The sequence below is a fragment of the Pseudoalteromonas sp. NS-SX12 genome, assembly GCF_057367955.1.
The window spans coordinates 1,517,057-1,632,399 of the sequence record NZ_CM170634.1; the positions used below are offsets into that span (position 1 = coordinate 1,517,057).

A 115,343-nucleotide genomic window follows, 5' to 3' on the forward strand; every position below is an offset into this window, starting at 1 on the left:
ACTAAAATTGTGCAGTTCGAAAAGCATGGCAACAAACTTTTATTAAAACAAAATAATACTTACTACCGTGCAAACAGTACTAACAAAGCTGAGCTGCAAAGTATTCGTGAAGCATTTGCTTCAAGCGTATTGCACGGTTTTGAAATTAAAGCTGCGAGCAATGAGCGCGCTTTAATTGATTACACACCGTATTTATTATCCGATGTACATGGCGTTTCAAGAACGTTAGCGAGTCGAAATCAAGGAAGCTTTAGCTTAGACAAAAGTAAAAGTGCTGTTTATATGCCGCGCTCTAAGTCGTTTGCTAAAAATACTGAGTTAGAAGCGATTGTTAGCTTTAATGGCACAAAGCCGGGTAAATACATCAAACAAATCGCACCAGACCCTTATGCTATTTCAGTACATTTACACCACTCGTTTATTGAATTACCGGATGATGGCTTTAAACCACGTAAATTCCACCCGCAATCGGGTTTTTGGAGTGAAGAATACAAAGACTATGCAGCGCCATTATCTGAGTCTATGTATGTGCGTTATATTCCAAAACATCGTTTAGCGAAAAAAGATCCAACCGCTGAAATTTCAGAAGCCGTTAAACCGATTGTTTACTACCTCGACCCAGGTGTGCCCGACCCGGTAAAAACAGCGTTACTCGATGGTGCAAAATGGTGGCAGGCAGCCTTTGAAGCGGCAGGTTATAAAAATGCTTACCAAGTAAAAATGCTACCTGAAAATGCAGACCCGATGGATATTCGTTATAACGTGATCCAATGGGTGCACCGTGCAACCCGTGGTTGGTCATATGGTTCAAGTGTTATCGACCCGCGCACAGGTGAAATTATTAAAGGTCATGTAACTCTTGGTTCACTGCGTGTACGTCAAGATATTCTAATTGCTGAAGCACTGGCTGCACCTTATTTAAATGGTGATGAAAGCGTAGAAAAACTGCATGCGATGGCGCTTGACCGTATTCGCCAGTTAAGTGCCCATGAAGTAGGTCATACTTTAGGTATTGCGCATAACTTCTCTGCATCAGTAAAAGACCGCGCATCGGTGATGGATTATCCGCATCCGTTAGTGAGCTTTAATGATGATGGCAGCTTTAAAACTGAAAACGGCTATGGCAAAGGCTTAGGTGTGTGGGATATTCAAGTTGTGAAGTATGGCTACTCTGATTTTCCAATTTTGAGCGAAGCAAAAGAGCTTGAAAAAATCTTAGCGGAAAATAAGCGCCTTGGCCTTGAGTTTATTTCCGATAGCGATGCACGCGCGAAAGGCGGTGCACATCCAACAGCACATTTATGGGATAACGGTGAAAATCCAAGCCAAGAATTGTTGCGAGTGCTTTCTATTCGTGAGAAAGCGATGTCGAAGTTTGGCATTCATAATATTAAAAATGGCACGGCACTATCGCAGCTAGAAGAAGTGTTTATTCCACTTTATTTATTCCACCGTTATCAAACAGAAGCAGCGGTGAAATTGATTGCAGGTGTTGATTACGATTATGAATTGCGTAGTGGTGATACTTTTAATGGTAACAAGCTTGTTGATGTTGCTAAACAAAAAGAAGCACTAAGTGCGCTATTAACAACGCTTGAAGCGGACCAGTTAGTAGTGCCTGAGCACATACTTAATGTTATTACACCAAAAGCGTACGGAGAGTATAAAACCCGCGAAAGCCTTACTGGGCGCACCGGTTTAACACTCGATCCGTTAGCATTACCGGAAGTTTCAGCAAATCACACATTAACCCTGCTGTTAAATTCCGAGCGTCTAAATCGCCTTCATTTCCAAGCGATGCGAGATAGCAAACAATTAAGTGCGCGCAATGTGTTATTTCAACTCAGTGAGCAAGTGTTTTTCAGTAACCAAAAGCAAGGCATGTTGCATCAAGTGGCACAGCGCATTCAAATGGTAACGGCATATCATTTAGTGAACACTGCATTAAGTGATAAAACTGACCCTGAAGTACAGGCTGAACTAGCAGGACAAATTGAATTTATAGCCCGTAAATTTGCACGCTCTAATGATAACTTTAAGAAATATCTTGCGAATATCTTATTTAAATCGTTAGAAGAGGGTCAATGGCAAGGTCACTTTAAGCCACTGCCCATGCCGCCGGGCTCACCTATTTAACACCTAAATAGTAAGTTATGGCATACTAAGCCCATTAGCGAAATCTAATGGGCTTTTTTATTGAACTGTTAATCTATTTAAAGCTCATATCGAATTTATACGACAAGAATCAACAACAATGCATATTCATATTTTAGGTATTTGCGGCACCTTTATGGGGGGCATCGCAGCCATTGCAAAATCCTTGGGCCATAAAGTTACTGGCTCAGATCAAAACGTTTACCCACCAATGAGTACTCAACTTGAGTCTTTAGGCATTGAACTAATTCAAGGTTACGATGTTGCTCAGTTAAAACCACAACCAGATATCGTGGTGATTGGCAATGCTATGAGCCGTGGTAATCCATGCGTTGAATATGTGCTTGAAAATCGCATTCCTTATACTTCGGGCCCAGAGTGGTTAAAGCACAATGTACTGCAAGATGCGTGGGTACTAGCGGTGTCGGGCACCCATGGTAAAACTACCACTGCAAGTATGCTTGCATGGGTATTAGAATACGCAGGTCTTGATCCAAGTTTTTTAATTGGTGGTGTAGTACAAAACTTTGGCCTGTCGGCGCGCATTGGCAAAACACCGTTTTTTGTCATTGAAGCAGATGAATATGACACCGCGTTTTTTGATAAGCGCAGTAAGTTTGTGCATTATCTGCCGCGCACCTTAATTCTTAATAACCTTGAGTTTGACCACGCTGATATTTTTGAAAATTTAGCGGCAATTCAAAAGCAGTTCCATCATTTATTACGCATTGTACCTGGGCAAGGTAAAGTGATTTGGCCAAGCGATGATGCGAATATACAAAAGGTAATAGAAAAAGGCTGCTGGAGTGAGCAAGAGCAACTTGGCAATGACTGGGATTACCAACTTGTAAACGCAGATGGCAGTGAGTTTGATGTATTGCTCAGCGGCGATATCGTTGGTCGTGTGAACTGGCAAGCAATTGGCGAACATAACGTTAAAAACGCTTTAATGACGATTGCAGCAGCGCGCCATGTAGGTATTCCTGTTGAAACATCAATTGCGGCGTTGGCCGAGTTTATTTCACCAAAACGTCGTATGGAATTAAAAGGCGAGATTGCGGGCATTAAGCTCTACGATGATTTCGCCCATCACCCAACTGCTATTAAAACAACTTTGGCAGGTCTTAGAGCAAAAGTGGGCCAAGCGCGTATTTTTGCCGTATTAGAACCACGTTCCAATACAATGAAAATGGGCGTGCATCAAAATACATTATTAGCGTCACTCGAAAATGCCGACGATGTGATTTTATTTGAGCCAGAGAACCTAAGCTGGTCACTCAAAGACGCTGCCAATAAAGCTGGCGCTTTATGCTTTAACAGCACCGATGAGATCATTAAAACGCTACTTGAAAAAGCAACTAGCGGCGACCATATATTGGTAATGAGTAACGGTGGCTTTGAAAATATTCATAATCGTATTTTAGATGCGCTCGCCAACAAATAGGCTTTTTATGACGCAAAACCATGAGTTTAATGAAACCATTACCGTTGCACTTAGCGGTGCTTCAGGCATGCCGTATGGTTTAAAATTAATTGAAACGCTAATTTCGTTAAATCACCAAGTATTTGTTTTGGTATCAAGCGCTGCCCGTGTGGTGCTTGATACGGAATCAGATGTAAAACTATCGGGCAACGAAGAAAAGGCAACTGAGCAACTGACAAGCTTATTTAATGCCAAGCCAAATCAACTAAAAGCATTTGGTAAAGATAACTGGTTTAGCCCTGTAGCGTCGGGTAGTGCTGCACCTAAAAAGATGATTGTCTGTCCGTGTAGCGCAGGTACTGTATCTGCAATTAGTCATGGCGCATCTGACAACTTATTAGAGCGTGCAGCTGATGTGGTGATTAAAGAAAAAGGTCAATTAATGCTGGTGGTGCGCGAAACACCGCTTAGCGCGATTCACCTTGAAAATATGCATAAGCTAGCGCAACTAGGTGTAACTATTATGCCCGCAGCACCTGGGTTTTATCATAACCCAAGTTCAATTGAAGACTTGGTTAACTTTATGGTGGCGCGTATTTTAGATCATCTCTCTATTGAGCATACGCTAGCTAAACGTTGGGGCTACGGCTGCTAATTAATCCATCCAAAATTGGAACGCAAAACACAATGACAAAAGCTCTCGAAATTGTTGGTTTAGAAAAAACCTACAGTAACGGTGTTCAAGCTGTTAAAGGAATTGATTTAACGGTTGAAAAAGGCGACTTTTTTGCACTGTTAGGTGCTAATGGTGCTGGCAAATCAACCACAATTGGCGTGATTTCTTCACTTGTTAATAAAACCAAAGGCACGGTAAAAGTATTTGGTCATGATATTGATACCGACCTTGGTAAGGCTAAAACTAATTTAGGGTTAGTACCGCAGGAATTTAACTTTAGTCAGTTTGAAACACTTAACCAAATCTTAGTGAACCAAGCCGGTTACTACGGCGTGCCACGTGCAGAGGCGCATAAGCGTGCTGATGAGTTACTGGCGCAACTAGGTCTTGCAGATAAAAAAGATAAGCAAGCGCGCACCTTATCAGGTGGTATGAAACGCCGTTTAATGATTGCACGCGCGTTAATGCACAAACCGCAGCTGCTGATTTTAGATGAACCCACGGCAGGCGTTGATATTGAACTGCGCCGTTCGATGTGGGAATTCTTAAAAGAAATAAACTTGCAAGGCGTGACGATTATTCTCACCACTCATTACCTTGAAGAAGCGGAAATGTTGTGTAAAAACATTGCGATTATCGATAAAGGTCAAATAATTGAAAACACCAATATGAAGTCACTGTTGGCAAAGCTTGATAAAGAAACCTTTATTCTTGATCTCAAGCAGCCAACATCGGCATTTTCTCTTGATGGTTACACAACTCGTGAAATTGACGACCATACCATCGAAGTAGATGTGGAAAAATCACAAGGGTTAAATGGTGTATTCGATGCGTTAAGTGCGTCAGGCAATACGGTGCTAAGTATGCGTAATAAGGCTAATCGATTAGAAGAGCTGTTTGTTGCGATTGTTGAAAAGGGGCGCGAGCAATAATTATGAGTAGTCAATTTACTGCATTAAAAACACTGTGGATCAAAGAGTGCATTCGCTTTACCCGTATTTGGGTGCAAACCTTAGTGCCACCTGCCATTACCATGTCATTGTATTTTGTTATTTTTGGCAACCTAATTGGTTCGCGCATTGGCGATATGGGGGGCTTTAACTATATGGAGTTTATTGTACCGGGTCTGATTATGATGTCGGTGATTACCAACTCTTATTCCAATGTGGCATCTAGCTTCTATTCAACGAAATTTCAAAAAAGCATCGAAGAGCTGCTGGTTTCGCCAGTGCCAACTTACATTATTGTATTAGGCTATATGGGTGGCGGTATGGCGCGTGGCCTATGTGTTGGCATTATCGTAACTATTTTGTCGCTGTTTTTTGTTGATATTCAAATTCATAATGTTGCCGTTATTTTTGCCACTGTATTACTTACCGCAGCCGTGTTTGCGCTTGGTGGTTTAATTAATGCGGTATACGCCAATAGCTTTGACGATATTAGTATTATCCCCACCTTTGTTTTAACGCCGCTAACCTATTTAGGTGGCGTGTTTTATTCAATCACCTTGTTACCTGATTTTTGGCAAGGCGTTTCACAATTTAATCCGATTATCTACATGGTAAATGCATTTAGATACGGCTTTTTAGGTGTATCTGATGTAGATATCACAACGGCATTTGCAGTTATTATTGCGTTTATCAGTGCGTTATTTGCTGTTGCATACCGTTTAATTGATAAAGGGGTTGGCATTCGCCACTAAAATTATGTCTGACGCAAATTCAAGAAGTATTAGTTCGAATCAACAAGGACTAAATGAAAAGTTAGAAGAAGTGGTACGTAAGCACCTAAGTTCTGAGTTTAAGAAGCCGATTGCAGCGCATACGCAAACGGCTTTTGATGAAGTCAATAAGAAGGTACAGCAGTTCGCTGGGCCGATTATTCTCGATTCATGCTGCGGTGTAGGTGAAAGCACCGCTAATTTAGCGCGCAAGCACCCAGATGCCTTAGTTATAGGCATTGATAAGTCGGCACATCGTATTGAAAAACATGATGTTGAATACAAGCAAGCTGAAAACGGCCAGTATTTATTGGTACGTGCAGATTTAAATGACTTTTGGCGCTTGGTGGTTGAGCATCAATGGCAAGTGACACATCATTACTTGTTGTATCCCAACCCATGGCCTAAAGCTAAACATTTAGGGCGCCGCTGGCATGGAGCACCGGTATTTCCATATATTGTGAAAATTGGTGGTCAACTTGAGGTAAGAAGTAATTGGCAAACGTACGTTGATGAGTTTGCCTTTGCACTTGGTTTAGCTGGCGTGGACGTGTCTGTAACGCCATATAGTGCAGATACTGCAATTACCCCATTTGAGCGAAAGTACTGGGCCAGTGGCCAACAAAGCCACCGACTGCAAATTGACCTTAACTCGCTTTAGCAGTTTGTGATATGTGAGCCAGCTCTCTAGCTGGCTTTGCGTAGTAAAAACCCTGTACGTATTTAATGCCCGCTTTTGCGAGCTTATCGGCAACGAGCTTGTTTTCAACGCCTTCTGCAATCAAGGTTAAGTTCACTTCCTTAGCAAAATTGGCAATGTGTTGAATAAATAAAAACACTTCATCGTCTTTGGTAATTTGTGAGACTAAAGAGCGATCGATTTTCAAGCCATCGACTTCTAGTTTAAGAATATTCGAAATATTTGAGTAACCAGTTCCAAAGTCATCGATAAAGACCTTAGCACCGTGTCTTCTTACCATTTCTACAAAGCCTTTGATTTCCGTTAGGTTGGCAATCGCTTCAGTTTCGATAAGCTCAAATGAAATATGGTGAGGTGTAGGGTAGCGCTTTAATTCATCATCAAGAAATTGCGCCAGGCTTGGATCTAACATATCTTGCGCAGTTAAATTCATGCTCCAGCATAAATTAGTTTGGCGAAAGCGCTTAACGCAATCAAGAAAAACCATGCGAGTTAATTGCCCATCCATGCGACTGCGATTTACGACAGATAAAAAGTAATCAGGCTCATATAAAGCATCGTTAATCTTAATGCGTGCTAAGCCTTCGTACATTAAGGTTTCGTTACCGTCGATAGTGAGTATTGGCTGAAAGTGCGCTTCAACTTGGCCATTTTTAAATGCTTCTCGCACATCTTTGGCAATTTTTAAGTTGTGCTGATATTGATTTTTAATAATGTTCATTGCATCGGAGTAAAACACCACAAGTTCACGACTACGTTTAGCTTGTTCAACTGCAATACGTGCATTTTCAACTAACAGTGTTTTATTGCCAGTGGCAATACCGGCACATAAGGTCACGTAGATAAACGGGTCATATAATAAAGGCGCATTTTTATTTAGATTTTCGACTAGTTTTAAACAGGCATTGCTGTCTAAGTTGGGCGATAGCAATGCTATTTTATTGCTAGATAAGCGATACAGGTGACATTCAGTGCTTTTTAACTTATTTAAACGTGCCAGCAGTTTTTGCATTACTTCATCACCAATGTGGGAGCCGTAAAAACCGTTAATATCTTCAAGGTTGCTAACTAATACTATGGCCAATTGCATGTGCAGTGGTGAATGGCTTTGCAGTTTTCTTTCCAGTGCAATATGGTTTGCGTAGCCCGTAACGGGATCGCGGGTTAAGTTTTGTTTTAGTAGATAAATATAAGCACTGCCCACTAAAGTTGCGATAAAGAAAAAGAAACTTGCTGTGATTACCGCTTGGCTAACACTTGCTGCAAGCTGTTCATTTAAATCTTTAATGGTGATGTCGGCGCCAGTTAAATAGGTGCGCCCGTCTTTTGCTTGAAACGGTAAAAATATGGTGCGGAAATGGCCCCACTGATCTTCTGAATGCTCAAATAAAGGCTCTGTTGAATAAAACGCTTTAACGTTTAATTGTGTCGCTTCAGGGTAAAGATCATAAAAATAAGTAAGCTTATTGTTTTTTATATCCTCGTTAGTATAACTAGACGCAGAGAAGTAAACTTGATCGCCTTCTTTTATCATTGCGTATACGTATTCGAGTTCGAGCTTGCTGGCAAACTCAGAGAGTTGTTTGCTTTTTAATAGGTAGCTTTTTTCATCAATGTGGTCGGGACCGATAATATTGTTGTGGTATTCGTCACCGAGAATGAATTTAACACTTTGTGCTGCGTTTAAGAGTTTAGCATCAACCTCTTTTAAAATGTCGTTGTAGGTGTGTGAATAAACGTAATAAACATAGCCGCCAAGGCTTGCTAAAAACAGTACGCCCGCAAAAAAAAGCCAACGAATTCCTTGATTTGAATAATACATGCGCATCCTTGCCAAAAACTAATTTTTGCCGCAATTGAAAAATACTGCTTTACTGTATAGCAAGCAAAGGGTTATGTTGTTTTGAAACACCTTATAATAGTCAATTTAGTGTGTTTTTTACAGCAGTAGATGGAGATATTGTGCAAATTGCGAGACTTTTTCTTGTAATTGAAGTAGAGTTGACAGCCTTTTTTTATGAATATGTTTGAACACTTTTTGGGTAAAGTGAGTAGTATGGTTGATGAAACACGTCAAGCAGTGCGCCCAGCAATAGCGTCTGAAGAAAGCTTAATGCGAATTTTTACGGTGCCAGAGGCGCCGGGCTCGACTTTGGCTAAAATTGAGCAAGAAATATCAAGTAACTTAGCAGGCTTTCTTAACGAAAATATTGCAGCGGTTGAAAAACCTTTGCATGAAATTGAAAAAGATTTCCAAGCTGCAAATATCCCTGAAGAACCTCGTTTTGTATCTGAGCACGCCCAAGAGTTAATGGAAAAGCTGGTGGCGCATTCAGTACATACGTCAGCGCCGAGCTTTATTGGTCATATGACTTCGGCCTTACCGCATTTTGTTTTACCTCTGTCAAAGTTGATGGTGGGGTTAAACCAAAATCTGGTAAAAATTGAAACATCTAAAGCATTTACACCATTAGAACGTCAAGTATTGGGTATGATGCACCACATGGTTTACGGCAAAGATGATGCCTTTTACCGTAAGTGGATGCACAACGCCAAAAATGCCTTAGGTGCATTTTGTTCAGGCGGCACGGTTGCCAATATTTCAGCACTTTGGGTTGCGCGCAATAAGCTGCTTAAACCAGATGGCGATTTTAATGGCATAAATAGCGATGGTTTAGTTGCGGCTATGATGCATTATGGCTACAAAGGATTAGCTATTTTAGTGTCAGAGCGTGGTCACTACTCACTTGGTAAAGCTGCTGATGTGTTAGGCATCGGTCGCAGTAATATTGTATCTATCGAAACAGATCATAATAACCGTGTTGATGTTGCTAAAATGCGTGAAAAGGCTAACGAATTAGCAGAAAAAGGCATTAAAGTGATGGCAATTGTTGGTGTTGCAGGCACAACTGAAACTGGCAATATTGACCCGCTTAATGAAATGGCCGACCTAGCTGAGGAAATCAATTGTCATTTTCATATTGATGCCGCTTGGGGCGGTGCAACCATGCTGTCTAATAATGCGCGTGGGTTATTAGCTGGTTGCGAACGTGCCGACTCAATTACCATAGATGCACATAAGCAAATGTATGTGCCCATGGGCGCAGGTATTGTGCTTTTCAAAGAGCCAGATACGGTCAATGTGGTAGAACATCACGCTGAATATATCTTACGTAAAGGCTCGAAAGATTTAGGTTCACACACCCTTGAAGGTAGTCGCCCTGGTATGGCGATGTTAGTGCATGCGTGTTTATCAATTATTGGTCGCAAAGGCTATGAAATGTTAATTGATAAAAGCCTTGAGAAAGCGCGCTATTTTGCTGAACTTATTAAGCAAACAGATGACTTTGAACTGGTTACTGAACCAGAACTTTGCTTGTTAACATATCGCTATGTACCAGAAAAAATTAAAGAAGTACTTAAAACGGCAGATGAGCAAACTAAGTTAGATATTTACGCAGCACTTAATCGTTTTACGGCGAGCATGCAAAAACGCCAGCGTGAAGCAGGGCGCTCATTTGTATCGCGTACACGTTTAACACCATATCAGTACGATAATTTACCGACAGTAGTATTTCGTGTTGTATTAGCAAATCCGCTTACATCAAATCAAATATTGCATGATATTTTAGCGGAGCAGCGAGAGTTGGCTGGTAAAGATCCAATATTTAAAAAGTATTTAGCGAAATATTTATAATTTAGCGCTGTGAATTTTTTATGAAAAAGGGAGCATTTGCTCCCTTTTTTACGTTTTTATTTAATCTGAACTCGGATGAGGTAATCGTAAACCCTAAGCTTCGGTTTCAATATCCACAATCAAGTCAGACGTAATAGACTCGAGCGCTTCAATCACATCATCTTTACTTAAACCTGCAGGCAATTCTACCCGAGCTTCTGCGTTAAACAGAGGCACACCCCAATTAGGCGCGCTTTGTTGTTTTGAGTTAAAGTGAATAATTGAGGCACCTTTATGGCGTAACACACTAGAAAGCTCTTGCACTATACCTGGTCTGTCATTGCTGGTAATAACAAAGTTAAGCTGTTGGCTTGCGTCGGTTACTTGTTCTTGCCCAGCTTCAATTTTAACTTCGAGATCGGGAATGGCGTGAATTTCGCCCTCGAGTGCCGATAAATGTTCTTCAGGTACTTCTAACTGCAAAATTCCGGCAAAGTGGCCGCAAAGGTGGCTTAAGTTACTGGCTAACCAATTGCCATGGTTAGCTAAAACCGCTGAGGATAGTTCATCTACTAGACCTGAGCGGTCAGGACCAATAATTGTTAATACTAACTGCTTCATATACTTGTCTCGTTATCTAATTAGCGCAACCCTCTCTACACAAATTAAGAAATAATTGTTAGCTAATTCAAAGGATTAAATGGAGGTGTAGAGCTGTTTAAGTATTGATGATTGACTGCCTTTTGTCCAATTTATTTTGTCAAATTTTGTTAAATAATCGGTGTAACTTTTCGGTCATAAAAACGAAATATTTCACTCTCTGTAACATTTCTGTCATCTTGACAAAATATAATGCACGCCAACTAAATCCTAATTCTATTTGTAAGGGCCAATGGATGAGTTCCAATCCGCCAAGTGTTGAATTCAATACTAATAGAAACAGACTGATCAAAGATAAAGTCGCCAAATACAGTATTACGGCAGGCGGTACATTAGTACTGGTTGCCTTATTGTTGATCTTCTTTTATCTGTTGTATGTAGTACAGCCGATTTTTGCTTCATCACATGTTGAAGTGAGAAATCAATTCGCTTTACCTGAAACGCAAGAGTACGTTGCGGCAGGTATGGAAGAGCAAGGTGAAATCGCTTACTTGTTCACACCAACTGGCGAGCTGAGTTACTACACCATTAAAGGTGAGAAATTCGGCACTAAGCTAACAAGCTTTAATGTGGAATTTGATGCACCGGTAACCAGCTTTGCACGCACTGCACCGCATCAGGCTATGTATGCTTATGGTCTTGAAAATGGCGCAATTAAAGTTGTGAACCCGAAATTTGAAGTAGGATTTGCCAACAATGGCCGTACCATTAAGCCAAGTATTGCGTATCCACTCGGTGAAAGTGAAGTGATGATTGATGACGAAGGCGCATCAATTCGTAAATTCGCGTTCAGCTATGTTGCCGATGATAATCAACTTGGTGTACTTGCATTAACCGGTGATCAACGTCTTCTGTTTAGCATGCTTGCAGCGGAAGAAAATATGTTTTCTGGTGAAATGGAATGGTCAAGTGAAACTGCGGAGATTGCTGTTGAAGGCAAAGTGGATGAATTATTAATTTCACCGGACTTTAGCCGTGCATTTGTGCGAGTGGCTAATAAGATTTACATTTACAATACGCGCGACATTGAAGATATTACGCGTATTCAAGTACTTGCCGCGAATCAAGAGAATGCCAACCTAGTTAAAATGCAACTATTGTCAGGTGCTAACTCATTAATGTTAGTTAACGACAACGGTGAAATTTCACAGTGGTTTGAAATTAATGGTGATTCGGGTCGTAAGTTCGCCAAAATCCGTGCTTTTGCAAGTGGTGATAAAGAAATTTCAGGGCTTTACAGTGAATTCTATCGCCGTACATTCTTTAGCACTAACAACCAAGGTGATTTATCGCTTTACTATACTACCAGTGAAAACAAGCTGTGGTCGGGTAAAGTAGCAGACGCGGGAATTGATTTCTTTGCGGTGTCACCACGCTCAAACGCAGCATTAATGCTGGCGGGCAATCAACTCATTGTTGTCGATATTGAAAATGAGCACCCTGAAGTATCTTGGTCGGCATTGTGGCAAGAAGTATGGTACGAAGGTTACCCTGAGCCTGCTTACATTTGGCAGTCTACATCGGCAAGTGACGATTTCGAAGCTAAGTTATCGTTAGTACCAATCTCATTCGGTACAATTAAAGCAGCAATGTATGCGATGCTATTTGCGGTACCGATTGCGCTTTCTGCTGCTATTTACACAGCCTATTTTATGTCGCCTGAACAGCGCCGAATCGTTAAGCCAACGGTTGAAATTATGGAAGCATTACCAACCGTAATTTTAGGTTTCTTAGCGGGTCTTTGGTTGGCACCTCTGATTGAATCTCACCTACCTGCAATCATGCTAATTTTAGTATTAACGCCATTGGCGATAATACTCACAGCATTCTTCTGGCAAAATTTACCAGAATCGATTCGCCACAAAGTGCCAGACGGTAGCCACTCTATCTTACTCATTCCAGTGGTATTACTAGCAGGTTATATCTCGTTTGCACTAAGCCCTGCGGTAGAGCTTTGGGTATTTGATGGTGATGTACGTCGTTATATTACCAACGAGTTAGGCATTGATTTTGACCAACGTAACTCGTTAGTTGTGGGGATTGCGATGGGCTTTGCGGTTATTCCAACAATTTTCTCAATTGCTGAAGATGCGGTATTTAGTGTACCTAAGCACTTATCGAATGGCTCGCTTGCACTTGGTGCAACGCAGTGGCAAACGCTTGTTCGCGTTGTATTACTAACAGCAAGCCCAGGTATTTTCTCGGCAGTGATGATGGGTTTAGGCCGTGCGGTTGGTGAAACCATGATTGTATTGATGGCAACAGGTAATACGCCGATTATGGATTGGAGTATTTTCCAAGGTATGCGTACGCTTGCAGCAAACATTGCGGTAGAAATGCCAGAATCAGAAGTAGGCAGCACGCACTACCGCATCTTATTCTTAGCAGCGTTTGTACTGTTTATATTCACCTTTATCTTTAACACGATTGCTGAATTTGTTCGTCAGCGTTTACGTGAAAAGTATAGTTCACTGTAAGGTTAGGAGATTTAATAAATGAAGCAGTGGTTTAAATCTGGCTCACCTTGGATCTGGATGACAGGTGGTGCAGTAAGTATCAGCTTAATCTCGGTAATTGGCCTACTGGCAATGATTGCAGGTCGCGGTTTAGGGTTCTTTTGGCCGTCAGAAGTAACGCAATTTGAAATGCACCGTGGCGACGTTAAAGAAACCGTTATCGGTGAAATTTACGACCGTGAAATGGTGCCTGTTGAGCGCTTAAAAGCGGCGAATGTTGATTTACACGGTTTTACGGGTGAAGAAGTAGAACGTTTACTGATTAAAACTGGTAACCGTGAATACGTAGACCTAGACTTCCGTTGGATTTTAGCAACGGATATTATTGAGCAATCTACCCCGAGCCAATTAGCAGTATTTGAGCGTAGTAAAAACGGTAACTTTTACGGTTATATTGAAAGTGTGATCAAAGACGGTAAAGTTGTCGCTGAAGCGCAAAAGTTAATTGAGCTAGAGCAACTTGTAGAGCGCGCAGTTGAACTTAATGAGTCGGCACTTGATTTGCAAAACGGCCCAATTGGTCATATTAACTACGACTTAGAACGTTTGCGTTTAAAAGAAAAAGCGCTCGACCTTAAAGGCGAATTAACACACGAAAAAGTGGCAGAGTTTGAGGCTCAGCGTAAAGACTATCGTGAGCAATACTTGGTGCTTGAAAAAGAGCTATTTAAGTTTCGTGATGCGGCAAAGCGTGACCAAGTTATTGTAAAAGATATGCGTGGTGAGTTAGTAACGATTCCACTTTACCAAGTGCTAGACGTAACACTACCAAACGATATGGGTTTAATGGCTAAATTAGGTCATTACTTCAAGCAAATTGGTAAGTTTGTTAGCGATGACCCACGTGAAGCGAACACCGAAGGCGGGGTATTCCCTGCGATTTTCGGTACCGTATTTATGGTTATGTTAATGGCGGTAATCGTAACGCCGTTTGGTGTAATTGCGGCGATTTACTTACACGAATATGCAGCGAAAAATTCAATTACTAAAATGATTCGTATCGCGGTAATCAACCTTGCCGGTGTACCATCGATTGTTTACGGTGTATTTGGCTTAGGTTTCTTTGTTTACATGCTAGGTGGTAGCATTGACCAATTATTCTACCCTGAAGCATTACCTGGCCCAACGTTTGGTACGCCAGGTGTAATTTGGTCAGCACTGACATTAGCAATTTTAACTTTACCGGTTGTAATTGTATCAACGGAAGAAGGTTTATCACGTATTCCAAGTTCAGTTCGTCAAGGTTCGTTAGCACTTGGTGCGACTAAAGCGGAAACTATTTGGCGTATTATTGTACCAATGGCAAGCCCTGCAATTATGACAGGTTTAATTCTTGCGGTTGCACGTGCAGCAGGTGAAGTAGCACCTCTGATGTTAGTGGGTGTAGTAAAAATGGCACCAACACTGCCAGTTGATATGAACTTCCCATTTGTACACTTAGATAGAAAATTTATGCACTTAGGTTTCCACATCTATGATGTTGGTTTCCAAAGCCCGAATGTTGAAGCGGCACGCCCGCTAGTTTATGCCACAGCGTTTTTACTTGTGGCGGTAATTGTGGCACTGAATATCACAGCAATTGGTATTCGTAACCACTTACGCGAAAAATTTAGGTCGTTAGAACACTAATTGTTCTGCGGTGATAAAAGTTTAATAGGTTTAGTAAAAATGATTACTGTTGCTCCAGAAATAAATCAATCTGCAACTGGCTTACAGCTTGATTTAGAAAACTTATCGGCAGAACAAACTGCTCTTGAAATTAAAGACTTAGACCTTTACTACGGTGATAAACAAGCGCTGAGCAATATCAGCATGAAAATTCCAAAGGGTCAGGTAACTGCATTTATCGGTCCTTCAGGTTGTGGTAAGTCAACGTTATTACGTTGTATTAACCGCATGAATGACTTAGTTGATACGTGTCGTATCGATGGTCAAATCTTGCTACATAACCAGAATATTTATGACAAAAGTGTAGATGTTGCAGCGCTTCGCCGTAACGTTGGTATGGTATTCCAGCGTCCAAACCCATTCCCTAAATCAATTTATGAGAATGTGGTTTATGGCCTACGCTTACAAGGTGTAAAAGACAAACGTAAATTAGACGAAGTGGTTGAATCGTCATTACGTGGCGCCGCACTTTGGGACGAAGTAAAAGACCGTCTGCACGACAGCGCATTTGGTTTGTCAGGTGGTCAGCAACAGCGTTTGGTTATTGCGCGTGCAATTGCAATTGAACCTGAAGTACTACTGTTAGATGAACCAACATCGGCACTTGACCCAATTTCAACATTGGTAATCGAAGAGCTAATCAACGATTTAAAAAATAAGTACACAGTTGTAATTGTTACGCATAACATGCAACAAGCGGCACGTGTGTCTGACCAAACTGCGTTTATGTATATGGGTGAACTAATTGAATACTCTGATACAAATACGCTTTTCACCACGCCGAAGAAAAAGAAAACTGAAGATTACATTACAGGTCGTTACGGGTAAGGATTAAAGTTATGGATCATAATATTTCAAAGCATATTTCAGGTAACTTTAACCAAGAACTTGAAAACGTTCGCAACCATGTTTTAGCTATGGGCGGATTGGTTGAGCAGCAATTAAACTCTGCGCTTGATGCGGTAAATGACAGTAATGCGGAGCTTGCAAAAAAAGTTGAACACGGCGATTACAAAGTAAATGCAATGGAAGTGAGCATTGACGAAGAATGTACTCGTATTATTGCAAAGCGTCAGCCAGCCGCAAGTGACTTGCGTTTAGTTGTGGCGATTGCAAAAACCATTGCAGATTTAGAGCGCATTGGTGATGAAGCGCGTCGTATTGCAAAAGTAGCACTTGAATCAACCGCGAAAGATCAGCAAGGCTTGCTGGGTAATATCGACAATATGGGTCGTCACGTGTCGCAGATGCTGCACGATGTATTAGATGCATTTGCCCGAATGGATGCCGAAGCGGCATTTCGTGTACACAAAGAAGATGCCAAAGTTGACCGCGAATATGAAGCGTTAACACGTCAAATCATGACTTACATGATGGAAGATCCGCGCTCAATTCCAAAGGTTATGGATTTAGTGTGGTCAGTACGCTCATTAGAACGCATCGGTGACCGTTGTCAGAACATTGCTGAGTACGTAATTTATTTTGTAAAAGGCAAGGACATTCGTCATACCTCGCAAGACGATATCGAGCGAGATATTATTGGTAAATAAGTTAAGTAACTATTTTAAAAGGGTAAAAGCGGTTTCGCTTTTACCCTTTTTTGCTTTGGTATTCATAACTTTTTTAGTCTATTAACTAGCGTAAATTTAATTGTTTGATAATCTAAGTTAAGGAATTTCAACTTACTGTAATACTTGTATGTTAAAGCCTTTCCTCACTTGGCTGATTCCTGTAAAATTTGCGCGCTTTTAAAATTTAAGGGTCAATTATGGCTAGTAATGCATTTTTAGGGGTTTTTGCGAAATCTCCTATCAAACCAATTGAAGAGCACATAAAAATTGTTCATCAAGCCAGTGCTTTGTTAACGACTTTTTTTCAACATGCGTTTAATAAAGAGTGGGAACAAGCATCTGAGATCCGCATTAATATTCGCGATTTAGAACGTAAAGCGGATGTACTTAAGCGTGACATTCGTTTGCAACTTCCTCGTGGATTATTCCTGCCAGTTGAGCGTACAGATCTTCTTGAACTGATCACTCAACAAGACAAAATTGCTAATAAGGCTAAGGACATAGCTGGTCGTGTACTTGGCCGCGAAATGGAAATCCCTGAGCAAATCCAAGCTGATTTTATTACTTACCTAAACCGCTGCATCGACGCGACAAAACAAGCTTCTAAAGCTATCAATGAACTTGATGAGCTATTAGAAACGGGTTTCCGTGGTCGTGAGGTGACGTTAGTTGAAAACATGCTAGAAGAGCTCGACGCAATTGAGCGTGACACCGATGAAATGCAAATCACTTTGCGTCGTCAGTTACGTGAAATCGAAAATGAATTAAATCCAATCGATGTGATGTTTTTATACAAAATTCTCGAGTGGGTAGGTGACTTAGCAGATATCGCTGAACGTGTAGGATCACGTTTAGAGCTGATGCTAGCACGTTAATTAAATTAATATAAAAATTAAGTTAAAGGTTACTTGATGGATATTATTGCAAATTACGGCACCACTTTGGTGATGATTGCTGCCGTAGTGGGATTTATCATGGCGTATGGTATTGGTGCGAACGACGTTGCCAATGCAATGGGTACGTCAGTTGGCTCAAAAGCGCTAACAATTAAGCAAGCGATTATTATCGCAATGATTTTTGAATTCGCTGGTGCATATCTTGCCGGTGGTGAGGTTACATCAACGATACGTAAAGGCATTATTGACTCATCGGCATTTGTTGCCATACCAGAGTCATTAGTGATCGGTATGATTTCAGCGCTATTAGCTGCTGGTGTATGGTTACTTGTTGCGTCATATTTAGGTTGGCCTGTATCAACAACGCACTCAATTATTGGTGCAATTGTTGGTTTCGCATTGGTTGCGGTGGGCTCAGAAGCGATTCAATGGGGTAAAGTTGCGGGTATCGTAGGTAGTTGGATTGTTACACCTGCTATTTCAGGCTTTATTGCTTACCTTATCTTTATGAGTGCACAGAAACTAATTTTTGATACTGATTCACCACTTAACAATGCAAAGCGCTTTGTGCCTATGTACATGGGTCTTGCAGCATTTGTTATGGCGTTAGTAACAATCAAAAAAGGCTTAAAGCATATCGGTTTAGACCTTGGTACAGCAATGGGGTACGGTATCGCAATCGGTGCTGCTGTTTTAGTTGCGCTGTTAGGTAAAGTATTGATTGCTCGTCTTAAAATGGACCCTGCTGCTGACAAAGAAATGCAATTTAACAATGTTGAGAAAGTATTCGCTATTTTAATGATTGTAACTGCATGTTGTATGGCGTTTGCACACGGCTCAAACGATGTAGCAAATGCGATTGGTCCACTTGCTGCAGTAGTGAGCATTGTTGAGCACAACGGTGAAATCGTTAAGAAATCGTCACTCGTTTGGTGGATTTTACCACTAGGTGGTTTAGGTATTGTTATCGGTCTTGCGATTCTTGGTAAGAAAGTAATTAAAACCATTGGTGAAGGTATTACGCACTTAACACCAAGTCGTGGTTTTGCTGCAGAGCTTGCGGCTGCTTCAACGGTTGTTATTGCATCGGGTACAGGCTTACCAATTTCAACGACACAAACGTTAGTAGGTGCGGTACTAGGTGTTGGTATGGCCCGTGGTATTGCGGCACTTAATTTAGGTGTTGTAAGAAATATCGTTGTTTCTTGGGTTATTACCTTGCCAGTAGGCGCGGTATTAGCTATTGTTATCTACTATGTATTGGCGGCTATTTTTGGCCTTCAAGTGTAAAGACTTTTAGCTTGAAAAGACCCCATATGCGATACGCAATGGGGTCTTTTTTTGTCTGAAATTTGTATATAGCACCTTGCTAATCAAGTTAGCGGTTCACATAGCGCGCTTACAGTGCTGTAATTTTGCCGTTGTAACATAGCATTAAAAGACAAATTAAATCTTGTTTGGCTTCATTTCACTCGGCGCTATTCGCTCATTTATTTAACAGAGTTATTAGCACTCGCAATTAATTGATTAAATCTCAGTGACATAATTGATTTTCCATTGTTAATTTGTTTTTATCGTTATTAATTTGAATATTAATCGGTTATTACGATGAAAAACCTTCCTAGCATTAAGCAGCTGCAATACTTGCTTGCAGTACATCAGCATCAGCATTTCGGCCGGGCTGCAGAAGCCTGTTTTATTGGTCAATCTACCTTAAGTAGCGCAATTCAAAATCTTGAAGAAACACTCGGGTGTCAGCTAATTGAGCGTGAAAACCGCAGCATAATGTTTACCTCGATTGGCGAAGAAGTGGTTGAACGAGCTCGCAAGATAATCGACGACACAATTAGTGTAAAAGAGCTTACAAAAAGCTTTTTAAACCCACTGCAAGGGCATTTAACCATAGGTATTATTCCCACGGTTGCAAGCTTTATTGCGGCTGATTTATACCACTTATGTGTAAAAGAATTTCCTGAACTCGAGCTGGTTTTAATTGAAGATACTAGCGATAACTTATTGGACAAATTAGAAAAAGGCCAAGTTGACGTAGCGCTATTGGCACTGCCTTATAATACCAATAAGTTTCATACTCATATTTTGGCACAAGACCCATTTAATATTGTAAGGCACAAGGATTATCAAGCGGCAGAAGGTGTGGTTGATTTTAACTTGTTGCCACCGTCATCGGTGTTTTTGCTAGAGCGCGAACATTGTCTTACCGATCATGCACTGAGTGCGTGTCATTTGAGTAAAAGTGAGTGTATAAATCCCTTTGAAGCAGCAAGTTTGCATACCTTACTAAGTATGGTTGAGCGTCAACTTGGTGTGACCTTTCTACCGCAAATGGCAATTAATGCGGGCATTTTATCTCATAAACCTATGGTGTTTAGCGCTGCGCAAGATACCGCTTATCGTGATATTGGTATTTTATGGCGCAAGACTTCAGGCCGCATACGCGACTTCCGCTTGCTGTGCGATAAATTAAAGCCGTTCTTTACTGAAAAATGTGCACGATAAAATAATTTTAAACTTTTAAAACTATTTTCAGCACTCGCTCGACTATATAAGCAGAGAAACAAAACTCTTGGGGAATATGTGTTCTTTCAAAGTGAAAAAGGGCTAATCAAAAAAGCGCAACAAGGTGATAAACGCGCATGGCTTAATTTAGTAAAACAATACGAAAAGCCGATTTATCACACTTGCTTGCGTATGGTGAGTAACCCAGACGACGCACTCGAAATCATGCAAGAAAGCTTTATGAGTATTTATCGTTCGCTCGATAACTACCGTTTTGAGTCGAGTTTTAAAACGTGGGCAATCGCAATTACCAATCGCCGTTGTGTGGAGTTTTATCGTGCTAAAAAGGTACTCGATGAAGAAAAGCAAGAAATGCTGATAGCGGATATGCAAGAACCAGAATCTGCTGATTTGATGTTGTTTATGGCGCAGCAAAATAAGCAAGTTTTACAGTTATTAAATGGCTTACCTTGGACGCAAAAGGAAGTGGTGGAATTAAAGTTTTTTCAGCACTTTACGTTTGAACAAATTGCACAGCAACTTGATGTATCAACTAATACGGTTAAATCGCGGTTGTATACGGCGCTGTCAAAATTGCGCCAAGAACTGGAGGTGTTAAATGGCTAACTTAGAAAGTATTTTTGAAAAATGGCTGGAAACAGGTGAACTTACACCAAGTGAGCGTCAATTGCTTGAACAAGATGCTGTTTATGCAGAAATGCTCGAAAACAGTGAAACTTGGCAGTCGCTTTCGGCAAAGTATCAAGAAACGCCTGTTCCACAGTGGAATCGAGAAGCCACTTGGTTTGAGAAAACGAGCGATAGTGCAAAGAGCAATCGTTTTGCTGCTTGGTTTGCACCAGCAGCTTTAGCCTGCTCAGTTTTAATGTGCTCGCTGGTTATTATGCGTGCCGAAGTAAGTGTTTCAGATAGTGGCTTTGCGATTAATTTTGCAGAGCAACAAAAGCAAGCCTCAACAGTCACTTATGAGCAACTGCAAACCCTTTTGGCTGAGCAGCAGACAAATACCGCACAGGCGACCTATGCGCTGGTTAAAGAGGCCATAGAGCAAGGGCGTGTGGAGCGCAAAGAAGATATTGGCGCCTTGGTTGCCGATTTGAACCGAGTACGTCAACAAGATCAGGCGTTGATTCGCCTGCAATTAAACGAATTGGCACAACAGGTTGAACAACAACCACAGTCATCAATTGCCAAAAACCACTCATGGGAGAATTAATCATGAAAACGAAAACAAGCTTATTGATTTCACTCGCATTACTTTCTGGTCATGTTGTTGCCAATACACCAGCAAACAATATGGTCGCTAAAAGCCAAAAAGAAATCACCATTATGAATAATATCTTAAAGGCATCACTTAACGCGGAACCCGGTATTAAGGTGCGCCAAATTAATGGTGCTTATCTTGCAGACCAAGGTTATGTCTTTAGTATTAGTGCATCGGGTTTATCTGGTGGCTTCGGAAGCTGGAAACGTTTTTTTCTTGAACCTGATATCGAGTTTCATGATGAGGACGTGATGATCCGTGCAGAAGAGATGCGCATTGAAGCGGCTAATGAAGCGTATCATGTAGCGATGGAGGCACTACGAGAGTCTTCTGAAAAAATCCGTGAGTTTGCTCAGCAAGAGCGTGAAATCGAATTTCAGTTACGTGAAGTGGAGCGTGCTCGTCGAGATTTAGATTTAGAGCGCAGACATGCACTGAAAGATAAAGAAGAAAAGTCGGTCAAAAAGGAAATTGAAAAGCTCGAAGCAAAGATAGCCAAACTTGAAAAAGAAAAAGAACAGGTGCGTGACAAGCGTGACGATGCGAAAAATAAAATAAAATCGACGACTAAAGAAAAACACAAAAAAGTTGCTGAAACTAGAAAGCAAAATATTCGTGTTGCGAGCCAAACTCTGGCGCAAACCTTATGTGATTATGGTGCTGGACTTAAAAGCTTAAGTAAAAATCACTATGTTAACTTTATTATTGATAACGCGACGGGTAATAAAGAAGATCTTGTTTTTGTTTATAGCAAAGCTAAGATTAATCAGTGTGTTGTGGGTGATATTGATGCGGAAAAACTACTTGCGAGTACACAAAGTTATACGTTTTAACTTTAACTGAATGCAATCAATTCACAGTAAGAAAAAACAAAAAAGCCGCTTAACTAGCGGCTTTAGAATTTAATAAGCTTTCAGCTTTTACGTTAGGTAAAAATAGTAAATACACTAACACTACAAGGTTAAAATAAGGAATCGCACCTAACCCAGCAAAAATTGCTTTAGGGTAGCCTTTTTCACTGGCTTTAAAGTAACAAAAGTAGCAAATCAGGACATTCGCAATTAGCAGTAAAATAATAAACAGAGCCATCGTCCCTCCCGTTTTTATGCAAAATCACTCTCAAATGAAATGATTATTCTGTATGTCCATATAAAACCAGTTTAGCTTAATCTTTGGTCGAATTCCTATTGTTTTGTTAATTTGATTTGTAAAAATTGTTAAGCGATTGAGTTTTCAGAAGTGTTTTTTAGCTTTTTAATTTCAATCGCCGGCATCGGTTTACCAATAAAGTAACCTTGTGCGTAGTCAACACCAATTTCTTTAAGTAATTCAAAGGTTTCTTGGTCTTCCACGTATTCGGCAACACAGGTTTTACCGAGTGAATGACTGATGTCTTTAATGGCGTTAACCAGCGCTTTATCAATGTTATCTTGGGTCATATCTTTAACAAATGAACCATCAATTTTTACTTGATTCGCAGGCAATTGCTTTAGGTAGCTAAAGGTACTAAAACCTGTGCCAAAGTCATCAATCGAGAACTGACAGCCAATTTTTTGCAGCTGGGTGATCATCGCCGTGGTCGCGACAAGATTGCTAATACTCGCTGACTCTGTAATTTCGAAGGTGAGTCTATCTGGGCTTACATTATGCAGCTTTAAACTTTGCGCTATGGTGTTTAACAGGTTGGCGTTGTTAAAGGCTTGTGCAGAAAGGTTGATTGCGACTTTGTTTAATTCAGGGTATTCACCTAATAATGCGATAGTTTTTTCTATTACATTTTGGTCGAGTAAATCGATATCAGTCACTAGCTCTAATGACGGAATAAACTGGTTCGGATAAATAATTTCATCATTTACAATTAAACGAACAAGCGCTTCATAATAACTCACTTTTTGCTCTTTGTAGCACCATATTGGCTGAAAGTGCATGGTAAGGCTTTGTGCTTTAAGCGCTTCTTTTACACTGTGAGCCCATGTTATTCCTGATAGTAACTGCTTACTTTTTGCATCTGAATCTGAATAACAATGAACGATATTACGGCCACGGCTTTTAGCAACGTAGAGCGCAATATCCGCTTGCTTTAAACATTCGCTGGCATCGCAGTTTTTATTATCAATTTGCGTTAAACCGATTGAGCAGCTAATTGAATAGCTTTGTTCACCAAAGCGAAAGCTCTGATTCTCAATAGTTTGACATAAGCTCTCGCCAATCATATGGGCATCGAGTAAATCGGTATTTTCTAAAATAATGGCAAACTCATCGCCGCCTAAACGACATACCAAGGCATCGCCAGACACACATTGCTCGAATAACTCTGCAACTTTTTGCAGTACTTTGTCGCCTTGTTGGTGGCCTTGCGAGTCATTAATAATTTTGAAGTGGTCTAGATCGATATAGAGCAGTGCGTGTTGTTGGCCGTTTGATACGTTTTGGCAAAATAGGTTGAGCTGTTGGTCAAAGAAGTAGCGGTTGTGCAAATTGGTCAATGTATCGTGATGGGCTAAATGTTGTAGGCTAAATTCAGCTTGTTTTCGTTCATCAATGTTATCGATACTTAGCGTGATATTACTTTTAGCTTGGCGCTCTTTAATTGATTGCAACTTGCACTCAATCCAAATTTGGTGGCCAAGTTTATGGTTTATTTGTAGTTCTAGTTTGTCTTTGCTGCCAGGCTTCATATTAATTGCGCAAATGAGCTTTTCGAGTTTTTCAGCCTCATGCTGAGGGAAAAAGCTGGCTAGCGGTTTGCCTAGACTAGATTGCAATCGATTACCAGTTAAAGCTTCCCAAGCGGGATTTAAAAAACAAATATTATGGGCTTGGTCAATTTCAATTACCGAGGTATTTAAGTGCATTAAAATACGTTGGTGGGCAGAGAATAAGTCTTTATAACCTTGTTGGCTTTTACTAAGCAGTTCTACTTTTTCAGCGAATTCATCATAACTCACCATAAAATCTTCACGGCGCGCAGCCTGCTCACATACTTTATTAATAATGTTGTGATTAAACGGCAAGCGAATAAAGTCGGTAACACCTAACAGCAGCAGTTGTTCCGCAAAATCAGCATCTTGGCTATCGATAATGGTTACAACAGCTTGGTTCGGTTTGTGTATACGTAATTGCTGCAAAAAGTTATTTACGCGCTCAAAGCTGCCATGGGTAGCATCAACAAGGACGATGGCGTAGTTATATTGCTGGATTAAGGTTTGTGCATCGGCGCAGTTATCGGTTGTGCTGATGGCAAAACCAAGCTCTAAATCATGGCGAATTTGTGCAGCGCGTTGCTCGTTAGATTCAACCAGTAATAGTGGTAACCGGCTGCTTTTATCGGTGTGCTCAGATAAAATATTAGCTAGTAAATGCGGAAGTTTGTTTAATTTGTCGTGCTGTAAAATGGCATCAATACCATACGCGCGAGCGGTTGTTTCAGCAATGCGTTCACAATAGGTAGGAGGTATCAATACGATAGGTGTATTTTTTGCAGTTGCCAGCAAGCCTGAGCGCACCATGCGTGAAAAGCGCCAACCATCAATTTCGCCAATAGCAAGATCGGTGATTATCAGGTTGAAAGAGTGCTTCTTCAGTAAATCGAGTGCCTCTAAACTATTACCCTTTAGCTCAATATCAAATACATCGACATTTTTTAATGCATCAACTAGCTGAGTTGATAGCTTAATGTCTGGTGTCACTACCAGCAACTTAAGCTTATTCGGCATTTAAACTGCACCTCTAAATCAGTTCACCACTCCTTGGTAAGTTTGATTTTCAAATGCCAAAAGATACCTAGTTTAGATAGTTAACTCAAGTAAATTTGGTATTTTACTCACCCGTTGATTCTTAAACTTTAACATTCAGTAGGTTATATTTTGCGCGGCCTGTTTTCCTTGATTTAAATCATCACTAACACTAGAATCGGCGCGACTTTAACCAAGTATGCCCTGAGTACTAATAACCAAGTGAGACAGACAAATGCGTGTTGCTGATTTTAACTTTGAATTACCCGATGAATTAATTGCTCGATTTCCAATGGAAGATCGCACAGCAAGTCGCTTATTAAAGTTAGCAGGTAATAGTGGCGAAATCACACACCATACGTTTGCTGATGTATTAGATTTTATAAATCCAAACGACCTGATTATCTTTAATAATACTAAAGTAATTCCTGCGCGTATGTTTGGTCAAAAAGCATCGGGCGGTAAGGTTGAGGTGCTCGTTGAGCGTGTAGTTGATAAACACACGGTACTTGCACACGTGCGCGCAAATAAATCACCTAAAGTTGGTAACGAGCTTATTTTAGAAGAAACGGCAACTGCGGTAATGCAAGGTCGCCAAGGTGAATTATTTGAGCTGAAGTTCGAAGGTGAAGAGGGCGTACTTGATATTTTAGACCGTATTGGTCATATGCCACTGCCGCCATATATTGACCGCCCTGATAATGAAAAAGACCGCAATCGCTATCAAACTGTTTATGGTGAAAAACCAGGCGCAGTAGCTGCACCAACAGCGGGTCTTCATTTTGATGATGCGCTGCTTGAAAAATTAAAAGCAAAGGGTGTTGATTTGGGGTTTGTAACACTGCATGTAGGGGCGGGTACGTTCCAGCCAGTGCGTGTTGATAAAATTGAAGATCACCATATGCATTCTGAGTATATTGAAGTGCCAGAGCAAGTGGTTGCACAAATTAAAGCATGTCGTGAACGCGGTGGTCGTGTTGTTGCTGTGGGCACAACGTCAATGCGCTCATTAGAGTCGGCTGCAATGAAGTCAGAAGGTGAGCTTGCACCGTTTTATGGTGATACGGATATTTTCATCTTTCCTGGGTATGAATTTCAGGTGGTAGACGCGATGATCACTAACTTTCACCTTCCTGAATCGACACTAATAATGCTTGTGAGTGCCTTTGCTGGTCAAGAGAATATTATGAACGCCTATAACACTGCAATTGCAGAAAAATACCGCTTTTTCTCATACGGTGATGCAATGTTCTTAACCAAAAAAGACATTTAGTACACCACTTAAAAACACGATGCGATGTAACTCTGTTACATCGCTTTACACGTAAATCTCACTTTCCACTTTTATTTCTGTTATCTCATCCCTATATCCATAGTATTGTGCTGTCAAAGCAGGTAAAATCGACCGATTATTTTACGCTCAATTGATGAAGTTGAGTAAAAGTTGGACTGTTTTTCCGGCATTTGAGGTTTTTATGAAATTTGAATTAGATAATACAGATGGCAAAGCGCGTCGCGGCCGTTTGATCTTTGACCGTGGTGTAGTAGAGACACCTGCATTTATGCCTGTAGGTACTTACGGTACCGTTAAAGGTATGACTCCTGAAGAGTTAAAAGGCACAGGTGCAGAAATTTGCCTAGGTAATACCTTTCACTTAATGCTTCGCCCAGGTACTGAAATCATCAAACAACACGGTGATTTACATGATTTTATGGGTTGGGATAAACCAATTCTTACCGATTCAGGCGGTTTCCAAGTATTCAGCTTAGGTGAAATGCGTAAAATTTCGGAAGAAGGTGTAATGTTCCGTTCACCGGTAAACGGTGAGAAAATCATGCTATCACCAGAAAAAGCAATGCAAGTGCAGCGCGACTTGGGTTCAGATATTGTGATGATTTTTGACGAATGTACACCGTATCCTGCAACAGAAAAAGAAGCGCGTGACTCGATGGAGCTATCGCTGCGTTGGGCAAAACGCTCGAAAGAAGGTCACGGTGATAACCCATCAGCATTATTCGGTATTATTCAAGGTGGTATGTACCCTGAACTGCGAGAAATTTCGCAAAAAGGTTTAGAAGAAATCGGTTTTGATGGTTATGCACTTGGTGGTTTATCAGTAGGTGAACCAAAAGAAGACATGATTAACATTCTTGACCACTGTGCTTACAAAATGCCAGAAGATAAGCCGCGTTACCTAATGGGCGTAGGCAAGCCGGAAGATTTAGTTGAAGCGGTTCGTCGTGGTATTGATATGTTTGACTGTGTAATGCCAACACGTAACGCGCGTAACGGCCACTTATTTATTACCGGTGGCGTAATTAAAATCCGTAACGCAGTGCATAAAACGGATACAGGCCCACTTGATCCAGAATGTGATTGCCATACTTGTGAGAACTTCTCACGTGCTTATTTACACCACTTAGATAAGTGTAATGAAATTTTAGGGGCTCGTTTAAACACGATCCACAACTTACGTTATTACCAACGCGTTATGGAAGGGCTTCGCAATGCCATTGCTGAGAACAAACTAGAAGAGTTTGTTGCAGACTTCTATGCGCGTCGCGGTATGCCGGTACCTGAATTAAAACAAATTGAAGACTAATAAAATTTAAGAGGAATTAACCATGAGTTTATTTATCTCAAGTGCGCATGCAAGTGCGGGTGCTCCACCTGCTGGTGGCGGCATGGAAATGCTAATCATGCTAGGTATTTTTGGTTTGGTATTTTATTTCCTAATTTACCGTCCACAAGCTAAGCGTGTTAAAGAGCACAAGAGCCTAATGTCAGCATTGGCAAAAGGTGATGAAGTACTTACTGCTGGTGGTTTAGTGGGTAAAATCGTGAAAGTATCTGACGACAAAGATTTTGTTGTTGTTGCGCTTAACGATCAAGCTAACGTAACAGTGCAAAAAGGTTCAATTTCAGCTGTGCTGCCTAAAGGCACAATGAAAGCACTTTAATCAAAGGAATAAGTTGTGATTAATAAGTACCCATTATGGAAGTACTTGATGGTGGTAGCAGTTGTATTGCTTGGTATGCTTTACGCTGCACCAAATATGTACGGTAGTGATCCTGCCGTACAAATTTCAGGTGCGCGAGGCGCTGTGATTGAAACAGCGGATCTCGACAAAGTACAAACAATTTTAACGAACGATGGATTTGATGCTAAATCAATCAAACTAGAAAATGAGCAAATCTTAATTCGTTTTAATGATGTAGAAACACAGTTAAAAGCGAAAGACCAACTAAGCGACAGTCTAGGCGCTAACTATATCGCTGCTATAAACTCTGCTCCTTCAACGCCGGCATGGCTTGAAAACTTGGGCGGTGCGCCGATGAAGTTAGGCTTAGATTTACGTGGTGGTGTTGAGTTTACGATGGAAGTTGATATGCGTACTGCTATCAATAACCAGTTAAAGCAGATGCAGCAAGATTTCCGCTCTGACTTACGTGAACAGAAAATTCGCTACCGCAGCATTCGTGAAGTAGCAAACGCAGATCGCGTGCAATTAGTTTTCCGTAATGAAGAAGACAAAGACGCCGCTGAGCGTTATTTGCAAAAGAACAATCCTAGCCTTGAGTTTCGCGATGACCGCAGCAATGAGTTAGCGTTCACTGCGCGTTTAACGGAAGCTAAGTTAAAAGAAATTCGCGATTACGCAATTTCACAAAACTTAATCATTATTCGTAAGCGTATTAACCAAATTGGTGTTGCAGAACCAAATGTTCAGCGCCAAGGCCAAGAGCGTATTTTAGTACAATTACCGGGTATTCAAGACCCAGCACGTGCGAAAGAAATTTTAGGTTCAGCAGCGACGCTTGAACTGCGCATGGTTGACCAAGATAACGACGTACGCGATGCATTAGCTGGTCGTATGCCGCCGGGTTCAGAAGTAATCAACGATCAGTTTGGTCGTCCAGTTTTACTTAAAAAACGCGTAATGCTTGAAGGTTCTCATATTACCGGGGCACAAGCGGGTTATGACCAATACCAGCGTCCGCAAGTTAGCTTACAACTTGATAGTAAAGGTGGCTCAAAAATGGCTGCGTTTACTAAAGACGAAGTTGGTAACTTAATGGCGATTGTGTTCATCGAATACCGCCCGTCGGGTAAGGTAGATGAAAACGGTAAAGCGTTACCACCAATCAAACACGAAGAAGTGATTAACCAAGCAACTATTAATGAGCGCTTAGGTCGTCGTTTCCAAATTACCGGTATTGATACGCCAGCAAAAGCGCAGCATTTATCTGAAATGCTACGTGCAGGTGCACTTGTTGCGCCAATTCAAATTGTTGCTGAAAGTACCATAGGTCCAAGCATGGGTGCAGAAAACGTTGAAAAAGGTATTACTGCGGTAGTACTTGGTTTTGTTTTCGTACTGGTATTTATGCTGCTTTACTACAAAGGCTTTGGCATGATTGCAAATATTGCACTGGGTTTAAACCTAGTATTAATTGTTGGTGCAATGTCAGTACTTGCCGGTGCAACGCTTACCTTACCGGGTATTGCCGGTATCGTACTAACGGTTGGTATGGCGGTAGATGCGAACGTACTTATTTTTGAACGTATTCGTGAAGAATTAGCTGAAGGGCGTAGTCCTCAACAAGCAATTCACCATGGTTACGACAGTGCATTTAGCACCATTTTTGATGCCAATATCACAACGTTAATTGCAGCCGTGATCTTGTACGCAATTGGTACAGGTCCTATTCAAGGCTTCGCAATCACTCTTGCTATCGGTATTGTAACGTCAATGTTCACTGCGATTGTTGGTACGCGTGCGATTGTTAACGCGTTAATCGGCGGTAAGCGCATTGAGAAGTTATCTATCTAGGAGAGTGTGATGCAATTATTAAAGTTAAATGAAACACTTAAGTTTATGTCATTGCGCAAAGCGGCAATGACAATTTCAACTCTGCTGATTATCGCTTCATTTGTTTCGTTTTTTACCAAAGGTATGAACTTTGGTTTGGATTTTACCGGTGGTACAACGGTTGAAGTTGGCTTTGAACAAGCCGCTGACCTTAAAGTTGTGCGTTCATCACTGCACGAAAATGGCTTCCCTGATGCACAGGTACAGTTATTTGGTTCAAGTAAGGACGTAAAAATTCGTCTTGAGCCACGTGAAGGTGAAAAGGCCGACATGATCAGTAACCAAGTACTCGAGATTCTTGAACAAACAGGCCAAAAAGTTGAGATCCGCTCAATTGAATTTGTTGGTCCAAGCGTTGGTGAAGACCTTAAAGAGCAAGGCGGTTTAGCAATGTTAACAGCGCTAATCTGTATTTTGCTTTACGTTGCACTGCGCTTTGAATGGCGTTTTGCAATTGGTGCGGTAGCAGCGCTTGCGCACGATGTTATTTTAACTGTGGGTTTATTCTCAGTATTAGGTTTACCGTTTGATTTAACTGTATTAGCAGCGGTACTTGCGGTTATAGGTTACTCACTTAACGATACCATTGTTGTATCGGACCGTATTCGTGAGAACTTCCGTAAAATCCGTATCGACGATACCATTGAAATTGTTGATATTTCACTAACGCAAACGTTAAACCGTACGTTAGTAACATCAATTACAACTATCTTAGTACTTGTGGCGCTATTTGTATGGGGCGGCGAAACCATTCATGGCTTCGCAACGGCATTACTATTTGGTGTATTTATTGGTACTTACTCATCTGTATACGTAGCAAGTTCTGTTGCAGTAATGATGGGCATCAGCAAAGAAGATCTGATCCCTGAAGAAGTTGAGAAAGAAGGTGCTGAATTTGACAATATGCCATAATTATTTGGTAATTTTGTAATAATTCTGAAAAAGGCCGGTGTTAATGCTGGCCTTTTTTTTTGTCTTTAGTATGATACTGAAAATGATAAACATTCTCAAAGGCATTAAAATGAAAAAGCTAACTGTACTTGCTAGTTTTGCAGCAATGACACTTTTAACAGCATGTGGTGATAAACAACAAACTAACGCCGAAGCGGTAGCAAAAGCACCTACAGCGAATCAAGCGTTAGCAGACTACAAAGAGGGTGCTAAAACACTAGTGACAATGATTAAAGAAGCAAAACCAGATACTGAAATCGCTGTAAAGTCAGCTGAGTTAGTAGCGGGTTCCAAAACAATCATTACGCAGTTTATAAATAAACATCCAAAGTGTACTGAGTATTTAACAGCACTGAATAATGCGGCGGATATCATTCCAACCTTACCGCTAGAAGAGATCGAGTCAGGTTATCATGAAGACGGTAAACTGCCTAAGTTTGACGACCCTAACTGTTACCATGCGAAGGACTTACTGGTGCATCCTGCAACGGTACAAGCAATGGCGACAATGGGGATTACTACTGCAGAAATGCGTGAAAGTGCAGAAATGGAAATTATTGAAGTTATTGCACACTTTTCTCAGGTTGAAAAAGCATTAAACTAACCTAAATTTCATAAGGTTGTGATTATAAAGTGAAATAATTGCAACCTTTTCTGACACTTAGCTTCTGAAATAATTCTGTCATTATCTCTTGTTATATTCGCCATCCGTAAAGAGGTGAATTATGCAAAACTTGAAACAATCGATCAGCCTTAAAGCGATTCTGTCAAAGCGACAGATCACAACGCTGTTTCAACCCATTCTTGATATTGAAAAAGAAACGGTGCTCGGCTACGAAGCTTTGTCGCGAGGCCCTGAAAATTCAAGTTTGTTCAGCCCTGTCGAACTCTTTGCCCAAGCTGAAAAAGATGCCTGCCTCTCAGAACTAGAGCTTCTTTGTCGCGAAAAAGCCATTGAGAACTTTGTTGCCCAAGGCTTGCCTGGGAAATTGTTTATCAATGTAAGTCCGTCTGCATTACTAGAGGCTGCGCACCCAAAAGGTGAAACTTTGCAACTGCTTGCTAAACACGGCTTAGCCACATCTCGGGTTGTGATTGAGATTACTGAGCGGGAGCCGTTAGCACAAAGCGATTTATTATTTGAAGCGATTAAACATTACCGTGATTTAGGTTTGCATATTGCGATTGATGACTTTGGTTCGGGTTACAGCGGGCTAAAACAGTGGTCTGAACTCAAGCCTGACATCGTTAAAATTGATCGTTACTTTATCGATCATTGCGATAAAAGTGTGGTGAAAAAAGAGTTTTTACGTTCGATATTAGAGCTGGCAAAAATCACTAATACTCGAGTAATAGCTGAAGGTATAGAACGCACGCAAGAATTAACACTGTTAAAAAATCTGGGTGTTGAACTAGCACAAGGCTTTTTGCTTGAACGCCCGGTACTTTCGCCGTGTCAGAGTTTTGATGAATGCATTGCAGCGCAAAAATTAGTGGATATGCCACGCAATACGAAAGACGATTTCCCTTTTATTGGCAATTTATTACTAAGCCAGCAGTCTATTTTTGTCACGACCAATTGCGGTGTGGCGAAGAAGTATTTCGAGCAAGATAAGTTATTGCAAAGCCTGGTAGTGCTTAATCAAGATAATCGACCCGTTGGTATATTACACCGAGATCAACTTGCCGAAATATTTTCGTCAACCTATGGGGCGGCGCTACACTCTAAGCGCTCAGTCGATGAGGTTATGGATCACCAGCCTTTAGTGGTTGATAGATTGACAGCGTTGGACTCGGTGAGCCAAAAAATTACTGACTCAGATTTTGATATACGCCGCTATATTATTGTGACACAAGAAGGGCAATACGTTGGTGTTGTTGCTATTCGCGATATTCTAAAACACATTACTGACGAGAAAATTAAAAATGCGCAGCATGCCAATCCGTTAACCATGTTGCCGGGCAATGTGGCAATTAATGATAATATTGAACGCCGTTTAAATGCGCGACAAGATTTCGAACTAGCGTATATCGATTTAAATCACTTTAAGCAGTTTAACGATCTCTATGGTTATGCCAGTGGTGACATGGTAATTAAACTACTTGCTGAAATTTGCCGCCAAGTGTGTAATCAAAAAGACTGCTTTATTGGTCATATTGGTGGCGATGATTTTATGCTGGTGTGTCCTAGTGACTTAGGCGAAGCGCTGTGTCGTAAAATAATATCGGAGTTTGAAACCGCCGTTAGAGCCTATTTTACGCCAGAGCACGTTGCAGCAGGGGGCTATTGGGCAACCAACCGCGAGGGTGAAAAGAAGTTTGTGCCCTTGTTAACCTTGTCTATTGGTTTAGTTAACCCTGATATTGAGCACTGCGAAAACAGCCATCAAGTGGCAGCGCTGGCAACCGATGCTAAAAAGGAAGCTAAGCGTTTTGTAACCAGTCACTTGTTTATTTGCAAACGCCGTCGCCCGACCATGGCGATAGTTAGACTACCGGTAGCAAAATAATCTATTCGTGGCGATTGAAAAACAATCGCTTTACCTAAACAGTAACTTGTTTTAACTTATTATTACTTGAGCTATGTTTGGGGCAAGTAATATGAGAACAAATGCACCATATTGTTTTATAGCGCTTATTTCACTTTTAACCTGTTCAGTAGCAGCAACAGAAATTGTGAAAGTTGCCAAAGAGCATCGCAAGCTATACCCAAGAGATGATTACATTGTTAGCCTTTTAGAGTTGGCACTGGCCAACCAGCCTTACCAATTGCAACATGTGCCTGTACACCCACACCAGCAGCGTACCTTACTAAAACTCAGCCAAGGTGATGTAGATATTCATTGGGGCATGACGAGTCCTGACCGCGAAGCCATTGCTACCGCAATTCCTATTCCTATTTTTAAAGGGTTGATTGGTAAACGTATTGCGCTGATTAAAGACGATCGGCAAAGTGACTTTACTGCGATTGATAGCGACAAGCTAAAGCAGTTTACTGCGGTTCAGGGACACGATTGGCCCGATACTAAAATTCTTGCGCAAAATGGCTACCGAGTAAAAGCATTTGCACATTATAAAGCCATGTTCACTTTAGTCTCTCGTGGGCAGGTGGATTATTTCCCCCGCTCTGTCATTGAAATTCAAGATGAACTTTTGGAGTTTAAGCCACTTGGCTTGGCGATAGAGACTGCACATTTAATAAATTATCCTGCGGCATTCTACTTTTTTGTAAATAAAGAAAAAACGGCGTTAGCCAATGCACTGCAAGCAGGGTTAACAGAAATGATTGCTGATGGTCGATTTGATAAGTTATTTGATGATTATTTTGTTGAAGGGTTGAGCCAATTAAACTTAGCGAAGCGCGAAATACATTATTTAGAAAATGATTATTTTACAAATACAGCGCTGTTGCAAAATAAGGCGCTTTGGTACAAAAAATAAGGAAGCAATGTGCTTCCTTATTTATAAAACCTAGTTAAAGCATGCGATTATTTAAGTAATGCATCGCTTAAATGTGGACGAAGCTCTTTCACAATCGCTTGTGCAAGTTTTGGTGCGCCACATACAATATTGCCTGACTTATCTTGGTTGTTGCCGCCAGCAAAATCAGTTACTAAGCCACCTGCTTCTTTAACAAGTAGTTGACCTGCTGCAGTATCCCATGGCTTTAAACCAATTTCGAAGAAACCATCAACACGACCCGCTGCAACATAAGCTAAATCTAGCGCTGCAGAACCTGCGCGGCGCATATCTGCTGTATGAACGAATAATGCACTGAATGCATTCATGTATTCTTCCATATGATGCTTTTGCTTGAATGGGAAGCCGGTTGCTAGCACAGTACCTGAAAGGTCAGTTGCCTTATTTACACGAATACGCTTGCTGTTAAGCTGTGCGCCTTGACCGCGTGTAGCTGTGAATAATTCACCACGAATTGGATCGTAAACAACCGCTTGCTCTGTACGGCCTTTAACTTTTAATGCAATAGATACTGCGAAGTGTGGAATGCCCTTGATGAAGTTAGTCGTGCCATCAAGTGGATCGATAACCCAAAGGTAATCAGCGTCGCTGCCAAGTTGTTGACCTAGCTCTTCGCCTACAATGCTATGCTTAGGGTAAGACTTTAAAATAGTGTCGCGAATCATCGCTTCCGCGTCTTTGTCTACGTTAGTTACAAAGTCGTTGCTACCTTTTTGAAGTACTTCAACTTTATCTTTCTCTTCAAATTTTTGAAGAATAACTTTACCTGCATTTCGCGCAGCGCGAACCGCAATGTTTAACATTGGATGCATAGCTTTACCTTTAGGTTTTAAAAGAACTCATTAACTACTAAGTTGTGCCTTAATTTGGTCACCCCTCAGTTCAGCCGCGCTATTTTAGCGACTTTTTTGCGGTTGTAAACCAAAATAATAAATTTAATCTCTGGTTAACAATTAATCAAACTGGTGTGCTAAAAAATCGCTAATCGCGGTGTAATAGTCGAAATTTAATGATGAGTAGGCTAAAATCCGCGCCAGATAAAATTTCAGAGTTTAGAACGTAACATGACGCTAGATAAAATTCGTATTGTACTGGTTAATACTTCGCACACAGGTAACATTGGTTCAGTTGCTCGTGCAATGAAAACAATGGGCTTTAGCAAGCTTTATTTAGTGGATCCTGTTAACCCTGTCGATAGTCACGCAAGTGCACTTGCAGCAGGAGCAACCGATGTACTAGGTAATGCGGTAGTTGTTGATACCTTGCAAGAGGCTATTGCTGATTGTAATACCGTGATTGGCACCAGTGCGCGCTCACGTACTTTATCTTGGCCAATGGTTAACCCTGTTGAGTGCGGCGAAAAACTGCTTGCTGGTACAGAGCAAGAAGGTGATGTAGCGCTTGTATTTGGTCGTGAAAATAGCGGCTTAACTAATGAAGAGCTGCAACTGTGTAATTTCCACGTATGTATTGCAGCTAACCCTGAATACTCGTCGCTTAATCTTGCTATGGCTGTGCAAACTCTGTGTTATGAAACACGCATGCGCTACCTTGCCAAAAGCGAACAACAAATTGAGCAAGATGATGCGGTATACCCAAGTTCTGAACAGATGGAGCTTTTCTACCAACATTTAGAAAAAACCTTGTCAGACACGGGCTTTATTATTAGGCAACATCCAGGTCAAGTAATGACTAAGCTACGCCGTTTATTTAATCGTGCACGCCCAGAAGAGCAAGAGCTTAACATTCTGCGCGGGATTTTAACCTCGATTGATAAATCGGTTGTGAAAAAAGACAGCGAATAGCTTAAAGACAATACTTGACTAATTTACTCAGGTAATTAAAATAATACTTGAGTAAATTACTAGGTTATTCTGTTCTAGCATATATATAGCAAGACTAAAGAATAACCTAAGTGTGAACAATAAATACTTGACTATCTTAGTCAGGTAATTAAAATTCGCACTCTTATTGATGATGGGGGCTTAGCATGAAATTAACGTCGAAAGGTCGATATGCAGTAACTGCACTATTAGACGTGGCGCTTCATACTAAAATTGGCCCAGTTCCCCTCGCTGAAATTTCAGAACGACAAGACATTTCACTCTCATACCTTGAGCAGTTATTTTCGCGTTTGCGCAAGCAAGATTTAGTACGCTCTGTTCGTGGTCCTGGCGGTGGTTACTTACTAGGTAAGGAAGCCTCAGAGATTTCAGTTGGCGATATCATATCTGCAGTCAATGAATCGGTAGATGCCACACGTTGTGGTGGTGAAGGCGATTGCCAAAATGGTGTTCGCTGCTTAACACACTCATTATGGAGTGAATTGAGTCAGCGCATCGAAGAATTTTTAAACAGTATTACGTTAGCTGAGTTAGTTGCCAAAAAAGATGTGCAACAAGTTGCTGGTCGCCAAGACCAAACGGTTGAAAAAGCCGTTGAAAATTCACTCAGTCAGCTTGAAAATATCAACATTAGTTGCCAAATGTAGCAATTCGGAGCAAGTAAATATGAAGTTACCAATTTATTTAGATTATGCCGCCACAACACCTGTCGATCCGCGTGTAGCTGACGCTATGATGCAGTGTTTAACAATGGATGGTAATTTTGGTAACCCTGCGTCACGTTCTCACCGTTTTGGTTGGCAAGCTGAAGAAGCAGTTGACCAAGCGCGTCACGACATTGCTGAATTAATCAATGCAGACCCGCGTGAAATCGTTTTCACATCAGGTGCTACAGAATCAAATAACTTGGCAATTAAAGGTGCTGCTAATTTCTACGCGAAAAAAGGCAAGCACGTAATCACAGTTAAAACAGAACACAAAGCCGTATTAGACACGTGTCGTGAACTTGAGCGTCAGGGCTTTGAAGTTACTTATATGGACGTTGAAGAAAACGGCTTACTAGACCTTAAGAAGCTTGAAGCGGCAATGCGTGATGACACTGTGCTTGTGAGCGTAATGCACGTAAATAACGAGCTAGGTGTAGTACAAGATATCGCAACCATTGGCGAAATGTGTCGCGAACGTAAAATCATGTTCCATGTTGATGGTGCGCAAAGCGCAGGTAAAGTAAAAATCGACATGCAAGCACTTAAAGTAGATTTCATGTCTTTCTCTGGTCACAAAGTGTATGGCCCGAAAGGCATTGGTGCACTTTATGTTCGTCGTAAGCCGCGTGCGCGTTTAGAAGCGCAAATGCACGGTGGTGGTCATGAACGTGGTATGCGTTCAGGTACACTGGCAACACACCAAATTGTAGGTATGGGTCATGCGTTCAAAGTTGCAAATGAAGATTTTGATAAAGATCACGCACACATCAGTGCACTACGTAAGCGTTTGATTGATGGCATTATGTCGGATATCGAAGAAGTTTACTTTAACGGTACACCAGAGCAATCAGTACCAGGTATCGTAAATATCTCATTCAACTATGTTGAAGGTGAGTCATTACTAATGGCACTTAAAGATATCGCGGTATCTTCAGGTTCGGCATGTACATCGGCAAGTTTAGAACCATCTTACGTATTACGTGCGCTAGGCCGTAACGACGAATTAGCGCATAGCTCAATTCGTTTCAGTATTGGTCGTTTCACGACTGAAGAAGAGATTGATTACACTGTTCAGCTAATCAAAGACTCAATTGGCCGTTTGCGCGAAATGTCTCCTTTATGGGAAATGTATAAAGAAGGCGTTGATTTAGAGTCTGTTGAGTGGACACACCACTAATTAAATGAATTGGGTATTGAGGTAACAAGCAATGGCATATAGTGACAAAGTAATTGACCATGTAGAGAATCCACGTAACGTAGGTTCTTTCGACAAGAATGACCCAAGTGTTGCAACGGGTATGGTTGGCGCACCAGCGTGTGGTGACGTAATGAAGTTGCAAATTAAGGTATCTGATGATGGCATCATCGAAGATGCAAAATTTAAAACCTATGGTTGTGGTAGCGCGATTGCATCGTCATCACTAGTAACTGAATGGGTTAAAGGTAAAAGCCTAGACGAAGCGGGTGAAATCAAAAACACTGATATCACAGCGGAACTAGAATTACCGCCAGTTAAAATTCACTGTTCAATTTTAGCGGAAGATGCAATCCAAGCAGCGATTGCGGATTACAAAAAAAAGCACGGTGAATAATTTATGGCGATTACTTTAACAGATGCAGCCGCTGATCGCGTACGCTCATTTTTAACCAATCGCGGTAAAGGTCTAGGCCTACGCGTTGGTGTTAAAACAACAGGGTGCTCAGGCCTTGCTTATGTACTTGAGTTTGTTGATGAGTTAGCGGAAGGCGATGAAACCTTTGAGCATAACGGTGTAACCGTCATTGTTGATGGTAAAAGCCTAGTGTATATCGATGGCACTGAGCTGGACTTTGTTAAAGAAGGCCTAAATGAAGGGTTTAAATTTAACAACCCGAATCAAAATGGTGAGTGTGGTTGCGGCGAAAGCTTTACCGTATAACCTTTACTATTTGATCTAATTTATTAAGCCCTGCAATTGCGGGGCTTGTGTGCAATTAAGAGCGAGGATTTTTTCGTTACTATGAAATACTTTGAGTTATTTGCAATCCCTGTTCAATTTGATGTTGATCTCAACACTGTTAACGCACGCTATCTCGAACTGCAAAAAATTCTTCACCCTGATCGTCATGCTAGTTTAGGCGCACAGCAACAACTGCTTGCGGTACAAAAAACGGCAGAATTAAACGACGCATTACAGGTTATCAAGCAGCCGCTAAAACGCGCAGAATACATGTTAGCAGAAAAGCACATTGATATTCGTGCTGAGCAACAAACTTTGCAAGACCCTGAGTTTTTAATGCAGCAGATGGAGCTGCGAGAAGAGCTAAGTGAAATTACTGACGCAACAGACCCTGAAGCAGCAATTGCACAGTTTGAAAATCACGTAAAAGAACTTCATCAAGATTATTACGCAGAGCTCAAAAAGCACATTGATAGTGACGACCAAGAGCAGCTTAAAATTGCCGCAGATATAGTACGCAAGCTTAAATTTATTTATAAGTTACGAGAAGAATTAGAGCGCATTGAAGATTCGCTTTTCGACGACTAATTAGGACGCGAGAAACATGTTACTCCAAATAGCAGAACCAGGCCAAAGTGCATCACCACATGAGCACAAATTAGCAGTTGGCATTGACTTAGGAACCACAAACTCGCTGGTTGCAACAGTACAAAGTGGCGAAACCAAAGTACTGCCAGACTTAATGGGCAAAACAATTTTGCCATCAGCCATTCACTATGGTGAAAACACAATTACTGTTGGCGAGAAAGCCAAGTTAGATGCACCGCTAGACGCTGCTAATACGCTTATTTCGGTAAAACGTTTTCTTGGCAAATCATTCCAAGAAATCAGTCAGATTGCCGACCAACTACCATACCAATTTAGCAACGACGATGACGTATTAGCAATTCAAACACGTCAGGGCAACATTAACCCAATTCAAGCGTCGAGCGAGATTCTAAAAGCGCTAAAAGCGCGTGCAATGGACAGCTTCGGCGGTGAAGAAATTACTGGCGCGGTGATCACTGTTCCTGCGTATTTTGATGATGCACAGCGTCAAGGCACCAAAGATGCCGCAGAACTAGCTGGCTTAAATGTACTGCGCTTACTTAACGAACCAACAGCCGCTGCGGTTGCTTACGGTTTAGATTCAGGTAAAGAAGGTGTTATCGCGGTTTATGACTTAGGTGGCGGTACCTTTGATGTGTCAATTCTGCGTTTGAATAAAGGCGTATTTGAAGTATTGGCGACAGGCGGTGACTCGGCACTTGGCGGTGATGACTTTGACGCACTGTTGGTGAATTACTTTAAAGAGCAAACCGGCATTAACGCACCTAATGCAGACACGCTGCGTTTATTTATGGAAAAAGCGCGCGCATGTAAAGAAGCGCTTACTAATTACAATCTGGTAAACGTCGGCTTAGATTTAGGCGAGCAGCAGTTTAAAATTGAAGTAACGAAAGAGTTCTTTAATGAATTAGCACAAGGACTTGTGAAAAAGACATTACGTGCATCGCGCCGCGCCTTGAAAGATGCCGGTGTTGAAAAAGAAGACGTGCTTGAAGTGGTAATGGTTGGTGGTTCAACCCGCATGCCAATTGTACGTGAGCAAGTAGGTGAGTTTTTTGGTAAAGAGCCACTTACTTCAATTGACCCAGACCAAGTTGTTGCTTTGGGTGCGGCAATTCAAGCCGACATCTTAGTAGGTAATAAACCTGATTCAGATATGTTGCTGCTTGATGTGTTACCGCTTTCACTCGGTTTAGAAACCATGGGTGGCTTGGTTGAGAAAATCATTCCTCGCAACACCACTATTCCTGTTGCTCGTGCACAAGAGTTTACTACTTTCAAAGATGGCCAAACGGCAATGTCGCTGCATGTGCTGCAAGGTGAACGTGAACTGGTAGATGATTGCCGCTCACTGGCTAAATTCAGCTTAAAAGGGATTCCACCAATGGCGGCGGGTGCGGCGCATATTCGTGTAACCTTTAAAGTGGATGCGGACGGTCTTCTAAGCGTAAGTGCAATGGAAAAGTCCACAGGTGTGCAGTCAGAAATTCAAGTTAAACCGTCATTTGGTTTATCAGATAACCAAGTTGCTGATATGATTAAATCGTCGTTGGTTAATGCTAAAGACGATATGCAAGCACGTATGCTAAAAGAGCAACAAGTTGAAGCGCTACGAGTGATTGAAGCATTAAATGCATCGCTTGAACAAAGTGGTCACTTACTTTCAACTGATGAAAAAAGCGAATTAGAAAGCGAAATCAGCAAATTAGCGGTACTTCGCGAAACGGCGACAACGCCAGACCAACTAAAATCAGCCATTGAAGCCATTGATAAAGCAAGCAGTGAGTTTGCATCGCGCCGTATGGATGATTCAATTAAACAGGCTTTAACTGGCCAGTCGGTAGATGAGGTTTAATATGCCACAAATTATTTTCTTACCACATGAAGAACTTTGTCCAGAAGGCGCGGCAATTGAAGCACCTACTGGTGAAACGGTGCTTGATGTTGCGCTTAAAAATGGTATTTCAATTCCACATGCGTGTGAAAAGTCATGTGCATGTACTACATGTCATGTAATTGTGCGTGAAGGTTTTGATTCGCTTGAAGAAAGTGATGAACTTGAAGATGATATGCTGGATAAAGCATGGGGCTTAGAGCCTGAATCACGCCTTGGCTGTCAGGCAATTATAGCAGATGAAGACCTAGTCGTAGAAATTCCAAAGTACAATTTGAATATTGTAAACGAGGAACACTAATTACACAGTGATTAATGTTTTTGAAAAGCGCTCTTAGAGCGCTTTTTTATTGCCTGAAATTTGTCTAATATCAAAGATGCTTGAATCTGTTTTGTTTAATCTAAAACTATAACTAAGAGCGGGAAAGTTTATGAAACCACATGGGATCAGCATTGGTTTAAGTCGCGTTAAATCGACATTCTTTATTCATATTCGCGCATTTGGCACACTGCAACATGATGACTATCAGTACATGGTGCCCACCATTGAATCAGCGCTTAGTGAAGTAACACAGCCAAAGCTGAATGTTTTAATTGATATTACCGAGCTGGATGGCTGGACCATGAATGCCGCGTGGGATGATTTTAAGTTTGGCATGAAACACCGTCGAGAATTCGAAAAAATCGCCGTTATTTGCTCACATCGTTGGCAAAAAGGGGTAATGCATGTTTCAAATTGGTTTATGCCGGGCGAAATTGAGTCATTCAATAATCATCACGATGCATTGGTTTGGTTGGAGCAAGCATAAAACCCTGGTGACTTAGCGTGCGAAATTAGTTAATGCAATTGCGTAAAAAGCCTTGTAGAATTTATTTTTTGTTTAGATTAGTCATTCTGTAATATTCATGATGCATGGAAGTCGCGGTAATATCGCATCAAACTCGCTTATTTCTCCAAAAGACGTCAGCTTAGTGATTCTCGCAGGCGGTCTCGGGCGACGTTTTGGTGGCAATAAACAGCTTGCCGTTGTACCGGGTATTGAAAAAACGCTGCTTGAACTCAGTATTTCGGATGCGTTTAATGCAGGAATACGCCATGTGGTGTTAGTTGTTAATGCCGCAATTAAGCAAACCGTTGAGGCTCAAATACTGCCTCGTTTGCATCCAGAGTTAACGGTTGATATTGCCGTACAATCGATTTCGGATGTACCACCACATTACAAAGGCATGTTTTCTGAGCGTGAAAAGCCATGGGGAACAGGTCATGCATTACTCGCTGCGAAACAATTTGTAAAAGCACATTGTGTGGTGATCACCGCAGATGATTATTATGGAAAATCAGCCTTTAGTACCTTACTTGCAAACTGGCAAAATAATGGTGCGTGGCGTTTATTAGGTTATCCATTAGCGAGCACACTGACAGAGCAAGGCGGTGTAAATCGTGGGATCTGTGAACTTTCAGGCTCACAGCTAAACAAAATTACCGAAGTTTTAAATATTGATGCGGATCTTCGTGGTGAAACCGTTTCTGGTGAGCAGGTTAATCTGTCACCAAACACCTACGCATCAATGACCATTTGGGCACTGGGTTTTGAAATATTCAACCAATTAGAAGATGGCTTTATCGCGTTTTTAAAACAGTATGACAGCGCTATCAATAGCGAGTTTTTTCTACCAGACCAAATCCAGTATTTAGTTGCGCAGCATGCGCAAGTTGTCGAGTTACACCCTGCCAAGGACTACTGGCTGGGTGTAACCTATAGCGATGATTTGGCGCGCGTTGCTCAGCAATTAAATGAGTAAATATGAGCAGTTGCAAGAGATTACAATGACGTATCAAGAGCAAGCCTTGGCCTTATCTAACCAATATGGGTTGGGGCAAACAGGCATTTCAATTAAGCCAATTGGCAGTGGTCACATTAATACCACGCTACTTTTAAGTTCACCAGAAAAGCATTTAGTGGTGCAAAAGCTAAATACCCAAGTGTTTCCGGATTCACAGGCCTTGGTTTCAAATGCGCGCAAAATTGAAAAGCACTTGACCAAAAAAGCGCAAAAAAACGCGTATGATCTCGATGTAATTAAGCATGTAGCAACTCAAGACGAAACGCATTTAGTACGCCTTAATGGCGATACGTGGCGCGCACTTGAATTTATAGGCGGCAGCTACAGTGAAGACGTGGTTGAATCTAGCGAAAAAGCGAAAATTGCTGCCGGTGCTTTTGGTCAGTTTGCAAAAGCACTGAATGATTTTGAAGCCGACTCTCTTAAAACCGTGATCCCAGATTTTCATAATCTTGCAATGCGAGTTAATGCGTTAGAAGAGGCTGTTTCTGCCGATAAAGTGTCACGTGTGAATACCTGTGCAGCAGAAATTGAATTTTGCCAACAGCAACGTCAGCTGCTCGACGAAATAGCTGAAATAGTGCCAGATTTACCCGTACGCGCATGTCACAATGATACTAAAATCAACAATATGTTGTTTTGTAAAAAGTCAGATCAAGCAAAGGCTGTTATTGATTTAGATACCTGTATGCCAGGTTATTGGATGTTTGATTTTGGCGATATGGTACGTACTTTTTGCTCACCAGAAGCGGAAGACTCAACTAATTTAGATAAAGTGAAAGTACGTGAGCATATTTTTGCGTCAATTGTTGAGGGTTATGTAGAGCCGCTTAAAAATGTTTTGTCTGAAAAAGAAAAGCAAAGTTTCTGGCTTGGCGCTAAGGTGATGAGCTTTATGATTGGCGTGCGCTTTCTAACAGATTATTTAGATGGCGATAACTACTTTACCATTCACCGCGACAATCACAATCTAGACCGCGCGCGTAACCAGTTTGCACTGTATAAAGATTTACTTAAAAAAGAGCAAATACTAAAAGAAATTTTGTTCAAATAAACTTGTATTGATAAAAGGCAGCCTAGCTGCCTTTTTTGTTTTTAAAGTTAACGCTTTTATTAATCGCATTGTTTTGCCCTGAAATAAGCAATGAGATATTAATACTGAATAATAAAAATAGTTCGTTCAAAGGAAATACACATGAAAAATATGGATCGTCGCGGTTTTTTAAAAGCCGCAACTGTCACTGCAGCAGCGGGTTTAACCGCGGCTTGTACAACGTCAAATAATCAATTTACACCAGCAAAACAGCAGGGCAAAAGTGTAATTGGCTTAATTGCGCCCAAAATGGATGTGGTACGTGTTGGTTTTATTGGTGTGGGTCAGCGCGGCTATGGCCATGTTAAACGCATGAGCCATATTGAAGGCGCTGAAATTGTTGCGATTTGTGATAACCACCAAGAAGTGCTTGATCGCTCTGCGAAGTTTCTAACAGACAACGGTCATAAGCAGCCGGCACTTTACGGTAATGGCGAATATGCCTACCGTGAAATGCTAGGCCGCCAAGATATCGATATTGTAATTATTTCAACGCCTTGGAAATGGCATGCGCCAATGGCAATCGAGTCGATGGAAAGTGGTAAACACGCCTTTGTTGAAGTGCCGCTGGCCACCACAGTAGAAGAAATGTGGGACATTGTTAATACTGCTGAGCGCACGCAAAAGAACTGTATGATGATGGAAAACGTGAACTACGGCCGCGATGAGTTAATGGTACTTAACATGGTTCGCCAAGGACTCTTTGGTGAGTTACTGCACGGTGAAGCGGCTTATATTCATGAACTGCGTTGGCAGATGAAAGAGCTTGAAACTAAAACAGGTTCATGGCGTACGGGCTGGCATGCAAAGCGTAACGGAAATCTCTATCCAACCCATGGTTTAGGGCCTGTGTCACAATATATGAATATTAACCGTGGCGACCGTTTTGATTATCTCACTTCAATGAGTTCACCAGCACTTGGCCGCGCACTGTATGCGCAAAAAGAGTTTTCAGCCGACCATCAGCGTAACCAGTTAAACTACATTAATGGTGATATCAGCACTACGCTGATTAAAACGGTCCAAGGCCGCACTATTATGGTACAGCACGATACCACAACGCCGCGCCCGTATTCTCGTCATAACTTAATTCAAGGTACTAATGGTGTATTTGCGGGCTTCCCTAATCGTATTGCGTTAGAAGAGGGCGGCAGTGGCAATTTCCACGAGTGGGATTACGATATGCAGTCTTGGTATAACAAATATGACCATCCACTGTGGGTAAAAATGGGTAAAGAAGCCGAGCGCAATGGTGGCCATGGCGGCATGGATTTCTTAATGTTCTGGCGCATGATTTACTGCCTACGTAATGGCGAACCACTGGACCAAGATGTCTACGATGGCGCAGCATGGTCGGTGATAAGCCCGCTGAGTGCTGAATCACTAAATAATCGTGCGAAGTCAGTAGATATTCCAGACTTTACTCGCGGTGCATGGCAAACGGCAGAGCCGCTGGGAATTGTGACGGTTTAACTATTTTTAAGCAGGGAAGGTGTGATTGCTTCCCTGCATTTATCTTACTCCATCCATGGCGTCCTCTTGTTCATTTTTGTCGCGCTGGCGTCGCCAGCGCGACAAAAAGCGTATCGAATATTAATAAGTGCTAAGGATTAACGCTGAAGCAATTACTTCGAATAGCTACTTAAACACCACGGTTTTATTACCATTAATAAATATCCGCTGTTCTGCGGCCCATTGTAGGGCGCGGCAGAATACGTTTTTTTCTACATCGCGGCCTAGTGCAGCTAGATTTTCGGCATTTTGTGCGTGGTTTACATGGCAAATATCTTGTTCGATGATCGGGCCTTCATCGAGTTCATCTGTCACAAAGTGGGCGGTGGCACCGATCATTTTTACACCGCGCTGGAATGCTTGATGATAGGGTTTTGCGCCAATAAACGCGGGTAAAAACGAGTGATGAATATTAATGATTTTACCGCTGAACTCTGCCACAAATTCAGGGCTTAAAATACGCATATACTTGGCAAGGCCAATTAAATCAGGGTTGAACTCGTTAATTTTTTCAGCCACTTTGGCGTCGTGTTGTTCGCGCGTTAGGCCGTCATGACTAATGCAATAAAATGGTATATCAAAGCCTTTTACTAGCGGCTCAAGGTCTGGGTAATTGCCAATTACCGCTTGAACCTCCACATTCATCGCGTTTTCAAAGCATTTTAATAACACACCGCCAAGGCAATGGGCTTCTTTGGTGGCAAGTAACACCACTTTCGCTTTCTCTTCGCCTTTTAAACTGACGTTTGAGCCGTCAGGTAATAGATGAATGAGCTGTTCAACAAGGTGATTATCGGCAAAGTCACCTTGCAATGCAGTGCGCATAAAAAAGCGATGATTTTCTCGGTCAACAAATTCGTCGTTACGAATAATATTAAGCTTATGCTCAAAACAGAGATTGGTTATTTTAGCGATGAGTCCTGGTTCATCGGGGCATTGTGCAAGCAGTACTTTTTTCATGGTTCCTCATTCCAGACAGCAAAAGTAATGAGTGTATATTTATATATTTTAATTATGTAATCAATAAATAAAATTAATATTTGTTGTGTTATGAGCAATTTTAAAAAAGTAGCATGAATAAGGTTAATAGGCGTTAAAGAGGTTTAACTATTTCTGACAATTGCTTACAACTTATTGTCGTTAAGCGCACTAAACTAGCCATAATCTCATTTTGAAAAGGAAGCACAATAATGGCAGTTTCTAATTTTACACGTGCGTTGCTGGCACTTTCGCTTATCTCATCGTCATCGGTGTTTGCTAATGGTTCTGAACAAGCTGAACTTAAAAAGCATACCTTCGGTGGAAAAATCGCAACTGGTAGCGTTGAGTTATATGATTTACCTGATGAAGATTATACAAATGTGTACTCTTACTATAATTATAAATTTGATCAAAACTTTTCACTGGAAGTTGGTTTAAATTTTGGTATGGATGCCAGCGATTGGGAATGCGACGATTTTGATGATGGCTTTACCTGTCGCGACCGCAATGACTCAATGTTTAACATCATTGGCGCCGATGAATTAGAGGTAACTAACTTTGTGATTGCAGGTAAAGCACAATTACCTTTGTCTCAGCGTAATAGTCTTTACGCTAAAGTTGGCGCTAACTTCTATGACTATGAAATTTCACGAAATGATCGTACGTTTATCGATGATTCGGGCACAGGTGTTTACCTTGAAGGTGGTTGGCAGTATGTGTGGGACTTTGGTTTAGGAATGGACGCAGGCGTGCAGTATTTTGATATGGGCGATTTAGATTCTGTATCGTTTGCTATAGGTGTTAGCTATCAGTTTTAATTATTAGTAATTTGAATATTGATAATTTTGTTAACTTTATTTTGGGTTAACAAAATTAAATAGGCCGGCGTTATGCCGGCCTATTGTTTAACGGCTTGTGTGCTTTATTAATGCTTTGAGTTTTGCTGGTTTTACAGGCTTACTCAAGTAGTGAATGTTTTGCTCTTTAGTGCTGCGTTTTAGTTCATCATCTCTTACCGCAGTGATTAATACCGCAGGTATACTTTCTTGCCACTGCTCGCGTAATTGCGCAATTAAACTAACGCCATCCATTTCATGACTGAGTTGGTAGTCCATTAGAATTAAATCTGGCTTAGCTTGGTTTTGCGCATAATTTAATACATCGTCTACTTTATCAAAGGCAGAATAACGGCAACCCCATTTGCTCATTAACGTGCCCATCGCATCTAAGTTTTCTTGCTCATCATCAACGATTAATACGTTAAGGGTTTGTTTATTATCAAGTTTAACTTTGTTGGTTGATTTTTCTTGTACTAGTTTGCTGTCGCCATAAGGCACTTCCAGCGCAAAGCAACTGCCTTTGTTTGGTGTTGATTTAAGCTCTAGGGTTAACGACATTAAATCGGCCATACGTTTTACCACGCCTAAACCAAGCCCTAAACCTTTATTGTCGTTACTTTGTACGCGGTAGAAGTCGTTAAAGACTTTTGCTTGTTCTACTTCGCTGATACCAGGGCCTGTATCCCATACTTCAATACGTAGGCTGTGTTTACGCTTTCGACAAGCCACCAGCACTTTACCGCTTTCGGTATATTTCACTGCATTTGATACTAGGTTTTGAATAATTCGGCGCAGATAAGTGGTGTCGGCATGCACTACAGCATCATTGCTGCGTACTTTGAAATCGAGCCCTTTTTCCTTGCTTAGAATAACGTATTCATTACTCAGCGGCGCTAAAATATCATTAATCGGGAAGTGACGAGGTGTCGGCGTCATTGCGCCTTGTTCTAACTTAGCAATTTCTAATAACCCCGACATTAAATGCACGGTTGAATCAAGGCTATCGCCAAGTTTTTCCATGGTACTTAGGTTGCTGTTAGAGAGTTCCGTTTGGTCAACAGCCGCAAGATAAAGCCTTGCGGCATTGAGTGGCTGTAAAATATCGTGCGACGCGAGCGCTAAAAAGCGGGTTTTACTGTCATTAGCTTTTTCGGCCTCTAGCTTGGCTTGATTAAGTTGTTTTTCGGTTTCGATTCGCTTTTCAATTTGCGCTTCTAAATCTTCATTGATTGAACGGATTTCTAGGGTACGTGCCTCAATGCGATTCTCTAAATCAATATTCACTTCTTCAAGCGCATTTTGCGTTTCAATGTGTGTGGTAATATCTGAGAAACAGGTAACAAACCCACCATCCGGCAGTGGGTTACCTATCATTTCAATTACTTGGCCGTTGCGTCTGCGACGAATAAAGTGGTGTGAGCTGCCGTTACGTAAGTGTTGTACACGTTTTTGTACTTGTGCGTCAATTTCGCCCGGTCCACATTCACCTTTACTCACGTTGTGGCGGATCACTTCTTCAATAGGTTGGCCTACTTCCAAGAAACCTTCGGGGTATTCAAACAGTTCAGTGTAGCGCCGGTTCCACGCCACCAACTTTAGGTTTCTGTCTACAACTGAAATGCCATGGCTTAGATTTTCCAGCGAGGTAAACAATAAATTCTGATTAAATTGAATGGCTTGTGTGGTTTCATCGAAGAAGTTAACGACTTCTTCAAACGCCATTTGCTTACCAGAAATTACCGCACCAATTAATACTCGTGCAGACGATGCGCCGAGCACACCGGTAAGGGCTCTTTCACAAAAATCGACAAAGTCAGTTGTTGGTGTATCGTTATCGTCAGCAAAATCGTGTCGCATGGTGTAGCGCACAATTAATTGCTTAGAGCGCTGAATACCTAAAAAGGTTTGTAGCAGTACTTTAAGGTCGTACACCGTGGCGTTAATTTGTTTGCTGTGGTGTTTAGCGAGCTTTAGCTGCTCTTTTGGCTTCACAAACGCAGCTGCCTGTATTCTATCCACTAAACGTTCATTCGCACCCAACGAAAACGCGATATAACACACAACATTGGCAATCAGCGCGATAAACGTACCTTGAGTAATAACACTTTGTTGCATTGCAGTGTTAGTGGTTACTGCACCTTCAAATAGCGGTAGCATTAAAAACAGCAACCAGCAGGCAAACCCCGCTAGTAAGCCAGCGTACACACCGTAGGCGTGGCCTTTACGCCAATAAAGACCACCGACAACCGCAGGGATTAATTGAGTCACCAATGAAAATGCCACCAAGCCCATGCTCGCCAAAGCTGCTTGGTTGCCGAACAATTGTTGATAAAGGTAAGAGAGCCCTAAAATAACCGCAATGGTAAAACGTCGCGTTAATAAAATTCGGCGTTTATAGCTGGTGGTGATCAGGTTACGTTTAAATTTACGACGTAGCATTAACGGTAGCACAACATCGTTTGAGATCATGGTGCTCAGTGTAAGCGTAGCAACTACAATCATGGCGATGGCTGCTGACAGACCGCCAATAAATACAAATGTTGATAATAAGGTACTTTGTTGTGCAAGGGGCAGTGCCAGTACAAAGCTGTCGGCCGCAACATTCCCACCAATTTGTGGGTGCATTGCTGCGGTTGCAATTGGAATAATAATGCCCGCTGTAAGTAATAAATACAGTGGAAATGCCCAGCGTGCGGTTTTTAAATGGCTAATATCTTGGTTATCGACAACGGTTACATGGAATTGGCGCGGCAAACAAATAACCGCAGCGGCTGCCATTAATGATTGCGCGACAAAGTTGAAGCTAAAAAAGTCTTCTTTTTGCCATTGGCCAAAGGCGATTTGGGTAACAAAGTAATCCCACATGCCATCTTGGTAATGCGTAAAAACATAATACGACAATCCCGCAACCGCACCGAGCGCGAGCAGTTTAACCGCTGATTCAAAGGCCACTGCCAACATTAAACCTGAGCGATATTCGGTTACATCCACTTTGCGTGTACCAAAGTAAATGGCGAAAATTGCCATAATCAAGGTGCCCATTAAGGCCATCATACTGCCAGATATTTCGCTGTCGCTTTGCAGTAATACAAAGCTGGTGCTAAGAGCTTTTAGCTGCAGCGCGATGTAAGGAATCGTTGCAAGCAGCGCAATAAAGGTCACTAAAATTGCTGTGAGCTGACGTTTTCCGTAGCGCGCAGAAATAAAGTCAGCAATGGTCGTGATATTTTGTTTTTTACTGACCAATATCATCTTGCGCAAAAAGCCGTGACCTAAAATAAACAGCAGTGCAGGGCCCAATAGAATGGGGAGGTAACTCCAACCTGAATTAGCGGCTGTGCCTACAGCGCCATAAAAGGTCCAAGAGGTGCAGTAAATACCTAAAGCAAATGAGTAAACAAAGGGGTGGTGACTAATTTTCTTGGCGAGCGGTGTGGTTTTATCACCCCAATTAGCAAGCCAAAATAGAATGCCAACATAGGCCAAAGCGACGAAAATTAGCGCAATTGTCATGGTTACTCTTGTTATTCTTTTTAATTGATACGCTAATTTATCACTTTTTAATGAAACTGTGCATCTCAATCACAATTACCACAACAGCTTGAATTTACAGGCTGAATGTCATTATGAATGGCGATGTTCGACTAATGTCTTAACCTAATGTGAAAATAGGGTATTACGTTTACGTAAACGTAACTTTGATGTGCTTTAAAGCCTTATTTTTACTCGCTTTCGTTTAAATTACAGTCAATTTTTACCTTTAGTAGCTAGTTAAGTTAATAAATTGTTACGACTAAGGTCGCACTTTAATCTTTTATGTGCGTTGCTAGAGTCAATGATGACGATTAATTAACGTGCAACTTTGCATGACTAGGGGATATAAAAATGGCTTTTAAAGATAATGATCAAGCCAAAGCATATTGGAGTGAAAACCTTTCGCTAGTAATAAAACTACTAGCCGTTTGGTTTGTAGTTTCGTTTGGCTGCGGCATTTTATTTGTCGATGCGCTAAACGAAATCCGTTTCTTTGGTTTTAAATTAGGTTTCTGGTTCTCTCAGCAGGGCGCCATTTACACCTTTGTTGCCCTGATTTTTGTTTACGTATACAAGATGGCTGCGTTAGACAAAAAGTACGGCGTTGACGAGTAAGGAGAATAATAATGGACGTTCAAGCGCTAACTTTTATTATCGTAGGTGCAAGCTTTGCAATGTATATCGCCATTGCAATTTGGGCGCGTGCGGGATCAACTAAAGAATTCTACGTTGCTGGTGGTGGTGTACCGCCTGTTGCAAATGGTATGGCTACAGCAGCTGACTGGATGAGTGCAGCGTCGTTTATCTCAATGGCGGGTATTATCTCGTTCGTAGGTTACGATGGTGGTGTTTACCTAATGGGTTGGACCGGTGGTTATGTTTTACTAGCCCTTTGTTTAGCACCCTATTTACGTAAGTTTGGTAAATTCACTGTGCCAGATTTCATTGGTGACCGTTATTACTCGCAAACAGCGCGTACGGTAGCGGTTATCTGTGCAATCTTTATCTGCTTTACTTACATTGCAGGCCAAATGCGCGGTGTAGGTGTTGTATTCTCTCGCTTCTTAGAAGTAGATATTGAAACTGGTGTTTACATTGGTATGGTAATCGTATTCTTCTATGCCGTATTAGGTGGTATGAAAGGTATCACTTATACGCAAGTAGCCCAGTACTGTGTACTTGTTTTTGCATACCTAGTACCAGCTATCTTTATCTCATTGATGATGACAGGTCACGTACTACCACAAACAGGTTTTGGTGCAACATTAACTGATGGGTCAGGAATGTATGTACTTGATAAACTAGACGGACTCAGTGCCGAACTCGGGTTTGCCCAATACACTGAAGGGTCTAAATCGATGATCGATGTATTCGCAATTACTGCTGCACTAATGGTAGGTACTGCGGGTCTTCCTCACGTAATCGTTCGCTTCTTCACTGTACCAAAAGTAAAAGACACGCGTATTTCAGCGGCTTGGACATTAGTATTTATCGCAATTGTTTACACCACAGCTCCTGCGGTTGCATCGTTCGCTCGTGTAAACCTAATTGATACAATTAACGGTAAAGACGGCAGCGGTACAGAGTACGCAGAGGCACCAGCGTGGGTTAAAAACTGGGAGCGTACAGGCCTAATTACATTCAATGATAAGAATGGCGACGGCAAAATGCAGTACTCTGCGGGTAAAATTGAAGATCCTAGCAGTGCTAACGAAGTGAAGATTGACCGCGACATCATGGTGCTAGCGAACCCAGAAATTGCTGACTTACCAGCATGGGTAATTGCATTAGTAGCAGCGGGTGGTATTGCAGCGGCATTATCAACAACAGCAGGTCTGTTATTGGTTATTTCAACTTCGGTATCACACGATTTACTTAAACGTACCTTTAAGCCAAATATTAGCGATAAACAAGAGTTAATGGCAGCACGTCTTGCTGCGATGGTGGCGATTGCGGTGTCAGCTTACTTTGGTATTAATCCACCAGGGTTTGTGGCCTCGGTGGTGGCATTTGCCTTTGGCTTAGCGGCGGCGAGTTTCTTCCCAGCAATTATTATGGGTATTTTCTCTAAGCGTATGAATAAAGAAGGTGCGATTGCCGGTATGGTTTGTGGTATTGGTTTTACTGCGGCATACATTATCTACTTCAAGTTCGTAAGCCCTGACCTTAACTCTGCTGAGCACTGGTTATTTGGTATCTCACCTGAAGGTATCGGTATGATTGGTATGCTAGTTAACTTCGCAGTTGCAATTGCTGTTCAGAAAGTTACCAGCGAAACACCTGAAGAAGTACAGCAAATGGTTGAAGATATTCGTAACCCGAAAGGGTCAAGTGCAGCGCATGCTCACTAATCAACCAGCTATTTGAGCTAAATCAAAAATCAAACTCAATGCCCGACTATAGTCGGGCTTTTTTTTGTTTATTGCTCTGCTAGAGTCAAATGACAGAGGTGAGTTGCCTTAAGGGATGATAAAGCGCACCTTTTTGAGGCTGTACACAGTTAAGGAGAGTAACCATGGCATTAGAGCTTAATGAAGTAGCACGTTTTGTTAAAGCGCAAGCACCGTTTAGTGACCTAGAATCCAGTGCCACTGAGTACTTTATTAAAAGCCTTGAAGCGGTTTATTTAACACCAGAAAATCAAAACCAATGGCTAAACTCAAATGCACCCTGTTTGTTTTTAATTCGCTCTGGCTTGTACGATATTTTAGATAGCGGTGGTGAAGTGGTTGCGCGTTTATCTGAAGGCGATTATTTTGGCTACCCATCGCTATTAACAGGCGAGCCGATTAGTAATCGATTAGAAGTGCAAAACGAAGGCATTGTATATCTGCTTAGCCAAACTCATTGGGATTATCTGCGCGAACACTATAAAGCATTTGCACAGCATTTTGTGCGTGCTCATGCTAATCGCCTGCTCAGTGTGAATTATAAAAAGCGCAGCGATGATTGGTCGAGCAAACGCATAAGTGAAATTATGAAGCAAGGTGCCGTAACAGCAGGCCCTGAAACTAAAATTAGCGATGCCGCCAAAACCATGAGTCAATTTGGTGTTTCATCGCTTATGATCACTGAAAATAACAAGCTGGTGGGAGTAATTACTGACCGCGATTTACGTAATCGTGTGCTCGCAGAAGGGCGTAGCCCGAACGATGTGGTTGCAACCATTATGACCACAAAGCCAAAGCATGTGTTTGAGCACAATCGTGTATTCTCTGCATTTCATTTAATGCTAAAACAAAATATTCATCATTTACCTGTGCTTGATGAATCACATCAACCCTTAGGTATGATCACCGCAACCGATTTATTGCGCCAGCAAAAATCTGACCCAGTGCAACTTATTGGCCGTATTTATAAAGCCGAGAGTGTCGCTGATATTAAGCGCTACGCATTGGAAGTGCCCGAGTTATTGCGAGGGTTTTCAGACAGAGTAGAAGATACTAGCTTAATTGGTAAATTACTTAGCGGTATCACCGATGCCATGACGACGCGTTTGATTCAATTATTTCAAACGCAAAATGGCGCAGCGCCAACGCCGTTTAGTTGGATCTGTTTTGGTTCGCAAGCACGTGAAGAACAAACATTACATTCAGATCAAGATAACGGTTTATTGCTGCCAGACAACCTGTCGCAAACGGAGCTAGATTACTTTAAAGCGTTAGGCGAGTTTGTTTGTGACAACCTAATTGCGTGCGGTATTAAGGAATGCCCGGGTGGTATTATGGCGAGTCGTGATGCTTGCCGTATGGGGCTTTCTGCATGGTTAAACCAATTTGGCTCTTGGATTAAAAGCCCATCGCCACAGGCTATTTTAAACTGCAAAATCTTTTTTGATATTCGTTTTGTTGATGGCTCTGAAAGTTTGTTCGAAGCATTTAGTAAAGGCATATTAGCAACTACTAAAAATCAGATATTTTTTGCCTCAATGGCAACGGATATTAATACTAACTCGGTGCCGATCGGTTTATTTAATCAGTTTAAATTAGAAAAAGATAAGCAAAAACATACGTATATTGATTTAAAAAAGCGTGGTGTGGCAATTATTAACGATATTGTTCGCCTTTATGCGCTGCATCATAATGTTACTGCTGCTAATACCTTAGAGCGCTTAAGTGCGTTGTCTAAACAACAGCAAGTGAGTAAAACGGATATTTATGATTTAAAAGATTGTTGGCGCTACCTTACGCAGCTGCGTTTAAACGTGCAGTTACAGCAAAAAGGGCTACCGGCTAATTGTATCGACCCAGAAGATTTAACCTCACTGGAACGCCACCAATTAAAAGAGGCGTTTTATTTAATTAAACAAGCACAGCAAGCGGCCGCCTTTAAGTTTGCTAGAGGCAGTTTATGATGGGAATACTTGAATCAATTAAGCGCTTTTTTGTGTTGCCCGAAAAAGACAATGACATATTGAAAAGTAACTGTTTTAAGGTGGACTATTTAGTTATTGATTTAGAGTTAACCGGGCTTAATGCAAAACAAGATGAAATTGTCTCGATTGCGTGGGTGCCAATTAGTCATCAACGCATTCAAATTGGTCAATGTCAGCACTTTATTAATAATCAGGTGAGTAATTTAAATCAAAGCCCTGTGTTTCATGGCATTGATAACACAACGATTGCGGCAGGTGTACCGTTAAATGAGGCGCTTAAAGCGTTAAATGAACTACTCGACGATAAAATATTAATATTTCATAACCAACAGCTCGATTGGGGATTTTTACGTATCGCGTTTAATAAAGCGGGTTTATTGCACAAGCCTTTAGCAATACTCGATACTATGAATATCGAACATAAACGCCTTGCTCGCCAAGGGCATGTGATTGCGCAAGATAGCTTAACCTTAAGCAGCTGTCGTGAGCGCTATCGTTTGCCTGAATACAATTGTCATAATGCACTTACCGACGCCATGGCCACCGCTGAGTTATTTTTAGCACAAGCAAATCAAATTAGCCGTGGTAAACAACTATTAGTTAAACACTTAATGTAAAAAAGGGAAGTGTTAATCACTTCCCTGCAAGTTAGTTATACGCGCTTAAAAGCTAGCTGTAAAACTTAAACTTAATTGGCGAGGTTGGCCAAGGGTTTTATTGTTGGTGCGCGCACCACGTGCGTCATACACTTTATCTGTTAGGTTTTTCGCCGATAGTTGAATATCGTAATTTTCCCACTGATAACCAACACGCGCATTTATTAATGTACGTGCGTCATTTTGCGGCACATAGTTTTCGCCCCACAGGTTTTTCATTTCATTACTGTTTTGATATATGGTATCGGCCAATGCGCTGTCTTGGTAGTTTGCATCAGCAGATAGGTATAAACCAAAATCAGTGTGGTAACTTGCGGCTAAGTTTGCAGTCCATTCAGGTGAATCCGCAAATGGCTGACCTTTTAAATCAAGCGTCGGTTCGCCTGGAATAGCAACTAAAAACTCTTCAAACTCGGTTTTAGCACGGCCAAAGCCTGCAGTTAGTGTTAGGTTATTGGTTGGATAGTAGAACAATTCAAATTCAAACCCTTGTACCGTCGACTTACCTGCATTCGTGGTTTCTCTGTCGTATTGATTACCCGACAGCTGCACGCTAACTTGTTGATCTTGCCAATCTAGATAGAACACGTTGGCGTTCGTCACTAAGGTGCCATCTAGCCAAGTTGAGCGCAGTGAAAGCTCGTAGTTATCGGTAAACTCAGGGTCGTAGGTAAAGAGTGTCGCTCGCGCAGAGTTGGTGCCTACACCACCAGAGCGGTAACCTTGTTGGTAGGTAAAGCTGGTGGTGATGTTATCGGTTAGGTGGTAACTTGCGCCTAATTTCGGCAGGACTTCGTTAAATGTTTTTGACGTTAAAGGCTCGTTTTGTGACGCTTGACTTGCCATATTAAGCAGCTTCGCATTAATACCAGCCACAAGTTGAGCAAACATCGGGTTTGCCACATAATCGCTTGGGTTTGGTAGCAAGTGTGCATTACCAATACCATAGGCTTGCTCAGTCGCATTGGCTTGCTTTTCTTGGTCCCAGCGAATGCCAGCAAACACGTCAAACTGATCATTGATGCTGTAAGTAAAATCAACAAATACTGCGGTGTTGGTAATTTCACGATATAAATTTGAATAAGTATCTAGCAGTACAGGGTCAACCGGTGCGTACAATGCTAATACTTGGTCGGCAACCGCCTGTGGTAAGCCTAACCCGCCATTTTCTGGTGCAGCGACCAGTAATGTTGGTACGCCAAGTTGATTAAAGCTGGCACTACGATTACCAATCGCTTTATCTTTTACTTCTAAATTTGAATAATACGCGCCAATAATCCCTTTTAAATTATCGTATTCAAACGTCAGTTTTAGCTCTTGCGTTAAGGTCTCGTCAGAACGTTTATCGTGCAGTTGTGCAATCGGTAATGGCGATGCATCACCATCCCACTCGTAACCATACTGCATATCTGAATAAGTTGTGATTGCTGTTGCCGACCAAATATCGTTAATGTAGTAATCTAGATTTAATACCACTAAATCTGAATCGGTAAATTCCCATGTTGGGTCATTAAAGTTTACTTTTCGGTAATCGTTAGCGTAACTTGGGTGGGCGTCTGCCCATACAACGCCCATTTCTGTTTCAGATTTGCTGTAACTTAAAATCGCTGAAAAATCTTCAATTGGTTCAAACAGTAGTTTAAAGCGATACAGGTTTGAGTTTGAAAAGTCAGAGTTTTCGTTATCGCGTGCAATGTTTTCAATTACGCCGTCAAAATCTCTGTCTTCGGCGGTAAAGCGAAATGCTAATACATCATCTACTAAGCTACCACCTGCGGCGATCGCTAATTCTTGTTGCCCATTTTCACCTAATATCACGCGCCCTTTAGCGCTGTATTCATATGCTGGGTCGTAGGTATTCACAACAATTGCACCAGCAAGGGCGTTGCGACCTTGTAGTGTCGATTGCGGGCCACGTAATACTTCAACCTGGCTTACATCCCAAGTAGAAAAACCGCCTTGTTGAATCTCACGCATTGGCAAGGGTGCACCGTCAACATAAACACTGGTTAAAAAGCTGTTACCACCACCTGATACATTAAAAGAGTCAATACCACGAATTGTAAAGCCGCCCACGCCAACTTCGCCAGTCACATTAGGCACAACAGATAGGGCATCGTAAAGATTATTAAGCTTTTGCTCTTCCAGTGCTTTATTGGTGATTACGGCTACACTGGCAGGGGTTTCTTGCAAAGTGCGGTCAATTTTTTGGCCAGTAACAATAATCTTTTCAAGTTCATTGTCGTCTTCAGCCATAGTTAATGGTGAAACAATCAAGCTGGTCGCTAGTGCATATTTTACTGCAGCCGTTACAGCATTGGTTCTACGTTTAACAGTAAACATATCGTCCTTTTTAGTATGTAGTTGTGTGAATAATTTATTGAGTAGTTAATTCAGTAACATTTGGTTGTGTTTGAGAGCTTTTAAACGCGGGCTTTTTTGTCACTTGTTTTGCTGCAAAAAAGCTAATACCGCTAAGCAGTAGTAAGATGCTTTGCGTAATCACAACATCAAATTTGTGTTCTGCGAGTTGTTGTGCTGTTTCGCTAGGCAGTAAAACCCAGTCCAGTACGACAACAAGGGCAAATATTGCGCCGCTCAGTTGCAATGAGTATTGATTGAATCTCGCATTGTGTTTGATTAATTGAGCAAGAACTAACATCAGCAAAAATGCCGAAAATACACTGTTTTCAATAATCTCTGCACGCGTTGTTATCTCAATTGGTATAATGCGCGCGGCACTAAAGCCCACAGCAATGGCAAAGATAAAGCCAATAAAGCCACCGCTTGTCATTCGCGTGACAAAATTAAGTGAGCGCTGACTTTGATTACGCTGTTTTGCGCGTTTTTCTAGCCACATTAAATTGCCGGTTAAAATTACATAACAGGTTGCTAAGCCGAGCAAAAAGAAAGCTAACCGCAAACCGTAGCCAGCAAAATCGCCAAAGTGCAAACGGGCAATTACACCTAAGCCACTGCGCACGGCATTATCGTAGTTGTCTTTAGTAAGATAAATTTGTTGTTGATTACTTAGTTGGTAATGTACTGCGGTTTCGGTGGCAAATCTGTCTTGCTTTTGCCCTGTAAAAATCGCGACGGCGCTTTCATCGCCAAAGTGCTCAATCATAATGCGGTCAATGATTGCGTTATCCATGTCTTTTTCTGCCATTGCACGCAATCTGTCGATGCCGTTCATCGTCATTTTGTTGTCGATGATATCAATATGGGGTTCGTTAAATCCTGCTGCCGCGAGTAACTTTTGTTGGTCGCCTTGGTACAACACAAGGGCATAAGAAATTTGGTAGACAATCACTAAATTAAAAACTAATCCGGTGAAGGCATACATCACATGAAACGGCAGTCCCATGGTGCCGATAATATTATGCGCGTCTAACCATTTGTCTTTATTGCTATCTTTACGGTATTGAAAGAAATTTTTGAAAAGCTTGCGCCAATGAATAAGTAACCCGCTAAGCACCGCAACAAAAAAGAACAGGGTAATGATCCCGACAAAATACAAACCAATGCGGCCAAGGCCTAAGTTGTAATGAAGCTGGTAAACAAAATTACCAAAATCCACCGTATCGGCATTGCCAATAATTTCGCCGCTCTGTGCATCCAGCATAATATGCACATCGCTATGATCTTCTCCTGTTTTTGGGTCGGTACCTTCAATATTTTTTGCAAAGTACGCTTCTATGTACGGTGAATGTTCAGTTGGCGGTAATAAATAAAACCTGTGGTCGACATATACATCATATTGCTTACTAATGGTTGCGATAGCGTTATCGTAACTAACATTTTGAGAATCTGTGGATACAGTTTGATTTGCATGTATTGGTAGTTTTTCCCATGCCACAATGTTTTCGCGAAATAAGCTAATTGAACCGGCAAAAAATACAATAAATAACACGATGGAAATAACAAGACCAATCCATGCATGTGCGTTAGTTAATGATTTTAGAGTTTTATTATTCATTATTATTGACTCATCAAAAGAATAACGTTGAGTAAGCAAGAGGGGATAAGAACAAGGCTAATGTTTTTGGCAGCTTTGCGTGCTTTTTCGAATGCGTAACTCCACACCAATACGCCCGCCCAAATTGGGAATGCCAACATTAGCCCTGAAATAAGCCTAACGTCTTCTGCTAATGGCAAAATCAAATTTAAATTGAGCACGATAGAAATGGATAGTAAAAGACCAAAAAAGAAGCCAATCAACGTTTTAGGCCACATAGCTCACCCCCGTTAAAACTAATAGCGATACCACAACGGGTGTATTGAAACGCCAAATGCTTGTTGTATAAGTGCTTAAAATTGTGTGGCTTACCAGCGCAAGCATTAATGTGACAAAGGCCGCCAATAACGAAGATGCAAGCGCAAAAGACAGCGAGAAAATGGCAACACCAATAACATAACCAATAACTAATAAAAAATTAGCAATAGATTTATTCATTGGTTTACTGAGCAGTAGTTGTTTTTCACTGCCTAAGTAACAGGCTAGGCATCCAAGCCAGATTGGGATAATTGCTAAAAAGCTCATTGTAATGCAAATGATATTGATTTTTATTCGATCCTAATGGTGTTTTTTATTTGTCGCAACATTTGTTATTCGAAAAATGTAAAAAATTATTAAAATCAACTGTATTGCTCAAAAGTTGGTTTAAGCGATGAGGGTGTAATAATGACTTTTACAAAGCACTGATTATGAAATGCGAGGCGGGTTTGTTGGTAGAAGTACGGTTGGTGTATTTTTTACGTAAATTTTAAATAGACATCTAAACATCTAGAGCTTGATATTTCCGGCTATCCGTTCATAATTAGCGTCAGGTTAAACCCAATTTACCATAGTAATAAGGATTAAATGATGCCAATCACAGTGCGCGATCAATTGCCCGCCATTAATACATTAAGGCAAGAAAATGTGTTTGTAATGCCACAAAGCCGTGCGCAAACACAAGAGATCCGCCCGATGCGATTAGCCATTTTAAACCTGATGCCTAATAAGGTTGAGACTGAAGTACAGTTTATTCGTTTGCTGGCTAATTCGCCGCTGCAGGTAAATGTGGAGTTACTGCGTTTAGATACTCACCGTAGCAAAAATACCTCTGAGCAACATCTTGATATGTTCTATAAGTATTTCTCAGAAGTTAAAAACGAAAACTACGATGCCATGATTGTGACTGGCGCGCCTTTGGCACACCTTGAATATAGCGATGTTGCTTATTGGCAAGAGTTGAAAGAGATTTTCGACTGGGCTGAGCAACATGTTACTTCTACCTTATTTTCGTGCTGGGCCGCTCATGCAGGGCTATTTCATCACTATGGATTAAAGCGAAAACTTAAAGCGAAAAAGCTCTGTGGCGTGTTTAAACATCAACGCTATTTTGAACACGCAGCGCTAACACGCGGTTTTGACGATGAATTCTTAGTGCCACATTCGCGCTATGGTCATATTAATGAAGCTGATATTGCAAACCACAGCCAGCTTGAAGTCATTGCCGGATCGCCAGAGGTCGGTGCGTTTTTAATTAAGAATAAATCCGGTTCGCAGGTGTATTTAACTGGTCACCCAGAATACGATGCAGATACTTTGAAAAAAGAGTATTTACGCGACCTAGAAAAAGATCAGAATGCGCCTAAGCCAAATAATTATTTTCCCAATGATGATGCCAGCGCCAAGCCAAGTAAAACTTGGCAGAGCCACGCCTTTTTATTATTTTCAAATTGGTTAAACTACTACGTTTATCAAACCACGCCATACGATATTAATTTAGTCAGCCAAGACGTAAGGACTAACAACTATGCCGAATAAATCACAGCAGCTAAGCGCTGCATTAAAAGCGCGTATTCATATTCTTGATGGTGCAATGGGTACCATGATCCAGAAATACAAACTGGAAGAAGAAGATTACCGCGGTGAACGCTTTGCAAATTGGCATGTGTTAGTTAAGGGCAATAATGACTTACTTAGTTTAACCCAGCCACAGATAATTGAACAAATTCATCGTGAATACCTTGCGGCAGGCGCTGATATTATTGAAACCAATACCTTTAACGCGACTACCATTTCAATGGAAGATTATGAAATGGCAAGCTTAAGCCGTGAAATCAATCTTGAATCGGCAAAACTGGCGCGTAAAGTGTGTGATGAATTTGAAGCACAAGACCCAACTAAACCGCGTTATGTTGCAGGTGTGCTTGGTCCAACGTCAAAAACCTGTTCTATTTCACCAGATGTAAACGATCCAGGCTTTAGAAACGTTACCTTTGATGCCCTTGTTGAAGCTTACATTGAATCAACGTTGGCATTGATTGAAGGTGGTGCGGATTTAATTCTGATTGAGACTATTTTCGATACGCTTAATTCAAAAGCAGCGGCTTTTGCAGTAGAAGAAGCATTCGAGCGCGCAGGCGTTACTTTACCCGTAATGATTTCAGGCACCATTACTGATGCATCGGGCCGAACTTTATCGGGCCAAACAACCGAGGCATTCTACAATTCTATTCGTCATATTAAGCCTATTTCAATTGGCCTTAACTGTGCCCTTGGGCCAGATTTACTACGCCAATATGTAGAAGAGTTATCGCGTGTGTGTGAAACCTTTGTATCGGTTCACCCCAACGCAGGCCTACCGAACGAATTTGGTGAATACGATTTAGAAGCGGACGAAATGGCAAAAGAAATTATTGATTGGGCAGAGTCGGGCTTTATCAATATTGTTGGTGGCTGTTGTGGCACCACGCCTGAGCATATTAATGCGATGTATCAAGGCACAAAAAATGTAGCACCGCGCCAATTACCTGAAATTGAAGTGCGCATGCGCTTAGCTGGCCTTGAAGCCTGTAATTTAAACTAGGAGCAAACATGACAAGCAGTACAGCAGTATTTACCAATGTTGGTGAACGTACCAATGTTACGGGTTCAGCCCGTTTTAAACGTTTAATCCTAGAAGAAGATTACGAAACCGCACTCGAGGTTGCCCGTGAACAAGTAGAAAACGGCGCGCAAATTATTGATATCAACATGGATGAAGCCATGTTGGACTCAAAAGCGGCAATGGTTCGCTTTTTAAATCTAATTGCGTCAGAGCCAGATATCTCTCGTGTACCCATTATGGTCGACTCATCGAAGTGGGATGTAATTGAAGCAGGCTTAAAATGCATTCAAGGTAAGGCAATCGTTAACTCAATTTCACTTAAAGAAGGTGAAGAGCCGTTTATAAAGCAAGCTAAAATCATTAAGCGTTTTGGTGCAGCTGCCGTTGTGATGGCGTTTGATGAAACAGGGCAAGCCGAAACGGCCGACCGTAAGTTTGAAATCTGTCAGCGTTCGTACCGTATTCTAGTAGAGCAATTAGGTTTTCCGCCGGAAGACATTATTTTTGACCCGAATATTTTTGCGGTAGCTACGGGTATTGAAGAGCACGACAACTACGCCGTTGAGTTTATTGAAGGTACGCGCCGCATTAAACAAAACTTACCGCACTGTAAAGTGTCGGGCGGTGTCTCAAACGTATCTTTCTCATTCCGTGGTAATAACCCGGTGCGTGAAGCCATTCACTCAGTGTTTTTATATCACGCGATTAAAGCGGGTATGGACATGGGTATCGTAAATGCCGGTCAGCTTGCGGTTTATGATGATATTCCAAAAGAGCTACGAGATGCAGTTGAAGACGTAGTATTAAATACCGACCCTGAAGCCGGCGAGCGCTTAGTTGAACTTGCGCCTAAATACTCAGGGCAAGGCGTTGAAGCAAAAAAAGAAGATTTAGAATGGCGCAGCTGGCCTGTTGCTAAACGTTTAGAGCATGCTCTTGTTAAAGGTATTACCGAATTTATTGATGAAGATACCGAAGAGGCACGCCAGCAAGCTGATAAACCAATTCAAGTAATTGAAGGTCCATTAATGGACGGTATGAACGTAGTAGGCGACCTGTTTGGTGCTGGTAAAATGTTCTTACCACAAGTAGTTAAATCGGCGCGTGTAATGAAGCGCGCAGTTGCCTACCTCGACCCTTATATTGAAGCGGAAAAAGAAGAGGGTGCAACCAACGGTAAAATCCTAATGGCTACCGTTAAAGGCGATGTGCACGACATTGGTAAAAACATTGTGGGTGTTGTACTGCAATGTAATAACTATGAAGTGATCGACCTTGGGGTAATGGTACCTGCAGAAACTATTTTACGTACCGCCATTGAAGAAAAAGTCGATATTATTGGTCTTTCTGGCCTGATTACGCCATCGCTTGATGAAATGGTGCATGTGGCAAAAGAAATGACACGCCAAGGGTTTGATATTCCGTTATTAATTGGCGGTGCAACTACATCAAAAGCGCATACGGCGGTTAAAATTGAACCTGAATATGACAAAGGTGTGGTGTATGTTAATAACGCTTCGCGTGCGGTTGGTGTGGCGTCAAGCTTGTTAAGCAAAACGCAAAAGCCTGAGTTTTTAGCAAAAACGACTGCAGAGTATGAAAAAGTGCGTGAGCAGCAAGCGCGCAAACGCCCACGCTCAAAACCAGTTACACTTGCCGCAGCTCGCGCGAATAGCGCACCCATTGATTTTGTAAATTACACGCCACCTGTGCCAAAAAAACTTGGTGTGACCGAGTTTAAAGATGTCTCAATTGAGACACTGCGTGAGTATATCGACTGGACGCCATTTTTTATGACCTGGTCGCTTGCTGGTAAATACCCGCGCATTTTAGAAGATGAAATTGTTGGCGAAGAGGCAAAGCAGCTGTTTAAAGATGCTAACGAGATGCTCGATGATTTAGCGTCATCAAACAAGCTGCAACCGTTAGGTGTAATGGGTATCTTCCCAGCTAACCGTGTTGAAGATGATATTGAAATCTACACCGATGAATCGCGCACTGAAGTACTTGTGACAAGTTGCCAGTTACGTCAGCAAACCGAGAAAAAAGATTTCCCGAATTACTGTTTAGCTGATTATATCGCGCCAAAAGGCACACCAGATTACTTTGGCGCTTTTGCAGTAACAGGCGGGTTAGAGGAAGACGATTTAGCGGATGTATTCGAGCAGCAGCAAGATGACTATAACAAGATTATGGTAAAAGCCGTTGCCGACCGTTTAGCGGAAGCCTTTGCTGAATACCTGCATGAGCGCGTGCGTAAAGAAATCTGGGGCTTTGCAGCCGATGAAAACTTATCGAACGATGAGCTAATTCGCGAAAATTACCAAGGTATACGTCCGGCTCCTGGTTACCCTGCGTGCCCAGAGCATACTGAAAAGCAAAAAATTTGGCAGTTACTCGACGTTGAAAATCGCATTGGTATGAAATTGACGAGCTCTTATGCGATGTGGCCGGGCGCTGCGGTTTCGGGTTGGTATTTTTCTCACCCAGATTCGAAATATTTCGCTGTTGCACAAATTCAGCAAGATCAGCTAGAAGATTATGCCAAGCGTCAAGGTATGAATTTACAAGAAGCCGAACGTTGGCTGGGACCTAACTTGTAAAAGTCAAAGGGAGATTTATATCTCCCTTTTCTTTTGCTAATGATTAACAGCATTTAGCGGCATTTATCCGTTGCCTGTGCTGTTCTGCATCTAGTGATTTGCCTGTATTATCAACTCACAATTAATTGGCGTTAGTTTTTCTCGTTTAAATTCGCTTTTGTGGTGTTCTTTGATAATACTTGAATAATGATCGAATCTGTTTTTGGTGTGATGATAAGACTTTTTAAGTACTTGATGTTCTGCATCATTTTATTTAGTAGCTCGGTACGTGCTGAGTTGAATATTTTATTTGTAAACCCGTCTATCCCCAATGAGCCTTTTTGGCAAAGTGTTGAAGAAATAGCGCAATCAGCAGCACTGCAACTTGGCACAAAAATGCAGGTGATTTATGGCGGTGGTAATCGTATTGTTCAACTAGAAGCACTAAAACAATATTTAGCGAAAAACCCCAAACCAGATTATGCGGTGATTTTAAATTACCCCGGCGGCTCTACTGCGAGCATGTCATTGTTGGAATCGCAGCAGATTAAGTTTGTTACTTTAGAGCAAACAATTTTTGGTGAAGAACGCGAGAAAATAGGGTTAGCAGGGCAAAAATATAAGCATTGGCTTGGTGAAATCTATTTTGATAATCACACTGCAGGAGGCCAACTTGCAAGAGCACTACAGCATTTAAAACAGGCGCAATTACCCAAGCAAGAAACGCATGTGGTGGCTATTAATGGTCACTATGGCAGTGAATCGCAAGCGCGGTTTAATGGCATGCAAGAGTATTTTGAAAGTAATAATGGTGTGGTATATCAAGCGGTGCATGCCGGTTGGTCTGAGCAGGTTGCGTTTAATCAAAGCAAGGCGCTATTAGCGCGTTTTCCTAATGTTAATATTATTTGGGCCGCGTCTGATTTGATGGCACTTGGTGCCAGTAAAGCAGCAGTAGAATCGGGTCGTATTCCCAATAAGGATATTTTTATTGGCGGTTTTGACTGGTTACCTCGCGCAATTCAAGCCGTTGAAAAACAGTCAATAAGCGCGTCAATTGGTGGTCATAAAGTAATGGGCGCGTGGGCAGTTATTAGCCTGTTACTTTACGATAATGGACACGATATTTTTGCCCAGCAAAAAAATAAAAAGCTAACTTTTAACCTTGATGTGATCACTAAGCAAAATGTTGCACATTTTAAATCCCATAAAGTTAAAATTAATTGGGCCGAATACGACTTTAACGCACTTAAAGAAAAAGTGGCATTAAGCCACTCGATTGCAGGGCTTAGCCCATTAAATCCTAACTAGCTAGAACTGGAAGTTAAGCTGATTGCGAAGCCTTAAATTAACTTGCTAACTGCTTTTCAGCCAGGTTCAGTTCCATTGTTGCTTTTAATAAGCGGTAAAGATTAATTGATGCATCAATTTCTTCTTTACGGTTGGTTAAGCTTTCAATGTTTAAACCAAGTGGCACATCTAAATGAGCACAGCTTTGTAAAATAAGGTTTAGATTTTCACGGCAAATACGTACTGATTCATTAAGCGACTGCTCAGAATCTAAAATACGCCATTTAGTGGCTTCTGGCACAGAAATACCAAGCCACTGCATAAATTCTAAAGTTTTCTCACTACCGCACGGTGTGAAGGTTAATATGATACGGTTTGGCGTTAGGCCTTGTTGCTTGCAACTGCGGGCATAGCTTGTGATTAAGTCGATTGTTGCCTGCGCATCATATACCGCTTGCGAGATAAAATACTCACAACCTTGCGCTGTTTTTTCTAATAAACGTTCATGTTCATTGCGTTTTGATGCATGACGTTCTGCAATAGTAACACCACCTAAGAAGAACTTATTTTGATGCTCACTTAATGCGTTATACGCGTTCGGTAAGCTTAATTTAATTTCACCTTCCGATGATGGGCTACCTACTAAAACTAAATTGTTCAAAGAGTATTTTTCTTTGGTTTCTGATAGCCATGCGTTAAATTCTTCTACACCACGCTGCGCTACACTTTTGTAGGTGATTACATCTAACTCTGATAAGTCACTTAACAGCAAACTGTATTCACGAGGGTCTACAGTGTGCTTAAACGGAAAAGGGCGTGGTACGCTGGTACGGCTACTTTCATCTTGAATGTCGTAAATTACTAGTCCGTCATATTCAATTTCATGTAAACGACCTAATAATTTATTGGCAATTTCTGTCACTTTATCTTTTTCAGTACCCATTTTTGGTGGCGTAGTGCCAATCAAATAAACGCCTTGTGTTGGGTCTTGAATTTTTTGTTGTAAAGATAAAGCCATTGTTCCATACCATAAATAATTTCGATACAGTAACTATAGCAGCCTTTTAGACGTCTAAATAGCTAAAGTTTGAAATTGCGACTGAAAAAAATTGAAATTGAACTTGAGGGAAATTCATAGTGTGAAGGTTTCAGATTTTAGGTCTCAGATGTCGCACTCAAATCTTAATTCTGAGTTCTAAATCTTTAGTTCTGAACTCTAAGTCCTTTATTCTGAAATTTAATGTTGCAAAACATTTACACCCATTTACCGCAATTGCTCGCTTAACATCGCGAACATCGCCATAATTACCCAGTTTAGAAAAATTCTATAGAAAAATAATCCAAACCAAGGGAAACAGTATGAAACTTAAATTGGTTGCAGCAAGTATAGCAATTGCACTATCACTTGCTGGTTGTAATAGCACAACATCATCAAATAATGTACAAGCTACCACGTCAGTAAAAGCTGAAAACAAAGTATTTGCTCAAGATTACGTGCTAGAAGAGCTAGATAACGGTCTTCGCGTTATGGTAGTTAAAACAGATTACCCAGATGTAGTCTCACTGCAAATTCCAGTATCAGTAGGTTCACGTAACGAAGTTGAAGCTGGTAAAACAGGTTTTGCGCACTTCTTTGAACATATGATGTTTAAAGGCTCTGAGAAATTCCCGCAAGATGTTTACTCTGATATTCTTAAAAACTCAGGTGTCGATAACCGCGCTTACACCACAAACGATTACACCAACTACCACCTTAATTTCTCAAAACAGCATTTAGAAACTGTGCTTGAAATTAAAGGCGATATTTTCCAAAACCTTAAATATTCTGAGTCGCAATTTAGAACAGAAGCACTAACAGTTAAAGGTGAATACCTTAAAAACAATGCTAACCCAATCCGCCAGCTATTAAGTGCAGTGCGTAACGAAGCGTTTGAAAAGCATACTTACAAACACACTACTATGGGCTTTTTTGAAGACATCGAAAAAATGCCAGATCAAATGGCCTACGGTGAAGAGTTCTTTAAAAAGTTTTATAAGCCTGAATATGTATCGCTCATTATTACCGGTGATGTAGACCCGAACGATACCATTGAACTGGTTAAAAAGCATTGGGGTAACTGGCAGCGTGGCGATTATGTTGCTGATATTCCAGTAGAGCCAAAGCAAACAGCGGCAAAATACCTTCATAAAGAAAGTGAAGGTTTACCGGGTCACTGGTTACTTGTTTCTTACAAAGGCCCTGCGTGGCAGCCAACGGAAAAAGATCGTGCTGCGGTAGATTTAATCTCGCAACTGTATTTCTCAAATAACTCAGCGCTTTACCAAGAGTTAGTTGTTGAGAAACAGCTTGCTAGCCAAATGTTTACTTACAATCCAGAAACCAAAGATCCGGGTTTATTACACGTATTTGTAAAAGTTGAAAAAGAAGAAGATTTAGCAAAAGCACGTGATGCGATTAATCGTACTTATGCAAAAGCGCGTACTGAGTTAGTTGATGCTGATAAGCTTGCTAACTTAAAGTCTAACCTAAAGTACAGCTTTGTTAATGGCTTAGATTCATCGCAAGCAATTGCGTCAACTCTTGCGAGCTACATGCATTTTGAGCGTGATCCTGAGGTTATTAATCAGCTTTACGCAACGGCTGATAGCATTTCTGCAGAAGATATTCGTGAGATTGCCAATAAGTACTTTATCGATTCGGGCCGTACAACTGTGACTATGTCGGCACTTAAATCGGTTAAAGGTTTTGAGCAAGAAGTTGACTTAAACGGTGTTGTTGCCGAAATGAGCAAACCGCAAGGCGATGCAAAATTTTCTGTACTTGATATGCGCAGCAGTTCACCACTGGTTGATGTAAACCTATTATTCTACACAGGTGCAGCAGCAGATCCTGAAGGTAAAAAAGGCCTTGCAGCAATTACAGCTAATATGATTGCACGTGGTGGCTCTGAGTCGCGCTCTTACAAAGAAATTCAAAAAGCGCTTTACCCAATTGCGGGTAGCTTCGGCGTACAAATTGATAAAGAAATGGTGTCATTCCGTGGCCGTGTTAATAAAGACAAGGTAGATGAGTGGTACAAAATTGTTAGTGACCAACTACTTAATCCAGGTTGGCGTGAAGACGACTTTAAACGTTTAAAGAAAGAGCAGCTAGATGGCATTAAAGCAGGCCTAAAAGCATCTAACGATGAAGAACTTGGCAAAGAAGTGTTATACAGCAAGCTTTACCAAGGCCACGCTTATGAAAGCTACAACTATGGTGATATTTCTGATTTAGAAGCACTTACACTTGAAGACTTAAAAGCATTTTATAAAGCTGAATTTACGCAAGCTAAATTAAATGTCGGTATCTCAGGTGCCATGTCAGATGAAGCAAAAGCAAAACTGCTTAAAGACTTAGGCACGCTTCCTGAAGGTAGTGAAAAGCGCCTAACGATTGCTGATGCGCCTAAGTTGGAAGGTCGACATGCAACCATCGTAGAAAAGCCAGCTAAATCAACAGCGGTTAGCTTTGGTTTCCCGATTGATACGATTCGTAGCGATAAAGATTGGGCGGCACTTTGGTTAATGCGTTCTTACTTTGGTGAGCACCGTAACTCAAACAGCTTCTTGTATCAGCGCATTCGCCAAATTCGTGGTATGAACTATGGTGATTACGCGTATATTGAGTACTTCCCGCGTGGTATGTACCAAACTAAACCAGATGCTAACTTAGGTCGTTCTGAGCAGATTTTCCAAATTTGGTTGCGCCCACTACGCTCTAATAATGATGCACACTTTGCAACGCGTGTTGCCCAGTACGAGCTTGATAAGCTAATTGAAAATGGCATGAGCAAAGAAGATTTCGAATCAACTCGTAACTTCTTAACTAACTTTGTGCCGCAAATGGTTGCAAGCCAAGATCGTCAGCTAGGTTATGCACTTGATAGCAAGTTCTACAATACCGATGAGTTTGTTGCTTATGTGCGTAAGCAGCTTGCGAGCTTAACCGTTGAAGATGTAAATCGTGTTATTCGTGACAACCTGCAAAATAAAAACATTCACTATGTATTTATTACCGGTGATGCAAAAGATATGAAAGCGCGTTTAGCAAACGAAACGGTTTCGCCGCTTAAATATAATGCTGAAAAACCAAAATCACTTACCGATGAAGATAAGGTAATTGAAAGCTACAAGCTAGCTATCGATAAAGCTAACATCGAAGTGATGGATGTGAAAGACGTATTTAAATAAACGTTTTTAACACGGTCAAAAGCCCGCCAATTGGCGGGCTTTTTTATGCTTAATTTAAGATATTACAAACATAATCAAGTAATAAAAAGCGATAAGCGCACTTGCTTAACGTTGGCGTAATTACAAAAAGATGCTGGATAATTAGGCACTTCAATGAAATAATCACGTTGCTAAAATGAACACAAAACATAAAGGACTAAACAATGTTAAAAAAAATAGCGCTAATCGCAGTAGTAACCCTTTCACTCGCTGCATGTAAAACCATTCCTGTAACTGACTACAATCAACAAGTAAATGCGTCAAACATGACTAAAGAGTCAGTTGAAAAGGCAATTTTAAGCGGCTGCCAGCAGCGTCAGTGGGCATGTAAAGTTGAAAGCGATGGCGTAATTGCTGGTTTACTTAATTGGCGTGGTACGCAAGTTAAAGTAGGCATTCATTACGACGCAAAAACGTACACGATTAAGTACCGCGATTCACTTAACTTGAAATATGATGGTGATAGCATTCACAAAAAATACGGTAAGTGGGTAAATAACCTTATTCGTACAATTGATTCACAGCTGTTCACAATGTAATTCGCGTATGCTAGTTCATCAACTAGCATACTAGTGACTGCTAAATTAGGCGCACTCTACGGTAATCTCAAAATTTACCGAACGCGCTAAAAAGCACGCTTCATGAGCTTGGTGGTGTAACTCTGCCAAGCTTTTTTTATGTGTAATCGATTCATCTGCCAATATCACCTCGGGTTTTAACGTCACACCGGTAATACATAGTTTGCCATTATTATTTTTAGCAAGTTCGCCAATTGCGTTATCGGTGTAACGCTCAATCACAATGCCTTTATCCGCAGCAAAATGCAGAAAAAACAACATATGACAACTTGCCAGTGAGGCAACAAAGGCTTCTTCAGGGTCAACAAACTCAGGGTTTGAAAAAGGCACCGGTACTATCATTGGCGATGGTGATGCAGGCATTGAAAAACCACCATCAAAATGCCATTGGTGAACACGGTTGTAACGTCCATCGGTAAACATCTCATCTGGCGCTTTTTGCCATTCAATTTGTGCACTGTGCTGCGACATCTTATTTCCTAATTTAAAACGGGTTGAAACTAATTTTGCTTGTTATCTGTTGTTAAAGAAAGTGATATTATTTTCAAATGATGTGAATGAGATTTGAATCATAAATAATGATCAGTAGCCAATTACCCAATTTATACACCTTCGTTGTCGTCGCTGAGCAGCTTAATTTTAGTCGTGCCAGTGATTTATTGCACCTTACGCCAAGTGCAGTAAGTCATCAAATGAAGCAGCTAGAAACGCATTTAGATGTAAAATTGTTTATTCGCCAATCAAAAGGTGTGGCACTTACCAGTGAAGCTAAACAGCTTTATAGCTCAGTTAAAAAAGCGTTTTCAGAAATAGAGTTTGGTATTGAGAAAGCGCAAGCACCGAAAGTTAAAAAGCTGGTTATAGCGGCGATTCCTAGTGTTGTTTCTTGTGTATTGGTGAATAAATTAGCCGAGCTGCAAACTTTGCTTTCTGACTATCAAATTCATTTTATTAGCCAGCACCAAATCGTTAATTTTGAGCAGCAAAATATAGACTGTCATGTTCATTTTGGTAACGGCAAATATGCGAATGCCATTGCAAAAAAACTGGCAGATGAAGTGGTTTATCCGGTATGTGCGTCAAATGTTTATGAAATGCAGCATGAATTACCTTTGATTCATTACGCTGCAGGAATGGAAGACAAGCCCGGTGGCATTAGTTGGCAACATTGGCAAAAGCATTTTCAACTACCCACAATACCAGCCCAATTTGTCTTTGATGAAGTAGGTCTTACATTAAATGCAGCTAAAAATGGTGTGGGTAAAGCACTCGCTTGGCATCAACTTGTTAAACCTTTAATTAAAGATAAGCAACTAAAACGCATTGGCGAAACGCAAATCACATTGCCATTTAGTTATTACTTTGTCACACCTAAATGCCATACCCAGCGAGTTGAACTCTCGATTTTGTATCAATGGTTGCAAGCACAATTTACTAGGGCCTGTTGATCTTTGCTGTTCTATTTTTGTTCTTTTTGAGCGCACTTTTATCGCGGCGCTTGATGTGTGGCCTAGCAATCTAAGCGAATATCGAGCAAAGCTTCCGCGTCCTGCTCACGCCCCTTACCTACATCCATATAGGAAACAATGAAAAAAGAGCGCTCAAAAGAACCTTTCGGCAGCGCTTGATTGGGTTTTCAACTGTGTTATCGGCTGACTCACATAGAATAACTATGCCACGCAGCCTCTGCCTTGTATAAAACCCAATCAAACTGCTGCAAAAACGAACTTGAAAGGTCAACAGGCCCTAAGGGTATTAGCTTGTCGTTAAATTAACCTTTAGCTGCGTTTTTTGCTTTATTTTATAAACCGTTAACCACGCGATTGTTAATAATAAAATAGGTAAGGTAACTAGGTTTAATGTTTGCCAACCTACGGTGGCTTCTAACCAACCTGCACTTAATGCAGAGAGGGTTACCATGCTAAACACTAAAAATTCATTGGTGGCTTGGGCTTTAGCGCGCTCTTGCGGTAGGTAAGTTTGGCTCACCATTTGCGTCGCGCTAATAAACATAAAATTCCAACCGACACCCAGTAAAAAGAGCGCAGCTAAAAAGTGCCAATGGCTTAAGCCAAGTAGGTTCACAAAGCAGCAAAGGGCGATTAAAACAATTCCCGCATACATCATGGTGACCTGGCCAAATCGCTCTATTAATTTACCACTGAAAAATGACGGTAAAAACATGCCCAATACGTGCCATTCAATCACCAGTGCTGACTGTGCTAAGTCAAAACCATGACGATGCATCGCCAGTGGCGTTGCTGTCATCAATAAGTTCATGACCGTGTAACTCACCATGGCAATAAACACTGCAGTCTTAAACTTAGGCGCGCTAATAATGGTTTTTAATGGTCTGCTTTCACCATTATTTTGGCTATGTGAAACCTCATTAAATTTAACGAGTTGTAATAGCAGCAGTGCAATTGAGTATAAAAACGCAAGGGCAATAAACGCATTGGCGTAGTTTAATATTGGGTAGTGATGGTTTACCCATACTGCTAAATTAGGGCCGAGTATCGCGGCTACAACACCACTTGCCATCACTGTAGATATTGCCACAGCAGGTTTGTCACTGGCTTCAATTGCTGCAAAACGATACAGGGTAGCAAAGCCAATACCAATCCCAATTAAAAAAGTGGCGAAGCTAAATAACCAAAATTGGCTTGCCAATAAACTAAAAAAGCCAAGCACGGCGCCGCTAATGCCAATGCTATTGCCTAAACTAAAGCCCAGCTTTCGACCCGTTTTAGCCATAATCAGCGACGCAGGAATCGTAGTAACTAGTAGCCCCAACATTTGCATGGCAACGGGAAAAGTAATAAATGTGGTACTCGGGCTTAGCGCTTTTCCAACAAGGGCTGAGATGGTCACAAGCAAAATATTACCGGTTGTGATAAGTCCTTGGCAAAAGGCTAAAAGTACAACATTTTTGTTCATATTTAGAGGCTGCGTTTGGTTATGAAGGGGACTATTTCTAGCACACATTTATCTAAAGGCAAATAAATCAGTCTAACAACTTATCTTTAATTACTTACTCAAGTTAACAAAAAGCGTTAAACTCGTTTAAAATTAAGCTATACAGCTAAAAGTAGTTAAAGTGATTGGTGTTGTTATGCGTCATACAATTTGGCAAGAATTACGTAAAGAAGCAGAAGCCTTAGTAAGAAAAGAGCCGTTATTAGCAAGTCACGTTTATTCGTGTGTACTTAACCATGAGTGCCTAGGGTCTGCATTAAGCTTTATTGTCGCTAATAAATTATCTGATGCGGTAGTTTCAGCTTTCACTTTCCGCGAGTTATTCGATCAAGCATTTGTTAATTGCGACACCATGCTTGATAACGTTGCGCACGATATTAAAGCGGTGCGTGATCGCGACCCTGCGGTTGATAACTACCTAACCGTGCTATTAAATCTAAAAGGCTTTCAGTCAATTCAAGTACATCGCTTAGCACACTGCCTGTGGCGCCAAGACCGAAAAGAGCTCGCGCAATTTATTCAAAGCCGCAACTCAGAAGTGTTTGGTGTTGATATTCACCCTGCATGTAAAGTGGGTAAAGGCATTATGTTTGACCACGCAACAGGCATTGTAGTGGGCGAAACCGCCGTTATTGAAGATAACGTATCGATTCTGCAAGGGGTTACGTTAGGTGGTACAGGTAATGAACAAGGCGATCGTCACCCGAAAATCCGCCACGGTGTATTAATAGGTGCGGGGGCAAAAGTACTAGGTAACATTGATGTTGGTGAAGATGCGAAAATTGGCGCGGGTTCAGTCGTAATTGCCGATGTTGATGCGCACACTACTGTCGTTGGTGTGCCAGCTAAAGTGGTTGGCAAAACCACAACAGGTTGCCCTGCAGAAACCATGGATCAGTGTTTTGTAGCTGATATGTCTGAAGAGGCTGGTTGTTCACTGTCGAGTGCTGCACTGTAATATTGCTGCTCTAACTGTTTAATTACTCCATTTTCGGCCAGTGCTTTCACCGCGTTTGCGAATGCGCTGGCAACGCTTCCTTCATTTACTAAATAAGGTACGTTGTTGACCGACACAGCTTGCTCTGGCAAGTAGTTTGGGTTGAGCGACGATTCATAGTGCTTCGACTTTCTTGAAAACCCAAAATGCATTGGTTTTGCTAAATAACAGCAGTCGTGAATTTTAATCTGTGCATTTGGCTGCTGCGCTAGGTAATAATCAATCGACGCTTTGTTGTAAATAAAAAAGTCAGCCTGCTTTTTTTCAATTACTTTGATTGCATCGGCAATACCTAAATCTTGCCCGTACCTCACCATTATATCTCGCTCTTCAATGGCCGACTTTCTGCCACCATAGGGCTTTAACAGTACTTTGTTTTCCAGTTGTTTTAAATTATCTATCTTGGCAACATCTCGGTGTGTGATCACCACGCTATGACTGGTGAGGCCATTTTCGAAAAAGTGAGTAAATTCACTGCGCGCCTGATTAAAGCCATAACCGGGATAAAAGTCGATGGCACCTTCGTTAAGCAGTTTAATAATGCGTTTTTTTGGCGCGCGCTTTATGACTAACTTACAGTTAATATTTTGTGCAGCTCGTTGATATATGGCTTTGTACAGCCCTTGATTGGATGGCATTGCGGCGATAAGTGGTAATCGTGCACTTGTGCGATAACCCATGGTTATTTCACAGCTAAACGCCGGTAGGCAAATAGTCATCAGTACGATGAAAAAGGATATGCGATACATCAGGTTACAACAATCGATAACACTTATAGTTTTAATCAAAACACACTTATTGATAAGACTCAAACAACTTCGATAATTTCATATTCAGTTGCTTGCCAGTCAAAGCTAACAATATCGTCAATGGATTGCTTTAGTAGCTTTTTAGCAATGGGGGCACTTGGTGTAACAATTTGAATATCAGCATTATTTAAAGTGACTTTATTACCACCTGCAACGGCTAAAATATAAACCCATAACACACTTTCATCGTCACAATTTTCGAGCTTAATTAAATGGCCTAGTTGTATTTTCTGATTGCTAATTGGCTCTATCGATTCTTTAAGTACTTGAATTTCTTGTCTAAGCGCTTCAATGCGTTTACTTTGCCCTTCAGCTAAATAAGCCATCTCGATGCCGAGGCTGTCGTATTGGGTTTCGGCCTTACTTTGCTCGTGAGTGGCATCTTGATGTGCGTGTTTTGCAGATTGCACTGCAACCGCCAAGCTCGCTTCAAGCTGCTCAATAAGAGCGTGTTTGATAAGTGATTTATTGAGCATCGTTAGCACTCACATGTGAGACTTTACTGGTAACAGTGCCATCGGCAAATTGTGTGACAATGTTGTCGCCTTCAGTAATTTGAGAGACAGAGGTGACTACGCTAGAATCTTTTTGCGTCATTGAGTAGCCCCGCGCTAATACCGCAAGCGGGCTGGTGGCATTGAGTTTTGCCGCCAATACCGCAAGTTGTTTTTCTGCAGACTCTAATTGCTTTGCTTGACTGCTTTGAAGCCTGCTAACCAGATTATGCAACTGTTGCTGCGCGTGACTTAATCGCTTTTCGGGAGTGGCTTTTTCGAGTTTATTTTGCAATGTATGTTGCGCATATTTTGCTTGCTCTAATTTTCGTTGAATACTGTTGAGTAAGCGCATTTCAAGCTCATCACGTAACTGAGACTGCTGATTTAATTGGTTACTAGGGTGGTAACGCAGCAAACGCTGTTCAAATACTTGGTAGCTGTGAGCCGCATTTTGCAGGCGCTTTGCCATAAAGTGGTGCAATCGATTTTGTAGCACATCGATGTTTTGCACTAAGTGATTTTTATCTGGACTGACAATTTCGGCCGCTTGCGATGGTGTTGCTGCACGCAAATCTGCAACATAATCTGAAATAGTGGTATCAATTTCATGACCAACAGCGCTTACTACAGGCAGCTGAGACGCGAAAATAGCGCGAGCGAGCATTTCGTGGTTAAAGCACCATAAATCTTCCATTGAGCCGCCGCCGCGTCCAAGAATAATGACATCCACTTCATTGCGCTGATTAGCAAGCTGTAATTGTTCAATAAGTTGTAGATGCGCTTCATTTCCTTGCACCAATGCTGGGTAAATTACTACCTCTAGTTGCGGCGCGCGCTTTTCCAGTACGGTGAGAATATCTTTAATTGCAGCGCCAGTAGGTGAGGTAATAACCCCTAAACGGCGAATATTATTGGGCAAGGGCTTTTTAAATTCACTGGCAAATAAGCCTTCGCCAGCAAGTTGCATTTTAAGCGCGTCAAACTGTTGTTTTAACTGACCTTCACCTGCAGGCTCGATGTGCTCAACAATAAGCTGATAATCACCGCGAGGTTCGTAAAGTGATACGCGAGCACGCACTAGTACTTGGTCGCCATTTTTTGGTTTAAAAGTGGCACTTCTATTATTACCGCGCCACATAGCTGCGCGAATTTGTGCGTTATCGTCTTTTAAACTGAAATACCAATGGCCAGAACTCGGCGAAATAAAATTAGATATTTCACCTGTGAGTTGCAATGAAAAGAAATTTTGTTCGAGTAAGTAGCGTATCTCTTTATTGAGCAAGGAAACGGTATAAACTTTTTGTATCTGATTTTGCAACATAACAGTATGATTTAGCGCTGAATGGAAAATATTCTACCACAAAACATTAAATTTTATTTTACTAGAATGAAATTCGCTGATAAAATCCACCCGCAACTCCCTACACCCACAGATATCATGAGAAGTTGCAAATGCTTAGGATCGCTAAAGAAGCTTTAACCTTTGATGACGTACTATTAGTACCAGGCCACTCAACTGTATTACCACATACAGCTAACCTTAAAACTCGTCTAACGAAAACAATTGAACTAAATCTGCCAATCGTTTCTGCATCTATGGATACAGTTACTGAAGCGCGTTTAGCGATTGCGTTAGCGCAAGAAGGTGGTCTTGGTTTCATTCACAAGAACATGACAATTGCAGAGCAAGCTGCCAATGTACGTAAAGTTAAAACGTATGAGGCGGGCATTGTTTCTCACCCAGTTACTGTTACTGCAGACCTGACAATTGCCGGTGCACTTCAATTAGCACACGATAAAGGTTTCTCAGGTTTCCCTGTTGTTGATGCTGAAAACAACCTAGTTGGTATTGTAACAAGCCGCGATATGCGTTTTGAAACAAAACTAGACCAACCTGTTTCAACAGTAATGACTAAGAAAGAGCAGCTGGTAACAGTAAAAGAAGGCGCAGATCGTGAAACGATTTTAGGCCTAATGCACGAGCACCGTATCGAAAAAATCTTAGTTGTTAATGATGACTTTAAACTTAAAGGCATGATTACTGTTAAGGATTACCAAAAAGCACAAGATAAACCAAATGCATGTAAAGACGAACAAGGTCGTTTACGTGTAGGTGCAGCTGTTGGTGTTGGCGCAGGCACAGATGAGCGCATCGCAGCGTTAGTTGAAGCGGGTGTTGATATTCTACTTATCGATACTTCTCACGGTCACTCGCAAGGTGTTATTGACCGCGTAAAAGCAACGCGTGAAGCATTCCCTGATTTACAAATCGTTGCAGGTAACGTAGCAACCGCTGAAGGAGCAGTAGCACTTGCTGATGCCGGTGCAAACGCTGTTAAAGTAGGTATTGGCCCAGGTTCAATTTGTACTACGCGTATCGTAACAGGTTGTGGTGTTCCGCAAATTACAGCTATTTCAGATGCCGTTGAAGGCTTAAAAGGCCGTGATGTTCCAGTTATTGCTGACGGTGGTATTCGTTTCTCTGGTGATATTGCAAAAGCACTTGTTGCTGGTGCATCACTGGTGATGGTTGGTTCAATGCTAGCTGGTACGGAAGAAGCACCAGGTGAAGTTGAGCTTTATCAAGGCCGTTACTACAAATCTTACCGTGGTATGGGTAGCTTAGGTGCAATGAACCAAAAAGAAGGTTCATCTGACCGTTACTTCCAAGATGCTAAATCAGAAGAGAAGCTGGTTCCAGAAGGTATTGAAGGTCGCGTAGCGTATAAAGGTCCTATTGCTAACATTATTCACCAACAGGTTGGTGGTATTCGCAGCGCTATGGGTCTTACTGGCTGTGCAACAATTGAAGAGCTTAATACTAAGCCGCAATTTGTACGTGTTACCGCAGCAGGTATGGGTGAGTCGCACGTTCACGATGTACAAATCACAAAAGAAGCTCCTAACTACCGTTTAGGTTAATTCGCGCTTTTATTTATCGATAAGGCTAGCTTTTTGCTAGCCTTAGTTAATTGTATCCCGATTGAAATTGCCGTTTTCAATCGAGTTGTTGGATTTTTAGAAAGAGACAACTAATGAGCAAAAATATTCATGATTCTCGCGTACTGATTTTAGATTTCGGTTCGCAATACACTCAGCTTATCGCCCGCCGCATCCGTGAAATAGGTGTTTACTGTGAACTATGGGCATGGGATGTAACCGAAGAGCAAATTCGCGAATTTAACCCGCAAGGTATTATTTTATCGGGTGGCCCTGAGTCAACGACCGAAGAAAATAGCCCACGCGCTCCAGAGTATGTATTTAATGCTGGCGTACCTGTACTTGGTATTTGTTACGGCATGCAAACAATGGCAATGCAACTTGGTGGTCAAGTACACAGCTCAGATAAAAAAGAGTTTGGTTATGCGAAAGTTGAAAAAGTAGGTAACTGTGCGCTATTTGATGCAATTGAAGACCATATCGAAGATGGCATTGGCAAACTTGACGTTTGGATGAGCCATGGCGACAAGGTTATTGAGATTCCTGAAACGTTTGTGACATCAGCTAAAACAGATACTTGCCCACATGCAGCAATGTCTTGGGAAGAGAAAAAGTTCTACGGTGTACAATTCCACCCTGAAGTAACTCACACGCACCAAGGTTTACGTTTATTAGAGCGTTTCGTAATTGATATTTGTGGCTGTGAAAAATTATGGACACCAGCATCAATTATTGAAGATGCCGTTGCGCGTATTAAAGAAAAAGTAGGCGATGACGAAGTTATTCTTGGCCTATCTGGCGGTGTTGATTCATCAGTTGTTGCAATGCTAATTAACCGCGCTATCGGTGACAAGCTAACGTGTGTATTTGTTGATAACGGTTTACTTCGCTTAAACGAAGGTCAGCAAGTAATGGATATGTTTGGCGATAAATTTGGCTTAAACATCATTAAAGTAGACGCTGAAGACCGTTTCTTAGCAAACCTTGCAGGTATTGATGAGCCAGAAGCTAAGCGTAAATCAATTGGTCACACTTTCATTGAAGTATTCGATGAAGAAGCGGGCAAACGTCAAAATGCTAAATGGTTAGCGCAAGGTACAATTTACCCAGACGTAATTGAATCTGCTGCATCAGCTACTGGTAAAGCGCATGTAATCAAGTCTCACCATAACGTAGGTGGTTTACCTGAAGATATGGAAATGGGCCTTGTTGAGCCACTGCGTGAACTATTTAAAGACGAAGTACGTAAAATTGGTCTTGAATTAGGTCTGCCATACGACATGCTTTATCGTCACCCATTCCCAGGTCCTGGCCTAGGTGTTCGTGTTCTTGGTGAAATTAAGAAAGAATACTGTGACTTACTACGTCGTGCTGATGCCATCTTTATTGAAGAGCTACACAAAGCAGATCTTTACCATAAAGTGTCACAAGCGTTCACGGTTTTCCTACCGGTTAAGTCTGTAGGTGTAATGGGTGATGCGCGTAAATATGATTGGGTTGTATCACTTCGTTGTGTTGAAACAATCGACTTTATGACAGCGCGTTGGTCACACTTACCGTATGATTTCTTAGGTTTAGTATCGAACCGTATTATCAACGAAATCGATGGTATTTCGCGTGTGGTTTACGATATTTCTGGTAAGCCGCCAGCGACAATTGAGTGGGAATAATCCTACTTAGTTTTAGATATAAAAATGCCAGCTAGTAGCTGGCATTTTTTTATGTTTTAGAATAATTCGACGTCATCGGCGGAAGGGTGTTCTTGGCTATCTTCATCGAGAATATCGCCGTAATAAACACATTGGTTTCGTCCGCTATTTTTTGCTACGTAGAGCGCTTTGTCGGCATTTTCAATCACCGAAATAGGGAAGTCGTAAGGGCTCATTCTCGAAAAGCCAATACTTAATGTTAATTGTTCGACAAATGGAAATTTGTTATCTCGCACATATTGCTGGAATTCAGCCAGTTTTGACGTGATATGTTCAAGTGTTGTCGGTTCAAATACGACGACAAACTCTTCACCACCAAAGCGGAAAATTAAATCACTGGAGCGGAAAAAGAGCTGCATTTTTTGCGCAAGCGTCAACAGTACTTCATCACCGCATACATGTCCGTAGGTATCATTAACTTGTTTAAAGTGGTCAATATCAAGAATGGCTAGCCAAGATGACTCGTCATAACGTTTGTTACGGTTGCCCTGTAGTTGAGGCGTATTATGCGAATGTAACTGGTCTTCCAGCAGTTGTTTTATCTTGCGTTCAAACGTTTGTCTGTTGAGTAAGCCAGTTAATTTATCGCGTTCACTCTCGTTAAGAATGGTTAAGTAGTTTTCATAAATGCGACAGAGCGCATTTAGCGTAACTTGCTCACTGGAATTAAGGTGTTTAGCAACAATATACACAGCGCCTGATACTTGGTCGTCAATGACGACAGGGATCCAGCGTGTTTCGTTGCCGGATTTGTCTTGTAAGCTGATTGTGCAGGCAGACTCAAGGCAGCATTGTAGCTCCTTTGTTGGCTCTTCAATAATCTCGCGTGAACGCCAGTGAATTTTTCCCTGTTCGTCGCATAATAAAGAGGCACTCGACTCTATACCTTTGCCATTAAAACGCGAAAGGTCTTTGTAAAGCGCCGCTTCTGTTGGTTGCAGAAACTCACTAATTGTCGACAACAAGCTTAATTCAAGTGAATCTACATCGCGGTGTCGTGTAATTTTTACTACCGAGTTTAAGAGATCTTTTTGCAAAATTACCTCAGCTCCAGACTCCGTTCTGTATATTTTTCATAATTAATTCTTAATTTTCGAACAAATATAATTATTGGTCAATTGTAAAATTTGATTTTGATGTTATTTTGAGCATCTGAACTGAATTATGTTATTTTTTTCTTTACCTTTAGCAAAGAGTCCTTATAATGCGACGTCATTGCAGGGGCGTAGTTCCAATTGGTAGAACAGCGGTCTCCAAAACCGACGGTTACGGGTTCGAGTCCTGTCGCCCCTGCCACTTCTTTTTTCACTTTCTAAGTACTTCAATTTTTAATCTTTTTGTCATTATGGTTACAAACTGGTTAGCTACACTTTTCGATATAGAATTGCTTCAGCTCAAACAAAGCGACGATTTAACCCAGCAAAACAATGCGCAGTTACAAATTGACCTGAATTTGATGCTAGAATCAGCCGGCTTTAAGCTAGTGGTTACTGATCTAAATGTGCCTTTTGAAATAAGCGCTGGATTAGTAAAGGTGAGCAATTTGGGATTAACCGGCGAACAAAAGAAAGCATTGTGGCACACGTTATGGCAACAGATTTAATCGTAAAATTAGACCAAACCTATTTGCAGAATTTAATGACTATTGAACAGCAGTGTCATGCTTTTCCGATGTCTGAAAAACTAATGGCATCGTGTTTATCGGGGCGTTACAGTGCGTATGGATGTTTGCAGAGCAATACTCTTCAAGGCTTTTATATTTTAGAGCAAGTAGGTCCTGATTATACCTTGATGGATATTTGTGTTAGCCCTGAAAATCAAGGTAAAGGGCTTGCTAAAGCTATGCTTACTCATTTGTTGGGTGTTGTTAAAGCGGCAAATGGCGAGAATGTATTTTTAGAAGTGCGACAGTCGAATCTAGCCGCTATTCATCTTTACACTGCATTTGATTTTGTTGAAACAGGTGTGCGTAAAAATTACTATCCGAGCGAGTTTGGTCGTGAAGACGCGATATTAATGGCGCTTAGTTTTTAGTTATAAAAACAGCCGCTTCATTAATTCATCTAGATAACGAATCATTATTTTGGGTTAAGCATTACGCTTACAGCGCTATACCTAACCACATATTAAACTTGTCCTAATCTTCCTCTTTTAGATTAAGTATAAATATAATTGCTTGCTCAAGTTTGAGAATATGATAATCAAGGCCATCTTCATTATGGTCGCGAATACATGATTCTAATTCGGCGGCGGCATCACTAATATGATTAAAGCCAAAACAACCTGCACTGCCTTTAATGCTGTGGGCTAATGCGAGTAATTCATTGAGATCTTGTTGCTCATTTAAATGAGCGATTTGTTCTAATAAATTAGGTAGCTTAGCTTTGTAATTGCTACTGATTTGTTTAAAACGCTCGCCCTGGAATAACTCTTCCCAGTTTTGCTGACTGCTGCGGTCAAGCGCCAAAAATTGCTGTAATGTTTGTTCAAGTTGTGATTTATCAATTGGCTTTGCAAGCGCCTTGTTACACCCAGCTTCGAGATAGGCGTCAACATCGTTTTTCATTACGTTTGCCGTTAGCGCAACAATTGGCCCATCAAAGGCTGCATTACGCAGCATTTCTGTCGCCTCTAAGCCACCCATTACCGGCATTTGCATATCCATTAGGATCAGGTCGTAATCATTGGTTAATGCTTGCTCTACCGCTTCTGCGCCATTATTGGCAAAGTCAGGTGAGATGCCCCATTGACTGAGCAATAAGCGGATCAGGTCTTGGTTGTCTTTATTGTCTTCCGCGACCAAAATATTGCCTTCAAACTGCTGGGCATGGGTTGTGTGTTCTTCTTTTAACATTGCTTGAGCTGAATCGTCGCTGTTAATCATGGTGATTTGTTGGTTTTGATTGTTTGTTGCCACGATTATTTCAAAGGTACTGCCTTCACTTAGCTTGCTGTTTACAGTGATATCGCCACCCAATATCTGTGCTAGGTTTTTAGCAATACATAAGCCTAGCCCTGTACCACCAAACTTACGAGTAGTACTGATGTCGGCTTGCTCAAATGGTTTAAACGCGCGCTCTTGCTCTTGTTGTGACATACCGATACCACTATCAATCACGGTAAAGATTAGTTTCTCAGTTGAAGGTGAATAACGAACGTTTAATGCCACTTCGCCTTTTTCGGTAAACTTAACGGCGTTGCTACAAATATTGAGCAGTATTTGTTTAAGACGCGTTTCATCGCTATGAATAATGCTTGGCAATGGGTATTCGATATTTAGGCTTAAAGTAAGCTTCTTATCCATCGCCATTGGCTCAATCACGCTTTTAATATCGTTAATAAACGGAATAAGCTCCAATGCGCGTGTTTCAACTTCGAGTTTATCGGCTTCAATTTTAGAAAGGTCGAGAATGTTATTAATAAGCTCAAGCAAGTGCTTAGAGTTGCGCAATACGGTACTTAAATACTTAGCTTTTTTGTTATTTGATTCTTGCGTTAAGATGGTTTCGGTAAAGCCCATAATTGCTGTAAGTGGCGTGCGAATTTCATGGCTCATATTGGCAAGGAAACGGCTTTTCAAATGGTTAGCTTGCTCAGCTTCAATTATTGCTTTTTCGAGCTTTTTATTAATTTTTGCGATGGCTTGAGTACGCGTAACTACTTTTTCTTCTAAGTGCTCGCGATAGTCGAGTAATTCATTTTGGTATTGCTTAATTTGATTAACCATATGGTTAAAATCTTGAAATAACATACCTAATTCGTCACTGCGGTCGATTGGTAGTTTTACGTTGAGATTACCGTCTCCCACTTTATGGCTGGCCTCGGCAAGTGATTCAATTGGCTTTAACAGCATGCGACGTACAACTAAGAAAATAATGCCTGGTAAAAACACCGCAGTCGCAAGAATTAATAATGCGGTGTACATGGTTATGGTTTTACCTGCTTTATAGAGCGAATCTTTATTTAGCGCGGTAACAAAGTATAAATCATTGCCCATTGAGTGCGCTAAGATCATACGTTTTTCATCAGCTAACGTACGCAGTGCCACTTGACTAAAAAGGCCTGTATTGGCTGTTTTTTTCAGTAATTGCAGCTCGAATTCAGATACATAGCGGTTATTAATATCAACTTGATTGCAGAACAGGATTTTACCTGAGCTATCCATAATGAAATTAACCGTGTCAGAAAAGTAGTTATTAGCAACACTTTTCGCAATTTCACTGTTATTGATATGAAAAATTAAATATCCCAAAACTTTGGGTGAGTCGAGGGTAAATCGCGAATCAAATAAGCGATAGGTTAGATAAATCGAGGTGTTGTCGTTCTCTGTAACGAAAAACAAATTTTGTTGCTTACGACTATTTGTCAGCTGTTCGCTGAACGGGTAGCTTTCTCGTGTTTCAAGCACAGCTTTGGGGTAGTAACTAAGTACTTCGCCTTGTGGGTTAATTACACCAATGCTGAGAATGTGAGAAAATGAATCGACGTAATTACCAAACTCATCCACCAGTGCTGATACTAATTTTGTACGCTCTTTTGACGGGCGATTGTGTTCATCGTAACTGTAAATTAAGTACTGGCTGAGATCGGGTGAGGCGGAAAGTAATTCAATAATAGAACTGTACAATTGTGTGTAATTTTGGCTTTTTGAAACTTGCTGTTCGACAAAGCGTGTAACAATTGCTTCGGCTTGTTTTTCGGAAGAGCTGGTAACGTTGGAAAGGGAGAATACCCCTTGAATTGCCATAGGAATAATCACAAGGGGAGTAATATACCACAGCAGTCTTACACTCAACTTGTTGTTATTCATCGTTTTCCATTTTTCAGCAAAAGTTCTTCTATAATCTAGCATATTTTTGTACTAGTATAAGAATATAATTACAATCAGTACAATAATTTGCATGTATGTTGCATTGTCGTTTTGGAATACGATAGCTTATCGAAAAGGAGTCTCAAATAAGCATTATGTGTAAGTTTTACAGCAAGATAATAGTCGAACAGTGTTGCTAAACTCAGTTAATAAGTTAAAACGGCTATTCGTACTATTGTTAGTGCTTTTCAGCTTATCAACATTCAGCATGGCCAGCGAATTGCCGGCAAATTTGCAGGTTGTATTACTTTCCAAGTTAATGCCATATGAAAAGGCATTGTCAGTTAAGCCTAAGCTTTCTATTTTTGTTATTAATGACCAAGCAGTTTACCAGGCGTTTAATTTACTAAAAGCCAAACAGCGCAACGAGCAGCTAGGTAATATTAAGTTTGGTAATACACTACCAAACAAAGCTTACGATATTATTTACCTTGATAGCCAAGTAAATTTAAGTGATGCACTTATTTATAGTTTGAAGTTTAATAGCTTGCTGGTGACTAATGAAATTGATCTGGTAAAGCAGGGCATAACATTGGGGTTAAGTGTTAAAAATGGCCGCCCGATGTTCTTTCTTAATAAAAAGAGCAGCGATGCTACAGGACTTAGCTGGGATAAAACGGTGCTCGATATTGCAACGCTTTATAACTAACCTTGATTAGGTTAAACAATTAACCCTTTATACCAACACGCCTCTTAATAAGCACTAACGTGCCTATCTACGCTTTCAATTTCATTTAGATAGTCGATTAAAAGCTTACCAATACTTGTAACGCTAGGGTGCGTCCCATTTGCGGGTGATAGGCTGGTGTGAAACCCTGAGGATCGGCATTTCGCTCAATATCATACTCATTAATGTCGCTGGCGCCATCTTGCCTACCAACCAAGGTGTATTGTTTATCAAATAGGTTTTTAACAATGAGTTGTGGTGTAAGGTTTATGCCCGAAATTGTTAAATTTGGTGCTGATAGCACTAAGTTATATAGCGATAAACTAGGTGCATGCTTATCAAAATAAGCGTTACTGGTTGGTGCATTGCGATTGATTAGGTGATTTGCGCGTAAGTCAATTGTGAGGTTTGGCATAACGCGGTAATTAATGCCCCAATTAATTTTGTGATCTGTGGTGTGATTAAGCGCATTCGCAGCTAAATCTTGGTCGCCATCGGAGTAATGATAATTAAAGTACGCCGATATGCTTTGATTATAGGTATAACTCGTATCTAACGTGACGCCCCAGTAGTCGCTGTGTTTTGCGTTTTCATAGCTTACTGTGCTGCTAGTGTCGTAACGGAAGTTATTATTCTCATCACTAATATCTAGCCTAATACGGTTATCTTCTTTGCTGTAGTAAAGTGCGGTCTTAATATCTAACTGGTGTTTTTGCTGTTCGTAAAAATAATGGCTAACAAGCTCTGTGGTTCTGACTTGTTCTGGTTTTAGGTTTGGATTACCACGAAACTCATCATTGAGCTCAAAAATACTAGGCTCGCGGAAGGCTTGTCCATAGAGCAGTTTAAACACTAAGCTCTGGCTGGCGTTATAGTTAATTGCAGCTCTTGGGTTAGTTGTTCCGCCGTAGGCGTCACTGTGGTCATAGCGCATTCCTAAGGTGTAATTTAGGCGATCATTTAGGTAGCCTTGGGCTTCTACATACACCGCTTGTTCATCAACATGCTCAAGAGGGTATTCGCTGTATACATTGAGTCCTAATCCAGCCTCTGCCGCTAACCAATCAGATGATGTTGAAGCTTGTTGACCTATTTGATAATCGCCGAGCGAAACCACTTGGCCCATTTTCTTTGAGCGCATTAAGCGATAACCAATTTGCCAGTCTATATCGTATAGCTTTGAAATATTGAGTTGTTGTTCAAATGCGCGCTGTTCACTCACGCTATGATAACTTTTTATTAAATCTACAAAGCGATAGCTGTACTTAAAGCCGGTATCGGGTTTTTGTTCGTTTTCTCTTTGCCATATCCGCGTTTGCAATATCAGCTCGGGCGAATATTGGTAGTCAAAATCCAAATAATAGTGCTGTGCGCTTTGGTGTTTTTTATACGATGCATCGCGTGTTTGGTATTCAAAACCTGTTACATAGCTGCCGAGCCCTTGCTCCTGCTGCCAAGTATTAAAGCCTACCTTAATGAGTTGAATACCACGCTTATACTGATGTGGATTTTGCCAAACTAGTTTACCTCTTAATGCTGAATCATCGCTTTGGTTATTAAATCCCGCGCCTTGATATTGGTTAGCAAATGGGTGTGGCGTATTGGTGGTGTAGCCGTTGGCGTTATAACTCTGTAGTTGATAATTCGGAAATAAATGATTGGCAAAGTAGCCTGCAGGGTCGTAGCTTTCAAGCCCTGAATCTCCATCGCGTTTAAAATAACGACCAGCAAGTTGCAAGCGCAATTCTGAAAGTTGATGGTTAAGCATAAACTGCGCAGACTGCGTGCCGTGCTCTCCGGCAAGTAAGCTCATGCGCTGCCCTGATGTGTTTGCGGCACTTTTTGTAATAAAGTGAACAACGCCCGAATACGCATTGGCACCGTAACTTGCAGAGCCTGGGCCTTGTACTATTTCAATGCGTTCAATATCAGCGAGAATTTGCTGATTGCCCCAAGGCTGCGACCAATTAAATGCGATATGGTTTTGTACAATGCCGTCAATCATAATGAGCAATTGCACATTACCTGGGGTGCCACCGATCCCACGATTGATACTGTGGCTAGTGTATTCCCCAGCACCATCATAGTGATTGCTAAAATCAAAACCGGGTACATCACGTAAGATATCAATCAGGTTTTGGTATCCACGTTGCTTTATTTGCTCTGCGGTGACTATTTTAATATTTGCAGGGGCATCAAGAAGTGAGCGCTTTTTGCGGCTAGCAGTTTGCACTTGCACATTGAGCAAGTCTTTTAAACTAAGTGCTTGTAGAGATTCCAAATCGTAATCAATAGCGTCAGCATGATTTGCTTGAGCTGAAATAGCTAAAAGTATTGCAACACTGAGAAAATTAATTCGGCTAGCCATAGCTGTTACACATTCAATATCGAATATTATTAGATTTATAGGTCAACGATAGCACAGTTTAGTTGCAATAGGTATTTATGCTAAAAGCCTATGGCAGTGGTTGTAAACAACTCGACACATAGGCTTAAGGTTGGCAGTAATAAAGAAATTACTTACTAATATATGGGTTATTTAATTGCCAGCAGGCGGGCTCTCAGTTCTGTTTCTTGCTTAGCGCAATCACGTAACTGCGCCGCGATATCGCTAAGTGGTACAGGTGTCTTACTGCGGCAGTGATTAACAGCAAGCGACGCAAGATTACGCCAGTTATCACCGATTTCAGTTGCCATTTGCGATGCTTCAAACATTGCTTGATTGTTTGTATAGTTTGCAGCTTCATCTAAAAAGCTGGCAAACATAAAGCGAAAACCAGCGCCACCTGTGCCGATTTCTTCTTGCATTCGTACAATATGCGCCAAAAATAAATGACGGTATTTCTTTGGTTTGCGATCGAGTCTTTCAATATCTTTCGCTAACTTTTCCATACCTTGGGTGCCAAACAAGTTAATGCCCGGAACTGGTAAACCAGCCATCATTTTTGCTGTTTTCTTTATGCCAGAATAAATATGTGGTGTTAAATCCACTTCTTTTGGCACATTATCAACCCAATACATTAAGCCTTTTGGTGCAAGTGCACCTTTACTAAAGCGTGCTTTTTCTAAATCACGTTTAGGGCAGGTTACAGTATGTTCAAAAACAGGGTCGCTAATTTGGTAGTGATCGTTAGCATCAATTCCGTAAACCATTAAATTGTGTGCATTAAAGTGAAAGCGCATTTCATCAGGGAAGTAGGGCAACCAATAAACCGAGGTTTGTAAACCAACTACTTTGCCTTCGGCTAAAACCTCATCTAGTTTTGCCATACCTTTGTCAGCACTTGAGAATTTTTCTCGGTGCAAGGTAATGCCAAGCTTTTTAGTCACTGTATTAATAATGGTTTTTGGCGGCATGCGATAAGCAATCAGTGGCATACCGGCTACTTTAACGAATGGCAAATAGGCAAAGCTCATTGCCGATGAAATACCAAACGCCATTGGCTCAGAAATGTTGAAGCCATTGGTTGATAGCATATTTGATACAACGCCACTTTCGCAATGTGAAGATTGGTTATGCACTAGGTTGTTTAAAACTGGCGTCATGTTGCTCTGGTATTTCCTTTAATTGTTGTTCGGTAATGGCAAGTGCCTCGCAGTAACGGGCGAGGGCTTTGGTTGAAAGTGTGTTAAATACACGTGGCTTAAAATGGCGTTTTATTTGCCACTGAAAAAAGCCCGTAACTTGAGATAGGGATAACACATCGTGACGTGCGCAAAGCATATGGTACTTAAGTGCTGAAACCTTGCCTTGCTGCACTTCGGCTAAAGTATCTTCGGCTTGTTGATTAAGATCGTCAACAGCATACTGGGTGGCAAATGATTCGACATCCCAGCCAGACGACTTTACACCGGCATAATGGCCCGTTTCATCAACGGCATATACCAGCTTTGATTGTCCTTGGTAAATTTTTGAGTTGTCCTGAGGGACCTGATCTTTTTTCACCGTTATTCAACCGTTAACTGCATAAAGCCACTTGAGAAACGACCACTTTCAGGAATGTAACAAAGTAACTGCTGACCTTTTTCAAGGGTATTCGAACGCAGTAGCTCCGATAACATAATGAAAATAGAAGCCGAACCTGTGTTGCCTCGCTCAGTTAAGTTGGTGTACCACTTTTCGTATGGAATCGTAAAGTCGATGTTTTCAAGTCCTGCATATAAACGTTCTCTGAAATAACCCGATGAGTAGTGAGGTACAAATAAGGCGTAATCACTGGCAACGAGTTTACGTTTTTCAATGATGCGGCTTAGTGCGTCTTCTACGGTATATTTTACAATGTTTTCGTTCAGTAAACGCACATCTTGCTTGACCGTCATAATCGACTGTTGTGTCACCTCTTCTGCAGAAAAACGGGTCCAGCTTTTAAGTTGACCGTCATCTTGTTTTACTGCACCGGCGTACATACAGGTTTCTAATTCATTGGCATACGAAATAATATCAATCCAATCGATTCTCAGATTGAGTTGTCCCGCTACAGGTTTGTTTTGTAAAAATGCGGCACCTGCACCGTCAGACAGCATCCAACGTAAGAAGTCTTTTTCAAAGGCTACTTCAGGGTTTTGTTCAAGTGTTTCTACTTTGTGTTGGCATTCTTTATCGAAATTTTTAGCAGTCATCATGCTAGAAGCAATTTCACTGGCAACCACTACGCTGTTTTCAACTTCTTCAGCTTTAATATTCAGGTAGGCATACTTAAGTGCGGTAACACCACATAAGCAAATGCCTGAGGTTGATACCACTTCGCAGGGCGGATTGTTAAGTTCACCGTGCACCATTACGCCATGGTTAGGCAATGTTTGGTCTGCTTGGCTGGTACTCGCAATTAAACTTTGAATCTGATTAAGTTCAGTTGGATCAGTAAAAAGGCCTTTTACTGCTTGTGCTGCAAGCGACGCATTTGTGTGCGTCATTTCTTTGGTTTCTGGATCGATTGCGTAATAACGTTGCTTAATTTTGTTGCTTCGCAAAATTACAGCGCGTGCTCGTGATGGTTTATTGCCAGCCATTCCGAGCAGATTTTCCATTTCTTTGTTTGATACAGGCTGGTTCGGTAAAGCGTCAGCCATCGCTGTAATATAAACAGGACTTCCCATATGTACTACTCTCCAGATGGTTCAGCGTAATAGGCTTTTTGTTTTGCAATTTTTTTGCGTGTTAACGGCGCTATTAGCTTTTTAATAATTGCGGTAATCGGCACGACGGTGAGGATTAAAGTCACTAAGAATACAACATACACACTTAATCCAACGGCACGGCCAAAGCTTTGCTGTGAGCCGAATTTTTTAAGAATTTTCGACCAAATAGAGAAGCTATGGTTGCCAACGCGTTCACTCGCAATCAATTTTTCATTTATCTTAACTGCCTTCATGCCAAAAAACATTGGGCGGGTAATCTGGGTATCATTCAATAACAAGCGTTGTCTGATAGCATAACCAAAGCGTTTTGCATCAGCGATATCTGTTTGTGATACACCTGCCGCAGGCACCCAACTAAGTGGCTTTTTCTTTCCTGTCATCATCCAAAGTGGTGTCGCTAAAAAGCTAAATGCAGCCCCGCAGTCATCGCTAAGCACGACGTTATCGACCAAGTTCGCATCGGCATCGGCTAATAGCTTTTTCATTTTTTCTTGCGCTGATAACCACATGCCGCGACAACCGATCAATGTAACAACAGGGGTGTCTTTAAAAAGCTGTTTTGTTTGCGGTAATTGCAAGAAAGATGAAATTGGTAACGAAGGGGTTAAAAACCACACTTGATAACTAAGGATAATTAAGTCGTATTTTTCAAATTGAGTTTCAAACGGTTCTAGCTCAATTGGATCCATTGCGACGGTTTCAGGAAATACACGAAAGAACTGACCGAACGGCCAAGGAAAGGGGAAATCCACCTTAGGTTTGATCACTAAGTGATCAACTGTAATCTCTTTATTTTCCTTGAGAGGACCAACAACTGAGCCCAAAATGCTTGATAGTTGCCCAGTTTGTGAATAGTTAACAGTTAGAACTTTGCGCATTATTAAGACAGTATTTATTCCATTAAAAAGAAGTTATTATATAAAACATTAATATCTAAGTGAATCTTAATTGGACAATGTTTTGTATGTTAATGTTTAAGCGAAGTATTATTTTGTCGGTTGCCTTATTTAGCGCTGTCTCCAACGCTAATAGCTTATCACTTGAGGTTGAAAATGATGTGGCTGCTTTGGGTACTTTGCATGTTCAGCTTTTTCAGTCAGAACTCGGTTTTTCGCAAGATTCAAAAGATTGGCAGTCGCTTACGCCTTATCAAGAACAGCATATTGCGATTAATGGTCAAAATGTCTCTGTTGATTTTAACGATTTGCCAACGGCTTGGTACGCAGTTCGTTTATATGTTGACGAAAACGCCAATCAAAAGCTCGATTTATCTCGCGCAGGTATTCCCAAAGAAGCGGTAGGTTTTTCCAATAACCCTATGTTATTTGGCGGCAAACCTAAAATTGCCAAAACCAGCTTTAAATTATCTGAAAACAGTAAAAGCCAAATTAAATTAATGAAAGATAAACGAAAATAATCGTTTATCTTTCAAATAGAATAATTTAGTTCACCACAAACGGTGTTTTTGCACCAGCATCCAATTGAGCGATTAGTTCGTGTGCATTTACGTCTGTTACTTGCTGCGGTGCTAATTCAACTAAAAGCGCGTAACAGCGGCGCGTTTTTTCACTTTCTTGCCAAATTACAATAATTGCAGCGTCGGAGTTTTGCTCAGATAAATCCAGTTCTGCCACTAACAACGTTTTACTTAGTTTGTTGTCGGTGCACCCTAAGAACAAATTGGTTGCTTCTAGGTTGAACTGTTTTGCCAAATAGTAATTTGCAGCATTGCCTACGGTTGCAACAAAATCGAGCGGTTTAAGCGGTGTATTTTGTGCTAAATCGAGCAGTAAACTTTGCAATAATTCCAATGAAAAATACTGTGCAGCACTAAACAGTGCGTAACGGTTTTCACTGTTTAAGCTCGATGCAATTTTAGCAACAGCTTTCATTGCGGTTAATGTAAAATTATCGAGTCTGCGTCCATTAATCGCAAAATCGTGTTTTAATTCTTGGCGCAGTTGCTTATTGGTTTTGTCGCGTGGTTCGTCAACAATCGCGTAGTTCAGTACGTTTAATGTCATCAAGCCACCTCAACAATTAATGCCGCGTTATTACCACCAAAACCACAGTGATTAAGTAATATATGCTGGTAACTTGATAGTAGCTTTGCGTCACTAAACGGCCTTAAAATTGTATCTGTGTTTAGGTATTCTGGCCTTGGTATAACAAGCTGTTGCTGATGCAAGTAGTCCATTAATGCTAATTCTAATACGCCACAAGCCCCTAAGGTGTGACCAGTAAAAGGTTTAAAGGCAAAAATAGGCGCATGCTCAAGCCATTGATTAAATGCGTTTAGCTCAGCCTGATCGTTATTTAAGGTGGCCGTGCCGTGTACTTTTATCAAATCAATTTGTTTAGCATCTAGGTTGGCTTTTTTAAGCGCCATTTCAATAATCGCTTGAATATGTACGCCAGATTCTTGTGTCATGGTTAAACTGTAGTGATCACAGCCTGAACCATAGCCAACCAATTTTAACTGCGATGGTGAGGTTGTGTGTTTTGCCATAACTAACGCAGCAACGCCTTCACCAAGTACCAACCCAGAGCGAGACTCACTAAAGGTACGTAGCCCTTGGCTACTTTGTAAATCGAGTGAATAAAAGCCTTCTACCGTTAGCGGGTTGTAAAACTCACAGCCAACAACAATGACATACTGCGCTTTATTTTGGTTTAGCAACTGGTCGGCTAAAATAACCGCGTTAGTGCCCGCAGTGCATGCTGTGTTGATGGTTAGGTGTAAGTCAGAAGTAGCAAACTGCTGCTTTAAATAACCACTTAAACGGTCGGTATTTGTAAGCCAAATAGTTTGCTCAGGTTTGGCTTCTACCGCACTGACATCTAAGCTGGTTGAACCGAGAATAATCGCAGTATTGGCAAGCTGTTCAGCAGTTAGTCCTGCTTTTTTTACAGCATTGCCTACAACACTTGAGAGCGATGAAAGAATACGCTTTTCGCTGGTATCAACAGGTAAATCTTGCATTGCAAAAAACGGCACGTCAATTTGCTCTGCCGTTTTTACTGTTTGAAACTGCGTTGTGGAAAACTGTAATTCATTGCCGCGGCCACAGGCCGACCACGAATCAGAAGCAATAATATAACTAGGCAAGGTCTTTACTTTTTTCGCGTTCAATAAGTGCAACTATGGTGTTTATTGAGTAAAGGTCTTTACGACTTTCTTTTGAACTTTCAACACGAATACCAAAGTTTTGTTTGATAATTAAAGCAAGTTGTAGGGCATCAAGTGAATCTAAACCGACTTTAGAGTCATTGCCAAACAGCGGCGCATCGTCTTCGATTTCGTGCCATTCTATCTCATCTTCCTTGTCACACTCTTCAACAATAAGTTGTTTAAGTTTGTTTTTTAATTCTTCTATTTCCATTGTAATTTCCTAACTTTTAACTCGAATAGCCACAGTGCCAATACACCACAAATCACTGAAAAGATTATTAAAGGTAGGGCAGTGGTTAAGCTGAGTACGTCCGAGTCTGAGATAAATAAATTTTTAAGTCCTGATTGCGCCCAGTGCATAGGCGAAAGCTGCGCTATAGTTTGCATCGCCTTGGGCATGATGTCTAGAGGCACCATTAAGCCACTAATCGCCGCAAGTAAAATGTTAGTGCCGCCGCCTATTACAATCGCTTGTTCATGACTTTTTATTTGGCTTGCGATAACCGCGCCAAAGGTCACGGCCGTGGCACAGGTTACGGCTAATAAAGGAAGGGCGGGCACAAGTTGCAATACGTTAAGGCTAGGCGCATCGACCAATTTAGGTATAACCGTAAAGCCAATAATCATCAGTACAATCGCTTGCGTGAAACTGACTAAATAAAACGCCAATAGTTTGGCCGAAAAATATGCGGTATTTGAAATTGGAAAGGTGGTAACGCGCAATAACGTACCGTTTTGGCTTTCACTAATAAGCGTAATTGAAATCGGCAAAACAATAAAAAACACACCAAATACTAACCAAGATGGAATACTGTGTTGTACTGCTTGGTAGTTTTCTTCGCGCTTAAACGACACCAACTTCAATTGGTTGGTTTGCTCGCTCACTTGTGACATTTGCTCTGCAAGCGGCATGGACTCAGATAATTGCCCAGCATCGAGTAAGTAAATATGGAGCTTTACTTTCGCCAAAGCAATTTGCAAATGTTGCTTTGCTAAGCTGGTCATCTGAGGTGATAAGCTAGTTGCATGGCTAAAAGTGATCACAGAATTTGCCTGATCAGCAAATAGGGCACTTTCAAAGCCACTGGCAAGCTCAAGCGTAACATCGGCTTGTTGGTTTATATCTTGGCTAAATCCCACATCACTTAAATAGGCTTTGAGCAGCGATTCTGCCAAATTGCTATCCTGCTGGGTGATGTTTAAATTAATTGATTTAGTTAAATCTTCCGCTTTATTACTCAGTGCAAATGTCATAATCAACATAAAGCTAATCGGCATTAAAAAGAGCACAGCTAGGCTATGTAAGTCGCTAAAAATAAGCCGGAATTCTTTAATGATACTCGCTTTAATCATAGTTCTGTAAACAGCTCTTTATAGTAGTTTTCGAGGTGTAGTGTTGAATAATTGATTTCACTAATAGGCGGTAATGAAACTTGGTTAAGCTGTGCGAGCAAAGCAAGCGGCTCTTTACACGAGCTTATTTCAATTTGGCTTGGTGAGTTTAATTGTGTATTTGGTAATAACGCTGTAATGCCTGCGATGGCATCGTCGCACAATGCACTTTCAAAGTTAATTTGCAGTGGCGCATTTTCGCTGTGAGCTGTTATATGAATAAGTTCACCACGCTTTAAACCATAAATCGTATCGCAAATTTGCTCTACTTCGGTAAGTAAATGCGAGGTGTAAATAATGGTTGTGCCTTGCTGTTTTAATGTGGCAAGTAGCTGCATAATTAGCTCACGAGAAACCGGATCAATTCCTACCGTTGGCTCATCTAAAATCAATACGCTAGGCTGTTTTAACAGTGCAATTGCCAAGTTTAAACGGCGTTTATAGCCACCTGATAAATTATCGGCTTTTTTGCTGCTTACGTGACTCAGTTGGCATTGGGCTAAGGTGTTTGTAACTAACTCATCGCAGTTATTCGTTTTGAGTAAACTGGCAAAATACGCTAGATTTTGCTGAACCGTAAGACGCTCATAAAAAGCGTACTCTTGCGGCACAAGTGCCAGCTGTTGTTTGATAAATTGTCGTGGTGTGGCGTTATCGCCATAGCAAACAGAGCCTGTTTGAGCACTGAGTAAACCAGTAATAATCGAGATTAAGGTCGATTTACCCGCACCATTTGGCCCAATTAAACCAACGCATTCACCTGGCTTTATCGCAAGAGAAAGATTATTAAGCGTATCGACATCATTACTTTTGTATCGAAAACTGAGTTGCTGCAGTTTAATAATGAAGTCGTGATCTGGCACTTACGTTCTCCCTTGCCATATATGGATATCAATTCAATATGCGTAGTTAAATTCAAAGAAAACCAACATATTAGACATAGTTAATCATTCTAACATGAGGATTTCTTGCGAAGACAGTAATTTTTTAATGGCACAGTGATGCATGTAAACGAAAAAATCCTACTTATTCACGCTGCTTTAATTGCTATTAAAGTGGTGAAACAGGTATAATTTCGCCCCATTTTTAACCTTGAATTTTAAGCGATTGGCGGGTATTCATGTCCAGTATTTCAACTGAAGTTGGCAAACGTCGCACCTTTGCGATTATCTCCCACCCGGATGCGGGTAAAACAACCATTACTGAAAAGGTACTTCTTTTCGGACAAGCTCTGCAAAAAGCAGGTACAGTAAAAGGTCGTGGTTCGAATCAACATGCTAAATCAGACTGGATGGAAATGGAAAAAGAGCGTGGTATCTCGGTTACTACCTCTGTAATGCAATTCCCGTACAACGACTGTTTGGTAAACCTACTGGATACCCCAGGACACGAAGACTTCTCGGAAGATACTTACCGTACCCTCACCGCGGTTGACTCGTGCCTAATGGTAATTGACGCTGCGAAAGGTGTAGAAGACCGTACCCGTAAGCTAATGGAAGTAACGCGTCTTCGTGATACGCCAATTGTTACCTTTATGAACAAACTCGACCGTGATATCCGTGACCCAATGGAAGTAATGGACGAAGTTGAAAGCGAATTAAATATCGCGTGTGCTCCGGTTACCTGGCCAATTGGCTGTGGTAAAGAGTTTAAAGGTGTTTACCATATTCATCGTGATGAAACGATTTTGTATCAAACAGGTCAAGGTCACACAATTCAAGAAGTACGTATTGTTAAAGGGTTAGATAACCCAGAGCTTGACGCAGCAGTGGGTGAAGAACTGGCTGAATTACTGCGTGAAGAACTTGAACTAGTGGTAGGTGCATCGCACGAGTTTGACCAAGAACTTTTCCTTGCAGGTGAATTAACACCGGTATTCTTTGGTACCGCACTTGGTAACTTTGGTGTTGACCATATGCTTGACGGTTTAACTAAGTGGGCACCAGCACCACAGCCGCGTCAAACAGATGACCGCCTCGTTACTGCTGACGAAGAAAAGTTCTCAGGCTTCGTATTTAAAATCCAAGCAAACATGGACCCGAAACACCGTGACCGTATTGCCTTTATGCGTATTGTATCGGGCAAGTATGAGCAAGGTATGAAAATGGACCATGTGCGTATTGGTAAAAAGGTGAGCATTTCAGATGCGGTAACCTTTATGGCTGGTGACCGTGAACGTGCAGCAGAAGCGTACGCAGGGGATATTATTGGTCTTCACAACCACGGTACGATTCAAATTGGTGACACCTTTACACAAGGTGAAAAAATTAAGTTCAGCGGTATTCCAAACTTTGCGCCAGAATTATTCCGTCGTATTCGCTTACGCGACCCGCTTAAGCAAAAGCAGCTACTTAAAGGCCTTATCCAGCTTTCGGAAGAAGGTGCTGTTCAGGTATTTAGACCACTGCAAAACAATGACCTTATCGTAGGTGCGGTAGGTGTGCTTCAGTTTGACGTAGTTGTAGCGCGCTTAAAAGCCGAATACAACGTAGATGCTATGTACGAAAGCGTAAGCGTTGCAACAGCACGCTGGGTAACTTGTGATGATGCGAAAAAGCTAGAAGAATTCCGCCGTAAATGCGAAGTAAACTTAGCACTCGACGGTGGTGATAACTTAACTTATATCGCACCAACACGTGTTAACTTAAACTTGTCGCAAGAGCGTTATCCAGAAGTTGTGTTCCACCAGACGCGTGAACACTAATTTTTACGTCATAAATTTGCGATAGCGTCATTGCTATCGTATTTTTCGTTAGTCATTTAGCGGACTAAACTCCTAGCGAAAAATACTCTGCGGCTTCGCTCTCGCTGCATTTATTTAGCAAAAAGTGAAGATATGATGGGTGATTGATAAATTGCCGATGGAAAGATGAGTGATAGCGTCATTGCTATCGTATTTTTCGTTAGTTTTTTAGCGGACTAAACTCCTAGCGAAAAATACTCTGCGGCTTCGCTCTCGCAGCATTTATTAAGTTAAAAAGTTAAGTTACATTGATAACGTATTGTGTGGTGTTATCAGTTTTGAAAACGAATAAAAATGACATGGCTTGGTTGAGATTACTCCTAAGCGGTGTGTAACAGGAAATAGAGAATGAATATTCGTCAGATATTAGTAGAAAAAGCGGTTGCAGCAATGGTTGCAGCAGGCTTACCAGAAGATACCAACCCAGCGGTAACACAAAGTACCCGCCCGCAGTTTGGTGATTACCAAATTAATGGTGCAATGGGCGCTGCGAAAAAGTTAAAAACGAATCCGCGTGAACTTGCACAAAAAATTATCGATAATTTAGATGTTAGCGATATTGCTTCGCAAACTGAAATTGCCGGCCCAGGTTTTATTAATATTCACTTAAAGCCAGAGTTTTTAGCTGACACGCTTGTATCTGCAAACCAAGATGAAAAACTGGGTGTGGCTGAGCATGCTAGCGCACAAAACGTGGTAGTAGACTACTCATCGCCAAACCTTGCAAAAGAAATGCACGTTGGTCATTTACGTTCAACCATTATAGGTGATGCAGTTGTACGCGCACTTGCGTTCCGCGGCGACTCCGTTACCCGTCAAAATCACGTAGGTGACTGGGGTACACAATTCGGTATGCTGATTGCTCATCTTGAAGACCAACTTGAAAATAACGGTATTGCTTCTCAAGCTTTGTCAGATCTTGAAAAGTTCTATAAGGAAGCTAAGGTTCGCTTTGACGAAGAAGAAGGTTTTGCGGAAAGAGCTAGAGACTACGTTGTAAAACTCCAATCAGGTGAAAAATCAGTAATTTCACACTGGGAAACATTTACAGATGTATCGATGCATCACTGCCTTGAAACATATAAAGAATTAAATGTAACTCTTAAGAAAGAGGATACATATGCGGAAAGTAAGTATAACGATCGCTTGTCTGGAGTGATTACACTACTTAAAGAGAAAGGCATTGCGGTTGAAGACCAAGGTGCACAAGTAGTTTTCCTTGATGAGCTTGCAAATAAAGATGGTGAACCATCTGTATTTATCGTGCAAAAATCAGGTGGTGGCTTCTTATATGCAACTACTGACTTAGCAGCGTGTGATTACCGTTCTAATAAACTAGGCGCAGACCGTATTTTAATCTTTGTAGATGCGCGTCAAAGCCTGCACTTCAGCCAAGTTGAGTTAACAGCACGTAAAGCAGGCCTGTTACGTGACGAAACAACGTATGAGTTCTGCCCATTCGGCACCATGATGGGTGAAGATGGTAAACCATTTAAAACCCGTACTGGTGGCACAGTTAAACTAGCTGAGCTACTAGAAGAAGCCGTTAGCCGCGCAACTGACAAACTAGCAGAACGCGAATCAGACCTAAGCGCTGAAGAACGCGCTGAAATCGCTCGTAAAGTAGGTATTGGCGCTGTGAAATACGCGGATCTTTCTAAGAACCGTACCAGCGATTATATCTTCAACTGGGATACTATGCTGAGCTTTGAAGGTGCAACAGCGCCTTACTTACAGTATGCATACACGCGTGTGCGCAGTATCTTCCGTAAAGCAGGTATTGACGCTGCAAGCTTAAACGCGCCAATTTCAATTGTTGAAGCACAAGAAAAAGCGTTAGCAATCAAACTAATTCAGTTTGAAGAAGTGCTAGACCAAATGATTGGTGACGCGACGCCGCACGTTCTATGTAGCTACTTATATGAGCTTGCAAGCTTATACATGAGCTTCTACGAAGCATGTCCGGTACTAAAAGACGGTGTAGAGCCAGCAACTAAAGAAAGCCGCTTAATGTTGTGTAATTTAGTGGCGAAGACGTTGGCTAAAGGTCTGGATTTACTAGGTATCGAAGTAATGGAGCAAATGTAACCTACTGCATATGCTTCGCTTTAACTTTTGGGCTTACCATTGGCTCTAAAGTCATTCTGAAACATGGTTGTCGCGCTGGCGACAGCAGCCAAAAGGGGGCTAACGCCGGCCCCCCTTTGGATTCCCCCGACGCCCCAGAAATCAAACAGTTCTTCATCTATCACTTAAATGTGAACATAAACGCCATGAATCGGCATCCATGCCTCAGCATGGCTTACTCGACTCGCTACGCTTCCTGTCTCGTATTATTCATTTAAGCGATTGCTTCAGGTTTGATTAAAGGGGGTGATCAATCTTAGCAACGCTTTTCAATATCAGCTTTGAGCGAACAGCGGTCATTCAAAATTGCTTTTCTATTTCGTCAAAGTATATTGCTTGCATAGTCCGGAAAACGACCCAATCGCTCGTTTTTGTCCTGAAACAAAAGCTAGAACTACTGTATTTTAGTAGTAATGGCAATTAGTTAAGAAGTTTGCTACAAATGAGTCATTCAGAAAAACGAGCGACGCTTTGGTAGAAAAACGCGCGATTAGCTCGCTATAAACATGTTAGGTGTATAGGAGGTTGGGGTGACACACGGAGGGGGAGGGGCAATTTTTCCACTACTTATTCTGTTATTAGTATCTTTACCAACCGCCTTGATTTGGGTTTTTCGTGGTCAAGGTAATGCTAGAAAAAGGCGCGTTATAGGTTTCTCTCAAATAGCCATTTTCGTTATAGCAATAATTTTATGCTTTTCTGGTGTTACTTATCTTCAAAGCATTGGATTTTTAGGTGCTTTTATAGTTTTAATAACTATGCTGTTAACACCTTTAGCATTAAAAAACAGAGTGTAATATACACCTAACAAAGCAAATTAAAGGTGCGGACAAAAAACAGTTGGCTTTGTTCGTACCTCACAAATTATAGCCAACTATTTTTAGCCGTTTATTTGCTGCGTTATGTGAATTATGGATAGTCGAGCATTTACAAAATTAATCGAGTTCTTAGAAAAAGTACCAGCGGTCACTGGTGCTATAGCGTATGGCTCAGAAGAAAGCGAAAGTTGGTGGGTTAAATTCACAATTGATACAACTCATCATTTAGCATGGAATACAGTCCAAGAATTAGGTCATGTCCTAAACTATTTATCACTAGATGAGAGACTTCCAACATCTTTTTATCCTGTGTCGCCACCGCCATACATGAATGGGGGGCCTGAAGAGTTCTTATCTTGGGTAATAGAGTGCGAAAATTTGGACTTTAAGCCAGGAACTTGTGCTGAATGGTTAGAGGGTAGATTGCCACGTCCAGTTGATGACATTTCTGAATGGGAAATTGGGTAAATTCACATAACAAACTGTTTAAAAGCGGACAAAATTCAGTTGGCTGGTTTCGCTCCGCTTCACATTATAGCCAACTAAATTTGCCTTTTAACAGGGCGTTACCAACGGCCGAGTTTGGCACTAATTCGCCATTGCGTCAGGTGTTTAGCTTCACACCCTCACCCATTAAATCAAACCTGAAAATACAATTTAAATGAATAATGCGAGACAGGGAGCGAAGCGGTCGAGCAAGCCATGCTGAGGCATGGATGCCGATTCATGGCGTTTATGTTCACATTTAAATTGTGTTTGAAGAACCTGTTTGATTTTGGGGCGCCGAGGGATTCCAAAGGGAGGCCGGCGCATGCCGCCCTTTGGCTGTTGTCGCCAGCGCGACAAATATGCTGTCAAATTACACTTCTGTCGAGATGAAGATGCTGAACGCTTTGGCAACAATCTAACCCCAACCCTTTATTTTAAATCAACTATATAACCAATCTTTATTGGTATTTCACACGTATCTGTTTACCATAAGCTTATACAATATCTTTTGGAAAAGATGATGAAAATTGATGATATTCGCCGTGAGTATTTAAAGGATGGTTTGTCTGAAGAGAAGCTGTTAGACAATCCAATTGAGCAGTTTGAATCGTGGTTGCAATTAGCGGTAGACGCTAAGCTGGATGACCCAACAGCCATGGTTGTGGCAACGGTAGATAGCAATGGTCAGCCGTCGCAGCGCATTGTGTTATTAAAAGATGTAAATCCAAATGGTTTTGTCTTTTTTACCAATACAGAGTCACGCAAGGCGCAGGAAATTGCAGGCAATAACAAGGTGAGTTTGCATTTCCCATGGCACAGCTTGGAGCGCCAAGTAATTGTTTATGGTACGGCAAAGCCATTATCAAATTTGGCGGTGACTAAGTACTTTTTATCGCGCCCAAAAGAGAGTCAGCTAGCTGCATGGGCATCGGCACAAAGTCGCCCGGTATCATCGCGTAAAGTGCTGATGGAAAAATTCCAACAAATTAAGAACAAGTTTAGTGAAGGCGAAGTGCCACTGCCGTCATTTTGGGGTGGCTACTGCATTGAGCCGCATCACATTGAGTTTTGGCAAGGCGGTGCAAACCGTTTGCACGACCGCTTTATGTATAAACTTGAAGATGGCGTGTGGACTAAGCAGCGCTTAAATCCATAATATGGCGTTTTTTGATACGCACTGTCATATCGACTTTGATGAGTTTGAAAATGATCGTGACAAGGTGTTAACAGATGCGGCAGCGTGTAACGTGTCGCATATGCTGATACCGGGCGTAACGCTTGCACAAAGCGCTAAACTACTTTGCCTTGAAAATACCCAAGGCATTACGTTTTACAAAGCCCTTGGGTTACACCCATATTTTTTAAATGAGCATCAACAGGGCGATTTTGAGCGCCTTGCAACGCTTACTAAAAGTCATCGCGAGTCATTGGTAGCGATAGGCGAGTGCGGTATCGATCGCAGTATCGACAAGCTTGATTACCAACAGCAGCTTTTTCTACAGCATATTGAGCTTGCTAATCAGTTGTCATTACCGCTGGTGGTGCATCATCGTAAAAGTCATGACTTAATTGCAGAGGCGTTTAAAATACTAAAACCAAAATGTGGCGGTATTATTCACGCGTTTAGTGGCTCAGCGCAGGTTGCTAATTACTATATTGAGCAAGGCTTTAAGTTAGGCGTTGGTGGCACAATTACTTACGCGCGTGCGCAAAAAACACGCGATGTGATTGCCAGTATGCCGATTGAAAACTTAGTGCTAGAAACCGATGCACCTTCAATGCCGCTTTATGGTTTTCAAGGTGAACGCAATACACCGTCGCAGATAACGCGGGTATTTGATGAGTTGTGCGAATTAAAAGGTATTGAGACCCAAAGCGCCCGAATAATGCTTGCCGAGCAGCTTTACTCTTCGTCTTGCTCAGTATTGCGAATATAGCGTTTAACCTGCCAGCGCTTGATTTTACGCGCTAATACCCAAGTTAATACCACACTTAAAATCAACATAAGGGCAATTTGCTTGCTTACTTCATGCAGGTAATCATGACCGTCGCGGATGGCGGCCGGAAAAGTATAGGTAAGTCTAACAAAGCCAACACGTTCACCCTCAACAAACACATCATCAATAATCGGTGTCGCTAGTTTAGATAAACCGGGTAGCGCATTTGGGGTTTTTAATAAATCTTGATAAGACGCCGCAAAATCGCTTTGCGACAGTAAATTCCCAAACTTATCAAACACCGCAGCAGTTTGAATAAATTCATCTTGTGCAAAGTTATTAACTAGGTGTGTTAATGCTTGGGTATCTTGATCTTTGATGGCAAATCGTGCACTTAATGCCAACTGCTGAGCTAGCCCTTGCGCTGTGGTTTGGCTTTGATTGTTAAGTATTTGGTGGCCTTTAAAGCTAGTGTTAAAACCAATATGGGTAAGCGCAATAAAGCATATCGCAGCAATCATTAAGCGCGATATTCTTTGGTATGTTGAGGCGAAAGCCGGATTGCGGTCTTGGTTTTTTTTCATTTTGCTCAATGCCTTTTGGACAGTGTGCTTTTTTCTTGGTTAAATTGCAACAACACATAAGTCGAGTAGTGAGCGTGTCACATATGTTTGAAAGTATGGTGGAGTTTGAGCAGTTTTTCTCAAACTTAGAGAATAATAAATGGCATTTAGTTGCAGAGGCCAATGAGCCAAGTGAAACATGTTTTGTTTTGCTTTCTACATTGCAGTCACAGCTTGAACCAAGCAGTGCGTTATTAACCTCGCTTTCAGCGTTGCCTGTGGCAGCGGTTGCAAAAGTAGCACCTCACCCAGACTTACCTAGTGCGTTGGGTTTAAAAGTTAGCGCAAACGTAGCGGCTGTAAAAAAACAGTTGAGCGACTTTTTGGCGCCAAATCAAGCGTTAGAAGTTAATGTATTTGAAAATGCACCAACAATTAACCAACCTGGTTTGTTAGTCATGGACATGGACTCAACCGCTATTCAAATTGAATGCATCGATGAAATTGCCCGTTTAGCCAATGTGTATGACGAAGTGGCCAGTGTTACGCGCCAAGCAATGCAAGGGGCATTACCCTTCTCTGAAAGCCTGCGAAAACGCGTTGCAAAATTAGAAGGTGTGTCGCTCGAATTAATGGCAGAGCTTAAAGATAACCTACCGTTAATGCCGGGCGTAAAAGCACTGTGTCAGCATTTAAAAGCGAAGGGGTGGACGCTTGCCATTGCATCAGGCGGTTTTATTCCATTTGCTGAGCGTGTGCAAACATTACTTGAACTTGATGCGGTTCACGCTAATACCTTAGAAGACAATGGTAAAGCGCTTACTGGTAAGGTGTTGGGCACAATTGTTGATGCCGACGAAAAAGCACGTTTTTTAACGCAATATGCCAAAGAGCTTAATATTGATAAGTCGCAAACGATGGCAATGGGTGATGGTGCAAATGACTTAGTGATGATGGCGGCAAGTGGCCTTGGGGTTGCGGTTCATGGTAAGCCTCTTGTTGCTGAAACGGCAGATGTGGCCGTTAATTTTGGCAGTTTGTTGCAGGTGCTTTATTTCATTAGTTTGCCTGAATAGGTAAGCGTAAAACGGCTTGATTTAGTGTTACTAATTCAGGCTAAAGATAAAAGACAGCGCTTTATTAGGGGCTGTTGACCTTTCAAGTTCGTTTTTGCAGCAGTTTGATTGGGTTTTATACAAGGCAGAGGCTGCGTGGCATAGTTATTCTATGTGAGTCAGCCGATAACACAGTAGAAAAGCCAATCAAGCGCTGCCGAACGGTTCTTTTGAGCGCACTTTTCTCATTGTTGCCTACATGGATGTAGGTAAGGGGCGAGAGCAGGACGCGTAAGCTTTGCTCGATATTCGCTTAGATTACTAGGCCACACATCGAGCGCCGCGATAAAAGCACGCTCAAACAGAACAAAAATAGAACAGTAAAGATCAACAGACCCTAATTACTCAAATAAATTGCTTAATTGGTATTGCGCTGTTTTAGACCAAAGCACTTTGCGTTTATTAAGGTTGCTTTGCACGTCTGGCGCAATGGCATAACGGGTTAAAACTTCCTGTGTGATATCAAGTGCATCACCTACACCAATAACCGACCACAATTCTTCTTCTAAATCTTTTGCTTTGTGCTGTGCATATTGGCTGATATAACCTAACTCTTTGGCAATATAATCGGTATCTGGTCGGCCAGTACGCGAAATATATAAACGAAAGGCAAAGAACAGATCTTCTCTAACACTTGCCGCAACAAAGGTTTTACGGTTATTAACTTGTTTGCAGTCAAGTAATTCAGTAACCAGTGCTTTATCGGGATCGCGTTCTTTTGGCTGTAAGCGAACAAATAAATCAAATTGCAGCGGCGCATCATGACGCGCCATATCTTTAAGCGGTGCGCCAATTAAATTATCAAACGCGTTATGCTTAATTAAATGCTTGAACTCAAAATTCTTAGTTAAGCTGGCCATGTGGCTTAGCAATAAGTGGCAGCTGCTTGGGTAAAGGCCTTTCGCAATGGCGCCAACTTTGATTTGAGATCCTCGTTTGTGCAAATAAAACGGAAATTGGCAGACATTTTTTGTCACCATATTACGCAGAGCGGTCGAAAGTCCCGGCGTTTTGGGTGACTCTTCTGAAGCAACAAGCTTTGATTTATTGTTTTCAATCAACTGATTAAAAAAGCGTGAGCCTTGATGCTCCATATCGGTAGTTGGTTTATAGGTGCGTAAATTTACAACTGTTTTGGTTTTACTAACTGCCATTACTTCATAGGCTAATTTACTCAGCTGGTATTTCTTGGTGAGTTTTTGCAATTCAGGTAACGCGACCAGCAGTAAATCGCCTTTTTCATAATCGGTAGGGGCGGCAAGTTCAAGCTGCAAGCCATTCACCGAGAAATCCAATGTGTGACCGGTTAGCTCGCCTTTTTCTTCTTGTTCTAATTGAATGGGGGTTTTGTATAAATAACGTGTTTCGTTGCGCAAGTTAATATAATCAAGTGCTACAAACTCAACATCTGGGTAGCTGCGCAGTTTTTGATGACCATATTGTTTTAAGTGATTAACATGGCTTTTATCAAATGTAATTTTCTTTAACGTATCGCTTGACGATGCACTGGTGATGTCAGTTAACAACAATAAATACTTGGTATCTTTTACAATGCCTTGCACGCGCGGAGAAGGTGGTTTATTGAGTTTAGCAACTTCGCTGCTAGCACTGTCTGGCAAGGATAAAGGGATATAACTGTCTTCACTTGAGCACGGCATAAGCTGTAAATTGAACACTCTAAAGCTCGGCTTTTGGCTGGCAAAGCCCCAAAATAAATTACGTAAATTCGGAGTGTTGTTTAGCTCGCTCTCGCTCGCTGAATAATAGAAAATCTTACCGTTATTAGTATGTGTGAAGCAGTATAAATTTATTTGCTTAACATCACCTGGCGTGTTTTGTAATTGGTTAATACGGGCCGAATTTAATATTTGTGGCAGTACTGAGTTGCGATTTTCATCGTTAAAATAGCGCGCAACATTTAAATTATTTTCGTTAGACAGCACTATATTCGGAATAACGCGCGCATCTTTTACACTTAAAAACACAAACAGTGAGGCAACACGCGGCAAGTAATATTGCTCATAACCTTTTACAACAACGGCATCAAGGGTGTTATCTAAATTCACTTTATAACGGCGCTTATTGCCGTGAATAAAGCTTTTTAAAAACTCATCTATGGTTTTGTTGTCATCGCTGAAGGTGCGTTTCATGCGCACATGATTCAGCTCTGCATTGACCGACTCAACGGCAACCACTTCGTATTCCAAACCGTTTTTAAGCCCTAACTCAAAGTCTTGCTCTAAACCCATTAGGCGCATGCGAATGGTTTCGCCTTTACGTACTTGGTAGCGTGAATAGAGTTTTACTTTACAACCGCTGACGGAAATATCCGACGTAGATGCTTCAATTTCGCTGCCGGAGGGTAAAAACAGTTTTACTTTAATTGAGTAATTCATGCGCTCTTCTGAACGCGACTCGTATGAGGCAAAAGATACCCAATTGACGCTGGGCTTTTCTTCTTTTTTCTCGCTGCTGCCAACTGGTTGAGGGGCAAGCTCGCCACGCTCTTGCGCTTTGCGCTGCATTACTTTGTGGTTGTTTTCGGTGTTCATTACCGCTTCATAAACGGCAAGGGTGTAGCGTTTGTAGCGGCGAATTCCTGCCTCAAATACATTGATGGCAATTTCATCCATAAAGTGCTGCTTACCGTTATAGCTGTATGCGCGCACATCACCGGTTACTTGTCCGCGTAAATCAATAAAGCGATTGATTGGCTGAAGTAGACGGTTCATTTCCATTTTTATAAGGAACCGTTCCGAACTGCTTAATGTTTTGGTTTTTTTAGTAAAAATCGCATCAAAATTAGGGCGTCCCAAGTCGCGCTTGAGCTCTTCAATAAGCGATTGATACTTTATCAATACATCTTCAGCCATAAAAACGGATTGTTCCTTAATTTTTATTATTCTACTTGCTTGAATAGGTTAAGATATCAAACAATTTTGATTTTAGCTTGTCGCATTTAGCGGTGAAGCGTGATTTATTAACTGAAGCAATTACTATACCAGTATCCTAGCAAGAAACATTGATTTAACGAGTGTTAGGTGCATATTGCGTACAAATTTATAAGAGTCGGTTTTTATGGCTAAAAATAAAACTGCATTTGTTTGCAGTGAGTGTGGCGCAGAATTCGCCCGTTGGCAAGGTCAATGTGGTGAATGTAAAGCGTGGAATACGGTGACTGAATTTCGTGTGCCATCAATTAAGCAAACACCAAGAAGTGGTGGCGCAACAGCCGGTTATGCGGGCGCGATTGAAGCTAAGGTGCAAACCTTAGATGAGGTTAATCTTGAACAATTGCCACGTTTTACAACAGGCTTTGCTGAATTTGACCGCGTACTGGGTGGCGGTGTGGTGCCGGGTAGTGCAATTTTAATTGGTGGTTCTCCAGGTGCAGGTAAAAGTACCTTACTGCTACAAACCATGTGTTTGCTCGCACAAAATATGAATACCTTGTACGTTACCGGTGAAGAATCGCTGCAGCAGGTGGCAATGCGAGCGAAACGCCTTGGTTTACCCACCGATAAACTGAAAACCCTCGCTGAAACCAATGTAGAAACGATTTGCCAATTAGCGCTTAGAGAAAAGCCGCAAATCATGGTTATTGACTCAATTCAGGTCATGCATATGGCCGATATTCAGTCGGCGCCGGGTAGTGTATCGCAAGTTCGAGAAGGCGCTGCTTATTTGACGCGTTTTGCCAAGCAAAACCAAGTGGCGATTATTATGGTTGGCCATGTTACCAAAGATGGCTCTTTGGCTGGTCCGAAAGTGCTAGAGCATTGTATTGACTGTTCTATTTTACTTGAAGGTAGTAGCGATAGCCGCTTTAGAACGCTGCGTGGCAACAAAAACCGTTTTGGTGCGGTAAATGAATTAGGCGTATTTGCCATGACAGGGCAAGGCTTAAAAGAAGTCAGTAACCCATCGGCTATTTTCTTAAATCGTTCAGACGAGCAAACACCAGGTTCGCTAGTTATGGTGATTTGGGAAGGTACACGACCACTGCTGGTTGAGGTGCAAGCATTGGTTGATTATTCGCAGCTCGGTAACCCAAGGCGCGTTACGGTTGGTCTTGAACAGAACCGCTTGGCGATGTTACTAGCGGTACTGCACCGTCATGGTGGCCTGCAAGTATCTGATCAAGATGTATTTGTTAACGTGGTGGGTGGTGTAAAAGTTACTGAAACCAGCGCCGATTTAGCTCTTATTACTGCGCTTGTTTCAAGCTTTAAAAATGCCTCACTGGCACGCGAATTAGTGGTATTTGGTGAAGTGGGCCTAGGCGGTGAAATTCGTCCTGTGCCAAGTGGTGTTGAGCGATTAAAAGAAGCGGCAAAGCATGGCTTTAAACGCGCTATTGTGCCGATAGCGAATAAACCAAAAGAGCAAATTGAAGGTATGGAAGTGATAGGGGTAAGTTCGCTGTCACAAGCGTTGGAAGCGCTGTTTTAATACCAATTCACTTAAATAGCTGATCATCCTAGCGGGCTAAATATCATGCTAACTGCGTTAGAATTTATCAATGTAGAACAACTACATAAGAAAAATTCCGCCTTGTTAGCATTTCATTTATCCAGCGCTATCCCTGATCACATACTTAACAGAATTGGTATAATCTCTTTTTATCTTATGACTTGTCTATAAAAAAAGCAGCGTTACGCTGCTTTTTTTATGCTGTTTGATGTGGCTATCAGTGAAGAATACGTGCGCGAATCGTACCGTCGATGGCGCGTAGCTCTTTTAATGCCACTTCTGAATGATCTGTTTCTACATCAATTACCACGTAACCGATGGTTTCGTTTGTTTGCAGGTATTGCGCTGCGATATTAATACCGTGTTGGGTAAACGCTTGGTTAATTTGCGTTAGTACACCCGGTTGGTTGTGGTGAATGTGCAATAGGCGGCTGCGATTAGCCAGCTCTGGCAACGATACTTCAGGGAAGTTAACTGCCGATACCGTTGAACCATTGTCTGAGTACTTGGCGAGTTTACCTGCTACTTCAACACCAATGTTTTCTTGCGCTTCTTGTGTTGAACCGCCAATGTGTGGCGTTAGAATCACGTTATCAAATTCGCGCAGTGGTGAAACAAACTCTTCGTCGTTACCTTTTGGCTCTACTGGGAATACATCAATAGCGGCACCGGCGATTTTCTTTTCTTGCAAGCTGCTGGCAAGCGCATCAATGTCCACTACCGTACCGCGTGACGCGTTGATTAAGATGGCGCCCTGCTTCATAACTTCTAGTTCTGCAGCACCAATTAGGTTTTTGGTTTGCGCTGTTTCTGGTACGTGCAGGCTAATTACATCGGATGTTTGTAATAACTGCGTTAAATTTTGTACTTGCGTAGCATTACCAAGTACCAGCTTATCTTCAATATCGAAGAACTGTACTTTCATGCCGATGTTTTCAGCCATAATACTTAGCTGCGTACCAATGTGGCCGTAACCGATAATTCCTAAGGTTTTACCACGTGCTTCAAATGAACCTGCAGCTGATTTTTGCCACTCACCGCGATGTGCTTTGGCGTTTTTCTCAGGAATACCGCGTAATAGCAGTAGAATTTCACCGAGTACGAGTTCAGCTACTGAACGTGTATTTGAGAACGGAGCATTGAATACTGGAATGCCAAATTTCTGTGCTGCATCCAGTGATACTTGATTGGTACCAATGCAAAAACAGCCAATAGCAACCAGTTTATCTGCTTGTTCAAGTACCGCTTCAGTTAAGTGAGTACGTGAGCGAATACCAACGAAATGTGCGTCGCGTAAACGCTCAATCAGTTCAGGCTCAGGCAAGGACGTTTTAACATAATCAATATTGGTGTAACCATTACGCTTTAGTGTTTCAACGGCACTTTGGTGCACGCCTTCAAGCAGTAAAATTTTAATTTTGTCTTTTGCTAACGATACCTTGCTCATAACCTTTCCTAAATATTACTTCAGCGTTTTAGGTCCTTGTGGTGTACCTACAATCACTGTGTTTGCGCCGCGCTCGGCAAATAAACCATTGGTTACTACACCAACAATTTGATTTATTTTTTGTTCAGTTTGTTTGGCGTTGTCGATATGCATATTGTGCACGTCTAAAATGACATTACCGTTATCTGTGATAACGCCTTCGCGATAAACTGGGTCACCACCAAGGTGTACTAATTCTCGTGCAACATAGCTGCGTGCCATTGGAATCACTTCAACCGGTAATGGGAAGTTGCCAAGTACATCAACAAGCTTTGTTTCATCAACAATACAAACAAACTGTTTAGCAACTGCTGCCACGATTTTTTCACGTGTTAACGCGGCACCGCCACCTTTGATCATTTCGTTAAGTGAGTTGATTTCATCTGCGCCATCAACATACACACTTAAACTATCAACATCGTTCAATTCGAAAATCTCAATACCGAGTGCTTTTAGCTTTTCAGTTGAGGCTTCTGAACTTGAAACAGCACCGCGAATGTCATCTTTAATGCTCGCAAGTGCATCAATAAAGTGGTTAACCGTTGAACCTGTGCCAACACCAACGATGCTGTCTTTTTCAACGTATTCCAGTGCTGCCCATGCAGCTGCTTTTTTCATTTCATCTTGAGTCATAGGTAAAGGCCTAATGTTTGAACGGATTTTAGAGTTGTAAGTATTATACCTAGTTGCACCTTACATGCTTACCATAAATAACACTTTTTTGGCGTTACTATGGTTTTAAGTGGTACATCCCAACTTTCAATCGGTAATTGGTCAATGTGTTGGCAATCATGGGCAAGGCCGATAATTTCGGGCTTGCTACGTTGTTCGCGATAATATTTAGCGAGCGTACGATCATAATAGCCGCCACCCATACCAAGGCGGTTACCTTGTTGGTCAAAAGCGACAAGTGGTGTGCAAAGCACATCTAAGTCTTCAACCAAACAAACCTGACTACAATTTAACTTGGGTTCCAAGATACCATAGCGATTTGGCGTCATGGGTGAATTTTTCTCATACCTTTGAAAGAGTAAGTAACCGTGGCAAAAGGGGTGTAGCACAGGCAGGTAAACTTCGATGCTTTTACGCCATAACTCTTCAATTATCAATGAGGTATCAATTTCACTGTCGTTTGATAAGTAGATCCCAACTCGGCGTATACTGGTGTTTTTAAAGTGTTGAAAAATGTTCACGTTAATTTTTTTCGCGGCTTCAAGTTGTTCAATTTCTGAAAGTTGAGCGCGACGTTCTCGCATTAACTTGCGAATATTTTGACGTTCCATAGCAATATTTAAATATTAAAAGGGCAGTAGATTAGGAAATGCGACAATTACACCAAGTAAAGACAGCAAAATGGCAATTAAAGCAAAGAACAACCAATTGATATTTTTTGGTTTGTTATTTGATTCAGCGGTTTCATCAAACTCAAGCTCTTCGCCCCAACTGTTATTTTCGAGCTCTAAGTCGATTTCGCCGTTTTGTTCTTGTTGCAGCCGAGCTAAGTCATCGACTTTTTCTTCAAGGCGAATAATTGATGTGGTTATATAGTCAAGCGCAGCCAAAATGCGCTGGTCGACATCGTGCTCAGGTTCTTGTGTTTGCGCTTTGTTTGCATTGACTATTTTGACTTTAATGCCGAGCGCAGAGAAGGTTTGTTGCTGTTTTATTGCTTTATCTTGCGAGATAGGACTAAAAATGAGCTTGCCCGCAAGAAACTGTGTAGCTTTTGCATCAGACAGTTTTAATTTTGTTGTTAAGATTGTTTTCGCCTGTTCAGTGGTGACATTATTACTTAATTGGGCGAATTGAATGCGATAGCTCATATACTTAGCAAAATTAATTGTTTTGCTAAGTATATAGTTGTTAAAAGCTTTTTTGCAAAGTTAAAAAGCAGCAAGAACTGCTGCTTTTTAATGTGATTAGTACTTAGCTGGACCTGAAGGCAGGGAGTTTAAAATAAATTCGCGTACATCTTGGTTTGATGTTTCTAAATCGGCGCGGCGAAGATACATCATGTGTCCGCTTTCGTAGCCTTTAAAGCTTAAGCGTTCACGCATTTTGCCGCTCGGATCAAGTTGCCACATAGTGTACTTGGCATCAAAGTAATTTGTTGCGCCATCAAAATAACCAGATTGCACCATTACATTCAAATAGGGGTTTTGCGCCATTGCCAAGCGCAGATTCTCGCCAGTTTTATTATTGCTGCGGTCCCACGGGTGAACCGAACCAAACATGTTGTATTTTAGATCTGTTTTGTAGCCGAGCTCTTGTTGCAGGTAGTAATTAATTGCTGGTGTAAATGAGTGCAACCATGAGGTTAGTTCAGCCCAATAATCAGGGCGACTGCCTGCATCACGCTTATCGATGCCTTTATAACGAGAATCTAAACGACCTACAGTAAAACCGTCTTCGCGTAGCAACTCTTTCCAAAATGCGGCATTAGGAATATCAAGATTATTGCGTAGTACAAAGGTTTCGCTCAGTGCCGTG

General features: G+C 41.4%; 100 protein-coding genes and 1 tRNA gene (2 of these 101 running past the window's edge). 65 read left to right on the top strand and 36 right to left on the bottom strand.

Annotated features, from left to right (window positions below; translation table 11 throughout):
- The 6 genes from AC2IOM_RS07130 to trmB all read left to right on the top strand — a co-directional run.
- On the top strand, positions 1-2,136 hold the 3' portion of the coding sequence (locus AC2IOM_RS07130; RefSeq protein ID WP_486359538.1) for a zinc-dependent metalloprotease. Its footprint begins 267 nt before the window's first position; only the last 2,136 of its 2,403 coding nucleotides appear in the window; its start codon lies off the left edge, out of view; it ends in the stop codon at positions 2,134-2,136.
- A 118-nt stretch (positions 2,137-2,254) separates the two neighbouring features.
- A complete protein-coding gene (gene mpl / locus AC2IOM_RS07135) occupies positions 2,255-3,598 on the top strand; it encodes a UDP-N-acetylmuramate:L-alanyl-gamma-D-glutamyl-meso-diaminopimelate ligase (RefSeq protein ID WP_486359539.1) in 1,344 nt (447 codons plus the stop codon).
- Positions 3,599-3,605: 7 nt separating this feature from the next.
- A complete protein-coding gene (locus AC2IOM_RS07140) occupies positions 3,606-4,232 on the top strand; it encodes a flavin prenyltransferase UbiX (protein WP_486359540.1) in 627 nt (208 codons plus the stop codon).
- Between the two features lie 32 nt (positions 4,233-4,264).
- Positions 4,265-5,185, top strand: a complete 921-nt coding sequence (locus tag AC2IOM_RS07145) for an ABC transporter ATP-binding protein (protein WP_100914022.1) — start codon at positions 4,265-4,267, stop codon at positions 5,183-5,185.
- A gap of 2 nt (positions 5,186-5,187) precedes the next feature.
- A complete protein-coding gene (locus tag AC2IOM_RS07150; protein ID WP_010561918.1) occupies positions 5,188-5,955 on the top strand; it encodes an ABC transporter permease in 768 nt (255 codons plus the stop codon).
- A gap of 4 nt (positions 5,956-5,959) precedes the next feature.
- Positions 5,960-6,634: a tRNA (guanine(46)-N(7))-methyltransferase TrmB gene (trmB, locus tag AC2IOM_RS07155; protein WP_486359541.1), complete on the top strand. Its 675-nt coding sequence runs from the start codon at positions 5,960-5,962 to the stop codon at positions 6,632-6,634.
- On the opposite strand, the gene AC2IOM_RS07160 is transcribed toward trmB, so the two are convergent.
- Positions 6,621-8,495 (bottom strand): EAL domain-containing protein, encoded by a 1,875-nt coding sequence (locus AC2IOM_RS07160; protein WP_486359542.1) that lies wholly within the window; start codon positions 8,493-8,495, stop codon positions 6,621-6,623. The two genes, trmB and AC2IOM_RS07160, sit on opposite strands and share 14 nt — an antisense overlap.
- Before the next feature lie 201 nt (positions 8,496-8,696).
- Between AC2IOM_RS07160 and panP the strand changes: the two genes are divergently transcribed.
- Positions 8,697-10,370, top strand: a complete 1,674-nt coding sequence (gene panP, locus AC2IOM_RS07165) for a pyridoxal-dependent aspartate 1-decarboxylase PanP (RefSeq protein WP_395389691.1) — start codon at positions 8,697-8,699, stop codon at positions 10,368-10,370.
- A 93-nt stretch (positions 10,371-10,463) separates the two neighbouring features.
- Here the strand turns inward: panP and AC2IOM_RS07170 are convergent, their stop codons facing one another.
- On the bottom strand, positions 10,464-10,970 hold the full coding sequence (locus AC2IOM_RS07170) for a glycine cleavage system transcriptional repressor (protein WP_486359543.1): 507 nt from the start codon (positions 10,968-10,970) through the stop codon (positions 10,464-10,466).
- 275 nt (positions 10,971-11,245) lie between these two features.
- Here AC2IOM_RS07170 and AC2IOM_RS07175 point away from each other — a divergent pair, with 275 nt between their 5' ends.
- The 10 genes from AC2IOM_RS07175 (at position 11,246) to AC2IOM_RS07220 (ending at position 22,295) form a co-directional block, all read left to right on the top strand.
- Positions 11,246-13,486 carry an ABC transporter permease subunit gene (locus tag AC2IOM_RS07175; RefSeq protein ID WP_486359544.1) on the top strand — a complete coding sequence of 747 codons (2,241 nt, stop codon included), beginning with the start codon at positions 11,246-11,248 and terminating at the stop codon, positions 13,484-13,486.
- 18 nt (positions 13,487-13,504) lie between these two features.
- On the top strand, positions 13,505-15,154 hold the full coding sequence (pstA, locus tag AC2IOM_RS07180) for a phosphate ABC transporter permease PstA (protein WP_010561912.1): 1,650 nt from the start codon (positions 13,505-13,507) through the stop codon (positions 15,152-15,154).
- A 39-nt stretch (positions 15,155-15,193) separates the two neighbouring features.
- A complete protein-coding gene (gene pstB, locus AC2IOM_RS07185) occupies positions 15,194-16,021 on the top strand; it encodes a phosphate ABC transporter ATP-binding protein PstB (protein ID WP_010561911.1) in 828 nt (275 codons plus the stop codon).
- An 11-nt stretch (positions 16,022-16,032) separates the two neighbouring features.
- A complete protein-coding gene (gene phoU / locus AC2IOM_RS07190; RefSeq protein ID WP_010561910.1) occupies positions 16,033-16,743 on the top strand; it encodes a phosphate signaling complex protein PhoU in 711 nt (236 codons plus the stop codon).
- Between the two features lie 218 nt (positions 16,744-16,961).
- Positions 16,962-17,639: a TIGR00153 family protein gene (locus AC2IOM_RS07195; protein WP_010561909.1), complete on the top strand. Its 678-nt coding sequence runs from the start codon at positions 16,962-16,964 to the stop codon at positions 17,637-17,639.
- 36 nt (positions 17,640-17,675) lie between these two features.
- Positions 17,676-18,950: an inorganic phosphate transporter gene (locus AC2IOM_RS07200; RefSeq protein ID WP_010561908.1), complete on the top strand. Its 1,275-nt coding sequence runs from the start codon at positions 17,676-17,678 to the stop codon at positions 18,948-18,950.
- Positions 18,951-19,268: 318 nt separating this feature from the next.
- The gene (locus AC2IOM_RS07205) at positions 19,269-20,177 is read left to right on the top strand and encodes a hydrogen peroxide-inducible genes activator (protein WP_105170443.1); all 909 of its coding nucleotides are present in this window, start codon (positions 19,269-19,271) and stop codon (positions 20,175-20,177) included.
- 78 nt (positions 20,178-20,255) lie between these two features.
- Positions 20,256-20,804 carry an RNA polymerase sigma factor gene (locus AC2IOM_RS07210; RefSeq protein WP_010561906.1) on the top strand — a complete coding sequence of 183 codons (549 nt, stop codon included), beginning with the start codon at positions 20,256-20,258 and terminating at the stop codon, positions 20,802-20,804.
- Positions 20,797-21,414, top strand: a complete 618-nt coding sequence (locus tag AC2IOM_RS07215) for a hypothetical protein (RefSeq protein WP_486357968.1) — start codon at positions 20,797-20,799, stop codon at positions 21,412-21,414. The genes AC2IOM_RS07210 and AC2IOM_RS07215 overlap by 8 nt, the downstream gene beginning before the upstream one ends.
- 2 nt (positions 21,415-21,416) lie before the next feature.
- The gene (locus tag AC2IOM_RS07220) at positions 21,417-22,295 is read left to right on the top strand and encodes a hypothetical protein (RefSeq protein WP_486357969.1); all 879 of its coding nucleotides are present in this window, start codon (positions 21,417-21,419) and stop codon (positions 22,293-22,295) included.
- 49 nt (positions 22,296-22,344) lie between these two features.
- On the opposite strand, the gene AC2IOM_RS07225 is transcribed toward AC2IOM_RS07220, so the two are convergent.
- Complete coding sequence (locus tag AC2IOM_RS07225) at positions 22,345-22,551, bottom strand: hypothetical protein (RefSeq protein WP_010561903.1); 207 nt, start codon at positions 22,549-22,551, stop codon at positions 22,345-22,347.
- 128 nt (positions 22,552-22,679) lie between these two features.
- A complete protein-coding gene (locus tag AC2IOM_RS07230; RefSeq protein ID WP_486357970.1) occupies positions 22,680-25,178 on the bottom strand; it encodes an EAL domain-containing protein in 2,499 nt (832 codons plus the stop codon).
- A gap of 253 nt (positions 25,179-25,431) precedes the next feature.
- On the opposite strand from AC2IOM_RS07230, the gene queA reads away from it, so the two are divergent.
- From queA to AC2IOM_RS07270, 8 genes are all read left to right on the top strand, one after another.
- A complete protein-coding gene (gene queA, locus AC2IOM_RS07235; RefSeq protein WP_486357971.1) occupies positions 25,432-26,469 on the top strand; it encodes a tRNA preQ1(34) S-adenosylmethionine ribosyltransferase-isomerase QueA in 1,038 nt (345 codons plus the stop codon).
- 202 nt (positions 26,470-26,671) lie between these two features.
- On the top strand, positions 26,672-27,799 hold the full coding sequence (gene tgt / locus AC2IOM_RS07240) for a tRNA guanosine(34) transglycosylase Tgt (RefSeq protein ID WP_054979588.1): 1,128 nt from the start codon (positions 26,672-26,674) through the stop codon (positions 27,797-27,799).
- Between the two features lie 22 nt (positions 27,800-27,821).
- Complete coding sequence (yajC, locus tag AC2IOM_RS07245; protein WP_054979570.1) at positions 27,822-28,157, top strand: preprotein translocase subunit YajC; 336 nt, start codon at positions 27,822-27,824, stop codon at positions 28,155-28,157.
- Between the two features lie 15 nt (positions 28,158-28,172).
- Entirely contained in the window at positions 28,173-30,032 is a 1,860-nt protein-coding gene (gene secD / locus AC2IOM_RS07250; RefSeq protein WP_486357972.1) for a protein translocase subunit SecD, read from the top strand.
- A 9-nt stretch (positions 30,033-30,041) separates the two neighbouring features.
- Complete coding sequence (secF, locus tag AC2IOM_RS07255) at positions 30,042-30,983, top strand: protein translocase subunit SecF (protein WP_100914010.1); 942 nt, start codon at positions 30,042-30,044, stop codon at positions 30,981-30,983.
- Positions 30,984-31,092: 109 nt separating this feature from the next.
- On the top strand, positions 31,093-31,626 hold the full coding sequence (locus tag AC2IOM_RS07260) for a hypothetical protein (protein WP_010561896.1): 534 nt from the start codon (positions 31,093-31,095) through the stop codon (positions 31,624-31,626).
- 121 nt (positions 31,627-31,747) lie between these two features.
- Positions 31,748-33,532, top strand: a complete 1,785-nt coding sequence (locus AC2IOM_RS07265; RefSeq protein WP_486357973.1) for an EAL domain-containing protein — start codon at positions 31,748-31,750, stop codon at positions 33,530-33,532.
- A gap of 91 nt (positions 33,533-33,623) precedes the next feature.
- Positions 33,624-34,463 carry a substrate-binding periplasmic protein gene (locus AC2IOM_RS07270; protein ID WP_486357974.1) on the top strand — a complete coding sequence of 280 codons (840 nt, stop codon included), beginning with the start codon at positions 33,624-33,626 and terminating at the stop codon, positions 34,461-34,463.
- A gap of 47 nt (positions 34,464-34,510) precedes the next feature.
- Here the strand turns inward: AC2IOM_RS07270 and suhB are convergent, their stop codons facing one another.
- On the bottom strand, positions 34,511-35,314 hold the full coding sequence (gene suhB, locus AC2IOM_RS07275) for an inositol-1-monophosphatase (protein ID WP_010561893.1): 804 nt from the start codon (positions 35,312-35,314) through the stop codon (positions 34,511-34,513).
- 252 nt (positions 35,315-35,566) lie between these two features.
- Here suhB and trmJ point away from each other — a divergent pair, with 252 nt between their 5' ends.
- The 12 genes from trmJ to AC2IOM_RS07335 all read left to right on the top strand — a co-directional run bounded on the left by trmJ (position 35,567) and on the right by AC2IOM_RS07335 (position 45,907).
- Complete coding sequence (gene trmJ / locus AC2IOM_RS07280; protein ID WP_486357975.1) at positions 35,567-36,307, top strand: tRNA (cytosine(32)/uridine(32)-2'-O)-methyltransferase TrmJ; 741 nt, start codon at positions 35,567-35,569, stop codon at positions 36,305-36,307.
- 185 nt (positions 36,308-36,492) lie between these two features.
- Positions 36,493-36,993: a Fe-S cluster assembly transcriptional regulator IscR gene (gene iscR, locus AC2IOM_RS07285; protein WP_010561891.1), complete on the top strand. Its 501-nt coding sequence runs from the start codon at positions 36,493-36,495 to the stop codon at positions 36,991-36,993.
- Positions 36,994-37,012: 19 nt separating this feature from the next.
- The gene (locus AC2IOM_RS07290; protein WP_486357976.1) at positions 37,013-38,230 is read left to right on the top strand and encodes an IscS subfamily cysteine desulfurase; all 1,218 of its coding nucleotides are present in this window, start codon (positions 37,013-37,015) and stop codon (positions 38,228-38,230) included.
- Between the two features lie 31 nt (positions 38,231-38,261).
- A complete protein-coding gene (iscU, locus tag AC2IOM_RS07295) occupies positions 38,262-38,645 on the top strand; it encodes a Fe-S cluster assembly scaffold IscU (RefSeq protein ID WP_010561889.1) in 384 nt (127 codons plus the stop codon).
- A 3-nt stretch (positions 38,646-38,648) separates the two neighbouring features.
- Entirely contained in the window at positions 38,649-38,972 is a 324-nt protein-coding gene (gene iscA / locus AC2IOM_RS07300) for an iron-sulfur cluster assembly protein IscA (RefSeq protein WP_010561888.1), read from the top strand.
- A gap of 81 nt (positions 38,973-39,053) precedes the next feature.
- Entirely contained in the window at positions 39,054-39,581 is a 528-nt protein-coding gene (gene hscB, locus AC2IOM_RS07305; protein ID WP_486357977.1) for a co-chaperone HscB, read from the top strand.
- Between the two features lie 16 nt (positions 39,582-39,597).
- The gene (gene hscA / locus AC2IOM_RS07310) at positions 39,598-41,457 is read left to right on the top strand and encodes a Fe-S protein assembly chaperone HscA (protein WP_486357978.1); all 1,860 of its coding nucleotides are present in this window, start codon (positions 39,598-39,600) and stop codon (positions 41,455-41,457) included.
- Between the two features lies 1 nt (position 41,458).
- A complete protein-coding gene (gene fdx, locus AC2IOM_RS07315) occupies positions 41,459-41,797 on the top strand; it encodes an ISC system 2Fe-2S type ferredoxin (protein ID WP_100914000.1) in 339 nt (112 codons plus the stop codon).
- A gap of 130 nt (positions 41,798-41,927) precedes the next feature.
- Positions 41,928-42,305, top strand: coding sequence for a SpoIIAA family protein (locus AC2IOM_RS07320; RefSeq protein WP_010561884.1), 378 nt, complete (start codon positions 41,928-41,930; stop codon positions 42,303-42,305).
- Between the two features lie 97 nt (positions 42,306-42,402).
- Complete coding sequence (locus tag AC2IOM_RS07325; RefSeq protein WP_486357979.1) at positions 42,403-43,299, top strand: sugar phosphate nucleotidyltransferase; 897 nt, start codon at positions 42,403-42,405, stop codon at positions 43,297-43,299.
- Positions 43,292-44,395: a phosphotransferase enzyme family protein gene (locus AC2IOM_RS07330; protein ID WP_486357980.1), complete on the top strand. Its 1,104-nt coding sequence runs from the start codon at positions 43,292-43,294 to the stop codon at positions 44,393-44,395. Before AC2IOM_RS07325 ends, AC2IOM_RS07330 begins: the two co-directional genes overlap by 8 nt.
- Positions 44,396-44,536: 141 nt before the next feature.
- Positions 44,537-45,907: a Gfo/Idh/MocA family oxidoreductase gene (locus tag AC2IOM_RS07335; RefSeq protein WP_486357981.1), complete on the top strand. Its 1,371-nt coding sequence runs from the start codon at positions 44,537-44,539 to the stop codon at positions 45,905-45,907.
- 165 nt (positions 45,908-46,072) lie between these two features.
- Here AC2IOM_RS07335 and purU read toward each other — a convergent pair whose 3' ends face one another.
- Complete coding sequence (gene purU, locus AC2IOM_RS07340; protein ID WP_486357982.1) at positions 46,073-46,906, bottom strand: formyltetrahydrofolate deformylase; 834 nt, start codon at positions 46,904-46,906, stop codon at positions 46,073-46,075.
- Between the two features lie 230 nt (positions 46,907-47,136).
- On the opposite strand from purU, the gene AC2IOM_RS07345 reads away from it, so the two are divergent.
- Positions 47,137-47,745 (top strand): outer membrane beta-barrel protein, encoded by a 609-nt coding sequence (locus AC2IOM_RS07345; protein ID WP_105170462.1) that lies wholly within the window; start codon positions 47,137-47,139, stop codon positions 47,743-47,745.
- 87 nt (positions 47,746-47,832) lie between these two features.
- On the opposite strand, the gene AC2IOM_RS07350 is transcribed toward AC2IOM_RS07345, so the two are convergent.
- Entirely contained in the window at positions 47,833-51,279 is a 3,447-nt protein-coding gene (locus AC2IOM_RS07350) for a PAS domain-containing hybrid sensor histidine kinase/response regulator (RefSeq protein ID WP_486357983.1), read from the bottom strand.
- A 372-nt stretch (positions 51,280-51,651) separates the two neighbouring features.
- Between AC2IOM_RS07350 and AC2IOM_RS07355 the strand changes: the two genes are divergently transcribed.
- From AC2IOM_RS07355 to AC2IOM_RS07370, 4 genes are all read left to right on the top strand, one after another.
- Positions 51,652-51,915, top strand: a complete 264-nt coding sequence (locus tag AC2IOM_RS07355) for a DUF4212 domain-containing protein (RefSeq protein ID WP_010561876.1) — start codon at positions 51,652-51,654, stop codon at positions 51,913-51,915.
- Between the two features lie 11 nt (positions 51,916-51,926).
- Positions 51,927-53,651, top strand: a complete 1,725-nt coding sequence (locus AC2IOM_RS07360) for a sodium:solute symporter family protein (RefSeq protein WP_486357984.1) — start codon at positions 51,927-51,929, stop codon at positions 53,649-53,651.
- Positions 53,652-53,815: 164 nt separating this feature from the next.
- Entirely contained in the window at positions 53,816-55,654 is a 1,839-nt protein-coding gene (locus AC2IOM_RS07365; protein ID WP_486357985.1) for a putative nucleotidyltransferase substrate binding domain-containing protein, read from the top strand.
- A complete protein-coding gene (locus tag AC2IOM_RS07370; RefSeq protein WP_486359554.1) occupies positions 55,654-56,292 on the top strand; it encodes a 3'-5' exonuclease in 639 nt (212 codons plus the stop codon). Before AC2IOM_RS07365 ends, AC2IOM_RS07370 begins: the two co-directional genes overlap by 1 nt.
- A gap of 45 nt (positions 56,293-56,337) precedes the next feature.
- Here AC2IOM_RS07370 and AC2IOM_RS07375 read toward each other — a convergent pair whose 3' ends face one another.
- From AC2IOM_RS07375 to AC2IOM_RS07390, 4 genes are read right to left on the bottom strand one after another with little or no spacing between them, the layout of a single operon-like run.
- Positions 56,338-58,674: a TonB-dependent receptor gene (locus AC2IOM_RS07375; RefSeq protein WP_486357986.1), complete on the bottom strand. Its 2,337-nt coding sequence runs from the start codon at positions 58,672-58,674 to the stop codon at positions 56,338-56,340.
- A 34-nt stretch (positions 58,675-58,708) separates the two neighbouring features.
- The gene (locus AC2IOM_RS07380; RefSeq protein ID WP_486357987.1) at positions 58,709-60,310 is read right to left on the bottom strand and encodes a PepSY-associated TM helix domain-containing protein; all 1,602 of its coding nucleotides are present in this window, start codon (positions 60,308-60,310) and stop codon (positions 58,709-58,711) included.
- Between the two features lie 2 nt (positions 60,311-60,312).
- A complete protein-coding gene (locus AC2IOM_RS07385) occupies positions 60,313-60,567 on the bottom strand; it encodes a hypothetical protein (RefSeq protein WP_486357988.1) in 255 nt (84 codons plus the stop codon).
- Positions 60,557-60,874 (bottom strand): hypothetical protein, encoded by a 318-nt coding sequence (locus AC2IOM_RS07390; protein WP_486357989.1) that lies wholly within the window; start codon positions 60,872-60,874, stop codon positions 60,557-60,559. Before AC2IOM_RS07390 ends, AC2IOM_RS07385 begins: the two co-directional genes overlap by 11 nt.
- 324 nt (positions 60,875-61,198) lie before the next feature.
- Here AC2IOM_RS07390 and AC2IOM_RS07395 point away from each other — a divergent pair, with 324 nt between their 5' ends.
- The 4 genes from AC2IOM_RS07395 (at position 61,199) to AC2IOM_RS07410 (ending at position 67,105) form a co-directional block, all read left to right on the top strand.
- On the top strand, positions 61,199-62,146 hold the full coding sequence (locus AC2IOM_RS07395; RefSeq protein WP_100913987.1) for a homoserine O-succinyltransferase: 948 nt from the start codon (positions 61,199-61,201) through the stop codon (positions 62,144-62,146).
- The gene (locus tag AC2IOM_RS07400; protein WP_100913986.1) at positions 62,136-63,191 is read left to right on the top strand and encodes a homocysteine S-methyltransferase family protein; all 1,056 of its coding nucleotides are present in this window, start codon (positions 62,136-62,138) and stop codon (positions 63,189-63,191) included. Before AC2IOM_RS07395 ends, AC2IOM_RS07400 begins: the two co-directional genes overlap by 11 nt.
- 8 nt (positions 63,192-63,199) lie before the next feature.
- Positions 63,200-65,815 (top strand): methionine synthase, encoded by a 2,616-nt coding sequence (gene metH, locus AC2IOM_RS07405; protein WP_486357990.1) that lies wholly within the window; start codon positions 63,200-63,202, stop codon positions 65,813-65,815.
- A 234-nt stretch (positions 65,816-66,049) separates the two neighbouring features.
- Positions 66,050-67,105: an ABC transporter substrate-binding protein gene (locus AC2IOM_RS07410; protein ID WP_486357991.1), complete on the top strand. Its 1,056-nt coding sequence runs from the start codon at positions 66,050-66,052 to the stop codon at positions 67,103-67,105.
- A 37-nt stretch (positions 67,106-67,142) separates the two neighbouring features.
- On the opposite strand, the gene AC2IOM_RS07415 is transcribed toward AC2IOM_RS07410, so the two are convergent.
- The gene (locus AC2IOM_RS07415) at positions 67,143-68,102 is read right to left on the bottom strand and encodes a hypothetical protein (protein ID WP_486357992.1); all 960 of its coding nucleotides are present in this window, start codon (positions 68,100-68,102) and stop codon (positions 67,143-67,145) included.
- A gap of 341 nt (positions 68,103-68,443) precedes the next feature.
- Between AC2IOM_RS07415 and AC2IOM_RS07420 the strand changes: the two genes are divergently transcribed.
- Both AC2IOM_RS07420 and AC2IOM_RS07425 read left to right on the top strand, forming a co-directional pair.
- On the top strand, positions 68,444-71,317 hold the full coding sequence (locus tag AC2IOM_RS07420) for a M16 family metallopeptidase (RefSeq protein ID WP_486357993.1): 2,874 nt from the start codon (positions 68,444-68,446) through the stop codon (positions 71,315-71,317).
- 203 nt (positions 71,318-71,520) lie between these two features.
- Positions 71,521-71,895, top strand: coding sequence for a hypothetical protein (locus AC2IOM_RS07425; RefSeq protein ID WP_010561862.1), 375 nt, complete (start codon positions 71,521-71,523; stop codon positions 71,893-71,895).
- Between the two features lie 45 nt (positions 71,896-71,940).
- Here the strand turns inward: AC2IOM_RS07425 and AC2IOM_RS07430 are convergent, their stop codons facing one another.
- A complete protein-coding gene (locus AC2IOM_RS07430; protein WP_486357994.1) occupies positions 71,941-72,405 on the bottom strand; it encodes an OsmC family protein in 465 nt (154 codons plus the stop codon).
- A gap of 107 nt (positions 72,406-72,512) precedes the next feature.
- Here AC2IOM_RS07430 and AC2IOM_RS07435 point away from each other — a divergent pair, with 107 nt between their 5' ends.
- Positions 72,513-73,382: a LysR family transcriptional regulator gene (locus AC2IOM_RS07435; RefSeq protein ID WP_486357995.1), complete on the top strand. Its 870-nt coding sequence runs from the start codon at positions 72,513-72,515 to the stop codon at positions 73,380-73,382.
- Between the two features lie 307 nt (positions 73,383-73,689).
- Here AC2IOM_RS07435 and AC2IOM_RS07440 read toward each other — a convergent pair whose 3' ends face one another.
- Entirely contained in the window at positions 73,690-74,871 is a 1,182-nt protein-coding gene (locus AC2IOM_RS07440) for an MFS transporter (RefSeq protein ID WP_486357996.1), read from the bottom strand.
- Positions 74,872-75,046: 175 nt separating this feature from the next.
- Here AC2IOM_RS07440 and cysE point away from each other — a divergent pair, with 175 nt between their 5' ends.
- On the top strand, positions 75,047-75,868 hold the full coding sequence (gene cysE, locus AC2IOM_RS07445) for a serine O-acetyltransferase (protein ID WP_100914549.1): 822 nt from the start codon (positions 75,047-75,049) through the stop codon (positions 75,866-75,868).
- Here cysE and AC2IOM_RS07450 read toward each other — a convergent pair.
- The 3 genes from AC2IOM_RS07450 to xseA form a co-directional block, all read right to left on the bottom strand.
- On the bottom strand, positions 75,805-76,587 hold the full coding sequence (locus AC2IOM_RS07450) for a substrate-binding periplasmic protein (protein ID WP_486357997.1): 783 nt from the start codon (positions 76,585-76,587) through the stop codon (positions 75,805-75,807). The genes cysE and AC2IOM_RS07450 overlap by 64 nt on opposite strands.
- 128 nt (positions 76,588-76,715) lie before the next feature.
- A complete protein-coding gene (locus AC2IOM_RS07455) occupies positions 76,716-77,192 on the bottom strand; it encodes a transcription elongation factor GreAB (protein WP_486357998.1) in 477 nt (158 codons plus the stop codon).
- Positions 77,182-78,534, bottom strand: coding sequence for an exodeoxyribonuclease VII large subunit (xseA, locus tag AC2IOM_RS07460; RefSeq protein WP_486357999.1), 1,353 nt, complete (start codon positions 78,532-78,534; stop codon positions 77,182-77,184). Before xseA ends, AC2IOM_RS07455 begins: the two co-directional genes overlap by 11 nt.
- A 131-nt stretch (positions 78,535-78,665) precedes the next feature.
- Between xseA and guaB the strand changes: the two genes are divergently transcribed.
- Positions 78,666-80,135: an IMP dehydrogenase gene (gene guaB, locus AC2IOM_RS07465; protein ID WP_100913976.1), complete on the top strand. Its 1,470-nt coding sequence runs from the start codon at positions 78,666-78,668 to the stop codon at positions 80,133-80,135.
- A gap of 113 nt (positions 80,136-80,248) precedes the next feature.
- The gene (gene guaA / locus AC2IOM_RS07470; protein WP_100913975.1) at positions 80,249-81,823 is read left to right on the top strand and encodes a glutamine-hydrolyzing GMP synthase; all 1,575 of its coding nucleotides are present in this window, start codon (positions 80,249-80,251) and stop codon (positions 81,821-81,823) included.
- 56 nt (positions 81,824-81,879) lie between these two features.
- On the opposite strand, the gene AC2IOM_RS07475 is transcribed toward guaA, so the two are convergent.
- The gene (locus AC2IOM_RS07475; protein WP_100913974.1) at positions 81,880-82,899 is read right to left on the bottom strand and encodes a GGDEF domain-containing protein; all 1,020 of its coding nucleotides are present in this window, start codon (positions 82,897-82,899) and stop codon (positions 81,880-81,882) included.
- 182 nt (positions 82,900-83,081) lie between these two features.
- On the opposite strand from AC2IOM_RS07475, the gene AC2IOM_RS07480 reads away from it, so the two are divergent.
- From AC2IOM_RS07480 to rimI, 3 genes are all read left to right on the top strand, one after another.
- Positions 83,082-83,158 (top strand) — tRNA-Trp (locus AC2IOM_RS07480).
- 88 nt (positions 83,159-83,246) lie between these two features.
- Positions 83,247-83,465 carry a hypothetical protein gene (locus AC2IOM_RS07485; RefSeq protein WP_486358000.1) on the top strand — a complete coding sequence of 73 codons (219 nt, stop codon included), beginning with the start codon at positions 83,247-83,249 and terminating at the stop codon, positions 83,463-83,465.
- Positions 83,450-83,896, top strand: coding sequence for a ribosomal protein S18-alanine N-acetyltransferase (gene rimI, locus AC2IOM_RS07490; protein WP_486358001.1), 447 nt, complete (start codon positions 83,450-83,452; stop codon positions 83,894-83,896). Before AC2IOM_RS07485 ends, rimI begins: the two co-directional genes overlap by 16 nt.
- A gap of 103 nt (positions 83,897-83,999) precedes the next feature.
- Here the strand turns inward: rimI and AC2IOM_RS07495 are convergent, their stop codons facing one another.
- On the bottom strand, positions 84,000-86,672 hold the full coding sequence (locus AC2IOM_RS07495) for an ATP-binding protein (protein WP_486358002.1): 2,673 nt from the start codon (positions 86,670-86,672) through the stop codon (positions 84,000-84,002).
- 268 nt (positions 86,673-86,940) lie between these two features.
- Between AC2IOM_RS07495 and AC2IOM_RS07500 the strand changes: the two genes are divergently transcribed.
- Entirely contained in the window at positions 86,941-87,381 is a 441-nt protein-coding gene (locus AC2IOM_RS07500; protein WP_158683300.1) for a YfiR/HmsC family protein, read from the top strand.
- Positions 87,382-87,478: 97 nt separating this feature from the next.
- Here AC2IOM_RS07500 and AC2IOM_RS07505 read toward each other — a convergent pair whose 3' ends face one another.
- From AC2IOM_RS07505 to AC2IOM_RS07525, 5 genes are all read right to left on the bottom strand, one after another.
- Positions 87,479-89,767, bottom strand: a complete 2,289-nt coding sequence (locus AC2IOM_RS07505; RefSeq protein ID WP_486358003.1) for a TonB-dependent receptor plug domain-containing protein — start codon at positions 89,765-89,767, stop codon at positions 87,479-87,481.
- A gap of 167 nt (positions 89,768-89,934) precedes the next feature.
- The gene (gene darH / locus AC2IOM_RS07510; RefSeq protein ID WP_105170486.1) at positions 89,935-90,945 is read right to left on the bottom strand and encodes a BtrH-related acyltransferase DarH; all 1,011 of its coding nucleotides are present in this window, start codon (positions 90,943-90,945) and stop codon (positions 89,935-89,937) included.
- Complete coding sequence (locus AC2IOM_RS07515; protein ID WP_336435473.1) at positions 90,914-91,345, bottom strand: DarG family dialkylresorcinol biosynthesis protein; 432 nt, start codon at positions 91,343-91,345, stop codon at positions 90,914-90,916. The genes darH and AC2IOM_RS07515 overlap by 32 nt, the downstream gene beginning before the upstream one ends.
- A gap of 2 nt (positions 91,346-91,347) precedes the next feature.
- A complete protein-coding gene (locus tag AC2IOM_RS07520; RefSeq protein ID WP_100913966.1) occupies positions 91,348-92,496 on the bottom strand; it encodes a beta-ketoacyl-ACP synthase III in 1,149 nt (382 codons plus the stop codon).
- Between the two features lie 5 nt (positions 92,497-92,501).
- Positions 92,502-93,416: a dialkylresorcinol condensing enzyme gene (locus tag AC2IOM_RS07525; RefSeq protein ID WP_486358004.1), complete on the bottom strand. Its 915-nt coding sequence runs from the start codon at positions 93,414-93,416 to the stop codon at positions 92,502-92,504.
- Between the two features lie 92 nt (positions 93,417-93,508).
- On the opposite strand from AC2IOM_RS07525, the gene AC2IOM_RS07530 reads away from it, so the two are divergent.
- On the top strand, positions 93,509-93,955 hold the full coding sequence (locus tag AC2IOM_RS07530) for a DUF2141 domain-containing protein (protein WP_336435471.1): 447 nt from the start codon (positions 93,509-93,511) through the stop codon (positions 93,953-93,955).
- 25 nt (positions 93,956-93,980) lie between these two features.
- Here the strand turns inward: AC2IOM_RS07530 and AC2IOM_RS07535 are convergent, their stop codons facing one another.
- From AC2IOM_RS07535 to AC2IOM_RS07555, 5 genes are read right to left on the bottom strand one after another with little or no spacing between them, the layout of a single operon-like run.
- Complete coding sequence (locus AC2IOM_RS07535; protein ID WP_486358005.1) at positions 93,981-94,562, bottom strand: hypothetical protein; 582 nt, start codon at positions 94,560-94,562, stop codon at positions 93,981-93,983.
- Complete coding sequence (locus tag AC2IOM_RS07540; protein WP_486358006.1) at positions 94,562-95,647, bottom strand: beta-ketoacyl synthase N-terminal-like domain-containing protein; 1,086 nt, start codon at positions 95,645-95,647, stop codon at positions 94,562-94,564. Before AC2IOM_RS07540 ends, AC2IOM_RS07535 begins: the two co-directional genes overlap by 1 nt.
- Positions 95,640-95,921, bottom strand: coding sequence for a phosphopantetheine-binding protein (locus tag AC2IOM_RS07545; RefSeq protein WP_010561839.1), 282 nt, complete (start codon positions 95,919-95,921; stop codon positions 95,640-95,642). The genes AC2IOM_RS07540 and AC2IOM_RS07545 overlap by 8 nt, the downstream gene beginning before the upstream one ends.
- Complete coding sequence (locus tag AC2IOM_RS07550) at positions 95,912-97,063, bottom strand: ABC transporter permease (protein WP_486358007.1); 1,152 nt, start codon at positions 97,061-97,063, stop codon at positions 95,912-95,914. Before AC2IOM_RS07550 ends, AC2IOM_RS07545 begins: the two co-directional genes overlap by 10 nt.
- Entirely contained in the window at positions 97,060-97,965 is a 906-nt protein-coding gene (locus tag AC2IOM_RS07555; RefSeq protein WP_486358008.1) for an ABC transporter ATP-binding protein, read from the bottom strand. Before AC2IOM_RS07555 ends, AC2IOM_RS07550 begins: the two co-directional genes overlap by 4 nt.
- A gap of 257 nt (positions 97,966-98,222) precedes the next feature.
- Between AC2IOM_RS07555 and prfC the strand changes: the two genes are divergently transcribed.
- From prfC to AC2IOM_RS07585, 6 genes are all read left to right on the top strand, one after another.
- Entirely contained in the window at positions 98,223-99,806 is a 1,584-nt protein-coding gene (prfC, locus tag AC2IOM_RS07560; RefSeq protein WP_138630344.1) for a peptide chain release factor 3, read from the top strand.
- Between the two features lie 387 nt (positions 99,807-100,193).
- Positions 100,194-101,933, top strand: a complete 1,740-nt coding sequence (gene argS, locus AC2IOM_RS07565) for an arginine--tRNA ligase (RefSeq protein ID WP_486358009.1) — start codon at positions 100,194-100,196, stop codon at positions 101,931-101,933.
- A 569-nt stretch (positions 101,934-102,502) separates the two neighbouring features.
- Complete coding sequence (locus tag AC2IOM_RS07570; protein WP_486358010.1) at positions 102,503-102,769, top strand: hypothetical protein; 267 nt, start codon at positions 102,503-102,505, stop codon at positions 102,767-102,769.
- Between the two features lie 114 nt (positions 102,770-102,883).
- Positions 102,884-103,258 carry a hypothetical protein gene (locus AC2IOM_RS07575; RefSeq protein ID WP_486358011.1) on the top strand — a complete coding sequence of 125 codons (375 nt, stop codon included), beginning with the start codon at positions 102,884-102,886 and terminating at the stop codon, positions 103,256-103,258.
- A 541-nt stretch (positions 103,259-103,799) separates the two neighbouring features.
- On the top strand, positions 103,800-104,435 hold the full coding sequence (gene pdxH / locus AC2IOM_RS07580) for a pyridoxamine 5'-phosphate oxidase (protein ID WP_486358012.1): 636 nt from the start codon (positions 103,800-103,802) through the stop codon (positions 104,433-104,435).
- Between the two features lies 1 nt (position 104,436).
- The gene (locus AC2IOM_RS07585; protein ID WP_486358013.1) at positions 104,437-105,216 is read left to right on the top strand and encodes a TatD family hydrolase; all 780 of its coding nucleotides are present in this window, start codon (positions 104,437-104,439) and stop codon (positions 105,214-105,216) included.
- Here the strand turns inward: AC2IOM_RS07585 and AC2IOM_RS07590 are convergent.
- Positions 105,183-105,800, bottom strand: a complete 618-nt coding sequence (locus tag AC2IOM_RS07590) for an AhpA/YtjB family protein (protein ID WP_475152286.1) — start codon at positions 105,798-105,800, stop codon at positions 105,183-105,185. The genes AC2IOM_RS07585 and AC2IOM_RS07590 overlap by 34 nt on opposite strands.
- 83 nt (positions 105,801-105,883) lie before the next feature.
- On the opposite strand from AC2IOM_RS07590, the gene serB reads away from it, so the two are divergent.
- Complete coding sequence (gene serB / locus AC2IOM_RS07595; protein WP_486359555.1) at positions 105,884-106,855, top strand: phosphoserine phosphatase SerB; 972 nt, start codon at positions 105,884-105,886, stop codon at positions 106,853-106,855.
- Between the two features lie 380 nt (positions 106,856-107,235).
- Here the strand turns inward: serB and AC2IOM_RS07600 are convergent, their stop codons facing one another.
- The gene (locus AC2IOM_RS07600; protein ID WP_486358014.1) at positions 107,236-109,767 is read right to left on the bottom strand and encodes a PilZ domain-containing protein; all 2,532 of its coding nucleotides are present in this window, start codon (positions 109,765-109,767) and stop codon (positions 107,236-107,238) included.
- A gap of 205 nt (positions 109,768-109,972) precedes the next feature.
- Between AC2IOM_RS07600 and radA the strand changes: the two genes are divergently transcribed.
- Entirely contained in the window at positions 109,973-111,346 is a 1,374-nt protein-coding gene (radA, locus tag AC2IOM_RS07605; RefSeq protein WP_010561827.1) for a DNA repair protein RadA, read from the top strand.
- 238 nt (positions 111,347-111,584) lie between these two features.
- Here radA and serA read toward each other — a convergent pair whose 3' ends face one another.
- The 5 genes from serA to AC2IOM_RS07630 form a co-directional block, all read right to left on the bottom strand.
- On the bottom strand, positions 111,585-112,814 hold the full coding sequence (serA, locus tag AC2IOM_RS07610) for a phosphoglycerate dehydrogenase (protein WP_010561826.1): 1,230 nt from the start codon (positions 112,812-112,814) through the stop codon (positions 111,585-111,587).
- Positions 112,815-112,829: 15 nt separating this feature from the next.
- Positions 112,830-113,486: a ribose-5-phosphate isomerase RpiA gene (gene rpiA / locus AC2IOM_RS07615; RefSeq protein WP_010561825.1), complete on the bottom strand. Its 657-nt coding sequence runs from the start codon at positions 113,484-113,486 to the stop codon at positions 112,830-112,832.
- A gap of 68 nt (positions 113,487-113,554) precedes the next feature.
- The gene (locus tag AC2IOM_RS07620) at positions 113,555-114,136 is read right to left on the bottom strand and encodes a 5-formyltetrahydrofolate cyclo-ligase (protein WP_486358015.1); all 582 of its coding nucleotides are present in this window, start codon (positions 114,134-114,136) and stop codon (positions 113,555-113,557) included.
- 15 nt (positions 114,137-114,151) lie between these two features.
- On the bottom strand, positions 114,152-114,676 hold the full coding sequence (locus AC2IOM_RS07625; RefSeq protein ID WP_486358016.1) for a hypothetical protein: 525 nt from the start codon (positions 114,674-114,676) through the stop codon (positions 114,152-114,154).
- A gap of 96 nt (positions 114,677-114,772) precedes the next feature.
- Positions 114,773-115,343 carry the final stretch of a S10 family peptidase gene (locus AC2IOM_RS07630; protein WP_486358017.1) on the bottom strand. It continues 929 nt past the right edge of the window, so the window shows 571 of its 1,500 coding nt (coding positions 930-1,500); its start codon lies beyond the right edge, outside the window — the gene reads right to left on this strand; it ends in the stop codon at positions 114,773-114,775.

Excerpts from the sequence above, each read along its gene's own strand:
- mpl (WP_486359539.1), top strand. The coding sequence starts at position 2,255 with ATGCATATTCATATTTTAGGTATTTGCGGCACCTTTATGGGGGGCATC.
- AC2IOM_RS07140 (WP_486359540.1), top strand. The coding sequence starts at position 3,606 with ATGACGCAAAACCATGAGTTTAATGAAACCATTACCGTTGCACTTAGC.
- AC2IOM_RS07145 (WP_100914022.1), top strand. The coding sequence starts at position 4,265 with ATGACAAAAGCTCTCGAAATTGTTGGTTTAGAAAAAACCTACAGTAAC.
- AC2IOM_RS07150 (WP_010561918.1), top strand. The coding sequence starts at position 5,188 with ATGAGTAGTCAATTTACTGCATTAAAAACACTGTGGATCAAAGAGTGC.
- trmB (WP_486359541.1), top strand. The coding sequence starts at position 5,960 with ATGTCTGACGCAAATTCAAGAAGTATTAGTTCGAATCAACAAGGACTA.
- AC2IOM_RS07160 (WP_486359542.1), bottom strand. The coding sequence starts at position 8,495 with ATGTATTATTCAAATCAAGGAATTCGTTGGCTTTTTTTTGCGGGCGTA.
- panP (WP_395389691.1), top strand. The coding sequence starts at position 8,697 with ATGTTTGAACACTTTTTGGGTAAAGTGAGTAGTATGGTTGATGAAACA.
- AC2IOM_RS07170 (WP_486359543.1), bottom strand. The coding sequence starts at position 10,970 with ATGAAGCAGTTAGTATTAACAATTATTGGTCCTGACCGCTCAGGTCTA.
- AC2IOM_RS07175 (WP_486359544.1), top strand. The coding sequence starts at position 11,246 with ATGAGTTCCAATCCGCCAAGTGTTGAATTCAATACTAATAGAAACAGA.
- pstA (WP_010561912.1), top strand. The coding sequence starts at position 13,505 with ATGAAGCAGTGGTTTAAATCTGGCTCACCTTGGATCTGGATGACAGGT.
- pstB (WP_010561911.1), top strand. The coding sequence starts at position 15,194 with ATGATTACTGTTGCTCCAGAAATAAATCAATCTGCAACTGGCTTACAG.
- phoU (WP_010561910.1), top strand. The coding sequence starts at position 16,033 with ATGGATCATAATATTTCAAAGCATATTTCAGGTAACTTTAACCAAGAA.
- AC2IOM_RS07195 (WP_010561909.1), top strand. The coding sequence starts at position 16,962 with ATGGCTAGTAATGCATTTTTAGGGGTTTTTGCGAAATCTCCTATCAAA.
- AC2IOM_RS07200 (WP_010561908.1), top strand. The coding sequence starts at position 17,676 with ATGGATATTATTGCAAATTACGGCACCACTTTGGTGATGATTGCTGCC.
- AC2IOM_RS07205 (WP_105170443.1), top strand. The coding sequence starts at position 19,269 with ATGAAAAACCTTCCTAGCATTAAGCAGCTGCAATACTTGCTTGCAGTA.
- AC2IOM_RS07215 (WP_486357968.1), top strand. The coding sequence starts at position 20,797 with ATGGCTAACTTAGAAAGTATTTTTGAAAAATGGCTGGAAACAGGTGAA.
- AC2IOM_RS07220 (WP_486357969.1), top strand. The coding sequence starts at position 21,417 with ATGAAAACGAAAACAAGCTTATTGATTTCACTCGCATTACTTTCTGGT.
- AC2IOM_RS07225 (WP_010561903.1), bottom strand. The coding sequence starts at position 22,551 with ATGGCTCTGTTTATTATTTTACTGCTAATTGCGAATGTCCTGATTTGC.
- AC2IOM_RS07230 (WP_486357970.1), bottom strand. The coding sequence starts at position 25,178 with ATGCCGAATAAGCTTAAGTTGCTGGTAGTGACACCAGACATTAAGCTA.
- queA (WP_486357971.1), top strand. The coding sequence starts at position 25,432 with ATGCGTGTTGCTGATTTTAACTTTGAATTACCCGATGAATTAATTGCT.
- tgt (WP_054979588.1), top strand. The coding sequence starts at position 26,672 with ATGAAATTTGAATTAGATAATACAGATGGCAAAGCGCGTCGCGGCCGT.
- yajC (WP_054979570.1), top strand. The coding sequence starts at position 27,822 with ATGAGTTTATTTATCTCAAGTGCGCATGCAAGTGCGGGTGCTCCACCT.
- secF (WP_100914010.1), top strand. The coding sequence starts at position 30,042 with ATGCAATTATTAAAGTTAAATGAAACACTTAAGTTTATGTCATTGCGC.
- AC2IOM_RS07260 (WP_010561896.1), top strand. The coding sequence starts at position 31,093 with ATGAAAAAGCTAACTGTACTTGCTAGTTTTGCAGCAATGACACTTTTA.
- AC2IOM_RS07265 (WP_486357973.1), top strand. The coding sequence starts at position 31,748 with ATGCAAAACTTGAAACAATCGATCAGCCTTAAAGCGATTCTGTCAAAG.
- AC2IOM_RS07270 (WP_486357974.1), top strand. The coding sequence starts at position 33,624 with ATGAGAACAAATGCACCATATTGTTTTATAGCGCTTATTTCACTTTTA.
- suhB (WP_010561893.1), bottom strand. The coding sequence starts at position 35,314 with ATGCATCCAATGTTAAACATTGCGGTTCGCGCTGCGCGAAATGCAGGT.
- trmJ (WP_486357975.1), top strand. The coding sequence starts at position 35,567 with ATGACGCTAGATAAAATTCGTATTGTACTGGTTAATACTTCGCACACA.
- iscR (WP_010561891.1), top strand. The coding sequence starts at position 36,493 with ATGAAATTAACGTCGAAAGGTCGATATGCAGTAACTGCACTATTAGAC.
- AC2IOM_RS07290 (WP_486357976.1), top strand. The coding sequence starts at position 37,013 with ATGAAGTTACCAATTTATTTAGATTATGCCGCCACAACACCTGTCGAT.
- iscU (WP_010561889.1), top strand. The coding sequence starts at position 38,262 with ATGGCATATAGTGACAAAGTAATTGACCATGTAGAGAATCCACGTAAC.
- iscA (WP_010561888.1), top strand. The coding sequence starts at position 38,649 with ATGGCGATTACTTTAACAGATGCAGCCGCTGATCGCGTACGCTCATTT.
- hscB (WP_486357977.1), top strand. The coding sequence starts at position 39,054 with ATGAAATACTTTGAGTTATTTGCAATCCCTGTTCAATTTGATGTTGAT.
- hscA (WP_486357978.1), top strand. The coding sequence starts at position 39,598 with ATGTTACTCCAAATAGCAGAACCAGGCCAAAGTGCATCACCACATGAG.
- fdx (WP_100914000.1), top strand. The coding sequence starts at position 41,459 with ATGCCACAAATTATTTTCTTACCACATGAAGAACTTTGTCCAGAAGGC.
- AC2IOM_RS07320 (WP_010561884.1), top strand. The coding sequence starts at position 41,928 with ATGAAACCACATGGGATCAGCATTGGTTTAAGTCGCGTTAAATCGACA.
- AC2IOM_RS07325 (WP_486357979.1), top strand. The coding sequence starts at position 42,403 with ATGATGCATGGAAGTCGCGGTAATATCGCATCAAACTCGCTTATTTCT.
- AC2IOM_RS07330 (WP_486357980.1), top strand. The coding sequence starts at position 43,292 with ATGAGTAAATATGAGCAGTTGCAAGAGATTACAATGACGTATCAAGAG.
- AC2IOM_RS07335 (WP_486357981.1), top strand. The coding sequence starts at position 44,537 with ATGAAAAATATGGATCGTCGCGGTTTTTTAAAAGCCGCAACTGTCACT.
- purU (WP_486357982.1), bottom strand. The coding sequence starts at position 46,906 with ATGAAAAAAGTACTGCTTGCACAATGCCCCGATGAACCAGGACTCATC.
- AC2IOM_RS07345 (WP_105170462.1), top strand. The coding sequence starts at position 47,137 with ATGGCAGTTTCTAATTTTACACGTGCGTTGCTGGCACTTTCGCTTATC.
- AC2IOM_RS07350 (WP_486357983.1), bottom strand. The coding sequence starts at position 51,279 with ATGACAATTGCGCTAATTTTCGTCGCTTTGGCCTATGTTGGCATTCTA.
- AC2IOM_RS07355 (WP_010561876.1), top strand. The coding sequence starts at position 51,652 with ATGGCTTTTAAAGATAATGATCAAGCCAAAGCATATTGGAGTGAAAAC.
- AC2IOM_RS07360 (WP_486357984.1), top strand. The coding sequence starts at position 51,927 with ATGGACGTTCAAGCGCTAACTTTTATTATCGTAGGTGCAAGCTTTGCA.
- AC2IOM_RS07365 (WP_486357985.1), top strand. The coding sequence starts at position 53,816 with ATGGCATTAGAGCTTAATGAAGTAGCACGTTTTGTTAAAGCGCAAGCA.
- AC2IOM_RS07370 (WP_486359554.1), top strand. The coding sequence starts at position 55,654 with ATGGGAATACTTGAATCAATTAAGCGCTTTTTTGTGTTGCCCGAAAAA.
- AC2IOM_RS07375 (WP_486357986.1), bottom strand. The coding sequence starts at position 58,674 with ATGTTTACTGTTAAACGTAGAACCAATGCTGTAACGGCTGCAGTAAAA.
- AC2IOM_RS07380 (WP_486357987.1), bottom strand. The coding sequence starts at position 60,310 with ATGAATAATAAAACTCTAAAATCATTAACTAACGCACATGCATGGATT.
- AC2IOM_RS07385 (WP_486357988.1), bottom strand. The coding sequence starts at position 60,567 with ATGTGGCCTAAAACGTTGATTGGCTTCTTTTTTGGTCTTTTACTATCC.
- AC2IOM_RS07390 (WP_486357989.1), bottom strand. The coding sequence starts at position 60,874 with ATGAGCTTTTTAGCAATTATCCCAATCTGGCTTGGATGCCTAGCCTGT.
- AC2IOM_RS07395 (WP_100913987.1), top strand. The coding sequence starts at position 61,199 with ATGCCAATCACAGTGCGCGATCAATTGCCCGCCATTAATACATTAAGG.
- AC2IOM_RS07400 (WP_100913986.1), top strand. The coding sequence starts at position 62,136 with ATGCCGAATAAATCACAGCAGCTAAGCGCTGCATTAAAAGCGCGTATT.
- metH (WP_486357990.1), top strand. The coding sequence starts at position 63,200 with ATGACAAGCAGTACAGCAGTATTTACCAATGTTGGTGAACGTACCAAT.
- AC2IOM_RS07410 (WP_486357991.1), top strand. The coding sequence starts at position 66,050 with ATGTTCTGCATCATTTTATTTAGTAGCTCGGTACGTGCTGAGTTGAAT.
- AC2IOM_RS07415 (WP_486357992.1), bottom strand. The coding sequence starts at position 68,102 with ATGGCTTTATCTTTACAACAAAAAATTCAAGACCCAACACAAGGCGTT.
- AC2IOM_RS07420 (WP_486357993.1), top strand. The coding sequence starts at position 68,444 with ATGAAACTTAAATTGGTTGCAGCAAGTATAGCAATTGCACTATCACTT.
- AC2IOM_RS07425 (WP_010561862.1), top strand. The coding sequence starts at position 71,521 with ATGTTAAAAAAAATAGCGCTAATCGCAGTAGTAACCCTTTCACTCGCT.
- AC2IOM_RS07430 (WP_486357994.1), bottom strand. The coding sequence starts at position 72,405 with ATGTCGCAGCACAGTGCACAAATTGAATGGCAAAAAGCGCCAGATGAG.
- AC2IOM_RS07435 (WP_486357995.1), top strand. The coding sequence starts at position 72,513 with ATGATCAGTAGCCAATTACCCAATTTATACACCTTCGTTGTCGTCGCT.
- AC2IOM_RS07440 (WP_486357996.1), bottom strand. The coding sequence starts at position 74,871 with ATGAACAAAAATGTTGTACTTTTAGCCTTTTGCCAAGGACTTATCACA.
- cysE (WP_100914549.1), top strand. The coding sequence starts at position 75,047 with ATGCGTCATACAATTTGGCAAGAATTACGTAAAGAAGCAGAAGCCTTA.
- AC2IOM_RS07450 (WP_486357997.1), bottom strand. The coding sequence starts at position 76,587 with ATGGGTTATCGCACAAGTGCACGATTACCACTTATCGCCGCAATGCCA.
- AC2IOM_RS07455 (WP_486357998.1), bottom strand. The coding sequence starts at position 77,192 with ATGCTCAATAAATCACTTATCAAACACGCTCTTATTGAGCAGCTTGAA.
- xseA (WP_486357999.1), bottom strand. The coding sequence starts at position 78,534 with ATGTTGCAAAATCAGATACAAAAAGTTTATACCGTTTCCTTGCTCAAT.
- guaB (WP_100913976.1), top strand. The coding sequence starts at position 78,666 with ATGCTTAGGATCGCTAAAGAAGCTTTAACCTTTGATGACGTACTATTA.
- guaA (WP_100913975.1), top strand. The coding sequence starts at position 80,249 with ATGAGCAAAAATATTCATGATTCTCGCGTACTGATTTTAGATTTCGGT.
- rimI (WP_486358001.1), top strand. The coding sequence starts at position 83,450 with ATGGCAACAGATTTAATCGTAAAATTAGACCAAACCTATTTGCAGAAT.
- AC2IOM_RS07495 (WP_486358002.1), bottom strand. The coding sequence starts at position 86,672 with ATGAATAACAACAAGTTGAGTGTAAGACTGCTGTGGTATATTACTCCC.
- AC2IOM_RS07500 (WP_158683300.1), top strand. The coding sequence starts at position 86,941 with ATGGCCAGCGAATTGCCGGCAAATTTGCAGGTTGTATTACTTTCCAAG.
- AC2IOM_RS07505 (WP_486358003.1), bottom strand. The coding sequence starts at position 89,767 with ATGGCTAGCCGAATTAATTTTCTCAGTGTTGCAATACTTTTAGCTATT.
- darH (WP_105170486.1), bottom strand. The coding sequence starts at position 90,945 with ATGACGCCAGTTTTAAACAACCTAGTGCATAACCAATCTTCACATTGC.
- AC2IOM_RS07520 (WP_100913966.1), bottom strand. The coding sequence starts at position 92,496 with ATGGGAAGTCCTGTTTATATTACAGCGATGGCTGACGCTTTACCGAAC.
- AC2IOM_RS07525 (WP_486358004.1), bottom strand. The coding sequence starts at position 93,416 with ATGCGCAAAGTTCTAACTGTTAACTATTCACAAACTGGGCAACTATCA.
- AC2IOM_RS07530 (WP_336435471.1), top strand. The coding sequence starts at position 93,509 with ATGTTTAAGCGAAGTATTATTTTGTCGGTTGCCTTATTTAGCGCTGTC.
- AC2IOM_RS07535 (WP_486358005.1), bottom strand. The coding sequence starts at position 94,562 with ATGACATTAAACGTACTGAACTACGCGATTGTTGACGAACCACGCGAC.
- AC2IOM_RS07545 (WP_010561839.1), bottom strand. The coding sequence starts at position 95,921 with ATGGAAATAGAAGAATTAAAAAACAAACTTAAACAACTTATTGTTGAA.
- AC2IOM_RS07550 (WP_486358007.1), bottom strand. The coding sequence starts at position 97,063 with ATGATTAAAGCGAGTATCATTAAAGAATTCCGGCTTATTTTTAGCGAC.
- prfC (WP_138630344.1), top strand. The coding sequence starts at position 98,223 with ATGTCCAGTATTTCAACTGAAGTTGGCAAACGTCGCACCTTTGCGATT.
- argS (WP_486358009.1), top strand. The coding sequence starts at position 100,194 with ATGAATATTCGTCAGATATTAGTAGAAAAAGCGGTTGCAGCAATGGTT.
- AC2IOM_RS07575 (WP_486358011.1), top strand. The coding sequence starts at position 102,884 with ATGGATAGTCGAGCATTTACAAAATTAATCGAGTTCTTAGAAAAAGTA.
- pdxH (WP_486358012.1), top strand. The coding sequence starts at position 103,800 with ATGAAAATTGATGATATTCGCCGTGAGTATTTAAAGGATGGTTTGTCT.
- AC2IOM_RS07585 (WP_486358013.1), top strand. The coding sequence starts at position 104,437 with ATGGCGTTTTTTGATACGCACTGTCATATCGACTTTGATGAGTTTGAA.
- AC2IOM_RS07590 (WP_475152286.1), bottom strand. The coding sequence starts at position 105,800 with ATGAAAAAAAACCAAGACCGCAATCCGGCTTTCGCCTCAACATACCAA.
- serB (WP_486359555.1), top strand. The coding sequence starts at position 105,884 with ATGTTTGAAAGTATGGTGGAGTTTGAGCAGTTTTTCTCAAACTTAGAG.
- AC2IOM_RS07600 (WP_486358014.1), bottom strand. The coding sequence starts at position 109,767 with ATGGCTGAAGATGTATTGATAAAGTATCAATCGCTTATTGAAGAGCTC.
- radA (WP_010561827.1), top strand. The coding sequence starts at position 109,973 with ATGGCTAAAAATAAAACTGCATTTGTTTGCAGTGAGTGTGGCGCAGAA.
- serA (WP_010561826.1), bottom strand. The coding sequence starts at position 112,814 with ATGAGCAAGGTATCGTTAGCAAAAGACAAAATTAAAATTTTACTGCTT.
- rpiA (WP_010561825.1), bottom strand. The coding sequence starts at position 113,486 with ATGACTCAAGATGAAATGAAAAAAGCAGCTGCATGGGCAGCACTGGAA.
- AC2IOM_RS07620 (WP_486358015.1), bottom strand. The coding sequence starts at position 114,136 with ATGGAACGTCAAAATATTCGCAAGTTAATGCGAGAACGTCGCGCTCAA.
- AC2IOM_RS07625 (WP_486358016.1), bottom strand. The coding sequence starts at position 114,676 with ATGAGCTATCGCATTCAATTCGCCCAATTAAGTAATAATGTCACCACT.